We start from the raw sequence: 115,343 nt of genomic DNA, 5'->3' as shown, positions 1-115,343 counted from the left end.
ACACCTTTTTTTGTTGATCCCTGTATGTATCATTTCTTTCGTGCGGTCCGCTTCCAGCAGTCCAGCAGGTGATCGTTTACCAGGCCGCATGCCTGCATGTGCGCATAGATGACCGTGCTGCCAACGAATTTAAATCCGCGCTTGATCAGATCCTTGCTCAACGCATCCGACTCCGGCGTGGTCGCCGGTATTTCGCTAAGCGACCTCCGCTTGTTAACGATGGGCTTACCGCCGACAAAGCCCCAGATATATTTATCGAACGTACCGAATTCTTCCTGTACTTCCAGGAAGCGCCTGGCGTTGTTGGCTGCGGCATAAACCTTTAGGCGATTGCGAACGATGCCGGGATCCAACAGAATCTTTTCCAGCTTCACGTCCGTAAACCGCGCTACCTTTTTCGGGTCGAAATTGGCGAAGGCCTTACGGTAGCCATCGCGTTTTTTCAAGATGGTGGACCAACTCAGACCGGCTTGTGCACCTTCCAGAATGAGGAACTCGAAATGCACATTGTCATCGTGCACGGGCTCGCCCCACTCTTCGTCGTGGTAGCGGATATAGTCTTCAAATCCCAGGCACCAGCCACATCTATTCTTTTCTTTCATGATGATTATGCGAGCGCTTGTTTAATGTCATTTATCAAATCCTCTGCTTCCTCAATGCCGGTGGAAAGGCGGACAAGTCCATCGGTCACGCCCGTGGCTTTGCGCTCTTCAGCGCTTACCTTAACGTGGGAGGTACGCGCAGGACTGGTAATGGTTGACTCCACCCCGCCAAGGCTGGCAGCACGTTGAATAAGTGCAAGCTTCGCCATGAACACTTGTGCATCGCCTTTTACTTCAAACGACAGCATGCCGCCGAAGCCGCCGGGCATTTGAGCCTTGGCAACGATATGGTTCGGATGGTCTTCCAGTCCGGGGTAGTATACCTGACCGATGCGGTTGTCGGTCTTGAGATACCGGGCAATGGCCAGCGCATTTTCATTTTGCTGGCGTACGCGCAACACGATGGTCTTCAGGCTGCGCTCGACAAGCCAGGCTGTGTGCGCATCGAGACTGCCACCATGGTTTATGGCACTGGCGAGAATACGTTGGGTAAGTTCCTGGGTGGTTACGGCAAAGCCGCAGCAGAGATCGCTGTGTCCACCGATGTACTTGGTGCCGCTATGTAACACGATGTCGATGCCCAGGTCGATGGGATTCTGGTTGACGGGCGAAGCAAAGGTGTTGTCAATGACGGTCAGCAGGCCATGCCGGCGGGCGATGGCGGCGACGGCCTGTATGTCGGTTATCTTGAGCGTGGGGTTAGAAGGCGTCTCTATATAGATCAGTCGGGTCTCGGGGCGAATGGCCTTTTCAAAGTTTGCCGGCTCAGCCCCGTCCACCAATGTATAGTCAATACCAAACCGTGGCATTTCCTGGGCCAGGGCGTGGTGTGTACCCCCGTACAGGTCGCGTTGAAAAATGGCGTGATCGCCATTCTTAAGCAAACTGAAAAGGGTTGTGAGGATAGCGGCCATGCCGGAGGAAAAGACCACTCCGGCTTCGGCGTTTTCCAGTGCAGCAACCTTGCCTGCTACGGCCAGTTGGTTGGGTATATTAAAGTACCGGGGGTACTGCAATGGACGTCCGCCCTCATAATCGTAGGCAGATGAGGGAAAGATGGGGGTCACGACCCCACCATGCGCCAGGTATTCGTGCGAACCAGCATGAACACTTTGGGTAATTTTGGAAGTTTTGCCATGTATCATATATGCTACTAAAGTAAGATTCGTATAGGGACCAAAAAATTACATTAAAATTTTTTCAATACTTTACGCCCATGTTTCACTAAACCTCAACAATTATTTATGGGAAAAGAGTTTAAACCAAATGTTGGCCGCCAGGTAGATGCCGGCGAAGCGCAAAAGTGGATTGATGAGTATGATCGCGTGATGCGGAAGGACAAGCTCGTGGACACGAAGGCCATTTTCTACGGCCGCGATGCGCTGCTGAAGATGCTGGCAGAAGAAGGTACCACCGGAATTACCTTTTACCTGGCGCTGAAGCCGACAGAGGCAGACCCTAACAAAAAGACCGTTCAGCTGGTGCTTTACCCCACCTACGAAGACGGCGCTATCAAGGCCACTTCAAAATCAGCTGGCACGGATGCCGCAGCACTCAAGGTAATGGATGCCCAAAATCCTTACGATAAAGGACTTCAGTGCCCCCCCTATTGCCCCTAAGCGTTTTTTTTGTAAGCACCTCACCCAATGACGTTGGAGACCTACCTGTTAACGTTTAAAATTCAAACAGTCCTGGCAGCCCTTGTAACGGTCCTATCGTTTATCTATTTCGATAAACGTCAGCTCGAGGTCAAGCTGCTGGGGCTGACCTTCTTGCTGAGCTTTCTCAACGACCAGATGGCCGACATTCTCGCGTTGCGAGGCAAGGAGGTGAACGTCGCCAGCACTATTTATGGCATCGTTTCCTTTATTCCACTAAGCTTGTTATACGACAAAGCACTCAACGGCCGGTACCGCAAGGGTTTTACCATTGTGGCCATTTTGTACCTGATGTTTGCCATCTCCAATTTGTGCTTTGTGCAAAAGGTTGAGATCAATACGTACAACTACACGTTCAGCGCGATCGTATTTCTGTTTTATAGCATTTTGTATTTCTACCGGCTGATGGTAGATCTGCCCGTACAGCATCTGCACCGCGTGCCGATGTTCTGGTTCAACGCCGGTATGCTGATTTTTAATGCTGGAACATTATTTCTTTATCTATTTACCACGTATTTAGTTGAAGTTCTGCATAATGATTTATTGATTTACTGGACTTTTCACAACATCATGAATGTCATACAACTTTTGGTTGTAATGATTGGACTATGGCAGGACCTTCGGAATATCAAATCGCCCTCATCATCGCTATCGGAACCGTAGGGATGCTCTTCCTGGCGATTGCTATTATCCTGTTCATGGTGTTTTACCAGAAGAAGATGATTCAGGAGCAGTTCAAACGCCAGCAGCTTGAGCTGACCTACCAGCAAAAAATGATGGAAGCGGCGCTGGAGTCGCAGGAGAACGAGCGGCGGCGCCTGGCCGGCGAGCTGCATGACAGCATTGGCGCGATGCTTTCGACCATTCGGGTGGGCATTACCACCATGGCCCGACTGGGGTCCAACTCCGAGGCGCTGGAGCAATCCAAACAAATGCTGGACGACACGATCGGTTCGGTGCGACGCATCAGCCGCGACCTGATGCCTTCCACGCTGGAGAAATTTGGCTTCTCGCATGCGGTAAAAGAATTATGTGAGCGGTTCCACGCTACGTCGTTGCTACCCATACATTGCGTTGAGCAAGGGGAGGTGAGGAGTTTTGAAAAAGGCCGCGAGCTTATGCTGTACCGCATTGTTCAGGAGTTGCTCAACAATGCGCTCAAGCATTCGCAGGCAACTGAAATTTCCGTGCAGATGCTTGCGAGCTACAACCTGCAGTTGTCGGTAGAAGATAATGGCGTAGGGTTTGATCCGGGAATTATCAAAAACTCGTCACAAAGTGGTAAGGGGCTGGGCCTGTTCAACATTCAGAACCGTGCACGCCTGCTGGGCGCCACGGTCGAGTTTGACACGGCTCGCACGCATGGAAGTAAAATCACGCTGGTTATCCCGTATGAAAAAGTATAAAGTTTACATCGCCGACGATCATACGCTCTTCCGGAAAGCCATGGTAAACCTGCTGCGGTCGTTTCACCGCGTGCAGGAGGTAAAGGATGCCGAGAACGGCAAGGAGCTGCTGACGCTCATCAAATACGAGCAACCCGACGTGGCGATCGTAGACCTGCAGATGCCCGTGATGGACGGCGCCGAAACCTGCGAGCAGCTTATCAAGAAACACCCTGATGTCAAGATCATCATCCTGACCATGCACGACAGCAATAAGTACATTCTCCACATGATGGAAATGGGTGTACATGCTTTCCTGTTGAAAAACACCGAGCCCGACGAACTCGAGAAGGCTATCTATGCCGTTGTGGAAAAAGATTTTTACCATAACGACCTCGTTGCAGCCGTGCTGCGCAAGAACGTTACGGAGCGCAAGTCGGGACAACGACCGCAGTTCCGCCTTGCCGAACTGACGGAGCGCGAGAAGGAGATCCTGGTATTGATCTGTCGCGAGCTGACGATACGTGAGATCGGTCAGAAACTTTCGTTGAGTGAGAACACGGTACGCAACCACCGGGTGAACATGATGGACAAGATCGGTGTTAACAACACCGTCGGCCTGGTGAAGTTTGCGTACGAAGCCGGCATTGTGAGCTAATTTCCCCAAACAGGGCTCTAGTACAATTGTACTATTTTTATGGTACTTTTTTACCAGCGACGTTCTGTCGGTAACTACATATTCATCTCTTTTTCAGGGTTTTTGCCGGATCATTGTTCCAACAATCATCGTTTCGGCGCACTTCTTCCAGAACGACTGGGATCAATTCGCGAACTTTCATAAAAGGTTCAAGGAATTACACGATCAAACACGATCAAGTGATGTTTAACTCAGCACTCCTAGAAGTAATGAAAATACTTGTGGTTCACAGGCAGAAAGACACAGTTGTGCAGATAAAGTCAGTGCTTAGCGGATGTAATCCCGTTGTGCTTCACACCGAGTCTGGTTTGGATGGGCTCCTAACCTCGCGAATCGAACATTTCGATCTCATAATCTGCGGCACTGACCTGCCTGTGGTCACAGGATTCGAATTAGTACGATCAATCCGTACACATTCTGTTAACCGTAACACCCCCGTTATCTTTATTGCTGACGAAGTCAACGAAAAGACTCTCCATTTAGGAAACGCCCTCGGCGTTGCCGCCACGCTTGTAGAACGTGATGTCGACGACCAGCTGGCGGACATCGTTCAAGCGCGTGTAAAACCCGAAGCAGACAAGGACTGGAACGACCTGCTTTCCAACACCCGGCTTAATTAGTTAAGTGCCATCTTATATAATTGGTTTGGTAAAGACCCTCTCTACACAATAAACACTTCCCCCTTCCATTAGGTCGATCCCCTCCTGGTTTCAGGAGGGGATTGATTTATGTGTTAGCGCCTCCTACATTTGGGAATGCAAGTCTTTGACCTGGCGGTGATCGGTGGCGGGGCTGCGGGTTTTTTTGGTGCCCTGCAAACGGCCGAAATGAAACCGGGCAGTCGCGTTGTTGTTCTGGAGAAATCCAACAAGCTTCTTTCCAAAGTACGTATCTCCGGCGGCGGCCGCTGCAACGTAACCCATGCGTGTTTTGAACCGGGACCCCTTGCCCGTCATTATCCGCGCGGCGAAAAACTGCTGAAGAATCTTTTCCGCTCCTTTCAGGCAAAAGACACGGTGGCCTGGTTTGCTTCTAAAGGTGTGAATCTGAAGGTCGAAGACGACGGCCGCATGTTTCCAGACACTAACAGCTCTGAAACAATCATAGACTGCTTTCTGCGCGAAGCACAACGCCACGACATTGCTATTGAGGTAAGCACCGGCGAAGTGGCGGTACAACCCGGACCGGAACGTTTTACGCTCACGACGCAGCACGGCATGATTCTGCAGGCGCATCATGTCCTGGTTGCGACGGGTGGCCATGCCAATCCGCAATTTTACCAGTGGCTCGCGGCACTCGGCCACACCGTGGTACCGCCGATACCTTCGCTCTTTACATTGAACGATTCGCAAAAGGACTTTCGCGACCTGATGGGCGTTGCCGTTCCCCATGCAGAGGTACGCATTGCCACGACCAAGTTTGCGGAGACAGGCCCGGTTTTGATTACCCACTGGGGCTTGAGTGGTCCGGCGGTCATTAAGTTGTCTGCCTGGGCGGCGGCCTACCTGCACGAAGCCCAGTATCAGTGCACCGCACTGGTCAGCTGGATCGGGCCTGCCCAGGAGGAGGCTACCCGGCAGTTGCTTCACAAGCACAAGGCTGCGCACGGCAAGCAGCGGGTATATACCAATCCGCTTTTTTCCCTGCCGCAACGTTTATGGCAAAAGCTCTGTACGCTGGCGGCGATTGAAGAAACGAAGATCTGGGCCGAGCTGCCGCAAAAGAATCTGAATAAGTTACTGGAATATCTCATTCGCTGTCCCTTTCAGATAAAGGGGAAAACAACGTTTAAAGAAGAGTTTGTTACGTGTGGAGGCGTGGACCTGAAAGAGATCGACCCGGAAACCCTAGAGAGCAGGAGGATAAAAAATCTATTCTTTGCCGGCGAAGTATTAAACATCGATGGCGAAACCGGCGGGTTTAATTTTCAGTCTGCGTGGACTACCTCCCATTTAGCGGCACGGCAGATCGCTGCAAGCATTCAACGCGGCGTATGAGGGAAGAAACGACAGTTATCGCAAGTATGTTTCCATCCGGTGTAACCTATTCCTGCCCTAAAAGTATATCCCCCAAACCGGTGTAACTTAATCTTATCTTAACCGTCTCTCCCCTATTCCGGCGGTTCCATCAAAAATTAATACCACGGTTTAAGAAACGATTTTATATTTTTAGTCATCATTAACCAAACTATATATAGTTACTCCATGAATCGATCAAGAATACCTTTGCAAGCCTGGCCGGCGGCCGTGCTGGCGCTGTTGCTGGCAACATGTTCCGGCCCCGAGGCGAAAAAAGAGGCGGCGGATGCTTCGTCTTTTAACGTGCCCGTAGAATATTATAAGCTCGACAATGGGTTGCGTGTTGTACTATCGGAAGACCATCATGCCCCGACGGTTGTCGTTGCGGTATACTATAATATCGGTTTCCGCATTGAGCCCAAGGACCGCACCGGCTTTGCACACTTGTTTGAACACATGATGTTTCAAGGCTCGGAAAACCTTGGCAAAATGGAGTTTATCAAGCTGGTGCAACAAAACGGGGGCTTGCTAAACGGCTCGACGCGTTTTGATTTTACCAATTACTTTGAAGTGATGCCCGCGCACAAGCTCGAAACTGCATTGTGGGCAGAAGCTGACCGTATGAAAGGTCTGGCAATTACACAGGAGAATCTGACCAACCAGCAGGGCGTTGTAAAGAACGAAGTAAAAGTAAATGTACTTAACCAACCGTATGGTGGATTTCCCTGGCTGGACATGCCGCAGTATGCCAACGAGAACTGGTATAACGCGCACAACTTTTACGGCGACCTGAAGGACCTCGACTCAGCCAAGCTGGAGGATGTTGACAAGTTCTTCAAAACGTATTATGCCCCGAACAATGCGGTGATCACCGTCGTAGGCGACTTCACTGGCGGGGAAGCTAAAAAGTGGGTTCAGCAATATTTTGCGCCTATACCAGCGGCGACATTGCCGGCGAAGCCCGACATCAGCGAGCCGGTGCAACAGCAAGAGAAACGCCACACAAAAGAAGATAAGCTTGCCAACAGACCGGCCATTGCGGTTGCGTATAAAATGCCGGAGCGCAACACACCCGCGTATTTCGCCATGGGCCTGATCGATCAGCTGCTGGTACAGGGCAACGACAGCAAGCTTGCACAACGCATTGTACAAGACAAAGGTTATACAGACCGCGTGAGCGGCGGCATTAACTACCTGGGCAATATGTATAATTACAATGGGCCGATGGTATGGATGGCGAATCTTATTTATGATAATGCTCTGCCGGCAGATTCGATCCTTCACCAGTTTGATCAGGCGATACTCGAGCTGGATGCGGTGTCGCAGGAAGATGTGGATCTTGCCGTGGTAAAAGTCCGTTCGGATCTGTACGACACAATGGATCGTCTGTCGGGTGTAGGTCGCGCGGATCTGCTGGCATGTTTTGCCTTGTTCGATGATGATCCAAACCGGATCAACGTGCTCGAAAGCGAGTTTAAAAAGATTACGCCCGACGTCATCAAAAAGACCGCGAAGGAATACCTGCGTACTACCAACCGCACCGTTCTGATCATTGACCCTAAAGCCACGAACTTATGAGAACCTCGCTATCGCTATATACCCTCGCGCTGACACTGCTGTTGACAGGTACGGCCTTTGCTCAAAAGCAAAGTCCTCCTGCCGGTAGTGCGCCGCATGATTTTAAGCTGCCTGCCAAAAAAGTCAATACACTGCCTAACGGCCTGCGGTCGACGCTGGTGGAGTATGGTGTTACACCGAAAGTAACAGTGAGCGTTATTATTAAGACGGGCAATGTACATGAAGGTGCTAACGAAGTGTGGTTGGCTGATTTTACCGGCAAGCTGATAAACGAAGGCTCTACCTCGCTTGACGCCAAAGCGCTGGCGAAGAAGGTCGCGCTGATGGGTGGCGAAGTCAATGTCACTACTGCCTTGAATCAGACGACTCTTTCGGGATCTGTGCTGTCGGAGTATGCGCCGGAGCTGATAAAGGTACTGGCCGATGTTGCCATACATCCCGCTTTCCCGGCAAAAGAAGTAGACCGTTTGAAAAACGACTTGAAGCGCGGGCTGTCTGTACAGAAGAGCATCCCGCAAAGCCAGGCGTTTGAACGCTTTGGCAAAACGCTGTATCCCGATCAGCCTTACGGCCGGTACTTCCCGACAGAGGCGATGCTGGACAGCTATACGCTTGAGAAGGCCAAAGCATTTTATGATAAGAACTTTGGTGCTCAACGCACGGTGGTATACGTCGTCGGCAAGTTTGACGAAGGCGCGGTGACAAAAGCGATTGACGAGTCGTTCGCTTCGTGGCAAAAGGGCCCTGCGGTAGATTACCCGGTGGCGAAGCCAGCCAAGAATGGCCCCGTAGAGATCATCGACCGCCCGGGTGCACCGCAGACTACCGTTATGCTCGGCCTGCCGGTGATCGACCCTTCGCAACCCGACTACCTGGCGTTGCAAGTCACTAACACGCTGTTGGGTGGTTCGTTCATTTCGCGTATTACGTCTAACATACGCGAAGACAAGGGGTATACTTATTCGCCTTATGCCTCAATGAATGCGAACGTGAAGGCCGCTTATTGGGCTGAACGAGCGGATGTGACAACCGAGCACACGGGTGCCTCCCTGCAAGAAATCTCGAAGGAGATCAAGCGTTTGCAGACGGAGCCCGTCGACAAGAAGGAGCTGGAAGGCATTCAGAATTTTGAGGCCGGCAACTTTGTATTACAGAACTCGACACCGAACGGCATCATCAACCAGCTCAACTTCATCGACTTGCACGGATTGAATGACGACTACCTCAACAACCGTGTGAAGAATATCTACGCAGTGACGCCGGAAAAAATTCAAGGCCTTGCCAAGGAGTATTTTAAATACGAGAACATGACGCTGGTGCTGGTGGGCGATAAAAAACAGTTGGACAAACAGATGAAGTCACACGAGGATGCGCTGAAGAAATCGCGGTAGGCGCTACCGATAATCGGCAGTTGGAACTTGCCACGACTGCTATGAGCATAGACTGCCCGTTACTGAACGGACAGTCTATGCCTGTATTATTTTTGATCTTTCCGGACGATGAAGTAGTACATCAGGAAGCCCAGGGATGTAAAAAGTGCGAAGAGTCCATACGGCAGCGGCGATTCGATCTCGTATGGAATATATTCCATCAACACCAGTGAGAGGCCTGCGAAGAAGATAATCAATCCCCATTTGAGCGAAGGATACTTACTTTCGATCAAGCTCGGCTTCATCTGCTGTTTAAAAATGGCCTGCGTATCTTCGTTGACATACCCTTTGTCGATCATTCGTTTTTTCAGGATATAATCTGTCAGCGTGCGCGTAAATGCTACTACAGCGACACCCAGCGTACCCATGATCGAGATCGGCATTAGAATTTTAACCAAGTCATTCATCGTATTTTATTTTTTTGATCTGCCCGTAGGACACGGACCGGGCGGCCGGTGTTGCAATTTCTTTCACTATTTTTTTGCCTTCCCGTCTTCATCTATTTTTTATATTCCTGCAACATTCTGTAATGAAGCTTTGTCTAACCCATCCATGATAGACGAACGGGCGCTGATCTCTCGGATCTTACAAGGAGACAGACAGGCCTTCAGGCTGCTGATTACGCAGCATGAAAGGCTTGTGGCCCATATGGTTGCGCGGGTGGTAAAGCACGACGAGGAGCGCGAAGAGCTGTGCCAGGATGTTTTTATGCGTGTGTTTGACAAGATCGGTGACTTCAACTATCAGTCGAAGCTTTCCACGTGGATTGCCACCATTGCCTACCGCCTGGCCATAAACCACTTACGAAAGCAGAAGATGTCGTTTCTCGACATGCCCGAGGAAGAGCGTTTTACAGACCTTTTTGTAGAAGAGCGCAACCCCGCGGCCATTCTGGAAGAAGAGGATAGCGACGGCATTGTCTTAAAGCTGGTCGACAAGCTTCCGCCGCAGTATAAAATGGTGTTGCTGCTGTACCACGTGGAGGGCATGCGTTATGATGAGATCGGTGAAATAACGGGTATGCCCGAGGGCACGGTGAAGAGCTACCTGTTCCGTGCGCGTACCCTTTTAAAAGATAAAGTTATCAAGTACCTTGGCAAAGAGGAGCTGCTATGAATCGCGACGAAGAAAGATTTCAGGAAAAGATCGAAGCCAACATGGGGTTTGACGACGGCAATCCCGATGGCCGGGCTTACCGGCAGGTGTTCCAGGCATTGGAAAAACCGCCGCATTATGCCCTGCCCGATGCATTTGCCGACAAAATACTGCAGAAAGTGGAGCAGAAGGAACAGCGCTCGCTGCGGACTACTTATGCCTGGCTGGTTGCCGGCATTGTCCTATTGATTGGAGGGTGTGGCGCCGCGGTGGTCCTAACGGGCTTTCGATTTGAAGTTGGTTTTCTGCGTAATATGGCTGCCTATAAGGGTCTGTTTGCCTTTGGTGTGGCGTTTGTGCTCTTCCTCCACTGGGTAGATAAGCGCCTGATCCACCGCCACGACCCTTCACGCTAGCCGTTGGGGCAACTATTCTGTGAATCAGAAGCCCCTAACGTTCCAAAACACCGCTCCAGTGTCTATTTTTGCCGCAAATTATTCAATGTATGAGCTATCGCATCGAAAAAGACACCATGGGCGAAGTGCAGGTTCCTGCCGACAAATATTGGGGCGCACAAACTGAACGCTCGCGCAACAATTTTAAGATCGGTCCGGAGGCCAGCATGCCGAAGGAGATCATCTACGCCTTTGCCTATCTGAAGAAGGCAGCAGCGCAGGCTAACCACGACCTGGGTGTTCTTACCGCCGACAAGCGCGACCTGATCGGCAAAGTATGCGATGAGATCCTGACGGGTTCCCTGGACCAGGAGTTTCCGCTGGTGATCTGGCAAACCGGTTCGGGTACGCAAAGCAACATGAACGTGAACGAAGTGATTGCTTACCGTGCCCATGTGCTGCACGGCGGTCAACTGACCGACGAGAAGAAAGTGCTGCATCCGAACGACGACGTGAACAAGTCACAGTCTTCTAACGATACGTTTCCCACCGCGATGCACATCGCGGCATATAAGCAGGTGGTGGATATTACCCTGCCGGGCATGAAGAAGCTGCGTGACACGCTGGCAAAAAAATCCGAGACCTACAAGACGCTTGTAAAAACCGGTCGTACGCACTTCATGGATGCTACTCCGCTTACACTTGGCCAGGAGTTTTCCGGCTATGTACAGCAGATCGATAACAGCATGCGGGCGATTAAAAACGCACTGGAAGTGGTGCGTGAACTGGCCCTGGGTGGTACAGCAGTAGGGACCGGGTTGAATACTCCCAAAGGATACGACGTATTGGTGGCCAAGAAGATTGCCGACCTTACCGGTCTGCCGTTTGTGACGGCTCCGAATAAGTTTGAGGCCCTGGCAGCACACGACGCGATGGTGGAACTGTCGGGTGCGCTGAAGCGTGCGGCGGTATCTTTTATGAAGATCGCCAACGACATCCGTATGCTGAGCTCCGGCCCCCGCAGCGGTATCGGCGAGATCGTCATTCCCGACAACGAACCCGGTTCTTCGATCATGCCTGGTAAAGTTAACCCGACACAGCCGGAAGCCTTAACGATGGTTTGCGCGCAGGTGATTGGTAATGACGTAGCGGTATCAATCGGCGGTGCTACCGGCCATTTTGAACTGAACGTATTTAAGCCGGTGATTGCGGCCAACGTACTGCAATCCGCCCGCCTGATTGGCGATGCCTGTGTATCGTTCAATGACAAGTGTGCAGAGGGTATTGTACCGAACGAGCCGGTGATCAAGCAGCACCTTGAAAACTCGCTGATGCTGGTGACATCGCTCAATACACACATTGGCTATGAAAACGCCGCGAAGATTGCCAAGAAGGCGCACAAGGAAAACAAGACATTGCGCGAAGCCGCGGTAGAGCTTGGCCTCCTCACCTCGGAGCAGTTTGACGAGTGGGTGCGTCCTGAGAAAATGGTGGGCAGCCTCGACTGATATACAATTATTCACAATTATTTGTACCTTTAATGTGATTTTAACCAATCCGAGAATGAAAAAAGTAATTGTACTACTACTCTGCCTACTATGTGTCTCCGTCTCGACACAGACCTTCGCGCAGCTCTCGAAGAAAGAAAAGAAAGAGTGGAAGAAGAAGGCCAAAGAGTTTAGCAAGAACCCGGCAAACCTGAAACAGCTCACCGAAGATAAAGCTACCGCCGACGAGCAAGTTTCGTCCCTGAATACAAAAGTAACGCAGATGCAATCCAGCATTAGCGACAAGGACGCCAAGATCGCCGAGCTGGAAAATGAGCTTCAGCAGATGCGCGGACAGCTTACGGCTACCAAAGCCGAGCTGGCGCAGTTGAAGGAATCGCCGGTGGTGAACCCGATGGACTTCTCGAAGGGCATTGTCTTTAAAGTGCAGGTTGGTGCTTTCAAGAACAAGGACCTGGCGAAATACTTTGACAACAACCCCAACTTTGGTGGCGAAGCCCGCGACGGCGAACCGCAAAAGATCACGATCGGCATTTTCCGCGACTATTGGGAAGCCGACACTTTTAAGAAATACATGCGCGACATGGGCGTGAAAGACGCGTGGATTGTGCCGTACCGTGACGGCCAACGCGTGGAGATTAAAGACGTACTGGAAGGCGTTATCAACGACAAGGCCGCCAGCACGAAATAGTTTCGCAAACGTGCGGCAATAGAAGAGCAGTGCCTAGGTTGGCACTGCTTTTTTTATTTATTTACTTCGTTTACTTATAGCGAAACTGTACTCACACTAAAAATTTCCACAACACCTTTGCAGCCCTATTTTTGCGCCACTATGAATCGTGTCGGAATCTTGAGTTTTGTTTTGTGTGCAATAACCGCCACAGTAAGCCGAGCTCAGATTCGTGTGGGCACCTTGCGCATCAATGCCAATGAGCGGTACGAGGTGCTGCAGTCGGACATTGTCGTGGCCGATACACTCATCATGATGGACTCGTCAGTGCTGGTGTTAAACAAGCTGAAGCGTGAGAATTATATCCGCGCCAAGGTGGCGGTGTTTGGAACATACTGCACGATTGACGGCCGGGGTATGGATGGGCAATCGGGACGTAATGGCAAAGCAGGAAACACACCCATGGGGCCGTGTGACAATGGCACGCCAGGAAGAAATGCCACCAACGGACTTGCCGGCACACCGGGGGTCAATCTTTTTCTGTATCTTGAGAGAATAACCATACGGGGGACGCTTGTTGTCGACCTCGCGGGAGGAAATGGTGGCAACGGCGGTAACGGCGGCAATGGTGGCAGCGGGAGTCAGGGTACGGTACACTGCATTGGCGGCAACGGCGCGAATGGCGGCAATGCCGGCACCGGCGGCAATGGTGCCGACGGTGGCGTACTGACGCTAAGCTGTACTGAGCAGCCTGAGATCAAAGATTGGATCGGTAAAAAGATTATCTTCAAGATGCAGGGCGGTCACGCCGGCAGGGCCGGCAGGGCCGGTTATCATGGCGCCGCGGGCTTGGGTCCGTCGCGCAGAAATGGCAAAGATGGCATACCCGGGACAGAGAGAACCAGCGGCATTCCCGGCGGATTGGGCAAAATAAACTTCGAATCGAATTAAGGCAGATGGATAAACGCTGGTTAAAAAGAGCCGAGCCCCCACAGGAGCAGGTCGAGCAACTTTCGCACGCCATCAATGTAAACTTCTGTTTATCGGCAATTCTCATTCAGCGCGGCATTGAAGACTTTGACACGGCCCGTAAATTCTTCCGGCCGGAGCTCAGTCACCTGCACGATCCCTTCCTGATGCAAGACATGGAGGCCGCCGTGGCCCGCCTGCGAAAAGCAATTGAAGAGAACGAACGCATCATGATCTATGGCGACTACGACGTAGACGGTACTACGGCCGTGTCGCTGGTATATAATTATTTACAGAATTTTTATACCAACTGCGAAGTATATATTCCGGACCGGTACGCCGAAGGCTATGGTGTGTCGCTGGCAGGCATTGAATGGGCCGAGCAGAGCAAATGTGGCCTGATCATTGCCCTGGATTGCGGCATCAAGTCTTCCGAACTCGTGAGTATCGCCAAGTTAAAAGGTATTGACTTTGTCATCTGCGACCACCATTTGCCCGACGATAACATTCCGAAGGCAGTGGCCGTGCTTGACCCCAAGCGGAAGGATTGCTTTTATCCGTTCAAAGAGCTGAGTGGTTGTGGCATTGGCTTCAAGCTGATGCAGGCTTATGCACAACGCTATCGCGATGAGACGGAAGTATTTGAGTACCTCGACCTCGTGGCGGTCAGCATTGCTTCCGACATTGTACCGATTGTAGACGAGAATCGCGTGCTGACGCACTTTGGTTTGAAGAAACTGAACGAAAATCCCGGGCCGGGTTTACAGGCGCTGAAAGATATTGCTGTCATTAAAAACGATCTCGACGTGTCGGGTATCATTTTTACCCTCGGCCCTCGCATCAACGCCGCGGGCCGTGTGGCGCACGCCCGTGGGGCAGTAGAGCTGCTCACGGCAAGGACCGAAGAGGAAGCCAATGCCCTGGCCGAGAAAATAAATATCAAGAACGACCTGCGAAAGCAGTTCGACTCGGACATAACCGAAGAAGCCATTGCCATGATCGAAGGCGACCTCTCGATGCGCACGGCCAAGTCTACGGTGCTTTTTAAGAACACCTGGCATAAAGGCGTGATTGGCATCGTTGCCGCGCGCTGTGTGGAAAAATACTATCGCCCCACGGTGATCCTGACCGAATCTAACAACAAGATCACGGGCTCTGCCCGAAGTGTAGTCGGGTTTGATCTATACAATGCCATTCTCGAGTGCAGCGATTTGCTCGAGAAGTTTGGGGGGCACAAATATGCCGCGGGTCTTACGCTCGATGTGCAGAACCTGGAATTGTTCCAGCGTCGCTTTGAAGAAGTTGTCTCCTCCAGCATTACCGAAGATATGTTGACGCCGATGATCGACATCGACATGCCGTTGAGCTTTAACGTGATCTCGCCGAAGTTCCTGAATGTACTGAAGCAAATGGCGCCGTTTGGTCCTGAAAACCCGCGGCCGATCTTTGAGGCCGAAAATGTCTATGTGTTCAATGCGCTGTCGAGCTTTAAGGATAAGCATGTGCGCTTCCTGGCGGGCCAGGATGGCAGCGACAATGTTTTTCCGGTGGTGGGCTTTGACATGATCGAGCACTACGACCGCCTCTCTAAACGCGACATTTTTAAAATGGTCTTTACGGTAGAGGAAAATACTTTTAACGGTACTACGTCTATACAATTGCGAATTAAGGATATCAAATTTCTCTGATGTATGATTTTGCGGGCAGAAAACCTGGTAAAGAAGTATAAAACACGCACGGTGGTAAACGACGTGTCGGTAGAAGTGGCACAAGGCGAGATCGTCGGGCTACTGGGGCCGAACGGTGCCGGAAAGACCACATCATTCTACATGATTGTAGGACTGATCAAACCCAACGAGGGCCATATTTATCTGGATAAGGAGGAGATCACTCCGCTACCGATGTACCAGCGTGCCCGCATTGGATTGGGATATCTGGCGCAGGAAGCGTCGGTGTTCCGCAAGCTTACAGTGGAGGAGAACATCATGTCGGTGCTGGAGATGCGCGACATCAGCAAGGCTGACCGCAAGGCGAAAGTAGACGAGCTGATCGACGAGTTCAGCCTCCACAAAGTACGCAAGAACCTGGGTATGTCTCTTTCGGGTGGCGAGCGGCGGCGCACAGAAATTGCGCGCGCACTGGCGGTAGATCCAAAGTTCGTTTTGCTGGATGAACCCTTCGCCGGTGTGGATCCCATTGCCGTGGAAGAGATTCAGACGATCGTTTCCAAGCTCAAGAGTAAAAATATCGGCATACTTATTACCGACCACAACGTGGACGAGACGCTGTCGATTACGGATCGCGCCTACCTGATGGTGGACGGACGATTGTTTAAGTCTGGTACGGCTGAAGAGCTGGCCAACGACCCGCAGGTACGCAAGGTCTATCTCGGCCAAAACTTTGAGTTGCGACGCGCGAAAATAACTATTCCCAAAAACGATTGATCGCTCTGTCTACCCACGTTATTCCAGAGAAGTTTCGTTATTTTTGAAATTACTGTAATCCATCATGGGGCTGATCAATTCTATACTTACATGGGTCATGCAAAAGCGCATCCATCAAATGGAGCTTTTCATGAAGTACCCGCATGAGGTACAGGATGAGCTATTCAAGAAGCTCTTACAAACCGGCCGACTGACCGAGTTTGGCTCCCGGTATGACTTCGGCAGTATTCACACATACGATCAGTACCGCGAGCGTGTTCCCATTCATTCTTACGAAACGCTTTTCCCCTATATCGAGCGCCAGATGCGCGGTGAACAAAACCTGTTGTGGCCATCGGAGATCAAGTGGTTCTCTAAGTCGTCGGGTACTACCAATGCTCGCAGCAAATTTATACCGGTGTCGCAAGAGGCGCTGGAGGACTGTCACTTCAAAGGAGGCAAGGATCTGCTGTCGATCTATGTAAACAATTATCCCGATACGAAGTTGTTTGATGGCAAGGGCCTTGCCGTCGGCGGCAGCCATCGCATTAATGAATTAGATCCCTCGGCTACATCGTATTACGGCGATGTCTCTGCGGTGATCATGCGCAACCTTCCCCCCTGGGCGCAGTTCATTCGCACGCCCAGTTTAGAAACCGCGTTGATGAGCAATTGGGAGGAGAAGATCGAGAAGCTGGCACAGGAAAGCTCGATGGATGACGTCACCAACATTGCCGGCGTGCCGACATGGACCATCCTTCTGATACAGAAGGTGGTCGAGCTGAAGCAGAAAAAGCACATTATGGAGGTATGGCCCAACCTGGAGGTATTCTTCCATGGTGCTGTATCCTTTACGCCCTACCGAAATCTGTTTAAGTCACTGATTCCGTTCGAGGGCATGCGTTACTGGGAGATCTATAACGCCAGCGAAGGATTCTTCGGCATTCAAGACCAAAAGAACTCGGAAGAGATGTTGCTCATGCTGGATTACGGTGTGTATTATGAGTTTATTCCCGTCAGTGAGATCGACAGGGAATATCCCCACGCGATACCGCTCAGCGAAGTAGTACTCGACAAGCAGTACGCCATGGTCATTACTACCAATGCGGGCTTATGGCGGTATAGTATTGGTGATACCATCAAGTTCACATCGCTATCGCCTTATCGGATCAAGATCTCGGGCCGCACGAAACACTTCATCAACGCTTTTGGCGAAGAGGTGATTGTTGAAAATGCCGAGGCGGCGATTACTGCTGCGTGTGACCACACCGGTGCGGTAATCGATAATTTTACCGCTGCGCCGGTATACCTGGCAGAGGGTAAGAAGGGCGGACATGAATGGATTATTGAGTTTAAAGTGAAGCCGAATAGCTTGCGCGAGTTCGGCCATATATTGGACGAAACGTTGCGCAAGATCAATTCCGACTACGACGCGAAGCGCGCGCACGATTTAGCCCTGGTGGCCCCCATTCTCCACAGTGTGGAAGAAGGTACATTTTATAATTGGATGAAGAGCCGGGGCAAGCTGGGGGGTCAGAACAAAGTACCCCGCCTGTCTAACAGCCGCGAGTACGTTGACGATATTCTGCGCATGATGGCAGAGGTTTAGCGACATCAGTCGCCTTTTACACTCTTCAACCACGAGCCGATGCTCCACCCTGTATTTTCTTGTACTACGGTGCCGCCATCGGCAGCCCGGTTTACTTTCTCTACGGTATAGAAGGCGGTTGGCAGAATGTCTTTGAGCTTCTGTAACAGGTCTTCCAGCCGCTCACGCTCCAGTACGGTAAATACCAGGTTTTCGTCGCCATCGGGCCCTTCGGCGTGCACACGCGTATACCGGAAGTGTTGCTGGTTGAGGTAGGCGATCAGATCGCGCACTTCTTTGCGGGTGATGATCCGCACGATCACTTTGCCGTAGGCAATGCGTTCTTCGATGATCATGCCCACGAAGATGCCCATGGCAAAACCCCCGGGGTAGGCGATGTAACAAATCCAGTTGTCGAGGTGCTCGAAGATCTGGCGTATAGCCATCAGCCAGATGAACGACTCAAAAAAGCCCAGCACGGTGGCCGTAACACGACGGCCCCCCAATACGTAGATGATGCGAATGGTATTGATTGAGACGTCGCCAATGCGGGCGCAGAAAATCATCAGGGGCAAAAATACATAGCTGAAAACGTCCTCTGAGAATCCGAGTGTATCGACAAAAAAGCCTTCCATGAGACTAAAATTAGACAATTATCATCCATAATGGAATACTTTCTTCCTGCGGGGGCATGTTCAGTTGTTAACTCTTCCCCGTATCTTTGAAACAAACAACGCGCATCATGACCCTGAAACAAAAATTCAGCGACCAGGACCTGGACCGCATCAAAGCAGCGGTGAAACAGGCCGAAGATAGAATCTCGGGCGAGATCGTGCCCGTCATTGTCGAGCGTAGCGGCCAGTACACCCTTGCCAACTACCGCAGCGCGTTGCTGGCTGCAGCCTTTACGTTTGTGATCACGATTATTCTCGACCGGTACATCGTTGCGGACGCCTCGTATGCCCTATACTATGACCCCCTCTTTGTTTTTGTGGTTGTCGCGCTGGGCGGTATTCTGGGCGGCCTGCTGCCGAACTACGTTGGCCGTTTGAAGCGTATGCTGGTGGGCCAGGTGCAATTGGACTACGCCACACGCCAGCGCGCGGAAAATGTTTTCCTGGAAGAAGAGGTTTTTAATACGCGGCACCGCACAGGTATAATGATCTTCATTTCCTTTTTTGAACACGAAGTGATCGTCATCGCCGACCGCGGCATCAGCAAGGTGGTCGAGCAAAAGCAGTGGGACAAGATCGTAGCCGGGCTCATTGGCAGCATCCGCGCCGGCAAGATTGTCGATGGCATGGAAACCGCCATTAAACGCTGCGGAGAAATTCTTCTCGAGAAAGGTTTTCATAAAACTGATGACGATATCAATGAGCTGCGGGATGATCTCCGCATTGACCAATGAATTTTCCCCACCCTGTGAACGTGCGCTTCCGACTTATCTTTCTATACACCTGCCTGTTGGCATGGTCGCTCCTGACCTCTTCCGTCCTCTCTGCGCAGCTGGCCATACCGGCCCACAATGGCCAATGGGTACACGACGAAGCCGGCGTATTGTCGGCACAGACCGTGGCCGAGCTGGAGTATATGCTAAAGGCTGAGCGCGATTCTACCTCTAACCAGATCGCGGTGCTGATTGTCCCTTCTTTGCAAGGAGAATCGATTGAAGAATACGCGCTGCATGTAGCCTTTGACGAGTGGAAGCTTGGCAAGGCTAACAACGACAACGGCGTGCTGTTGCTGGTCTCCATTCAGGATAAGCGCGTGCGCATTGAGGTGGGCACGGGGCTGGAGGGACGCCTGACTGACGCGCTGTCGAGCCGTATAAACCGGCAGGAAATTTCCCCTTACTTTCGCCAGGGCGATTTTGACAGTGGCATTAAAGCGGGTGTTGTTGGCATCATCAAAGCTATCCAGGGCGAATACAAGAACGATGAACCCCCTGCCAGGCGACCCAAACGAAAGGGCTCTTCGATCCTTACGATTATCATTATTATTGCTGTGATCATCTTCCTCTCACGCCGGCGTGGCGGTGGTGGTGGTGGTGGCGGCTACTGGTCTTCGGGCGGTGGCTGGTTCCCGCCGATAGGTGGTGGCGGGTTTGGCTCCAGCTCGGGCTCGTGGGGTTCGGGCGGCGGATCTGACTTTGGCGGTGGCGGCGACTTCGGTGGCGGTGGATCGAGTGATTCCTGGTAATGATGCGATAGCAACAATGAGAAAGACGCTTTTCCTTTTTCTGATACTTCTCTCGGCGGTCATGGGTGCCGCTGCGCAACAGCGCGCGATACCCGACCTGTGGGGCCACCGTGTGCACGACGAAGCACACGTATTGTCGCAAGCGACGATCGATCGCCTGGAAGTTATCTTGAAAGAGCACGAAGATTCTACTACCAATCAAATTGCCGTGTTGATCATTCCTTCCCTTGAAGGTGAAGACCTTGAAGGGTACTCTATACGTGTCGCACACGACACGTGGAAGCTCGGGAAAAAGAATCGCGACAACGGTGTGTTATTATTGATTGCGTTGGATGACCGCAAGATGCGCATTGAAGCAGGGCAAGGGTTGGAAGGGGTGCTGACTGATGCCATCTGCAGCCGTATTATTCGCAACGAAATGGCGCCACATTTTCGTGAACAGCAGTATGAGGAAGGCGTTACGGCCGCCGTGCAAGCGATTATAAAAGCTATCCGGAATGAATATCAGGCAGACGCTGATGACGATACCCTGCAGCCGGGCTTATCGTGGACGGAGCGTTTGGCGATGGGTTTATTTGTCTTTACGATCCTGGGTATCTTTACCGTGCTCGGTATTTTTGTGCCGGGTGGCAGCGGTTGGTTTCTCTATGCTTTTCTCATACCGTTCTACGCTACCTTTCCGATGTTCATCCTCAACACTACCGGAGGATTGATTTTGCTTGTCTTATATTTAGTTTGTTTTCCGATTGCCCGGCTCGTAGCCGGCAAGACAGCCTGGGCAAAACGAATGGCCAGGACAGCAAAAAGCAGCAGCCGTCGGAATGGTGGTGGATGGTCGGGAGGGAGCTGGTCCAGTGGACGGTCTGGCAGCAGCAGCTCCTTTGGCGGCGGTTTCTCAGGCGGTGGCGGCAGCTTTGGTGGTGGCGGTGCCAGCGGCTCGTGGTAGTGTTTTAGAAACATCGTTTACATACATGAAATATTTTTCTCTCCTCACCCTGGCCGTAGCGCTGACAGCATGTTCGCATGAACCAAAAAAAGAAGTCATGATGCCTGCAAAGTCTCTCCATGATTTCCTGGAACAGTACTACGAAGAGCGCTTACCGCTTTATCCGCTGGAAGCTACACAGGCTGGCGACAACCGATATAACGACCTGCTGCCGAACGACATTAGCAAGGCTTTTCGCGATACCCTTCAGGCGTTTTATACCCGGTACGATTCGGGCATCCGGGCGTACGACCGCGCCAAGCTCTCCGAGCAGGAACAAGTGAGCTATGACGTCTTCCTGCGCGAGATGCAGATCAGCCTCGATCGACTCAAGTTCTCTGAGCATTATATGCCCGTGCAACAATTCTGGGGCATGACGTTAACGATGCCGCAGCTTGGCAGTGGCCAGGGAGCGCAACCTTTCAAGACGGTAAAAGACTACGACAATTTTCTGCATCGCATCGACGGCTTTGCTGTATGGATGGATACGGCCATCGTGAACATGCGCAAGGGCCTGGCGACAGGATATACCTTTCCCAAAATCCTGATGGAGCGGGTGCTGCCACAAGCGAAAGACATGGTGGTAAAAGATGTGACTAAAAGCATCTTCTGGATGCCGCTGAAGAGTTTCCCGGACAGCGTTGGCGCGGAGGACCGGAAGCGCCTGGAGGCGGCCTACACTCAGGCCATTCAAGAGAAGATCGTGCCCTCCTATCAAAAACTGTATGACTTTTTGCAGCAAGAGTATATTCCGCATACTCGTACGACGGCGGGCATCTCAGGCATTACTCAGGGTGCAGACTACTATAAATTCCTGGTTCGGTATTGGACTACCACCGACCTTACCCCTGAAGAGATCCATCAAACAGGTCTTGACGAAGTCAAACGCATTCGCACCGAGATGGAAAACATTAAAAACCAAACAGGCTTTAAGGGTGACCTGAAACAGTTCTTCGACTATGTGAACAACGACAAGAAGTTCATGCCCTATAAAACTCCGGAGGAGGTGTTGGCTGGATTCCGCGCGATTAACACCCGCATGGAGCCGCAGTTGAAAAAGCTTTTCAACCTGGTGCCGAAGTCGAAGTTTGAAGTACGGCAGACCGAGGCTTTCCGCGCAGCATCGGCCAGTGCCGAATACAACCAGGGTACGCCCGACGGCTCGCGTCCGGGTATCTTTTATGTACCCATCCTCGACGCCGGGACTTTTAACTATACCGGCATGGAGACCCTCTTCCTGCACGAGGCTATTCCCGGTCATCATTATCAGAGTTCCCTGCAAATGGAAAATGAGGAGCTGCCCCGTTTCCGTCGGTTCTTGTGGTACGGTGCATATGGCGAAGGGTGGGCACTGTATACGGAGTCACTCGGCACGGAGCTGGGCTTGTATACCGACCCCTATCAATATTTCGGGCACCTGGGCGACGGTATACACCGGGCTATTCGCCTGGTGGTGGATGTAGGCCTTCACACGAAACAATGGACACGCGAGCAGGCTATTCAATATATGATGGAGAACGAGCCGATCAGCGAGCAGGGAGCGGTTGCCGAAATTGAGCGATATATGGCCATTCCCGGTCAGGCGCTGTCATATAAGATCGGTCAGCTTAAAATCCTGGCCCTCCGCAAAAAAGCATCGGAAGCATTGGGCGACCGTTTTAGCGTAGCGGCCTTCCACGATGAGGTTTTAAAATACGGCTGTCTGCCGCTGGATGTGCTGGAATCGCGTGTCGACCAGTGGGTCGCGCAACAACAGAAGAACCAGCCTTAATCCGGGCAAAATACCGTCGGTGTACGGACCCTAAATTAATCGGCGAATCTCTGGTAACTAGGGGGTTCGGATTATGTGGTTTCCGTGCACTCTTTTATTTTTGAGCCTTCTTATAAAAACCTCATCCACGATGAAAAGAGACAAAGTCATTTTTGACCTCATTGAAAAAGAAAAGCTGCGTCAGCAGCATGGCATCGAGCTGATCGCCTCTGAAAACTTTACCTCCCAACAGGTAATGAAGGCGATGGGTACCGTGCTCACGAACAAATATGCGGAAGGCCTTCCCGGCAAGCGGTATTATGGTGGTTGCGAAGTGGTGGATGAGATTGAGCAGCTGGCTATTGACCGTGCCAAGGAACTCTTTGGTGCTGAATGGGCAAACGTACAACCGCACTCGGGCGCACAGGCTAACGCTGCCGTCATGCTGGCGTGCTTAAAGCCCGGCGACAAGATCCTGGGTTTTGACCTGTCGCATGGTGGTCACCTGACACACGGCTCGCCCGTGAACTTTTCAGGCAAGCTGTACGAGCCGCACTTCTATGGTGTGGAAGAAGCTAGCGGCTTGATCGACTTTGACAAAGTAATTGAAATCGCCAAGCGTGAGAAACCGAAAATGATCATTTGCGGTGCCTCTGCTTACAGCCGTGACTGGGACTATAAAAAACTGCGTGAAGCGGCCGATGCCGTAGGCGCTGTTCTGCTGGCCGACATTTCGCACCCCGCCGGTTTGATTGCCCGCGGGCTGCTGGCCGACCCGATGGAGCATTGCCACATCGTGACGACCACTACCCACAAAACCCTCCGCGGTCCTCGCGGCGGTATGATTCTGGTTGGTAAGAACTTCGACAATCCGTGGGGCATAACAACGCCCAAGGGCGAAATCCGGAAGATCACTTCCCTGCTTGATTCGGGTGTATTCCCGGGCACCCAAGGTGGTCCACTGGAGCACGTGATCGCCGCCAAGGCCATTGCCTTCCAGGAGGCCCTTTCGGACGAGTACATGGAGTACATCGTACAGGTGTCAAAAAACGCCAAAGCAATGGCGCAGGCATTCCTGGATCGCGGCTACAAAATCATTTCAGACGGTACTGACAACCACCTGATGCTGATTGACCTTCGCTCGAAGAAGCTCAACGGCAAGCAAGCCGAAGGCGCGCTGATCCAGGCTGACATCACGATTAACAAAAACATGGTTCCTTTTGATACGCAGTCGCCGATGGTCACATCGGGTATGCGCATTGGTACCCCGGCGATTACCTCGCGCGGCATGCTGGAAAAAGACGTTGTGAAGGTGGTGGAGCTGATCGACGAGTCGCTCCAGAAGCCTGAAGACAGCAAACACCAGAAAGCTGTTAAGAGAAAGGTTAACCGTCTGATGGAGAAGTTCCCCCTATATTAATCATTACTGCCCTTCTGACTCAACCCCGGAAGGGCAGGTTCATTTTATCTATACACCATGCCTTTAGATCAAGATCCGATTGAAGAACAGACTGGCGAAGTGGAGATGTCGTTTCTCGATCATCTCGAAGAGCTTCGCTGGCATATTATCCGTGCATTAGCCGCCGTAGTGGTCTTTACTATCATTGCATTTGTACAGGTAAAATGGATTTTTAAAAATATCATTCTGGCACCCGCCAAGTCCGACTTCTGGACCTGGCGTATGCTCTGTAAACTTGGCCAGACCTTCAGCTCCCAGGACCTCTGTATTCAAGACATTCCACTGGAGCTGCAAAGCCGTTACATGACGGGGCAGTTTACGATCACGATCGTGGCGGCGTTTGTGCTGGGGTTAATTTTCTCTTTCCCCTATATTGTGTGGGAGCTATGGCGTTTTATCCGACCCGGACTGCGCGTGAAAGAACGCCGGAATTCTACGGGTGTTGTAGCGGCGGTGTCGTCACTGTTTGCTGCCGGTATCTCCTTTGGTTATTACGTCATCGCTCCGTTGATGGTGTATATCATGGTGAACTATAAAATCGACGACATGATCCGCAACGAGTTTGACATCACCTCGTATGTGCAGACCTTTGTGTCGCTGGTGTTTGGCGCCGGCCTGCTTTTTCAGTTGCCAGTAGTGATCTATTTCCTCTCGAAACTGGGCCTGGTGACGCCGGCCTTTTTGCGGAGGTATCGGAAGCACTCGGTTATTATCATCCTGATCATCGCGGCGATCATTACGCCGCCCGATCCGCTGAGCCAGACGATCATTTCGATCCCGCTGTACCTGTTGTTTGAGATCAGCATCCTGATCTCGGCACGCGTGCAGAAGCAGAAGCTTAAAGAAGAAGAAGAGGAACGATTACGCGAAGAGCAAGAACAAGCATCATGAAAAAGATAGCAATAGGAAGTGACCACGCCGGTTTTGAGTATAAAGAAGCATTGAAGCAATGGCTGGAAAAGAACGGCTATGATGTGAAAGACTTCGGCACCTATAGCACGGCGTCGACCGACTATCCGGACTTTGCCCACCCGGTAGCAGAGGCTGTAGAGAAGAAAGAGTTTGACCAGGGCGTGCTGGTCTGTGGCAGTGCCAACGGTGTGGCTATTACGGCCAACAAACACCAGGGTATTCGTGCAGCCATTTGCTGGACGGAAGAGCTCGCCTCGCTGGCGCGTCTGCACAACGATGCCAACATTGTCTGCATTCCAGCCCGGTTCATTTCGTTGGACCTGGCGGAAAAGATCACCAATAAGTTTTTGACTGAAGCCTTTGAAGGCGGACGGCACGCCAACCGCGTGGGCAAGATCAGCTGCTAATTAATTGAAGCGGAAGGTCGTGGGTCAGCGTTTGTCTACGCGGGTGTAAAACCCTTGTGCGGACGGCGTGTATTTGCCTTTCAGGGCTGGTACGCGGTCGAAGAATTTGGGCATGAAGTTACCGGGATCGATGATTACTTCAGGCATGTCGGCCTGGAACAGCTCGCTTACCTGTATGACGTTATCGTAGAATTCTGGCTCCTCAAAGGTCTCGCGCGCCAGTTCCCAGTTGAGAAAACCAGTAGCCAGGGTGTTGTTTGCATATACGGCGGGGTCATCGCCCAGGAAGAGGATGTGATGATCTTTTACGCCGCCCGGATTCGGGTTGTCTTTTACAAACAGGTTTTCATAGTGCACGGCAGCAATGGCACCGCGCCGTGCGGAATGTTGGATCAGCACCGTGGCGATCAGAAACGCCCAGATGCCAATTTCCGCCAGTTTCTTGCGGCGGATCACTAGCAGGAAGTGTGTTATAAAAAAGCAGAAGCTCGGGATGAGCGTGATGAAGCTCTGGGGTCGCAACTCTTTTGAATAAAATATCTGCAGGAATGAGAACAACATCCAGAAGAACATGGTTTGCACGAGCTGCGACTGGTACTTGGTAAAGCGGGCGTCGCGGTTCATCATGATGAGCGAGAAGATGAGGAAGCCCAACGGCAGGGCTCCCAGCAGCCACAGGCTCGAGCCGGGCACATACCAGGTGTTGCCAAAGGCCAGGTTGGGCAGGTAATAATACGTCCACAGCGCGCCCATGCCGTCGTAGAGGTAGTACAAGCTCATGAGCAATACGTGCGGCAATAGAAAGCCGAAGGCCATGAGGAGGTAACTACGGAAAGTGGCGCGGGTAAAAATTGCCAGGATCACGGCCGAGGCCAGCAGGTACACCACAAAAGAGAATGCAAAAAGCGAGGCGATGGCGATATAAAAACCGAGGTTAAAAATGGAGCCGGCGCGCTGCTCGCGGAATTCGATCTGTTTGTAGAGATTGCTCATGGCCAACAGCAGGAAGCCGGAGCCTAACAGCTCGGGGCTGAGCGAGATCATGTCAAACGAAAAGAGCGAGAGTATGGCAAAGATCAGCGATGGAATGAAGGTATTTTCTGAAAAAGCCTTCTTGAAAATGAACACCATGCCCAGGTAGCCGGCTTGGGAGAAGATGATAAGCAGGGCCAGGATGTGGCGGGCAAAGATGGAGCGACCAAACATCCAGTCAAAAATGCCGTTAAACCAGGCAGCCAGGGGCGGCGTGGAGTCGATCAGTTCCGTATACAGCGTATGGCCATCGCGAACTTTTTCGCCTACCAGAATGCTTTTTAACTCCGGATAGGTCATGCCGGGGCTGTTTAGGAACAGCGGCAGGCTGGCGATCGCCATAATGATGAGCAGGCCCAGCAGACGGTAAGGGTCATTTATGCGGAAATAACGAAGCAAGGCGTTTTTTTAAAGTGGCTTGTTAAAGTAACGCGAAAATTAGGGTAGTGGCTGTAAAGATTGAAATGAATCGCTCGTTTTTTCATCTTTGTCAGGTAAATTAAGTGGGGAATGTTATGAGCTCGACACGACAACTAAAATATTCTAAGCTTATCCAGAAGGAATTAAGCGATATCTTCCAACGCGATAAACGCGGTATTTTGGAGAATACCTTCATTACCGTGGCCGATGTGCGCGTCAGCGCCGACCTGGGCGTGGCGAAGGTCTACATCAGTATGCTGCTCGCCAAGGAGAAGCAAAAGACGATGGACAACATCAACAAGCATAAAAGCGAGATCCGCAAGGCGCTGGGTGACCGTATCGGCAAACAGGTGCGCGTCATTCCCGAGCTGATCTTCTACCTTGACGAGGTAGAGGAAAATGCGCAAAAGATGGATGACCTGATCAAGAGCCTCAACATTCCGCCGGCTGACAAGCCTTAACCTTTAAGCCCCCGCCCGTTGAATCTGCCCTTTTTTATCGCCCGGCGTTACCTGCTTTCAAAGCGTAAAAAGAACTTCATCAATGTCATTTCGATGTTGTCGATGGTCGGCGTGGCCTTTATTACCGCAGCGCTGGTGATTGTACTGTCGGTATTCAACGGACTGGAGGACCTGTTGCGTTCTCTTAACAACTCGTTCGACCCCGAGATCAAGATCGAAGCCACCCAGGGCAAATCTTTTCACGCTACACCTGCGATGCTCAGAAAGGTCGCTGCCGTGCCGGGCGTAAAGGTTGTGACCGAGGTGATTGAAGATTATGCGTATGTGCGGTATCACGACGCCAACCAGATCGTGACGCTGAAAGGTGTAAGCGAAAACTTTATTGAGCATGGCCGCATTCCCGCCGAAAACATCACGCAGGGCAAGCTTCGGTTAAAAGAGCGCAACATACCCTATGCCATGTTGGGCCAGGGCATTGCCAATACCCTTACCGTTGATGCCAGCAATACGGCATTTCCGATTCAAGTTTATTATATCAAAAATGTGAAAGGCGGTACGACCGATCCTTCCCGTATGTATGCTCGTTTGAATATTCTGCCCGGGGGGGTATTCTCGATCATTCAGAACATCGACGAGAGCTATATGCTTGTGCCCCTCGATTTTGCGCAAGAGTTGTTGAGCTATGGCGACAAACGTACCTCGCTCGAGATCAAGACGGTTGCCGGCAGCGATATACAAAAGGTGAAGCTCGGGCTGGCAAACGTATTGGGGGAATCGTTCCGCGTGTTGAACCAGGAGGAGCAGCATAAGGATCTATACAGTCTGCTGAAGTTTGAGAAGCTGTTTACCTTTTTGGCGTTCTCGCTGCTGTTGGGCGTGGGATCTATCAATATCTTCTTCAGCCTCATGATGCTGGCCCTGGACAAGAAAAAAGACATCTCCATTCTCGCGGCGATGGGCGGCAATCAATATCTTATCCGTAATATTTTCCTGGCAGAAGGCGCCTTAATTGCCTTTATAGGAGCCCTGTCGGGTCTTGTGATTGGCGGGGTTATCTGCTGGCTGCAGCAATACTTTGGGATGGTATCGATGGGTATGGAAACTTCGATTACACAGGGATATCCCGTAAAAATGGACTGGACGGACTTTACGGCGACGTTGGCCGTGATGTCGGTACTGACAATTATCATCTCGTATCGCCCGGCTATTCTGGCCGCGCGCTTTGGCTCACCGCAGCAATTATAGGGAGTAATTTCTACACTAAATTTGATGAATTTCTCATCCAATTCTAATCCCGGAATGCTCGCTATTTTCCGCTCTAATGTCTACATTGCGGATTCTGTTTTCATCAAAAAACCGTTTTTGTGATGAAAGTTTCTGCTTCACAACCATTTCAAATTATCTATTCGTTGTACCAACACGAATACCTCGGCTATATTTTCGAGTCGTATATCGTGCATTTGGATGACAAGGGTAAACTTACGTATCAACACCAGAACATTTCGTCTAAGAACGCGCGCGAGTTTTCGAAAGGACTTGACGATCGCGACTTCGAGCTGATCGAGCTAATGGACTCGATGCAGCAGGAGACGATTGTCAAGAAATTCTCCGCCAAATTTATGAAGCCGGAGGAGTTCTTTGCCAAGACCTACGACAAGACGAAGGGCAACGAAATGATCCAGGACCAGATCGAAGACTACTTGGAGAAACGTCGCGCAAAGATCCTCGAAAAGATGAAGGGCAAACAGCTCTTCGAAATGGGGAACGATGGTGAGCCCACGTGGAAACGAATTGACGTGCTCGAGAAGCGCGCTACGATTCAGTTCCACTTCATGCGTACCGACGATCAGACCAATTATTACCCTACACTATATTTCCAGAGTAAGAAGTTAGACCTGCCCGATCCGTCTGCCTACCTGGTGTGTAAGAATCCGGCATGGATGGTGTTGAATGGCAACCTCTACGGCTTCGAGAAATATGTCGACGGCAAAAAGTTGACCCCCTTCTTTTCGAAGAAATTCGTGGTGATTCCACGCAATGTGGAAGAGACATATTACAACCGTTTCGTGGCGCCCCTCATTGCGTCGTTTGACGATGTTGATGCCAGCGGTTTTGAAATCAACAAGACAACCTACGATCCGCATCCGGTGCTGACGCTGTCGGAACTTCACACGACACAGATGGCTTCGGCACCTTCGCTTTTTGAAAGTGGCGCACAAACAGACGATACGAGTGACGAAAGCGGCAAGATTGTTTTCGACCTCTCCTTTAAATATGGCAAGCATCGCTTCCGCGGTGATAATATTGGTCCTGTAAGCGTAAGCCTTGAAAGACAAGGCGAGGGTTATATCTTCCACCGGGTGGCCCGCCACACAGACCTGGAAAAGAATTTCCTCCACACACTGCAAAAGCTGGGATTGCCCATGAAGGGTTTCCGGGTGGCTGTTCCAAAATCGGAAGCATTTTCATGGTTGAATGAAAACCGAGTGAACCTCCTCAATTTGGGCTTTGAAGTAAGCCAACCCGAAAGTCGTGACAAAAAATACTTCGTCGGCAAGGCGGTGATTGAGGTGGAGGTCAAAGAAAACATTGATTGGTTTGACATTCACGCCAAAATCCGTTTTGGCGAGTTTGAAGTGCCCTTCAAGGATTTGCGCCGGCTGATTATGCGGCGGAAGGTGGAATTTAAGCTTCCCAATGGTGAAATCGCCATTATTCCAGAGGCCTGGCTGACAAAATATGCCGACCTGTTCTCGTTGAGCGAAACGGAGGGCGATCATGAAAAGCCTGTGCTGCGCAAACATCACTTGAATCTGATAAAGGAACTGGAGGAAGGCAACCTGGCAAAAGTTCATTTGAGCGAAAAACTGCGCTCTATGAGCCATTTTAGCGGCATTAAAAACTATCCGCTGCCCGTGGGCTTTAAAGGTGAGCTTCGTCCCTACCAGCGGGCAGGCTACAACTGGCTGCGTTTCCTGCAGGAATACAATCTGGGCGGCTGTTTGGCCGACGACATGGGGTTGGGAAAGACGGTGCAGACGCTTACGATGCTATTGGCGGAGAAAGAAGCGGGTTCTGGCACCTCGTTGCTGATTATGCCCACGTCGCTGATCTACAACTGGGAGATGGAGGCCAATAAATTTACGCCCGACCTGCGCATCCTGAACTATACGGGCACCCTGCGCAATAAAGATATCCGGCGGTTTGAGAACTACGACCTGGTTTTAACATCGTACGGCATTACCCGCTTGGACGTCGATCTTCTTCAGCAATTTTATTTTAATTATACGATACTCGACGAGTCGCAGGTTATCAAAAACCCGACTTCCAACATCTCCAAAGCGGTTCGTGAGCTCAAATCACGCCATAAACTGGTTTTGACGGGTACACCTATTGAAAACACGACGCTGGATCTCTGGTCGCAGATGTCGTTTATCAATCCAGGTATTTTGGGCGCTCAGACATATTTCCGCAACGAATACCAAAATCCGATTGAGAAGCGGAATGACGAAACACGCTCCAAAAAGCTGCACGCCATCATTAAGCCGTTCATTTTGCGCCGCCACAAATCGCAGGTAGCGACGGAACTGCCCGAAAAGGTGGAAAACGTACAGTATTCAACGATGACGCCGGAGCAGGAAAAGCGCTACGAAGAGGTCAAGTCAGTATATCGCGAAAAGATCTTTAAACTGATTGAAACGGAAGGTCTCGGAAATAGCCGTTTTATGATCCTGGAGGGTCTAACCAAGCTACGGCAGCTGGCAAACCACCCGAAAATGCTCGATCAGGGCTATGCGGGCGATTCCGGCAAACACGAGGACATTACGCACATGCTGGAAAACGCTATGGGCGATGGTCACAAAATTTTGGTATTTAGCCAGTTTGTGAAACACCTGGAATTGGTCAGAAGCTATCTTAAAAGCCGAAAAATAGACTTTGCTTACCTGGATGGCTCTAGTACCGACCGGAAGGAACAGGTAGAGCGTTTCAACAAAGACACTAACCTGAAGGTATTTCTGATCTCTATTAAAGCTGGTGGTTTGGGTCTCAACCTGACGGAAGCGGATTATGTGTTTATTCTCGATCCCTGGTGGAACCCGGCCGTAGAGGCGCAAGCGGTAGACCGCGCTCACCGTATTGGCCAGAAAAAGAAGGTTTTCACGTATAAGTTCATCACGCGCAATACCGTAGAGGAAAAAATCCTGATGCTACAGCAGCGGAAGTTGAAGCTTACGACTGAGCTCATTACCACAGAAGAAAGCTTTATGAAGCAGCTTTCCAAGGATGACATTATGCAGATGTTGGTGTAGTGGAACCTTTAACAATCACAGTATCCTGATGTAAATGGCGTTTTTTCCAGCGGTTATGCGACCATAGCCAGGTGGTGGGATCTTCACGAATTAGTTTTTCAACAGCCTTTGCATACTGCTCGACAACAACATGGCTGTTTTTGTCATAAGGCGGCGCGGCAATTTCTACAAGCTTGACCTCGTAGTAGCCACGTTTCACTTTATGTATTTCAGCAAAAAGAACTGGGAACTGCATCAGCACGGCCAACTGATTGGCACCATAAAAAAACAGCGTTTCCTGGTTTAAAAACTCTAAACTATACTTTTTATCTTTTTTATAGCCTGGATATTGGTCGGCAACAATCGCTATGCCGCGAAGAATATCCTTTCGTTTAACAGATACCCGTGCAACCTCGTCGCGTTTTATGGGAAATGCCCCAAAGCGGGTGCGGGAAAGCAGTGAAAATCGGTTAAAAAACTTGCTATGTTGCGGCTGATAGATGAAATCTGATTGGAAAGGGTAGCTAAAGCTCGATGCCACGAGGAGCCACTCCCAATTAAAATGATGTGATGCGAGTATAAAAACAGATTGATTCTGCGCTTTAAACTTCTCTGCGGCAGCAGTATCTGTATAGCGCATGCGTTTCGCTAACTCCTCGCGGCTAATGGTAAGCAATTTCAGCATTTCCAACGCGTAATCGCATAAATTGCGATAGAACTGCTTTTCGATTTTTTGGAGCTCTGCCGGCGTTTTTTCAGGAAAGGAATTTTTCAGATTCTTCCATACCATCTTCCGGCGGTAGCGCACAAGGTAATAGCTAACCACAAACAGGAAATCAGAGAACGCGTAAAGCACCCAAAACGGAAGCGATGATAGTAGTCGTACAAAAAGCATCTCAACAGAACAATATAGGGCAAGTTACGCAAGTATTGCTATTTTTGGGCCTTCAGATGCCCATCTAGCTGATAACAAGCTTACTAGCTGTCGGTGTCTGTTTAACGATTCCCATTCATGAAAGACAAGGTCGTCATCATCACTGGTGGTTCTTCCGGCATTGGCAAGGCCCTGGCGGAGAAATTTGGACGCGAAGGCTCCCGTATTTTAATCACCGGACGCCAGCTGCCCGAGCTGCAAGTAGCCGTTGACGACTTGAAAAAACAAGGTATTGCTATAGCCGGCTTTCAAGCAGACGTCAGTAAGGAAGATGATAATCGCCGTATGGCCGAAGAAGCTATCAAGCTCTATGGAACCATTGATGTCTTGATCAATAACGCCGGTATTTCTATGCGGGCGCTCTTTTCAGAAGTAGATCTGGAAGTGGTGAAGAAGGTAATGGACATCAATTTTTATGGCGTATTGTATGCCACACGTTATTGCTTGCCCGAAATCACCAAGAATGGTGGATCTGTCGTGGGTATTTCTTCCATTGCCGGCTTTCGTGGCCTGCCGGGTCGAACCGGATATTCCGCTTCGAAATTTGCATTAAATGGCTTTTTAGAAGTGCTGCGCACAGAATTACTGAAAACAGGAGTTCATGTGCTGACCGCATGCCCAGGTTTTACTGCGTCTAACATTCGAAAGCGTGCGCTTGCCAAAGACGGTAGCGCGCAAGGTGAATCGCCACGGGCCGAAGAAAAAATGATGTCGGCAGAAGAATGTGCCCGTCATATTTACACTGCCACCGTACGTCGTAAACGCACATTAATTCTCACTACACAGGGCAAATTGGCAGTTTTCTTGAATAAATGGTTGCCTTCCTTTGCCGACAAGATGGTGTATAACGTCATGGCAAAAGAGGCCAATGCGCCTATTAAATAAAGAGTTCTGCAAACTGCTTCGACAGTCGCTCGCGTGAATAGTGTTCTTCTGCTAGTGTCCGGGCTGATTTCTGGGCCTGTTTTAAAAATTCAGGGTTTTTGAGATACGGCTGTATATTTTCCACAAAGGTGGCAGGCCGCTGGTGATCTACATAAAAACCGCATTGACGTTGCTCTACCTCGCTTCTTATCCACCCGCCAAAGTTTACGACAACGAGCTTGCCGGCTGCCAGGCCGTCGAAGTATTTGTTGGGAGAGCCCGTTTCCAGTATGGGGGCCGGTTTATAGGATATAAACACCGCGTCGGTAACATTCAAAATCTCGCGTACGCCTTCCCGATCTTGAAAATCGACAAATGTGAGTGTCTTTAGGACTAGGTGTTTCGCTGTTTCGCGCAAATGATTAAGCTTTGCTCCATCACCGCATATGATAAAATGAACCGGTAACGCCGCTTTTTCGCTCGTCCGAACACAATCCAGGAATTGGTCCAACCCGTTAGCAATACCCAATGCACCGATATAGGATATCACCAATTTTCCACAAACATCGAATTTGGCTTCCAGCACAGGGTTTTTCGATTCTGGCTTAAAAAACTTTGTATCGGACATGTTAGGAATGATATGAACAGGTTTTTCTGGAGCACGTTTTTGAACAGCAGTGGCAATTGGTGCTGACAGTGCCACGATTGATTTTGCCTGATTGTAAATATCCTTTTCCAACCCGTAGAGGGCCTTTTTAAAAAGGGGGCTTTTAATGGCGCCCAATTGAATAGGTGCATCGGGCCAAAGATCGCCGACTTCAAATATGTAGGGAATGTCATATCGCCGCTGGATCCATTTTGCTGCCAGGCCAATCGTGAGCGGCGTGGAAATAGCATAACAAATGTCGGCGTCGCGGTAATGACGGGCTGCACGTACGGATTGAAGAATGTAGCGGACGAACGAAACACCCCTTTTATAAAAGCCAAAGCGGTTTTCGTATGGGTTGGGTACATAGTGGACTGTAACACCATCAATCGTTTTGATCTCCTCGTCTGACTTGCTGTGGCCGGTGATGACAACGGTTTGAATACCGGCTGCCACCAACGCCTGGGCTAGGTAATACGAGCGCAAAGCTCCCCCTTGTTGAGGTGTATTGAAATGCTGGTGGAGGATCAGAACTTTCACGCTGCAAATAAAGGGAAAGTTGACGGCTCCCTTTGCTCCACATTATTTTTTCTGACGCCGAGAAGTATATTTGCATCTGATTGTCAGCTCTTTACAAACTAGGCCTTGTTAGGATCTTCTGTTCTTCCTAAAAAACCTTCGTCCGGATATTTCCTTGGCGGTGTTATCATCGGCCTGGCCGGTGCGATTTGCTTTTCTACAAAGGCTATTGTCGTAAAGCTGGCGTATCGCGAAACGGATGTCGACGCCGTTACCTTACTCGCGTTACGTATGCTTTTCTCGTTGCCGTTCTTTTTGCTTTCGGCCGCACTGACCTCGTCAAAAAGCGGGAATGTAAAATTCACGGGCAAACAATGGACAGCCGTAGCCGTCGTAGGCATTCTAGGGTATTATGTTAGTAGTCTGCTGGATTTTCTGGGTTTGCAATATATCTCGGCGGGAATGGAGCGGCTCATTCTCTTTATCTACCCTACTCTGGTGGTACTCATGTCTGCTTGCTTTTTTAAGCAGAAGATCGGCGGTTATCAGTGGCTTGCATTAGTGATTACCTACGCAGGTTTGTTGCTGGCCTTTTGGAGCGAAGTGAATTGGAGTGAAACGCCAGATGAACATTTCTACCGGGGTGTTTGGCTTATTTTCCTTTGTGCTATTACGTATGCGTTATACATCGTGGGTAGTGGCCGGTTGATTCCCATTGTGGGCGCCGGAAAATTCAATAGTTATGCTATGACCTTTGCCGCCGCCGCGGTGTTGCTGCATTTCTTTCTGACCGGCGATCGCTCACTGTTTCATTTATCAGGAGAAATTTACCTGTACAGCTTTATCATGGCCATTCTCTCAACCGTTATTCCCTCTTATTTGGTTGCAGAAGGGATTAAGAGAATGGGGTCGGACAACGCCGCCATTGTCGGGAGTGTAGGGCCCGTGTCAACCATTTTGCAAGCTTACATCTTTTTGCAGGAGCCTGTCTATGTCGCGCAGATCGTAGGAACTATGTTGATACTTATTGGCGTTCTACTGATCAGTAAGAAAGGGCGCTCGTAAAAAATCTTTTTCCTTTTCTGTCACAAACCGATACGTATCTTGTCTTACAAGCAAAAGGCTCTTGGTGGGCCCGCAAAAAATATTTTTATACTTACAATCGACATTTAAAATGGCCGTAATTCTCGCATTTTTTATCGGGCACTGGTACCTGTCCTTGTTTTTCCAGACGTTTTTCCTGCATCGGTACGCTTCGCACCATGCCTTTACGATGAGTAAATTCTGGGAAAAGGTCTTTTTTGTACTGACGTGGATCTTTCAGGGTGCGAACTACCTGAGCCCCTACGGATACGGCGTGATGCACCGCATGCACCATGCCTTTGCCGATACAGAAGACGACCCGCATTCGCCGAAATACGACGAAACGATCTGGAACATGATGTGGAAGACTCGCACGATCTATTCTGACATTGCTAACCGCAAAATGATCGTCGACAAGCGCTTTACCGACGGCGTTCCGCAGTGGAATTCCTTTGACAAATTTGCCCGTTCATGGCCATCACGTCTGTTTTGGGCTGCTGTCTACATTACCATATATGTTACGTTTGCCCCTAGCCCATGGTTCTTCCTGCTGTTGCCGATCCACTTTTTGATGAGCCCGATCCACGGCGCCGTTATTAATTGGTTTGCACACAAGTACGGATACCGCAATTATGAAGTAGGCGATACTTCCAGAAATTTCTTACCCGTAGACTTTTTGATGATGGGCGAAAGCTACCATAACAATCACCATAAACACGGAAATCGTGCGAACTTTGGTGGTGTTCGTTGGCACGAGATCGACCCTACTTACATTGTCATTAAAGTATTAGACAAGCTTCACATCATTCGCATCGCCAAAAGCAAAGGCGTAAGCATCGAAAATGTGCAAAAGGCTGCTTAAAAAGATAATCTTTTGATCGAAAAGGGCTCCGGAACGATTTCCGGGGCCTTTTTTATTTTCTGCAGGTAGGAATGACAACGCGCCAGCGAAAAGCCCATTTCCACTGCAAGCGAAAATCCTGAATTCCTGCGTTTTTGAGGATTCTGGCTATTTCTACCTTTTTAAACGCTCTTAATACTGATAGTGGGGCATCGAATTTTACCATGGAAGATCGTGAAAAGCATGTTGTAAGCCATTTAATGGAATAATACGCTAGTGGATGCCGATGAATGTCATTTATAATAATGCCTCTTTTAGCTTGATCTCGCAGATTTTTAAAAAACGCACTGAGTTGATCGTCGTTGAAATGATGATAAAACAAAGTGCCCAAAACGACGTCAAAACGCAGATTTTTAAATTCCTCCGAAAAGATATCCAATGTGAAAAACTCTATTTCAGACAAATCCTGCAGGTTTTTTTGAGCAAAGGCGATGATGTGGGGATTAGCGTCAATCCCAATCAGCTTCACAGGAATGGCCTTTTTTGCTGCCCAGCGGTGAATGATGCGAAGCATTTCGCCTCCTCCGCAGCCTAAATCGACAATTGTGATTGTACCGTTTGTCGGGCAATCTTTTAATAGCCGCTCTAATGCTGTGATCGTAACGGCATTTCCGCCCAGCCATTTGTTAATAAACTCCAACTCGCGCAACGTTTGATGCACGACTTCCCCGCCACAGAGCAAATCGTCCATAATCTCTATTTCCGTTGATCGGGCTGAGAAATTGGGCATAAGGTCAACTTGTTTGAATGCGCAGTAGCATGCTTTCCAGGGTCAAGCCCGGTCCGAATGCAAAGCTTAAAATATGCTTTCCATTGTCTTCCCTTGCCACTTTTCGAAATATCTCTTGCAGCACAAAGACGACCGTAACAGATGACATGTTTCCAAAATCGGCCAATACTTGATACGCAGGAGCATTTTGTTCACGTGTCAGTCCGAGCTTGGCTTCGATCGCTTCCAGAATTTTTCGACCACCCGGATGAATAGCGAAATAGCTGATGTCTGATATCTGAAGTGAAATCTTCTTTAACAGACGGGCTGTGAGATCGCCAATTCCGCGGCCAATTACATCGGGCACGTATGATGAAAGCATCATTTCAAAACCGTGGTTTCCGATTTGCCAGGCCATGTCGTGCTGACCGGAAATGGAAAAATCGTTGTGAAACGCTTCGCAAAGGAGGCTTTTTATTCCTGCGGGCTTTGCTTGCACCAGCAAAGCAGCAGATCCATCCGCAAAAAGTGCATTGGCCAGAATGTTGTCGTCCGACGGATGTTGCTGGAAGTGAATGCTGCATAGTTCTGTACAAACCACGAGTACACAGGCAGCCGGGTCGGCGTTGCAAAAAGCATCGGCCACTTTCAGTGCGTTGAAGGCTGCATAGCAGCCCATAAAATTGATACTGGTTCTTTGCACACTGGTGGATAGCCCAAGCGCATGCACGAGCTCAATGTCTAACCCGGGTGCATACATGCCGGTACAGCTGACCAGCACCAGGTGTGTGACACACGTTAAATCTTTAAGAGAAGCATTCCCCTGCAAATTGGCGACAGCCGCCAGGCTTAGCGGCAAGGCTTGCTGGCGGAATAGCGCCATGCGTTTTGCTGTATCGGGAAATGGCTCACCGTCGGGAGAATTAGCGAAAAAGGTAAAGTCTTCGGTTTTGCCATAATCCTGGAGTACCGAGTAGCGGGTGCTGATGCCCGCCGCTTTAAAGATTGTTCGCAGCTTACGACTTTCGCTTGCGTCTAGCTTCATGGCCTTCACCATAAAATCAGCTATCGCCACCTGGTCGAAACGGTGTCGGGGATTGGCGGTTCCAATCGCGGTGATGTAGCTCATGCTTTCAAAATATCCTGAAAATGGAACAGCATACAGCCTGAGTTACTTCTCATCCTGGTAAATGAACGTTTTGCCATCTCCCTTTTTGGTAATATAGCCCCGGTACATGCCTGTTGTGTTGAATGTCATGGAAATATTACCGTGCCTGTCGAGGGCAATGATGCCACCGTCGCCGCCAAGGCGCGGTACCTTTTTCATGATGACGCTGTCTGCTGCTTGTTGCAACGAAAGATTGACATACCCCATCAGCGAGCTGACGTCGTGCGCCACCGCAAGCCGTATAAAATACTCACCCCAGCCCGTGGCAGAAACTCCACACGTGGTGTTGTCGGCGTAGGTGCCCGCCCCAATGATAGGAGCATCGCCCACGCGCCCGTATTTTTTGTTGGTCATGCCTCCGGTGGAGGTTCCAGCCGCGATGTTTCCATATTGATCAAGGGCCACGGCGCCGACGGTTCCGAACTTTCGATCTTTTGTGTATGGATCAAACAAAGCGGCTTCTTTGACCGCTTCTTTTTGCTGTATTTTTTGCCACTGCTTGTACCGTAGCGAGTCGAAAAAGTATGATGGGTCGACGATCTCGAGCCCCTGCTCTGCTGCAAATTTTTCAGCGCCTGCACCAATCAGCATGACATGGTCCGATTTTGTCATTACAGCATGCGCAGCTGTGATCGGATTTTTAATGGTGGTCACGCCGGCCACAGCACCAGCCATGAGATTGCTACCATCCATGATGGAAGCATCGAGCTCGTTCTTTCCTTCGTTTGTAAAGACGGCGCCTTTGCCAGCATTGAATAGCGGATTGTCTTCCATCACTTTGATAGCGGCAATCACTGCATCGAGACTTTTGCCGCCCCGCTCGAGTACGGCGTAGCCACTGTCGAGTGCCCGGTTTAATCCGGCACGGTAAGCGGCCTCGCGTTCGGGTGTTATGTTCTCGCGTTTGATCGAGCCGGCACCTCCATGGATGACCAGCGTAATGGGCCCAACGGCATCGTCGGAGGGCAACTTAGAAGTGGGCTGATTACACGCCGCGCAGGCCAGTAATAGAAAAAAGGAAACACGTGCACGCATGGCTCGATTTTAAGGAAAAAGAAAGAGAATTACATTGTATTATACTTGGGATATGGCAATAAATGGTGTAATATTTTTGTTTTCGGGGCTGACCTCCTAATTTTGCGAATCTTTACTAAAAGTAGGATACAACCCCTTATGGCTAAAAGTAAGAAGTCAAGCGCTAAGCCAGCCAAGAAAGCTGCAAAAGCGAAACCTGTAGCAAAAGTGAAGAAGGTGGCTCCTGCCACGAAATCGGCTGCCAAGAAAGCACCCGCAAAGAAAGTTGTAGCAAAAGCTCCTGCCAAGAAAGCCGCGCCTGCACCCAAGAAAGTAGTCGCTGCAAAAAAAGAGACTGCCAGAAAAGAGGCTCCCAAGAAACCAGTAGCCGTGGCCGCGCCGAAAAAAGTTGAGAAGGTTGAAAAAGTAGAGAAAGTAGTAGCGGAGAAGGTAGAAAAGGCTGCGCCGAAAAAAGTATCGCGCATGGCCACCCAACTCGCGCCGCCCATTAAAACTGTTCCGGTGGCGGCACCTAAGCCGGCACCTCCACAATTAAATATATTTCCCGTGCCGAATCAAAGACCGATTGCTCACAAAGCAGCGAAGGCTCCTTCCGCTGGCGATGAGCGCACCCGTTACTCTGAAGACGAGTTGAAAGAATTTGAGGCGCTGATCAATCGCAAACTTGACAAAGCGCGCGATGAATATAAAATTCTGAAGGAAACGCTGAACCGCAATAACGACGAAGGCACCGATGCAACCTCTGGCGGCAATACCAAGGTACTGGAAGACGGTGCCGAGACAGCGGAAAAGGAAAACCTCAGCCAACTTGCTGCCCGTCAGCAAAAGTATATCACCAACCTCGAGAACGCGTTGGTGCGTATCAAGAACGGAACGTATGGTATCTGCTCGGTAACGGGCAAGCTCATACCAAAAGAACGACTTATTGCGGTGCCACATACGACGCAGTCGATCGAGGCAAAAATGATGCAACACGATTAACAAACATCCCCTCTTCACCGAGGGGATTTTTGTCTCCGATATATTTTGCTGACTCAATTACATACCCTTTACAGTAGCGTGGATTTTCTTCAGAACCATATAGAAGCGTTGATCTTCTGTTCGCCGACGCCCATTAAACTGGCCGACATCAAGGCGTGTCTTTCTGAAATGTTTAATGCCGACGTACCCGACGACGATATCGAAGGCGCCATTTACCGACTGCAAGAAAAGTTTGAAGGCGACGAGTTTTCGTTTCAGCTTTTTCAAGCGGCAGGTGGTTATCAATTCCTGACTAAGCCAGCCTATCAGACGAGCATTGGTATCATGCTCAAACAGCAATCGAAAAAGCGTTTGTCGACATCGGCCATGGAGACGCTTTCGATCATTGCCTATAAACAGCCTATCTCTAAAACGGATATCGAAAACATTCGCGGTGTAAACTGCGACTATGCCGTACAAAAACTGCTGGACAGAAACCTGATCGAGATTACCGGAAAAGCCGATACCATCGGCCGCCCGATGTTATACGGCACCACAACAAAGTTCATGGAGTATTTCGGCATCAACGATTTGGCGGAGCTACCGGCACCCAAGGAATTTACAGGCGACGTGAGCACCATCGGCGAAAATGCCGAAAGCAAAGAAGAACCAATAGCAACAAGCACTACGGAGGAGCCGGAAGCGGCCGCGCCGGAAAATACGGATGAGGCTTCCGCAGCCGAGCCCACAGCAACAAACGGTCAGGACAATGCGCCTGACATGGATGCAGACAGCAAAGATTTAAAAGAACCAGATGCCCAGGCATAACAAAGAAGAAGGCCCGTCACGCGGCCGCAAAGGCCCCACGGGGGCAAAGCCCAAATTTGAAACCTCGTCGTTCTCGAAACGTGGAGGTAGCCCTGCAAAGTCATTCAAAAAAGACGACGGCGACAAGCCTGCCCGCAGACCGCGTACCACGGGTGAATCCGGTGGTTTCCGCAAGCGCACCGGAGATGATTCTTCGGAAGGCAGCCGCGCAAAGTCGTCCAGTAGAGGCGGTGCAAAACCCTTTCGCAAAGAGAGTGACCGAGGTGAGTCCCGCGGTGGCTTCCGCAAAAGCGAAGGTGGTGAAGGCGCCCGGCCAAGAGCATTTAAGAAAGAAGGTGCAAGACCTTTCCGCAAGGACAGCGACAGAGGTGAGGCCCGCACGGGTGGCTTCCGCAAGCGCGACAGCGAAGGCGGCGAAAGCGCGCGACCAAGAGCATTCAAAAAAGACGGTGAAAAGCCGTTTCGCAAAAAGACAGACGACGAGTCCACCGGCGGCTTCCGCAAGCGTGGTGACGAAAGCTTTTCGGAAAGAAGATCCAGTGCACGTGCAGGATCTTCTGCCCGCCCGGCACGCGACGGTGCCGACAAACCTCGCCGCAGCAGAGAAGACGGTGACGAAAAGCCTTTCCGCCGTCGCGAGGACAAACCCTTTGGCGAGAAGCGCGAGAGCAAAAGCTTCTCCGAGAGAAGAGGCACCCGTACGGGAGCCTCGTCAGGTTCGGAACGCGGCCGTTCAGAGAAACCGCGTCGGAGTGGCGCCGAAGGCGACTCCGATAAAAAGTCTTTTGCCGGTAAGCGTGGTGTAAGCAATCTGCGACGCGAAGAAGATAGAGGCAGTGGAAGCAAAAAAAGCTCATCCCCCCGGAAGCGTATAACAACGGGAGAAGCCTATGAAGCACCTGCCGAGGCACAAGCTGGCAAGGTGCGTTTGAATAAATACATCGCCAACAGCGGCGTGTGCTCACGTCGTGAAGCCGATGAGCTCATCACCATGGGCCTGATCTCTGTTAATGGAAAAGTTATTACCGAGCTGGGCTACAAAGTCAACCTGGGCGACGAAGTTCGGCACGAAGAAAAAGTACTCCGGTCTGAGAAGCCTGTGTACGTTCTGCTGAATAAACCTAAAGGTTATATCACCACCACCAACGATCCGCAGGAACGCAAAACCGTTATGCACATTTTAGGTGGTACGATCAAAGAACGTATTTACCCCATTGGCCGCCTGGACCGAAATACCACGGGCCTATTGTTATTAACCAACGACGGTGACCTGGCCGATAAGCTGATGCACCCGTCGTATAATGTGAAGAAGATCTACAAAGTAGAGTTGGACCGTCCGCTGACAAAAGCTGATTTCCTGAAGATCACCGAAGGTGTACGCCTGGAAGAAGGCCGCGCCGTAGTGGACGACCTGGCGATTGTCTCCGACGATGGCAAGACCATTGGCATCGAACTACACATCGGCTGGAATCGTGTCGTGCGCCGTATCTTCGAATCGTTAGAGTATGAAGTGGTCAAGCTCGATCGCTCCGTATACGCCGGTCTTGATAAAAAAGATTTGGGACGAGGCGAGTGGCGGTTTTTAACGAAAGAAGAAGTAGTTCGCTTAAAGCATTACAAATAACAGATAGAACCGGCCCCGTGCCGGTTTTATTTTTTTAAGCGTTTTCTAATTGTATCCGGAAAATGCTTCCCTTGCCTACCTCAGAGGTAACGTCGATTGTTCCCTTTACCTTGTTAAGCGCCTCGCGGACGATATAGAGTCCAAGGCCTGTACCTTCGGTATCGACCGAGGCGCGAAAGAACATTTCAAAAATTCGCGGCAAGCTTTCTTCGGGTATGCCCTGTCCATTGTCCTCCACGGTAATCTCCACCTGATCGTCGCTGCGAATAAAGCCTATGCGGATGTAGGGCCTGGGTTGGTCCAGGTTGTGATACTTCACGGCGTTGGCCAGCAGGTTATTCAAAACGATCTTGATCTGATTGTAGTCCGATACAAAAACGTCGGCGACGCTGGGATTATAATCCAGCTCGATGGCCGATGCACCCTTGTTGAATTTAATATCGGTTATCGTTTCATCCACCAGGTCTTTCAAGCGCAATTCCTCCATGCGCGGCTCTGTTTTTTTGCTACGTGAAAGACTGAGTATGTCACCGATGACCATGTCCAATTTTTTAATGCGGGCTTCGATCATGTCCATAAACATCCGCGCCCGTTCTTCTTCAAATTCTAGCCTGCCCAAATACGTCAGCCCGAGAATGGATGCAATCGGAGCACGTAGGTCGTGCGAAGTATTATATAGAAACATGTCGAGTTCCTTGTTGGAGCGACCCAGCTTTTCTCGTTCATCTTCCAGTAGCCAGATGACCATGCTCATGCCCATGAGGGCGATCAGCAACAGATCGGCTACGCCAAAAAAGCCGGGTACTTCCATGCGTTGGTCGGCCAGGTTGACGACCACTTCTGCAAAATAATACAACTGGTATACACTAAAGATTATGAATGACGCGGCAAGCATCCGCTGTCCGAGGCCGCGGGAAAACTTCTGGTTGCGCAGCACCACGATGCCGGTGAATAAGAAGCCCGAGCCCATCGCCAGCGTACGACTGCCAACCCGTGCCATGTGGCGCAGGTTTGCATCCTGAACATTTTGGCTAAATAGAATCACGGAGGCAACGGCGATACAAAAGAGCGCCAGCAAAATCAATTTAAACTGTCGCCGGTTAAAAGCTCGCTCGGTTATCATCTCGTACGTGCCACGTAGTACCCAAAGGACTTGCAGAAAACACGACATCTGACCGGCCACACTGGTGATGAGGCGAACTGGGGATTGACTGTGGGCCAGATATAACGCAACGACACCCGTACAGGCTATGTATACGGAAAACGCGCCCCAACTGAGTGCCCAGGTGTAGAGAAACCGGCGGCGATACAGAATGCCAAAATGCCGGAACATAAAGAATAAGATCCCTCCCAGGATACATTGGGCCAGGTACAAATAAAGCAGGCGTACTGTGGTATCAGCGAGGTTTAAACCCATGGGTCCAGGGGATTGCTTGCTAAAATATTAAAAATTAGGCCGGTAGCAGCACCCAGCCGGGGGGAAAAAGAAAAAGGCCTCCAAGTTGGAGGCCTTCTGTGGTGATGGAGGGAGTCGAACCCCCGACACAAGGATTTTCAGTCCTTTGCTCTACCAACTGAGCTACATCACCTAATTTTGACTGCCACCTTCAGCGGACAGGGGCACAAAAGTATGTAAATTTATATTTGGTGCAAAACCCTGTGAGAATTTATTGAAATTAATGGATTAGCATTTATTATCGCATATGATTCAACAAGCACTTTTTGTCATCACACTGGGCGTGGCGATCTACTTCATCCGAAAGCGCGTTTTACGCCTCTGGGCCAATATCAGACTGGGAAAAGACCAGGTCATTAACGATCGGCCCGGCGAGCGCTTATCCAACATGGCACTCGTTGCTTTTGGTCAGAAAAAAATGTTTAAAAAATTTATTCCGGCCATCCTTCACCTTTTCATCTATGTCGGCTTCGTGGTCATCAACCTCGAGGTGCTGGAATTTATCGTCGATGGCGTGGCCGGCACCCACCGTATTTTTGCCCCGTTCCTGGGCGGGTTTTATACGGTGTTAATGAACATCTTTGAATTCCTGGCACTGGCCGTACTACTATCGTGCGTCTTTTTCCTGATCCGACGCAATGTGCTAAAGATAAAACGCTTTCACGCTGCCGAGCTAACCGCCTGGCCCCGGATGGATGCCAACATCATTTTGTGCACAGAGATTGTGCTGATGCTGGCCATTCTGAATATGAACGCCGCCGACCAGGTGCTGCAACAGCTTCATGCCGAACATTACACGCCCACGGGCAAACTGTTTCTAAGCTCGTTTTTTGTGCCCCTTTATGACTCCCTGTCAGAGACGGCGCTGATTGTCATTGAGCGTGGCGCATGGTGGTTTCACATCCTCGGCATTCTTGCCTTCGCTGTCTATGTAACCTACTCCAAGCACCTGCACATCTTCCTGGCATTCCCGAATACCTACTTCGCCAACCTGGAACGCAAAGGGCAAATGAAAAATATGCCTGTAGTAACAAACGAAGTAAAGCTGATGCTCGGGTTGGCTGGTGCCAACACCACACCCCCGGCGGAGCCGGGTCGTTTTGGTGCGCGTGATGTGCGCGACCTGAACTGGAATAATTTAATGGCTGCTTATTCTTGTACGGAGTGTGGACGCTGCACGGCTGAATGCCCGGCCAACCTCACGGGCAAAAAGCTTTCGCCGCGCAAGATCATGATGGACACCCGCGACCGTATGGAAGAGATCGGTAAAAGCGTGGAGACCGGTGGCCCCGGTGCCGAAGACGGAAAATTTTTATTGGGCGACTATATCACCAAAGAAGAAATCAATGCCTGCACCAGCTGCAACGCCTGTGTGGAGGCTTGCCCCGTTATGATCAATCCCCTGGAAATTATCCTCGAGCTGCGTCGGTACGTGGCCATGGAAGAATCCGGCTCGCCGGCATCGTGGAACTCGATGTTCCAGAATATTGAAACCAGCTTCGCGCCCTGGAAATTTCCGCCCAGCGACCGGTTTAAATGGGCCCAGGACTAACGCAACGAAGCACGACTTAACAACCAGACGACAATGAATGTAGCGACTATGGCCGATATGGCCGCCAAAGGCGAAAGCCCCGAAATACTTTTCTGGGTAGGATGCGCCGGATCTTTCGACGAACGATACAAACGTGTAACCCGGGCTTTTGTAAAGATTCTGCAGGCTGTAGACATCAAATTTGCGGTCTTAGGACCCGAAGAAACCTGTACGGGCGACCCCGCGCGGCGTGCTGGCAACGAGTTTCTTTTTCAGATGCAGGCCATGAGCAACATCCAGGTGTTGAATGGTTACAATATCAAAAAAATTGTCACGGCCTGCCCCCACTGTTTTAATACGATCAAAAACGAATATCCAGAGCTCGGCGGCGCGTACGAGGTAATCCACCACTCGACATTTCTGCAGCAGCTCATTCAGGAAGGAAAGATCAAGGTTGAGGGCGGTTCGTTCAAAGGCAAAAAGATTACCTACCACGACTCCTGCTACCTGGGTCGCGCCAATAACATCTATGAAGCTCCCCGCAGTGTGCTGGAAGCCCTCGACGCCGACCTGGTAGAAATGAAACGATGCCGCACGACGGGGCTGTGCTGCGGCGCGGGTGGCGCACAAATGTTCAAGGAGCCGGAAAAAGGCGAAAAGGACATTAACATTGAACGCGCAGAAGAAGCGCTGGCGACCGGCGCCTCGACGATTGCCGTGGCCTGTCCGTTTTGCATGACCATGCTGAGCGACGGCGTAAAAGGCAAAGACCGCGAAAACGATGTAAAAGTGAAGGATTTGGCCGAACTTATCGCAGAATCACAAGGTTTGCAATAAGACTATGCTTATCCCATTTCACCAATTACCCGCCACGTCCCGCGTCTGGGTATACCAGGCCGACAGAAAAATTACTGCTGCTGAAAAAGGCATAATTTCTGAGGTACTCACAGCGTTTACTCAAGGGTGGAGCGTCCATGGACAACCGATGGAAACTTCCTTCGAAATTCGGCACGACCATTTCATCGTGCTGGCAGCCAACGATCAGGCAAGCGGCTGCTCAATCGACAGCTCGGTACGGGCTGTTAAAGAGGCCGGCACCGCGGCGGGCGTCGATTTTTTTAACCGTACCAACGTTGCGTTCCAAACGACCGGGGGTGTAACCTTGCTGTCCATGGGTGATCTGAAGGCGCAGTATGTGGAAGGAATCTGGAACAGAACGACCCCCGTGTTTGACAACCTGGTGGACACCAAAGGCAAGCTGGACCAAGCCTGGATTGCTCCAGCGGGCGATACCTGGCTGAAGCGGTATATACCGGCGGAATCGGTACTTCCGTAAGCCGGAATATTTTGTAGCTTTAGCGTTACAGAGCGAAACAGATTATATCTTAAGATGTTATGAGATCTACCTCCCTCCTACTGTTTATCGTTATTATACTCAGTAGCTGCAGTACCGAGAAGAAGGCTATCAAGGCGTTTAAGCTGGGCAAGTACCAAAACGCTATCGACTTGTTTAAAAAAACAGGTAATACCGGCAAGTCCAACTTCTTCATAGCTGAATCGTACCGGCTGTCAAACCGACCCAAAGAGTCGGAACAGTTTTATGCGAACGCCAGTGGCCGCGCCTTCGATGCCGATAGTATTAAATTTTATTACGCGCAGGCGCTCAAAGCAAACGGCAAATACGACGAAGCACGCCAGCAACTGGAATCACTGGTGGCCTCCACCAGCAACACACCGCTGAAAGACCGCGCTTCTGCTGAGATGAATGGCATCGGCTATCTGGCCAAGCTTGCCGAGGCGCCGAGCTACTACAAGGTAAAAAACCTGGAAGCCATCAACACACCCGCGAGCGAGTATTCGCCGGTCTACCTCAACAGCGAGCTGTACTTTACCTCGTCTCGCGGCGACGGTAAGATCTACGAGGCCGAAGGCAAACCCTTTACCGATTTGTTCAAAGTGGTCACGAAAGGTGCAAACGTTGAAATATCCAGCCTCGCCAAATTACCCGAAGGCATCAACGACAACGTGCGCAACGAAGGTTGTATTACGTTTTCCCCCGACGGCAAGACCATGATCTTTGCCAAGGGCAATTCTGAAAAGAAAAAAGGTGGCGGCGCGGATGTCGACTTGTATATCTCCCGCTTCCGGAACGACGTTTGGTCCGAGCCTCTTCCAATTAACATCAACACGCAGTTTAAAAACGAGTCCGACGGTGACGCGAAGAACTTCAGCTGGGATTCTACCCCTGCCTTCAGCTCCGACGGACGCACCTTGTACTTTGCCTCCAACCGCAAAGGTGGCTACGGCGGTACCGATCTTTACACAGCACAAATGGATACCCGGGGTCGTTTCACCCGCGTGCGCAACCTTGGTCCCGAGATCAATACCTCCGGAAACGAGATGTTCCCCTATGTAGCCGAAGATGCAAAACTGTATTTCGCCTCTGACGGCCATCCTGGGTACGGCGGTTTAGACCTCTTCGTCGTGAAGCGCTCAAACGGTAAAACCCAAATCAAAAATCTGGGTCAGCCGATGAACTCTAACAGTGACGACTTCGCGATGTTCCTCTTCAAACCCGATCGTGGTTTCTTTGCTTCGAACCGCGACGGTGGCAAAGGCGATGACGACATCTATACCTTCATCAACGAAGACCCCGACCTGCGCGTGGTAAACTACTACCTGCAAGGCATCACCTATACTCCGGGCAAAGACGGCAAGCTGCAAATACTACCGAGCACCAAGGTCAACTTGCTCGACGGCAAAGGCGATGTGATGCAAGATTACGTCACTGGTAACGACGGTAAGTTCCTCTTCCGCGTATACGAAAACGAAGATTATAACCTGACAGGTGAGTCCAGCGGATACCTGGTAAAACGCCAGGGTTATACCACACGAGGCAAATCGGTTGATCCATCCACACTCAAAGAATTGCTGACAAACATTACGCTTGACACGATGATTGTCCTCGAGAAAATCGAGTTGGACAAGAGCTTTGTACTGGAGAACATCTACTACGACTTCAACAAATCCAACATTCGTTCCGACGCGGCAAAGGAGTTGGACAAGCTTGTACAGTTGCTGCTCGACAACCCGGAAATTAAAATCGAGCTCGGCTCACACACCGATAGCATTGACGACGAATCCTATAACCGTCAGTTGTCACAGCGTCGTGCAGAGTCTGCTGTATCATACATGATTCAACATGGTATTGCCACCGAACGCCTGCAAGCCAAAGGCTATGGCGAATCAAAACCTATCGCACGCAACACCAATCCCGACGGTACCGACAATCCGGAAGGTCGTCAGAAGAACAGACGCACAGAGTTCAAAATCCTGGAAGTTGGTACCGTAACAAAACCGGTAGAGGGTGATGAACAATTCGAGGAGGACAGGTATTTCCGGGAGTAGCGGCGCCACCGGCCATGTTAAAACAAGATTAAAAATCTAATGAATTGAAAAAGGTTGCGTTTCCCGCAGCCTTTTTCTTTTTTATGTTGCCAATGATGGCACGGAGGTTGTAACACCATAAGTGTAAAACAATCGAGCCATGAAATATTCTGTGTTGGTTTTTCTGCTGATGGGCTCCATACATGCTATGGCCTATGACTCTGGCATCGCGATTCAAACGGACAAAGGGGCGCGTATTCAGGTGACGATAAACGGTAAACTATATAATAAACAGACCGGCAATTTTGTCCGCGTGCGAAGCTCACCCGGCTTATTTCATTTACAGGTGAAAGTGCTGAACCCGTATGACAAACAATGGTATATCGTACGCAAAGATATTCGTACGGAAAAAGGATTTGAGTTTCAATACAAAGTCATTTTTACAAGCAAGCACAAACCGACTTTAGTAGAGGTGAAACGAAATCCAGTGTATTCGAAATATTTTCTTAATCCGGCACTATACAACAGGCATCCCGTAGCGTAGCTTAACGACGGGCCTTTACCAGAATAACGGCCACCAGCACGATGGCCGCCACCGTAAAGATGTTGTCCGACCAGAACCCAACAAAGGGCACCTGGCAGTGGAAGCCGTGAAAAGGCAGGCTGATGATACTACCCAGCAACTCAAACACACCGCCAATGACGGCGCCGATGATTCCAAAAATGAAACCGATTACGCCACCCACCGCGCCCAGTACCAGGCCAACGATGGCAAAGGAAAAGGGAATGGCAAATACTATCAGTACCAAAATCAGGATTGATATTGTTATCGCTTTCATATCCAATCAGGTTTGACTTGGCTACATCAAAGATCGTGCACCTTGCATCCGTTCTTAAAAAGTATCGAAATTTCGCCAAAAACCGGGTTTTCCTTTTTTCACATTTGCTCCAGTGATCGAAATACGAACAGTGCTCTTTACAAATATGAACACCTCCCCGATGCCCGGACGGGCAATAAAAAAAGGCCAGATCGCTCCGGCCCTTTTCAGTTTAGGTTAAAGGAATGAGAATCTTAGAAAGGATATTCTCCTTTTTGAATAACATAGTCCGCGACTTTTCTGCGCGCATCTTTCAGGTTATAAGCGTCTATTTTTGTGAACCGCTTCAGACCCATGAGTAACAGACGTTGCTCATCACCTTCGGCGAACGCGGAGATTGCTTCGCGACCCGCGGCAGCGGCTTTGCCAACCGCGTGATGCAAATAAATCAAAGCCATTTCCGTTTGAAGCTCCGCTGCTTTTTCACCTTTCTGGCCAATGATCTTTTCTACCCGGAGCAATGTTGACTCTGCTACATAAATTTCAATCATCATATCCGCCAGGCTTATCAAAATCTCTTGCTGCTCCGACAGCTTCATCATGAATTTTTGCACGGCAGAGCCAGCAACCATCAATCCCGCTTTTTTCAGATTGGCCAATACCTTCTTCTCTTTCACAAAAACTCCTTCTTCCTCGGCCGCGCCAAAATCCGGAATGGCGAGCAGCTCTTTTTGTACGCCCATGGCTGGCGTCATCAAATCGATCGAACCCTTCATGGCGCGCTTCAACAGCATGTCCACTGTCAACAGTCGGTTAATCTCATTGGTACCCTCAAAGATCCGATTGATCCGCGCATCGCGATATGCACGGTCCATCGGCCCTTCAGCCGAAAAGCCCATGCCGCCATAGATCTGCACGCCTTCGTCCACCGTAAAGTCGAGAACTTCCGAACCGTGCACTTTCAGAATCGCACATTCAATCGCAAATTCTTCCAGCGCTTTCAGGCGCGCTTTTGACGAGTCGGTTCCCGCGGAAACAAAAGAATGGTAGGCGTCGTCAATATTCTGACCCGCACGATAGTGCGCCGACTCCGAGGCAAAAATGCGTGTTGCCATTTCGGCAATCTTGTGTTTGATCGCGCCGAAAGTAGAAATCGATGTACCGAACTGTTTGCGCTCATTCGCATACTGCGTTGCAATCGATGTTGTATGCTTGCTGCCGCCAAGGGCTGCAATACCGAGTTTAATCCGACCAATATTGAGAATGTTTACGGCGATCTTGAAACCGTTCTCGCGCTCGCTCAACATATTTTCGACCGGCACCTTGCAGTCGTTGAAAAAGATCTGACGGGTAGACGATCCTTTGATCCCCATCTTCTTTTCTTCTTCGTTCATGGTAATGCCACCAAACGATTTTTCTACGATGAATGCCGTCAGGTTTTTGTCGTTGTCGATTTTAGCAAACACAACAAATATATCGGCAAAGCCACCGTTGGTGATCCACATCTTCTGACCATTGATGACGTAGTGCTTACCGTCACCGCTCAGGACCGCTTTCGTTTTACCGCTGTTGGCATCCGAACCAGAGTCGGGTTCTGTCAAACAGTAAGCAGCCTTCCACTCGCCGGTCGCCAGCTTGGGAATATATTTTTTCTTTTGCTCTTCGTTGCCGTAGTAGAGAATGGGCAAAGTACCGATACCGGTATGCGCCGAAAGCGCTACCGCTACCGAGTGGCCCGCGCCGATGACTTCCGCCACCAACATCGTGGTGTTGAAGTCCATGCCAAAACCCCCCAGCTCTTGCGGCACCGATGTACCCAGCAAGCCCAGCTCACCGGCTTTGTCCAGGATGGAAGGCATGAGGTTCGGATCTTTCTGGGAATCAATTTCGTCCAGGCGCGGCCATACTTCCTTCGCCAGGAAGTCGCGGCACTGCTGCATGATCATGCGCTGCTCCTCATTGAATTCTTCCGGAATGAAAATGTCGGCAGCTACCGTGTCGCGGATCAAAAATTCACCGCCCTTAATGGCTTGTTTCGTTGCTGATGCTGTGCTCATAACCCGATCCTATTTTTAATTTTCTTAATTCAACAATTCATAAATGCCGGCAACTCCCTGGCCACCACCCACACAGGCAGTCACCATACCGTATTTCTTATTTTGACGACGCATCTCGTTAAAAAGCTGAACCGACAGGCGCGCGCCCGATGACCCCAGCGGGTGACCGACGGCAATGGCGCCGCCGTTTACGTTTAGCTTGCTCCGGTCGATGCCCAGTTCTTTTACAACCGCCAGCGACTGTGCCGCAAAGGCTTCGTTGAGCTCGAACAGACCGATATCGTCCAGTTTCAATCCGGCAATTTTTAATGCTTTGGGTATCGCTGCCACCGGGCCAATGCCCATGATGCGCGGGTCTACACCGGCCGCCGCATAGCTCACCATACGGGCGATGGGTTTCAGGTTCAGCTGATTTACCATGCGCTCCGACATCACCACCACAAAGGCGGCGCCGTCAGACGTCTGCGAAGAGTTACCGGCCGTAACCGTACCGCCTGCAGCAAATACCGGCTTCAGCTTTGCGAGGCCCTCCACGGTGGTATCGACGCGAATCCCCTCGTCTTTATCGACAATAAACTCACGCGTTTTTTTCTTCATGTTCTCGTCGACGTATGTCTCTTTTACCGTAATGGGTACGACTTCATCTTTAAATTTTCCAGCCTTCCACGCGGCGGCAGCTTTCATATGTGATTCGTACGAGAACAGATCTTGCTCTTCACGGGAGATTTTGAATTGCTTCGAAACCTCTTCGGCCGTAAGGCCCATGCTGGTATAATAAGTCGGATGGTCTTTCGCGATAGTATAATTCAAGGCGGTTTTAACACCCATCACCGGCACCAACGACATAGACTCTGTGCCGCCGGCAATAATGACATCCGCCTGACCCGCCTGAATGCGTTGACTCGCGATCGCGATCGTTTCGACACCCGAGCCGCAGTAGCGATTCACCACCATACCCGGAATGTCAATCCCGAGAGCGAGCAGTGAAATCATGCGACCCATCTGCATGCCTTGCTCCGCTTCGGGCACAGCGTTGCCGACGATGAGGTCGTCGACCATTTTATTTTCAAGACCTGGTACAGATTTCACCAGGTGCTTAATGACTTCTGCGGCGAGGTCGTCGGGACGCGTAAAACGGAAACCTCCCTTTTTAGCTTTGCCGACACCCGTTCTAAAACCTGCTACGATATATGCGTTCATAGTTTTTTCTTTTTAGTTTCTCAGCGGCTTGCCGCCGGTTAAGATCGATTGAATTCTTTCGAGCGTTTTCTTTTCACCTGTCAGTGAAACAAATGCCTCGCGCTCGAGGTCAAGCAGATATTGCTCGCTTACCTCTTGTGCATACGATAAGTCGCCGCCGCACATAACGTTGGCAATCCATCCGGCTATTTTTTTGTCGTGGTCGCTGATGTAGTTGCCCATACGCATACCTTCGATGCCCGCCATAAAAAGGGCCATACCGGTACGTCCCTGTACTTTAATATTTTTCGCCGGCACCGGCATGGTGTAGCCAGCATCCGCCAGCTCGATTACGGCTGCCTTCGCGTCCAATAGCTGGCGATCTTTGTTCACCGAAATGCGATCTTTTTGTCGCAGGATGCCCATCTCGCGCGCCTCTTCTGCCGATAAGGCAACTTTTGCCGTGGCAATGTTCATGAATGCATTTTGCAAAGCATTCAACTCCACATCGCCTTCTTCCAACGCGTCGCTAACACGCTTGGCAAGCTCTTTGGTTCCGCCGCCACCCGGGATGAGGCCTACGCCCACTTCCACCAGACCGATATATGTTTCGGCCGCCGCTTGTGCGAGGTCGGAATGCAAAGTCATTTCGCAACCACCACCCAGGGTCCGTCCTTGCGGCGCGACCACCACCGGTATTGACGAGTAGCGAAGACGCATCACAGAGTTTTGGAATTGGCGCACCATAAAGTCGATCTCGTCGTACTCTTGCTCAATGGCAAACATAAAGACCAGACCGAGATTCGCGCCGAGCGAAAAATCGGCACCCTGGTGACCCACCACCAGGCCACGATAATCCTTTTCCGCCAGGTCAATCGCTTTGTTAAGACCTTCGATCACCGAGCTGCCCAGTGTATAACTTTTGCTGTGCCAGGAGAAGTTGATCACACCGTCGCCCAGGTCGGTCACCTTCGACTCCGCGTTTTTCCAAACTACTTTGTCGCTGAGGTTTTCGAGAATGATAAATTCTTCTTTGCCAGGAATATTTTTATACGACTTTGACGGAATATCGTAATACTGACGCTTGCCGTTTTCTATGCGGTAGAAAGATTTGTGTCCGGCGGCCAGCATCTCGTTTACCCACGCAGCCGGTTTATAGCCGATGGCCTCCATCGCCGGCAGACTTTTTTCAATGCCGACAGCATCCCATGTTTCGAACGGTCCCAGCTCCCAGCCGAAGCCGGCGCAGATGGCATCGTCAATTTTATAAAGCTCATCCGATATTTCCGGAATGCGATTGCTGGCATAGGTGAACAACCCAAAGAACGCATCGCGATAAAAATCGCCAGCCTTGTCTTTTCCGGCCAGCAATACTTTGAAGCGATCTTTCAGATTATCGATCGTCTTCGTCGTTTCGAGCGTGGCAAATTTTGCCTTTGCTTTCGGCTTATACTCGAGCGTCTTCAGGTCGAGCGTCAGAATCTCGGTCTCGCCTTTTGCGTTTTTCGATTTTTTGTAAAAGCCCTGACCGGTCTTATCACCGAGCCATTTATTTTTTTCGAGTTGAGTAACAACCTCGGGCAGTTTAAACATTTCGCGACCTTCGTCGTTGGGCAGCGCTGCGTACAGGTTGTTGGCCACTTTGATGAGTGTATCGAGACCGACGAGGTCCGACGTGCGGAACGTAGCCGACTTCGGGCGACCAATCACCGGACCGGTAAGTTTGTCAACTTCGTCAACGTTCAGGTCGAACTTGCGCATCGAGTCGATCACTTTCAGCAGACCCCACACGCCGACACGGTTGCCGATAAAGGCCGGAGTATCTTTACAAAGTACGGTGGTCTTTCCAAGGTAAAGGTCACCGTAATGCATCAGGAATTTTACAACGTCGGCGTCGGTATCTTTTGTCGGAATAATTTCAAACAGCTTGAGGTAGCGCGGCGGATTAAAGAAGTGGGTACCCGCAAAGTTTTTCTTGAAGTCGTCGCTTCTTCCTTCCGCCATCAGGTGAATGGGAATGCCCGAGGTGTTGGAAGTTACCAGCGTTCCAGGCTTGCGAAATTTTTCCACCTGCTCGTAGACCTTCTTTTTTATATCGAGATTTTCAACGACAACTTCGATGATCCAGTCCATGTCTTTGATCCTGGCCATGTCGTCGTCAAAGTTGCCGAGCGCAATGCGCGAGATAAATTTTTTGCTATAGATCGGGCCCGGGCTCGATTTGATCGAGCGGTCGAACGAACCTTGTACAACCCTGTTTTTAACGGCCTTGCTATCAGTCGTCAAACCTTTGGCCTTCTCCTCGTCGGTAAGTTCCTTCGGGGCAATGTCGAGCAGCAATACCTGGCACCCGATGTTGGCGAAATGGCAGGCAATCGCCGAACCCATTACACCCGAACCGAGGACAGCAACTTTGCGAATAGAACGTTTCATCAGTTATTATTTTTTGATCACGCGTGGAACGCTTTTGCGTTCAGGCACGAAGTTAATTTTCTACCTTTTCGTAAATATTATTTCGGTCGATAATTTGGTTAATGCTCTGCAAAACCTCGAAGAACACTTCCAGCTTTTCCATTGGAATTTCTTCGCGCACAGCCTGGTTAAATTGCAACACCGTGCGACGGGACACCTCGCGTTTTGTTTTGCCAAGCGGCGTCAGAAAAATTCTGACCGAGCGTTTATCAACAGGATCGGGTTCGCGGTAGATGAGCTTTTTCTCCTCCATGGCTTTCAACATGCGCGTTAGGCTCCGCGACTCCAGCCCCATGAGCGGAGCAATTTTAGTAGCCGGCGTGCCGTTTTCGGCATGAATGTTTAGCAAGACAAAACCAATCGAAGTGGTAATGTCATATTTGCCCGCCTGCTGATTGTACATGCGGGCGATGGCGTGCCAGGCCGTTTTTATGTGGTGATCTACCGTTTCTTCTTTCCGCATACGATTACACCTAGGTGGTAGCGAAGGTAGAAAAATCTTGTTATGCATGCAGAGTATTTTCGGATTTTTTTCCGACGGCTCGCGATAACTGCAAACCATGAAAATTTTTAACAATACCACCCTTTAGTCCGTTTTAGGGGATATGGCAGTAGAGGCATTTAAGCAGCTTTTTGGAAATTTTGCCCAACCAGGCACCGTCGAATTTATCAGCGTCCGCCCAAAACGTCTGGAAGACGTCAGGACGCTCGATGCGGTCCAGGCCGTACCCGATGGTGGATTGGAGGGCGATCGTTACAGGAGCCCCGGCGGAAGCCGCCAGGTGACCCTCATCCAGGCAGAGCACCTGCAAGCCATGGGTTCTTATCTTGGCAAAGAGTCGGCCGACCCGAGACTTACCCGTCGCAACATTGTCGTCAAGGGCATTAACCTGCTGGCGTTAAAAGGTCAGCAGTTCCAGATTGGTGAGGCCGTATTAGAATATTCCGGGGAATGCCACCCTTGCTCCCGCATGGAGGAAAATTTTGGCCTGGGTGGTTATAACGCCATGCGCGGACACGGCGGCATTACGGCAAAAGTTATCCACGGTGGATTGATCCGGGTAGGCGACGCCGTGTTCGTGGTGTCAAAAAAAGACACGGATACACGGAAATAAACTACAGTTGCGGCGGCTCGGTAAAGTCACCACGCAGTGCGCGGTACCGCTTGCGCGCTTCAGCCGCGTAGACGCTTCCGGGATACTTGTTGAGGAAATCGCGGTAGATCTCCATTGCTTTTTCTTTATTTTTTAGTTGGCGCTCGTAAATATCGCCTTCCAAAAAATATGCGTCGTCGGCAAGAATGTCGTCGCCGAATTCCTGTTGAATTTTTTGAAGCAGTGCCAAGGCCGGTTCAAACTCACCCCGCTGCATGCGGATATTGGCTTCCAGCCAATAGACGTCGTCCAATATACCTTGGTTTGAGAACGCGGCTCCGGAGACAGAGACCCCTTGTTTCAATTTACCGAGTCGGGTTAACGCATCATCCGTTTTATTTTGATACAGCAGCAACTCGATCGATGCGTATTCTTTCAGCGCTTCACCCACCGAGTCAAAAGCAATGTTTTCTTTTATCCGCATGCTTAAGTCCAACGCGTCGTTCGCAATCTCACGCGTCGTAGCTTCTTTCAAAATATCGAGGTGCTCCTGGGCGAGCTTAAAATTTCCTTTGTAGTACGAGAGCTTTGCATTTTTCAGCTTCGCCTCGTAGCCAACGGGATTTTCTTTCTGCGTCTTTTCAACCTGCGAATACAATAAGCTCGACTCCCAGGGTTCACCCTTTAGCAAATAGATGTCACCAAGATCGAGTTTCGCTTTCGACTTGAGATAGAGCGAAGTTCTGGGGTTGTTGATTAATGTTGTCAACACATGAACCGCCGAATCCTTTTGATCGAGATAGTTTGCAAAGAGTAGCGCCTGACTGCGCGTAGCTTCTAACGCATTGGCATTGTCGGAATATTGCTTTATAAATTTTTTGTAATCTGTGATCAGCGTACGAACAGAGTCGACGCTCACGGGGTAGATCTTTTTCAATTTTGCTTCGCGCGTACGAATGAGTCCCAACGTCGCGACGAGGTAGTTCGATGTTCGCGGATATTCACGCGCCACGTAGCGATAGATCTTCGCGGCGTTTTCAAAATCCTCGTTGTCCACAGCGACCCGTGCAACCTCAATGCATTTTTCTCCGTCGCGTTTATATCGCTTGTCGTAGGCGCGCGCCTGAACGAAGGCTGCGTAAAAATTTTTTTGCTGGATCGTCACCCAAATGAGAAGATCGGAATAGACTTCGACATCTGGAAATTTCTGAACGCGATCGTACAAGAGATTCTCAAGGCTCACCAACTCGTCGGGTTCGGTTAGCAACGCTTGCATAATATTTTTTACATACTGGATGTTAGCAGAATTTTGAGTGACGTAGTTTAGGTACTCGGTCACCATTTTATCGCGGTTGCCTTTTAGACGGTAGAGCATGGCCAGGTCCAGACTAAAGAGACTGGGGTTGCCCAACGCGTCGCGGCTTTCGGTCAGGGTTACGATACCGTAGTCGGCGAGTGAGCGCGACGAAAAATATTCCGCCATCATTTTAGCGCGCGGCACTACGGCTTTGTTTTCGTTGATCAGCTCACGAAAATATCGATCGGCTTTGTTCAAGTCACCGGACTTCACATAGATCAAGCCGATGTCCAATTTGTACTGTAAATTTTCCGGATCCCTTTTTGAGAGTCTTTTCAGATATCCACCCGCCTCATCGTACGCCCCCAGGTCCAGCAGCACGGTTAAATAATTGTTATAAACAAACGGCGTGTTGAAATCTTGTTTGGCCAGGTCCCGGTAAAGCTCGGCCGCCTTTTTTTTATCGCCTTTGAGAAGGTACTCGTTGGCTAACTGAATTTCAGATTGGTTCTGTCCGATAGACAAAAGGCTTGAGAGCAAGAAGGCAGTTGTCCAGATCAGTCTGGGCCTTATTGTATTTATTATATTATATATATTATAGTTATTATTAGTGATGTTCAATTGTGTACAAGTTTTCAGTTTTTGGCCTGTGAATAGGATGTAGATATCTATTGGATATTAAACTTCTCTGATTCAAGTAGTTAATATAGTTATTAACATTCGAATAGTGTGTAGATAAGTGATGTGTGTATAAACTTCAATGTGGATGGGTGTGGGTATCTTTCATGTTGTCCACGGAGAACGTCGGCCGTGTGCCGTTTGTTGGCTTTTAGCGGTTTTTCTCGTTGGAGTGTCGAAGTTATCCACAAGATGTCCGTGTGTTATCAATAGGTTATCAACAAGGGTCCGATCTCCCAATTGGCCTTCAGGTTGATTACGGGGTTGTCTTTTTCATTTAAATAATAGATGGTGGGCTCGGGTTCGGTCTCCCGAAAGAAGTTTCCGGGCGACCATTCGCCGTTGCCATCGTGGTCAATCACCAGCCTGATCTGATATTCTGCGGGGATAATATCTTCAAAGACGGCGTTCTTATTGTCGCGTATCATTCGAACCACATTGTTCGACCTGTCGAGTAACTGGACAAAGAAATGTTCCTCTCTTGTTTGGATCTTAATGCTAATAATACCGGTTTCTTCCAGTGTGATCGGCCGCAATGTTTCTTCCGATGCTTTTGAGCTGTCGTTCTCGATGCTGATGAAGGTAGCTGTTCCCAGATAGAATCTGTTTTTGATTACCTTCTTTGGTTGCTGTTTAGCATCACCTTTTTCCGTTGGAGTGGGTTTGGCCTTTGGCTTTTCGGTGGGCTCCGGTTCGATCAGTAGTTTAGGATCGAAGTTCTTGTGAATGGTTATTCTGTTTCGAAGGGAGTCCCATTGAATGTCGTCTTTTGAAAAGGTGACGATTTTAGTGGAATCGATCTGATAGAGGATGCTGTCGTAGTTAATCTCGAACAGCGGTTTGTTAAATTGTATTTTGCCTGTGATGAGCCCCTTGCGCGCAAATACTTTAAAGCCATCACTTTTGGAAGTGAACGCTTCCGGTTTCACTTCACGGTCCGTGAATTTTGCGAAGAGTACTGTGTCGATGCGGTTGTAAATACTATCTCGCGCCTGGATCCTGATGCCGGTGCTATCAGCTTTGTTGAAAGTATTGTAGATACGAATGTTTGATTGATCTTCTCCAAAAGATGAGAATAACCATGGAGTAGCTTCAGAGGAGAGTTTATAAGCGGCTAGGCTTTTGGAGAGCTTGATGTTGTAGTAGGTGTTGTACGGTCTCGAGTTTGTAAGCTTGAGCGGTCGGGTGTCGAGCTTAATAATCGGAATGTCTATTTGGTTTTGGTTGCGTCGTAGCTCGATTGGATCTGCGACAAATCCGTACTGTTCGGTTTTACTGTCGGCGATTAAGTTTCTGTTTCTATCGTCTATAGCATAGACGTGATATGTTCCCGGCTTCAGGTTCTCCATGACATAGAGCCCGGTCTCGTCAGTTTTAGTGATGTAGACGGGAGCGTGTTTGAAAATGTTGAAGGTGTCACTTTGGTATAAAGCTACGGTCGCTTCTTTTACAGGTACAGGCCGTAGTGGGTCGTAGATCAATCCCTGGATAATGAGTGAATCCACGTATGTCCCTGTACTAATGGCAAGCTTTATATTCTTGGCGGGATTCTTTTCGGTGATGTCTTGAACGGCGTCGCGGAAGTTGAAGGTGTATGTGGTGCTATCTTTCAGATCGGTATCGAGCACAATCTTTACCTGATTCTTCTTGACGGTGATGTTATATTTTTTCTGGATGTCCGGGGTAATGATGAGCTGCTCTTTTGGGTTATTCAGCAGAACTGCCTCATTGAACGTCAGCGTAAGCTCCTTGTCTTTGAAATTCGTTTGGTTGATGTATGGCACAGCCTTGACAAGCACCGGCGGGATGGTGTCCTTAGGCCCCCCTGTCGGGGCAGTTTGGCGCGCACACGAAAGAAGAAAGAGAGCGCATACAAGGAATGGTAAAACTGTTCTGACGATCATTTTCTGACAATATAAATTAGACTGGAGTAATCTCCTGATTTTGAGGCTTTTACATTTGATGTAAGGCCGTTTAGGGTTGCTTTTAGCATACCTGTCAGTGACGACCGTTTGTTTTTGTATTTCTCGCTCAGCAGGCTGATGTAAAAGGAGTCCAGCTTCATGGGGATTGTTCCCGTCACCTTCATTCCGTTCTTGGTTATCAGTGTCTTCATTGTTTCACGTGAAAAATGCCAGAGGTGTCGGGGGGTGTCATATCCTGCCCAGTGCTCTTTATAGTGTTGTCCATCCCAGCTGCTGTGATTGGGTACTGCAATAAAGATTGTGCCATTTTCAGCGAGCTTGCTTTTTAACAGGGATAGGGTTTCATCCAGGTCGCTCACATGCTCGAGTACATGCCATAGGGTAATGACAGTGAAATTGTCATCAGTAAAAGATTGAAGAGATTCGTATACCGGTGAACCTGTGAGTTTTTTGGCTTGCTCCCTCGCTGCTTGGGAAGGCTCAACTCCGACTGTCGTCCAGGCTTTGTTTCTACAAGCGGATAAGAACTCGCCCGTACCACAGCCATAGTCAAGAATCTTTCCGGGAGCGGTGTTGCCTTGCTGAACAATTCGAAGCTTCCATTTAAGGGTAAAACTCCGGGCGATCAGGTATACTTTGTCAACCAGGGTTGTGCCTTTGTTGGAGTGAGAAATGTAATCGTCCGAGAGATAGTATTGATGTAGGTCCTGATCGGCTGGCCTGGGTGTGGTGATACCAAGCTTGCAGGTCTGACACTGGTGAAGTTCAAATACTTGTTGGGATACGGTGTTGTCCTTGCTGGAGAGAAAACGCTGCAGATTTTCTCCGCCGCATACTGGACATATCTTGATGTCGATCATTTGCCCATGTATATGGTTAGTACAGAAATGTCAGACGGTGATACGCCGCTGATGCGTGTGGCTTGTCCGAGGGTTTCGGGTTTAATTCGTTTTAGTTTCTCGCGTGCTTCAGAGGAGAGTGCTTTTACCCGATCGTAGTCAAAGTCAGGCTTGATTCTGTATTCTTCCAGCGATCCGATCTTCTCTGCTAGTTTTTGCTCGCGCTCGATGTAGCTCTCATATTTAATATCGATCTCTGCTTCTTCCTGCACTTCGGTGGTATAATTATTCAATAGGTGTTGTAGCGCGGAACTCAGTTGCCTGAGTTCGGGCATGCCTATTTGAGGACGGCGTAACAGGTGGGCCGCCGTAACCTTTTCACGTATAGCAGAGGTTTGGATATTTTCCAGACCGGCATTTATAGTTTCGGGTTCTACTTTAACTGTATTGAGCTCTTTCAGGAGTTGTTGGATTGCATTCTTCTTCTGGGTGAAAGCATCGTATCGTTCCTGGGTAGCGAGGCCGATCTTATGGCCTATTTCTGTCAAACGAAGGTCGGCGTTGTCCTGGCGTAGGAGGATACGATACTCCGCCCGGGAAGTGAACATCCGGTATGGTTCCTGTGTGCCTTTGTTGACCAGATCGTCTATTAATACGCCGATATATGCCTCAGACCTTTTTAGAATCAGCGGCTCTTTTTCGTGTGCGATATGGTGGGCATTGATCCCGGCCATTAGCCCTTGGCATGCCGCCTCTTCATAACCGGTAGTGCCGTTGATCTGGCCGGCGAAGAACAATCCGCCTATCAAATGAGTCTCCAGGCTCATTTTTAACTGTGTCGGTGGAAAGAAGTCGTACTCAATGGCATATCCTGGGCGGAACATCTTTGCTTTCTCAAAACCTGGGATCTTTCGTAGCGCCTGAAATTGTATGTCTTCAGGCAAGGAAGTAGAGAATCCGTTGACATAGATTTCGACTGTATTCCACCCCTCTGGTTCTACAAAGATCTGATGGCGGTCTCTCTCAGCGAATCGATTGATTTTATCTTCTATAGAGGGACAATAGCGCGGTCCCAAACCTTTAATGCGTCCCTGGAACATGGGCGATCTGTCGAACCCTTTTTGAAGCTCCTTGTGCACGTCATCATTGGTGTAGGTGATCCAGCAGCTGACTTGTTTACTCAGGGGTGTTGTGTCTGAATAGGAGAACTTGCCGGGCGTCTCGTCTCCAGGCTGTTCTTCCATCTTGGAGTAGTCCAGGCTTCTACCGTCTATGCGAGGGGGAGTGCCGGTTTTCATTCTACCAGCTTCAAACCCCAGGTTTATGAGTTGTTCAGTCAGACCAGTGGCAGATGTTTCCGCGGCGCGCCCCCCACCGAAGTTCTTTTCGCCTATATGGATCTTTCCATTCAGGAAGGTGCCATTCGTAAGGACCACAGATTTTGATTTGATCTCCAGCCCAAGGGAAGTCTTTACTCCTATTGTTCTGCCGTCCGTTACCAAAACCTCTTTGACCGTCTCCTGCCAGAAGTCCAGGTTGGGGGTTCGTTCGAGGGCTAACCGCCACTCTTCAGAGAACTTCATCCGATCGTTCTGTGTACGCGGACTCCACATAGCCGGTCCCTTCGACCTGTTCAGCATTCTGAATTGAATGGCAGACTTATCAGAGATAATGCCTGACATTCCTCCCAACGCGTCGATCTCTCGCACAATCTGGCCTTTCGCTACACCACCCATTGCCGGATTACACGACATCTGGGCGATGGTATTCATGTTCATCGTCACTAGTAATACCTTCGAACCCATCATGGCTGCGGCATGTGCTGCTTCACAACCAGCATGCCCCGCTCCTACTACTATGACGTCATACTCTGGAAACATATCTATTCTATTGTTTTATTAATCGTTCCACGTGGAACATCAAAAGTTGCCCACAAAATCCATCCACATTTCCACATTCTGTTCCACGTGGAACATTATATCGAAGTATTTCTGGGTTCAATGCCATGTTCCACGTGGAACATGATGTTTATAGGACCTTCAAGTTTCAACCGTCGTTATCTTGGCGTTCCACGTGGAACATCGCCTTTGTCTTATTTTCTGACCGTTCTATGTTTCACGTGGAACATTAGATACGCCGCAAAAATAGATAAGTATCTTCCTTTCCTCTCATCTGGGCCTTTGCTGCCTTACTCTTGTCTCCATAACCAATCAGATGCAAAACGCCGTGAATAATCACCCTGTGTAGTTCTTCGTCGAATGGACGTTCGAACTTTGTGGCATTCTCCTGGATACGCTCTATGCTAATGAAAATATCACCTTCAATAGTTCCCGGCGTTTCGCTGCTGTCGAAGGTGATGATGTCTGTGTAGGTGTGGTGATCCAAGTACTCCATGTTTATCTGTAACAAGTACTCGTCCGTACAAAAGATGAAATTCAGATCGCCCAGGGTCTTTTTTTCGGTCTTTAGGGCAGATTTGATCCAGGAGGATGTCTTGCGGGGATGCGTGAGCTTAAATTCTGTTTCTTCTGAAAAGAAGCGTATAGAGGCCATCAGGAATTCATATAAAAGCTCAGTTCAACGATTCTTCCCTCTTCTTTGAAGTCTACCTCGTCAGAAAGGTGCTTCATCAGGAAAATCCCACGGCCGCCTGGCTTCTCTATATTCTCCGGGGCAGTAGGGTCAGGCAGATTCTGATAATCAAAACCCACTCCTTCATCCTTTACTACGAACCGGATCATGCTCTCATCCAGGGACAGGCTTAAATGCACGTTCTTTGTTTTGTCGCTGGCGTTGCCATGCTTTATGGCATTGTTCACCGCTTCTGTTACGGCAATCATGATATTACCATAAATATCATCGTCGAGGTGAAAGCGCTCTTTGGCATTGTCAATGAAGCTCTCAATCATACGGATGTTCTCTACGATAGACGGGACCTGGATACTAATGGTGTTCATGGTGCTCTATAGCCTTGTTATTGGTTTCCGATTCTTTTAAAGTATTCGTTTACTTCTTTCTTATAGTAAGGGTAAAGCTTCGGTGGAACTGTTTTCAGCAATTCTACCTCTTTTTCCTTGAGACGCAAATATTCTTCAAATGCCTTGGGAATTTCTTTGTCGTATTCTTTTGCCGTCTCCCCTTTTCGCTCTTCCTCCATGTCTTGCTCACGCATAGACTTCTCTGTTTCCAATAAACGGGTCAGGATATCCTGCTGACGCTTAATCATCTGGTCTGTTAGTTGTTTGTTCACCAGCTCCATCTCCGTCTGCTCCATCTTCGCCGGCAGATCACCCCCCGGTGTCTTTCCCCCCTCTTTCATCTTGTCCTGCATTTCTTGCAGGGCTTTCCGGATCCGTTCTTGCTCAGCAGCCATCTCTGCCAGCTCTTCCGACAGCTGACGGCCCGATTTACCACTTCCCTTTAGCTCTTGTATCTTTTGATTCAGCTGCTGCTGCATCTGACTAACACTAGGCTTCTGTCCCTTCTTCTTGGAAGGCTGAGAAGATGGTTTTGCATTGGCCATCATCTGCATCATCATATCGAAGTGAGAATCCAACATCAATGCCAGGTTGTTGATCGACGTCATGCTTTGCTGCATCTCACTAGCCGCTTGCGGACGTTTACGCTCGCGGTTGGCAGAGATAACCTTGTCCAGGTGGTCATTTAGCTCACCAATCTCTTTCGTTACAATTGAACCCATGAATGCATCGCGCTTACCAATGGCCAGCAAGCTGTCTTCCAATACCCGGGCATCATCTTTCAGCTTCATCTGCTGTTGAGCCAGACCATTAAAGCGCGGGTCGCTTTGATTCAGCTCATGAAAATTCTTCATCAGGTTCTCCTGGTCAAATGAAAGCTTTACCAATCCGTGAATGATCTGGCGCAGGGACTCAATGTTCTGCATATCCATTTCCATGCTCATAGAGCTTTGCGCACCTTCCATTTGCTGCTGCATCTGCTTCATCTGCTGAATGGACTTCTGTTGCTTGGGCTTTGACTTGGCGGGTTGGTTCTGCTTCAGCATCTCCTTGCTCTGCTCCTGTTCCTGGTCTACTTTGTCAGCATCCTCTTTAGAGGGAAGCTTATCACCTTTGTCTAACTCGTCTCCCAATTTTTTGAGCTCTTCCATTTTATCAGACGACTTCTGGAATTCTTCCTGAAGCTTCTGTTGCTCTTCCGCTAACTTCTGGTTTTCGCTCTTTTGATCATCAGCGCCCTGTTGATTATCTTTTTGTTGTTCGTCAGGGTTCTTACCCGGTTGATCTTGTTTGCCGTCTTTGCTGTCGCCCTTCTTATCCTTATCGCCTTTGGAATCTTTATTGTCGCCTTTTTTATCGTCTTTGTTTTTCTCCAACGACTCTGTCTTCTCTAAGAGCTCTTCCTGTTTCTCAATCTGCTTTTTGATATCCTCGATCGACTGATCAAGCTTGTAATCAAACTGCAGCTGCTTGAAGAGCTCAAGCGTGCGCTCCAATTCCTTTTCCAGATTGTCTGTTTTCTGGTTGAGCTTGTCCATCAACTTTTGCAGTTGCGTGGCGTCGGAATTTTCTTTCAAAAGTTTCTGCAACTCCTCAAACAGCTTTTTGGTCTCTTCATCCAGCAGTTCCTCCATCAGCTTCTGAATCTGCTGTGCTTTCTCGCGAATGCGTTCATCTTGTTCCGTGAAGGCATCCTTCTTTTGCTCCAACAATTTGTTCTGTTCTTTGAGCTCCTCCAGCATCATGTCCAGACTTTGCTTCTGCTGTACAATGTCCTCCAGCATTTTCTTGTCTTGCCAATCCATGTTCTGCTTCCCTTTCAACTTCTGGTTGGCTTGCTCAATTTGATCCTGAAGTTTCTGAGCCTTTGTGCTGCTCTGTGAGAGCTTCTGTTCTGTCTGATTTTGTGAGCGCACAATTTCGTTGGCCAGATTCTCTTGCGAGGGAAGCATGAACGAATAAGTAGTCGACTTCGTAGACTTCCGTCCATTCACGCCGTCGTTGTCCCACACTTGTAAATAATACTCCAACTGCTCACCCGGATGTAACTTCAGTGAGTCTACCGGCCAGTTGTAAAAGAAGCTCTGCTGTGATTGATTGCGCGTGATCGGTATGTTTATTGTACGCGACAATACCTCCTTCTGATTTTCATTTCGCACGCGGAATGTCAACGCCAGTTGGCTGAGCCCATAATCGTCAGAGATTGTACCGCCCAGCACCACGCGCTGATAGAGCACCGAATCTTTAAAGTTGTTGACAGTAATCTGCGGATACTGATCTTTGATCACATCCACCCGATACGAAATCTTTTCTTTATTCCGGCTCTCGGCGTTGTTCAGGTTGATCTCATACCCATCGGGGTCACGAAACTCCTTTTGATATGTAAATAATTGATTGTCAGATTGTTGTATATTCTGCGGTGTTTTATCAGAAGAAAACACAATGCTTGCCTTCGCGGTGTTCGCTGCTTGCAACTCCCACCGTACGCGCGTGCCTTCGGGTATTTCCAGGCTGCCCGTATTCACGAGCTTTTCATTTTGGCGCTGCAGATAACGTGGGTATTCCAGTGCTACCGAAAATTGTGTGAGCTCCGGTCGGCTGATCAGCGTCACGTGAAACATATCGGAAAAGAATCCGGCAGCTTCTACTTGAAAATCCATCGCCTCCTGTACGCTCTCAAAAGTGTAGGCAAAATTGCCATCACCGCGGTTTTCAAACTTCAGGCGATTTTTACCAAGCAGCAGGTAAGCGTCTTGCGGAACGGCCTGACCTTGCAGTTGCAGGTTTAATGTAAACGGTTCATTGTAATACGCCTGAAGCGCCTTGGCGTCGACCACAAATTGAAACGGGGCCTCCGGCGAATAATGCCGATTGAAATGAACAATCCGGTCGGCGCTGTGGGTAAGAATGCTGTGGTTAAAAATAGCGATGCCCAGAATCACAAATACCGGAATAAATAGATATCGCAGGTATTTTCGGTTCTCGCGTAGATCGATGAAATGATCAAACTGCACGGGTGCCAGGTCTTGAGAGCGTTGGCGAATACTGGCGGCCGCGAGCGCCGAGCTGCTCTCAAGCGTGGAAAGTTGAATGAGGTTAACTAAACGATCTTTTTCGCTCGGCAGATAATTGCCAATAATCCGCGCGCTTTGTTCCTCGTCAAGACCCTTTCGGGTGATCCACCAGCGTAGCGGATCTTTCAGAAACCGGTAAACACAATAACTGGCTACGCCCAGAAAAGTGAAGAAGATCACAAACCGGGCCCACGGTCCCAGCCAGAACATATATTCCACCACGGCGGCCAACAGAAAATACGAAAACAGAATCGCCAGGGAGAGAATTGCTCCGCGGAGAAAAATGTTGAGATAGTACTTCCTTTTGAAGGACTTAATCTTTTCGTGGATCTGTTCAATACCTGTTCCCATCTCGATGCTCGATTATATAAACAAACGCAGTAACGTATTCCAAAGTTGAGGAAGGTCTAAGATACGGGCTTCACTTCTACAAAGTCAATCCGCTGGCCGGCGGGGCAACCCACTCAAATTCCTTTTCAAAGTATTCTATTACAAGCATTTTCAGCAGCTTCTCCTGCTCCAGCAGGTCGAAATGCGGTAGCTTCTTGATCAGTTTCCAATGTGGCCAGCCGTCTTTGTCTGATCCCTCCAGCACATAATACCCGGCATAGCTCAGCACTTTACAAATGCCAATGTGCATCAGGTCCTGTTTTTCCTCCTTGCTAAAAGTTGCCTGGCCACGCCCCAGTTCCTGAACGCCGATCAGAAACAGGAAGCTGTTTAGGTCTTTTGGCTTTTTGCCAATCATCGTCTCAACCGTCGCAAGCAGCGATGCCCACGTACGATCCAATTCCAGGTCACGCTTAAACATTTTGCAGCTCCTCCCAAAATTCAAATGCCCGCCGCAGGTGCGGAATAACAATCGTCCCGCCAACCAGTGTCGCGACGCCCATGGCCTCGTGAACTTCCGATGTGGTGAAACCGACCTCTTTACATTTACCCAGGTGATATTTCACGCAGTCGTCGCAGCGGAGGACCAATGAACAGGTCAAACCGATCAGTTCTTTCGACTTCACATCCAGGTGGCCTTCCGCATAAGCGTTCGTATCGAGGTTAAAAATTCTCTTAATGATCAGGCTGTCGGAGTCCATGATCTTATCATTCATTTTGCTCCGGTACGAATTGAAATCCTCGACGAGTCCCATAAAGTATTTGTTGATAATATTTTTTATTTTACAACACTGTTGTCGGCAAATATATTTCTAAAAATGGCGAATTCTCTCGAGTCTATCTTTTCCGATTTTGTTTCGCTCTTCTTTCCCCGTCTTTGTGCGGCCTGCACCCACCCGCGGGTCAAAGGCGAACCCGTTATTTGCTCGGCGTGCCTGCTCGAATTACCGTACACGGACCACCACCTGGACCCTAAAAACCTGCTGTACCAACGCCTCTCGGGCGTTATGCCGATACACGCAGCACAGGCGCTTTTGAAGTTCTCCAAAGACAGTCGCGTGCAGCGATTGTTATATGCGCTTAAGTACGGCCATCAGCCCGAGCTCGGAAACGCGCTCGGCGAATTATACGGTGCGCGATTATTGCAAACCGACCAGGCCGCATCGTTTGACCTGATCGTACCGATTCCACTTCACCCCAGTCGACAGCGAAAGCGCGGATACAATCAAAGCGCCTGTTTTGCCGCCGGACTGGCATCAGCCTTACGTATTCCGTATTCCGAAAAAGCGGTCGTGCGTACCGTCAAGACGATCACCCAAACACGCAAAACCAGGCTCGAACGGTGGGAAAACGTACAAAATGTATTTCGTATAAACGTTTCACGTGAAATAGCCGGAAAGAATCTGCTGCTGGTAGATGATGTCGTTACCACCGGCGCCACCCTGGAAGCATGCGTCCGTGCCCTGACCAATGCTGGCTGCGGCGAAATCCGCATCGCCTGTATTGCAGCAGCTTGACAAAACACAACGCAAAAAAAAGGCCTCTCGGGTTGTACTTGCACCGGGAGGCCTGTCTTAACGGGAGTATCAACAATTATACATTCTTCCACTTGATACCACAGCCGATGGCTTTGGTCCGTTCGGTCGGTACGGGTTTATTGGCCAACAGTGCCTGAATGGCCTCTTCTACATATTTTTTTTCAGCAGCATCGGCGTCGCGGCTATTATTGTCGATCGCCCCGATATAGGCCACTTTAAAATCGTTGCCTTCTTTCTTAAGCACAAATACATGTGGCGTGTTGGAGGCGCCAAAAGCCCGGGCCACTCCTTGCGACTCGTCTACCAAATACGGAAAGTCATATTTCTCGCGTTTGGCCAGCGCCACCATGTTGTCGAACGAATCACCCGGCGAAAGCTCCGGACTGTTGGCATTAATCGCCACCAGTGGAAACCCCTGCGCCGCGTACTTCTTATTCAGCGCCTGAATGCGGTCGTTATAAGCTTTTGAAAACGGACAGGTGTTGCAGTCAAACACTACAATTAAACCCTTACCCGACTGATAGTCTGATAAGGATACCATCTTGCCATCTACATTCTTGAGCTTGAACGTAGCCACCGTATCTCCTACCTGATAGCCCGGGGGGCGGCCTGCGAAAAAAATCAGCAGGGAGAATACCGCCAGTGTCCATGCAATACTTTGTATTTTCATATAGAGAGACTGTTATGGGTTGTTATCGATACTTTTTAAGGTCACTGTACAGAAGCAATGAGCTGCTGAAGTTCGCCATCTGCTAACTCGCGTTCAACAAATTTTCTGCGACCGGTGCGGGTATTAACGATCAGCGTCGCAGGAATCGCCCCCTGCCACGATGCGTCAACTTTGTCGATCCAGGTGTTGTAGTCGATCTCGTCCAGCAGCACCGTTTCCGACTTGATGCTCTTCCGGTTCATAAAGGCATTCACCTTCTCAATCTTGTCGGCAAAGTCCAGGTTTACCAACGTTACTTTCACACCTGGTGTTTCGGCTCCCAACTTTTCAAACAATGGCAGCTCTTTTACACAGGGTGCGCACCAGGTCGCCCAAAAGTTAATGACCTGCACCTCGTCGGTTTGGGTCTTTATGATCTTTTCGATGCGATCAAATTTCACGACTGTGGCAGTCTGTGCTTGTACCGAGCAATATGACGCAGACAAGAGCAAAAAGGCAACTATTTTTTTCATGGTGTAAAAAACGTTTGGAAAACCGGGATGTTCAAAACACCGGCCAAAATGTTTATGGAACCTGATGAAAAGCTTTCATTTATAACCCCGAAAAACCTTAAAATTCAGGTAGTTATAATAGCTTGAAATAAAGCAACAAAAGATTTCCACATTTTAAACCTTTTATCCACATTACCATTATGTTTCCTCTCACCGCAATGATAATCAACAAGTTAGACCTAAAACAGACCGTCTCGAATTTGTGGACAACTTTGGAGGCCCAAAAAAGGGCCTTTTTTTCTACCAAAAAACAGCCCTAAAAAGCTGCACAAATCTTTGCACAAATTGGGGACAGAAAATGAACCGGATTAACTATTTTTTCAACTCGTATGAACCAGCGAATTCAACAACTTTTCAAGATCGAGATTCCCATTGTTCAAGCCGGCATGGTGTGGTGCAGCGGTTGGCGATTGGCCTCGGCCGTGAGCAATGCCGGCGGCCTGGGCCTGATCGGCGCCGGCTCCATGTACCCGGCAGTACTTCGCGAACACATTCAAAAGTGTAAAGCGGCCACCACCAAACCGTTTGGTGTAAACGTGCCGTTGCTGTATCCGGAGATCGATCTGCTGATGAACATCATTGTTGAAGAACGAGTGCCGATAGTCTTTACATCGGCCGGCAACCCCGGCACATGGACTGGCTTTCTGAAACAAGCCGGTATTACCGTGGTGCACGTAGTGTCGAGTGTCAAATTTGCATTAAAGGCTGTGCAGGCAGGCGCCGACGCAATTGTTGCGGAAGGCTTCGAGGCCGGCGGCCACAATGGTCGTGAAGAGACCACCACATTGGTATTGATTCCCATGGTGCGCGATGCTATCACCGTACCCCTGTTGGCTGCGGGTGGTATTGCGAGTGGTCGTGCCATGTTGGCGTGTGAAGCGTTGGGTGCCGATGGCTTTCAGGTCGGCAGTCGCTTTGCAGTAAGTGAAGAATCTTCTGCACATGAACGGTTCAAACAACGTGTCACCACATCTACAGAAGGTGAAACGGTGCTGATCTTAAAACAGCTGGCGCCGGTGCGCCTGATTCGTAATAAGTTTTCGGATGAAGTGCAAGCCGCCGAGCGGCAAGGTGCAAGCGTGCAAGAACTCAGCACACTGTTGGGTAAGCGTCGCGCTCGCCTCGGTATATTTGAAGGAGACCTCGACGCGGGTGAATTAGAGATTGGCCAGGTAGCCGGCGCCCTTCGGCAAGTTCAGCCGGCAGCAGATATACTACGTGACATGTGGCAGGAATATCAGGAGTTACGCAAGCGCGTGTACTCCTAACAGTCATTCGTTGTGTTGAACTGACACTGCTGTATCTTCTTCGACCAGGGCAACGTGCTGCTTTAGCTTGGAAGCTTTTTCTACAAACGGTTGTGTGCCGGGACGATACACGGTGTGATACCATGCTTCGTAATCTCTATACTGAATACAACCGGATAGAATCTTTCCATCCTTGAGGATTTTGATAAAACTATCCTCTTCAAACGTTTTCAGAATGCTGTTGGACTGTTCAGACGGAAGTTGATTTACCTCTACGTACTGAATGCCTTTAAAGATCTTCGAATCAATTTTCATAAATCCCTCTTCGCTTTTTTCGCATCCCCTCTTTCGCGCCTCTTGATTAAGCCAAACATCGTTTTGTAACCAGATTATGTGCTACAAAGCCCTCTAACGCAGAAAAAGATTATACGTTGTTTATAAATTGTTACTTTGAAACGTTTTCTTCGAGCAATTCCCAGAATGGCCTCATTTTTTGAAACACCCATCGAATACTTAAAAGGCGTAGGTCCACAACGTTCATCGTTGCTTAACAAAGAATTAAACATTTTTACATTCGGCGACTTGATCCAATACTACCCGTTTCGGCATGAGGATCGTGTAAAAATTTATGCCATAAATGACATTTATGATGAGATGCCGTATGTACAGATCAAAGGTACATTGATTCGCAAAGAAATTATAGGTGCAGGGTTCAAAAAAAGATTGGTGGCCCATATTAGTGATGGAACCGATGAACTGGAGCTTGTATGGTTTAAAGGTATAGCCTGGGTGCAGGATAAAATCAAACCCGGTGTACAGTACGTTGTGTTTGGCAAGCCCACACGTTTTGGAAGTAAATTCAACATAGCGCACCCGGAAATAGAGCTGCTTACCCCAAAGAATGAGAAGGGTGGTACCCTACATCCGGTATATTCCCTAACCGAAACATTAAAGAGCCGACATGTAGACAGTAAGGCCATCGCCAAACTGATGCAGGAGTTGTTAGTCAAAGCAGCCGACCATATACGCGAAACATTACCCGGCAGTGTCACCGACAAGTACCAGTTGATCTCCAAAAAGGACGCACTACAGTATAAACATTTTCCTCAAACAGCCGACCAGCTGGCACAAGCCCAACAGCGGCTCAAGTTCGAAGAGCTCTTCTATATTCAGCTTAGACTCCTGAAAATGAAGGTGGTACGACAGGAAAAGTTCAGCGGCCAGGTGTTTCAAGACGCCCGCCTGCTGACGACCTTCTACAACGACCACCTGCCGTTTGCGCTGACCGATGCCCAGAAGAAAGTCATTCGCGAAATATATACCGACCTGAAGTCGGGCAAGCAAATGAACCGCTTACTCCAGGGCGACGTCGGCAGCGGCAAAACCATCGTTGCCTTCATTTGCATGTTGGTCATCCTGGCCGGCAACGCGCAGGCTGCCCTCATGGCCCCCACCGAAATCCTGGCCCAGCAACACTACAAGAACTTGAAGCGCTATGCCGACAGCATGCAGCTACCCATCGCGTTGCTTACCGGATCCACCAAAAAGTCGGAACGAAAAGTAATTCACGAAGGACTATTATCGGGGGAGTTAAAGATCCTCATTGGCACCCATGCGTTGCTGGAAGAAGTAGTACAATTCAACAATTTGGGACTCTCGATCATTGACGAACAACATCGTTTCGGGGTCGCCCAGCGCTCAAAATTGTGGCAAAAAAATGTGGATATGTATCCCCATATATTGGTCATGACGGCGACTCCCATCCCCAGAACACTGGCAATGACACTTTATGGAGACCTCGATATTTCGACGATCGACCAGCTACCCGCCGGCCGGAAGCCTATCAAAACGCTACACAAATTTGATGCCCATCGATTGCAGGTCAATGAATTCCTTCGGAAGGAGATCGCACTCGGCCGCCAGGTCTATATGGTTTACCCACTCATTGACGAGTCCGAAAAGCTGGACCTGAAACATCTCATGGACGGATATGAAAGTGTCTGTCGCGCATTTCCGGATATTGCTGTCAGCATCTTGCATGGCAAAATGAAGCCTGAGGCCAAAGACTACGAAATGGCCCGTTTTATAAAAGCCGAAACCAAGATCATGGTAGCGACCACGGTTATCGAAGTAGGCGTCGACGTTCCAAACGCTTCGGTGATGGTGATTGAAAATGCCGAGCGCTTCGGCCTTTCGCAATTGCACCAGCTGCGCGGCCGGGTCGGCCGCGGTGGTGAGCAATCGTATTGCATTCTGATGACCAACAATAAGCTCGGCGCAGACTCCAAAACGCGCATCGAGACCATGGTGCGCACGACGAATGGCTTTGACATTGCTGAAACCGACCTGAAGCTGCGCGGTCCCGGCGACCTGATGGGCACCCAACAAAGTGGTGCGCTCGACCTGCTCGTGGCCGACCTTTCTACGGACGGCGCCATTTTACAAGAGGCCCGCGAGCTCGCCAAAGAAATTCTGAAAGATGACCCCGAGCTTGAAAAGCCGGAAAACAAACTCATCCGACTGCAAATTGACTCCATGCGAAAAACAGGGGTCAATTGGAGTCGCATCAGCTAGTCGCCTGCGGTTTGCGTAACAAAAAGATAACAGAGAAATAAGATGGCTGATGGCCAGCCGGCGATTAGAACTTTTTGCTGATGGCGGTAGCAATGTCTTTCTTCAGCTCGTGCACCAGGTCGCTGGCGTTACCGAAGTGGCAAGCATTGCGAAAGCTTTCCATCAGCTTCGAGGTATCCGGCAGCTCGAAATTGATGCGCGACGTTTCCTCGCTCAATTTTTTCTTGGCCCGGCAGAGAAGCTGGCGGCAGTGTTCTTTTTTCTTGTCGAGCATCTCCTGCAGGTCTTCATAATCGAAGTCAAAAACTTCCTTCAGCAGATACACCGCACGCTCCAGCGGTTCAAGTTTCGTATGCAATACTTTAAAAGCAGCAGCGAGGTGGATGTCGAGATCGAGGTGCGCGAGGTTGGTTTCTTTGAAGTGTTTGATGATCTCGGCCATGTTGTCGAGACAATCCTCCTTCTTCTTGCGCAACGAATTAAGATGATTCAAACAGTTGTTCGTCACCGCGCGAATAAGGTACGCCTTGGTATTATCGATCTTCTGTTGATCAACACTCAGCCAGCGCACAAAAGTCTCTTGTACGATATCTTCCGCATCCTGCTTACAGCGTACCAGGTTGTAGGCGATCGTATGCAGCATCGGCTGATACAGGGCTATGGTCTGTGCGTGGCTCATGGCGTCAATCCGCTGCAAAGATACGCTAATTCGTACAAACAATTGACTACCCTTCACCGGGTAGAACGACCTTTAACTGAACTGACGCTTGTCAGTGTAGAAGTGAACTTTTTTGGCGTATATGCAGACGGTTCGGCAAGAATATTACATCCCCAAACTCCTTTGAACTGAATGCGTTACCTTTGTGTTTGATCTGCAGGCGCGACGGAAAAACGGCGACTTCGCAACCCGATTAAACACGTAAACAACCCGAATAAGCATAATGACAAATCCATCAGCAACACCAGAAGTAAGAAGCAAACCAATCATGGTTCAGGAAGTAGCGTTTTTCGCTGTTCACCTGGTTCCTTTGGCTGCTTTGTACACAGGTGCCACCTGGTTCGACTGGACGGTGTGTGCCGTACTATATTTCACCCGCATGTTCTGGGTGACGGGCGGCTACCACCGCTACTTTGCACACCGCTCGTATACAACTTCACGCTGGTTTCAATTCGTCATCGCATTTATGTCGGAGACCACGGCGCAGAAGGGCGTACTCTGGTGGGCGGCACACCACCGTCATCACCACCGCCACAGTGACACCCCGGCCGATCCGCACTCCATGAAGATTTATGGCTTCTGGTACTCGCACATTGGCTGGATCGTCGGCCCCGACTTTAAAGAGACCGACTACAAAACCATCGGTGACTACGCCAAGTATCCGGAGCTGATGTGGCTCAACAAACATTATCTCGTACCGCCGACCATCCTGGCCCTGGTGGTCATGGCGCTCGGGGGTATCGTCAACGGAGAGGGTATACAAGATATGTTTACCACGGCCGGCTTCTCGTCCCTGTTCATCGGCTTCTTTTTAAGCACGGTAATTTTGTACCATGCTACGTTCTCGATCAACTCGATTATGCACAAGTTCGGCACGCAGCGGTACGAGTCGAACGACGAGAGTCGTAACAGCATCTGGCTGGCGCTCCTGACGATGGGCGAAGGCTGGCACAACAACCACCATTATTATGAAGTGGCTGCGCGTCAGGGTTTCTTCTGGTGGGAGATTGATATAACGTACTATATACTGCGAAGCTTCCAGGCGGTCGGACTGATCTGGGACCTGAAGGCAGTGCCCAAGCATATACTACTTTCGAAGAACCGGGCCCACGCCGCCCAGCTAAAGCGGGAGTATGAGCAGGAATTGAAGAAATCTGCGTAACTTTTTCAAAAAAATTTGTGAGGGTGTTGGAATATTACAAACCCTCACTAAATTTGCACTCCCTTAGCGAAAGAGCTATGGGAGATCCCGCGGGAGTAGCTCAGTTGGTAGAGCACGACCTTGCCAAGGTCGGGGTCGCGAGTTCGAGTCTCGTTTCCCGCTCAAGTCACACCGGCAATAGCCGTTGCGACAGAAAGAATAAAAAGTGTGGGTTTATCTCGCACTTTTTGTGTTTTAGAGCGATGCCAAAGCCCTAAAACAACATCCCTGCCCGGATGGTGGAACTGGTAGACACGCAGGACTTAAAATCCTGTGGCTAGTAATAGTCGTGCGGGTTCGATTCCCGCTCTGGGTACGAAAAACAGAGTGAGTGTGAGAGCGAGAGCGAACACACTCACTCTGTTTTTCTCTTCGCTCTCACTCTCACACTCACTCTGGCCCTTTTCCTCGCGTCTCGTTGTTATCAATTAAACCAACTCCCCGTTATGTTCGATTTCGAAAAACTCGATGTCTACAAAAAGGCCAAGACCTTCAACTCCCGAATCCGGGACCTCCTCAAAACCACAAAACTAGACACCTCCACCAACGACCAGCTCAGAAGAGCAGCTTTCAGCATTGTTCTAAACCTGGCCGAAGGCTCCGGACGGTTTACTAAACCAGACCGCAGAAACTTCTACATCATATCCAGAAGCTCAATTTTCGAATGCATAGCCATCCTCGACGTCCTAAAGGACGAATCGCTCATAGAAGAAAAGGAGTTTAGTGAATTTTACAATCAAGCTGATGAGCTCTCCAGGATGCTGTTCACAATGATTAAAAACCTGCAACAGTAAACAGTGTGAGCGCGGGAGCAAGAGCAAATCCTGCGCCCTTGCGTCGGGACGTGTTTCTTGGTATTTTTAATCCATGCGGATGACTCCTACATTGTAACTTCTTCTTTCCGTCTGAGAGACATCCTGCCTTTTAATTCCTGAGGCAGTTTTTTCCTATTGCCCTTTTATCGACAACGCCGTCGTGGAGCTCCCGATGGACGAGACTATTCATTTCATTACCTCAATGGCTGTTGTACGATCGGGTGCAATGATTTTTCAAACCCATTAAGAAGAACAAAAATGTCAGCATATCTCGATACACAACAAATCAACCAATTTATCAGCGATGGCTATATCCGACTCGAAAATGCCTTCTCGCCCACCCTGGCAGCCGAGGCCCGCGCCATTTTATGGAAAGACACGGGCTGCGATCCGAACGATCCCGCCACCTGGACTAACCCGGTGATTCGCCTGGGCATGTACAGTCAACCGCCTTTTGTCGCTGCGGCCAACACCCCCGTTCTCCACAACGCCTTCGACCAGCTGGTCGGCCGCGGCCGATGGATACCGTGCGGAAGCATGGGCACCTTCCCTGTCCGTTTCCCCTCACCCAACGACCCCGGCGATACCGGCTGGCACGTCGACGCGAGCTTTCCCGGTCTTAACCCAGGTAATTATTTTGAGTGGAGGATCAATGTGCGGTCAAAAGGCCGGGCGTTGCTCATGTTGTTTCTCTTTTCGGATGTGCACGAAGCCGACGCTCCCACGCGCATTCGTATAGGCTCGCACCATGACGTTGCCCGATTATTACAGCCGGTGGGTGATGCAGGCCTGTCGTTCACGGAGCTAGCCGACAACTTATCGACACTTCCCACACACGACGAAGTTGTTGCCACCGGTAAGGCTGGAACAGTATATCTCTGCCATCCTTTTATAGTACATGCCGCGCAACCGCATCACGGCACAACGCCCAGGTTTCTCGCGCAGCCACCGCTGGTGTCGAGAGAAGAGTTGATTCTGCAGCGCGGAGACATAAACTATACTCCGGTAGAGCAAGCGGTACGCATAGCGTTGGCGATGTAACGGTATAGATACCGGACTATTCCGGTATAAATTCTTCCGTATTACCGAAGTTCCACCCGGGACTTCGGTATACTTTTTATGAACGAGCCATGAATGTTTTCCTGTAGTCTTTCTGCAAACGAACTGTGAATTTCGACTCGTAGACGAAAATAAACAAGAGATAACCCAGTGTCTGACCAGTTATACGCCACAGATGAGCTACTCCTCCAAAGTACTGGGTTATCTATACCTATAGAATAATTTCTGAATAATTTACATGTACTAAACGTCGACCTTTGCTATATTCGCCAAACAACCGTTGTTGCCCTCGCAACTGTTGACAAAAATCAATTAGTTATCATAAACCCAAGTACACTATGGCACTTCTCGAAGGACTGACCTTTACTGGCTCGCTCGGTGATTTTAGCGCATACCGCATGCGCGGAACAGACAAAATCGTTATGCGGAAAAAAGGCGGCGCCCGCCGTGACGAAATTCGTAACTCGCCCGCGTTTGCTACGGCGCGATTGTATATGACGGAATTTGGAGGTTGCTCACGTATGGGCAAACATGTGCGGCAATCCATGCAACAGCTCAGGGATCTGGCCGACTATAATATCAGCGGTCCCATCAACAAGATTATGAAGGTGGTTCAGAAACAAGACGAGGCAAACGAACTGGGCCGCAGACCGATTGTTCTATCAAACCACACAAAGTTGCTGGAGGGATTTTGTCTGAACCAAAAATATACCCTCGATTCCATTCTCCGCACATCGATCAATGCCACTGTTGACGCCGAGGGCGGCAGCGCGCATGTCGAAATTCCCCGGCTGCTGCGGGATATCAATTTCTTTCCGAACAACCGGCACACCCTGTTTCGTATCGAGGTGACGTTGGGCGTTGCCCCGAATTTTGCGTTTAATCCGAAAACGGGTGAATACCAGCCGCCGGCCTGGCACACGAATAACCAGCCATCGGTTTATACCTGTACTGACTGGCACGCTGCCCTGGAAGGTGCACCGGCTATGTCACTGGACATAGCCTTCGGGGAACTTCCACCGGATGCAGACTACAGCCTCGTACTATCTGTAGGCATTCGTTTTGGCTTTACCTCTAACAAAGGGACGGTAGAAGAAGTGAAACGTGCCGGGGCGGCCAAGGTGTTAATGGTAGTAGGAGGCAAGGCATCCGAAAAGGCTGACCTGAGTAAAGTAGACAACGTACCGGCTACAGAAAGTGTTTCGTCGCCAATAAAGGATAAACCATCGTCCTCCCGGGCGGAAGTTTCCTCGGGTAAAGAACAGATCCTGCAGCCAACTTTTTCATATGAATACACGGTAGCCGATACATTACAACCGACAATGCCACGAGCTGCCGGTAACCAGTATGCTGTCGCGCAGGCGTCAATGCAGCCGAAAAAGCGAAGAACTTCCCGGTCGTTAGCGGAGCACCGCGAGGTGGAAACCCCCCCTACAAATAAGAAGCGGCAAGAAACTCCATCGGATTTCACTGCATACTACTGTACCATGACCCATGCTGCGAATAGCCGGGTGGTTTACATCCCGGCTTGACCAACGGATCGATTTCTGAAAAAACTGGCGCAATCCCCGGATACCGTTTGGTCCAACGGCTAAAAGGTCTCCGGGGAAATTAGCCTACTTTCTGGTTTCCCTGAAAAGTTAGGTACTCACCCAACCTTTTTACTTTGATTTCGTATTGTACTTTGTAACTAAAAGTGCTTTTACATATACGGACAAATCTATGGTCAATCTGGACGAATTAAAGAAGCCGGCACCGGTTTCAGAAACCCGCGACACGATCAAGCCCGATCACATCCTTTCCACTGGTTATTTTCTGCTGGGGGCATCGACGCTGCTATACGCCATCACGATGCTTAAAGACGCGGATTTTCTGAACGACGCAGGATTCCCGCTGTTTGTCGTGCATTATGGGATGGCGATAGTGTATGTCATCCTCTTATTATCGAATCGCTTCTATGGTGTCGTGAAAAGTTGGCGACAGGAAAATATACACTACACGGTAGTGCTACTCAATCTTTTCCTGGTCAGTGCCTATGCGTTGAATCGTTTGGTGCCGGTTTTTGAGGATTCCGTTTTGTGGCTCTGTGTGTACCTGGTCGTAAGCTCGCTTGTCGCGATTAGTTTCCGCTACTATGCCCATTTGCCCCGAATAGTCAATAAAATACAATATTTTCTATTGGGTGCCGCGCTCGTGCTTTATGCTTACCTCGCCCTCTACATTGGTCTGGTTTACTTTCCGGCAACCTTTGGCATTTTGGTACTTGGTGTTGGCTTGTTAGCGTTCGTGCCGATCTTCTTGCTTATCAGTTTGGTAATACTGATTCGCTATACGAAAAAGACCAACCGGGTATCGTCGAATTGGATTGTGGCCGGTTCCGCAGGGATGGTGACATTTGCGCTTCTATTTATTATAGAGTGGGATGCCCGCGTACGCACCATCGACCGGTTGGCCAACCAGTCGGTAATCTATGCCGATACCGAGTTGCCGGTGTGGGTAAAGGTCAGTCAATCCATAAAACTCGATTGGGTTTCTGATCGCATACTGAAATCGGATTTTATTTATACAACGCCTGACGATCGTGTGGGAGAATTCAACTTTCTATCACGGTCGAACTGGCAAGATGTGCGTACGCACGATCCATTGGTGTACCTCGCCATGTTCTGGCGTAAGCCATCGCTTTCGCACGAGGATCGCGAAAAAATTCTGCGGGGAATTACGGACAATCGCCACCGCACCCAGGAACGACTCTGGCGTGGCGACAATCTCAAGACCTCATACATCGTCACCGACATCGATATCTATCCACAGCTGCGCCTGGCCTACACAGAGCAATACATGAACATTCGAAATAGCATTCAGCCCGGCTGGTGGGGTTCTACCCAAGAGGCGATCTATACCTTTCAATTACCAGAAGGTTCCGTGGTTACGTCGTTGTCTTTGTGGGTAAACGGCAAAGAAGAAAAAGCAGTGCTCACCTCCAGGCAAAAAGCAACAGAGGCGTATACTACTATCGTTGGTAAAGAGGCACGAGACCCTTCGGTTGTGCATTGGCAGGAAGGCAACACCGTGACGGTGCGTGTCTTTCCTTGTACCCGGGAGGAGGAACGAAAGTTTAAAATCGGTATCACCTCTCCCCTGCCGGAAGAAGATGGTCGCATCGTATACCGTCAGGCAACGTTCCGCGGTCCGAATGCACACGACGCAAACGAGACGTGCCGCTTCCGGTTTATCGGTAACCATGGTGAGGTCACGATACCGCATGGTTTTGAAGAGAATGAAAAAGGAGAATATATCGCCGAGTATTCCTATGATCCTGATTTCTCCGTCTCCTGGAAAGCATCTCCGATTGAAGAAAATCAGTATACATTTAACGGATCTACCTATTCGTTGAGACCCTATACGCCGGTGTCAAAACCGTTGCATCTCAGCTACCTGTTCCTGGACATCAATAATACGTGGGAGGCCGCGGAAGTAGACGCTGCTTATGCCGTGTTAACCAAGTGCAATGTATATGCCTTTTTTGACAACGAGTTTATTCGCCTGCACGAAGACAATTGGTATGAAGTTACCAGCAAGTTGCGTGGACGAAACTTCTCGTTATTTCCGTTTCATCATGTTAAGGATACCGAGCATTCGCTGGTCGTTACAAAGGGTAAGCCGTTGACGCCATACCTGACGGACATCAAAGAGAGTACGTTTGCGGAAAGCGTGAGCCGATATTTTGCGGCCAACAAAAAGGTTAATGTCTTTAACCTGGCCGGAGGTACTTCCACTTACATCCGTTCATTGCGCGAGCTGCGTGCATTCAACTTTGCCACAGGCGACGTCGATGCGCTGGCTGATCTTTTGGAGCACAACCAATTTCCTATACCGGCTGAAGATGAAAATCATATTATCCTGCACGATGCGGGGATGGTGTTAGAACGAACGCCGGCGTCGGCGGACGGGACCGACACGGCGCCCGATCATCTCGCCAGGCTGTTTGCCTATAATAATATCATGCGCCAGGTGGGGACACATTTCTTTCGTGATGATTTTATAAACGAAACGTTGGTGAACGAAGCGGCTCTGGCCTATGTGGTATCGCCGGTGTCGAGCCTGATCGTGTTGGAAACACAGAAAGACTACGACCGCTTCGGGATCAAAGACATTGCCAATAGTTTAGGCAACGCTACGCACAACGAGTCGGGTGCCGTGCCGGAGCCGCATGAATGGGCATTGATCGCAGTTTTCCTGTGTTTCGTGCTGTTTAATGTGATGAGACGTTACCGCTTGAAGGATGTAACCGCACCACGTGTATGATGACGACAGTTTTGTCATCCAGACTTTCTGCCGGTGCCAGGCATCCGATCGTGATCCTGGCGCTGGCGGGAATCGTTGGCGGTATCGCGGCGTTTCCGCTGTCGTATGTGTCGAATACCAATGTTTGGATTGGCCTTTGTTTGTTACCGTTCGCTTGTTTGATAACCGGTGAGACACGGAAGAACTATCTCTATCTGTTCCTGTCGCTGGCCATGGGTGGTTTGTCTTTGCTGTATGGGCTGAAACTTTTCTACTTTTTTGCGCTGGCATTTTATGGCCTTTGGCTGGTGGAGCTCCTGATCGGCAGGTGTCACCCGTTGTTGCTGGTGCTCGTGGTATGTATGTCGCCGGCGTTTCTGCAGATCTCGGGTATATTGGGTTTTCCCATACGGCTGCAACTGAGCGCCTGGACGGGTTGGTTGTTGCAGGCGGCGGGTGTAGATATACAGGTAGCGGGAAATGTCATGGTATTGGAAGGCGCTACGTTTTCGGTTGACGATGCGTGCATGGGTCTGAACATGCTTGCGATCTCGTTGCTGATGGGCGTGTTTATTCTCGGGCATAGGTTTCGCGTGGAGCAGAAGCAACTGTCGTTTGGTTATATCGCGTTATTCTTCACGACAGTGTTTGTACTAAACATTATTGCCAACTTGTTTCGCATTATTGTGTTGGTGATGTTCCGCATTGGGCCGGAGCAAGCCATGCATGGTGGAATGGGGTTGGCATGCCTGCTGGTATATGTGGTCGTACCGGTGTATTTCCTGGCGGTTTTCCTAGCGCGGCGACGGGGAAAGAATTTTAAGCCGGTACCGGTGGCAATGCCGGTCAGTCCGCGAGTGGAGTTGTTGCAATATCTTTTTGCAGCGACTATGTTGATCACGGGTGTTACGCTTGGCCAACAGTTGAAAGCACCCGCATCTTCGTACGCAACGGTGTTCTATCAAAAATTGCCAACCGAAAATCTACCGAGCGGAATCACACGCATTGCCACGGATGAATTTCTACTGTATGTGAAACCCATCCCGGAATTCTTTGTAGCCGAACATAGCCCCTTGTTTTGCTGGCGCGGAAGCGGCTACACCTTTTCCACAATACGAGAGCAGCTTGTAGCGGGCAGGACTATCTACCGCGGTGAGCTGGTGAAAGGTAACGAGGTATTGCACACGGCGTGGTGGTATAGCAATGGGAAGGTCGATACTATCAGTCAGCTTGACTGGCGCATGCGGATGCTACGCGGAGAGAATAAATTCTGTTTAATCAATATCACCGCCCAGGACGAAGCGGCACTGCTGCGCCGGGTGGAGGAGGTATTTCACAACAATAATCTTTTAGTTCATTATGAGAAGTAATAGTATAGCGCCTGCTATTTCGCAACTACGGGTGTTGCGTCAGGTAAAAATGTTGCTGGCGATATTTATGGTATGTCTTGTTGTTAGTGGTTTGACAGCTTTTCCCATCGATTGGCAGCTGAGCCTCGCGCACACATGGGTGGTGGAGCAAGGTTGGAACAACGTCGTGGCACAGTGGTTGGAACGGGTGTACCTGGGAGTGCACGAAACGTATAGCCGATATCCGTTCATTGCCTATGGCACGGACTGGTTGGCGTTCGCGCACCTGGTTATTGCCGTGGCGTTTGTCGGGCCATGGCGCGACCCGGTACGCAATGTTTGGGTGGTGGAGTTTGGTATGATTGCTTGCGTGGCGATTCTGCCGCTGGCGTTTATTGCCGGACCGCTGCGGGGCATACCGTTGTTCTGGCAGTTGATTGATTGTTCGTTTGGTGTTGTCGGGTTGCTGTTGCTATGGGTGTGCCGGAGGAAAATTGCGTTACTGGAGAAACTTGTACCGTACATACGCGATTAGTATTGGTCTGTTTCTTGCTGGACGACAGCCATGAAAATATCCTTTGACCTGGATGACACCCTGATTCCCGCACAAAAACATTTTGCCACCGAACCAATGAATTGGCTTCAGCGTCTTTTAGGAGTAGAGCCAATTCGTCTGGGTACGATCGAACTAATGAAGCAACTAAAATCGGAAGGGCACGGCATATGTATTTATACTACGTCCTTCCGAATAGAATTCTCGATTCGCCTGGCTTTCTGGACATACGGCGTCGTATTGCGCGAGGTCATTAATCAATCGAAGCATGACCGTATTTTAAAAGAGAAAAGAAATTTCTATTCAAAATTTCCCCCTGCATTTGACATTGATCTTCATGTCGACGACTCTCCAGGGTTGGCGATCGAAGGCCGTCGCTTTAATTTTAGAACGGTGATTATCGAGGATGACAATATTGACTGGATGTTAACGGTACGTCAAGCCGTCCAAAAATAATTTTCGCATTTTGCTCCAGGATGTAACCGTCTGCAGACTTTCCCGTATCTTGTATCAGCATTTCACTCTAGTGTTCACTTTTAAATAGAGGAAAATATGTTGGTTTTGAGTTTACATATCTTCAAGTAGCCGCCACGGTAGATTTCTTACCGGAACGATTCGGCTGTTTTTAATCCTAACAGTTTTTGAAAAGTTAACAAGGTCGTCGCATCGTATCACGGTGTCGATAAGCCTATGTGCTTTAGGTTTTAAGCGCAGCTGAAATCTATTCCCCTATCCCGCCATTCGTGTTTGAATGGCAAGACGGCGGAGCTATGTATTTATAAGATCATGTCCCCGGGCGTGGGACAAACAAAGACAACTAATGGAAACAAAGAATATACATGCGCTATTAATTGAGCGCAAAGCAACGTTGCAGGCTATGGCTGTATCCCTGAAAGAGAAATTCCTGGGTTTGGATGCCGTGATCGACGAGGTCATGTCGTTGATGATGCCCTGGTTTCTTTTTCCCGAAGTGCAACAACGGCCGATGGTCATTAATCTGTGGGGTCTAACGGGCTCGGGTAAAACGGCGTTGGTACGGGCCATCGTAGAATATCTGCAATATCAGAAGCTGTATACGCACATGGATATGGGTGAGTTCGAGTCGGATTCCGCGTCGTGGATGAAGAATATGCTCACCGACGACTTGAAGTTCTTCGATGGCAAACCGGCCATCTTTTGCCTGGATGAATTTCAGTTTGCGCGTACGCTGGATGCCGAACGGCGCGAGCTGGGTAAGGATAAACTGCGGGTGGTTTGGGATTTGCTGGACTCTGGCAAAATCGACTATGTTCCAGGCCACTATACCTCCGCGATCTTTAGCGCCGAAAAATGCCTACGCAAGTTAGAGAAGGCAGCACGTTGCGGCGTGACGGTTACAAATGGTCAGGTAGATGCCGACAGACTGGAGGAATTTAAGACGCTCTTCAACGGCTTCTATTTTGAGTTTGAAAACCGGAATAAGAGTCCCGAGGCGGAATACTTCTTGTCCCGGGATTTTACCGGTGGTCTGACAAGCTTATTTAGCGACGAAGACATCACACACGAGATCTTGCAACAACGCATCGCGGTATTGGACCTGCGTGGGTTGATGCAGCTGGTAAATGAAGCGCAACGTTCACAACCTCTGACCCAGACGTTGGACTTGTCGGGTGCGCTGATCTTTGTATTGGGTAATCTGGACGAGGCATACACCATGAGTGGAAACTTGAATCCGGATATTAGCGCTGACGACTTCTACGAGCAGACGACAAAGATCAACCTGGCTGATATCAAACGCGCTTTGCGCAAGCGGTTCCGTGCCGAGCAGATTGCCCGGTTGGGTAACACCCATGTGATCTATACCTCGTTCAACACGGAGCATTTCCGCGAGTTGATTAAACGGGAGCTGCAACGCATTGGCGCCTTCGTACAAGAACGTTTTGGCTGGACGACTCTGTTTGACGATTCGATAGTAGACGTGGTATATTTGGAAGGTGTATTTCCGGCACAAGGAACCCGGCCGGTATTCACCACGGTGAGGAACCTGATCGAGTCGCGGATCAGCAGTCTGGCGGTTTCGGTGCTGGAATATCAACTGCCTGTCGCGTCGATTGCCTGGAAGTTTGAAGACGAGACCTTTGTCTATACCCTTCGGGATGCCGGCGGTACGATGCTGTTGGCGATCTCGGACAAGGCCAGGTTGAAACTGGACAACCTTCGTAAAAGCGTAGATCCCGAGTTGCAGGCGCACATAGCGGTGCACGAGGCGGGTCATGCCGTGTTGGCAGCGCTTACCCTGCGCATCATCCCGACGGTCGTGGTGTCGCGTACAGCATCAGATGCCGAAGGGTTTTGCCTGGTGGATTTTCCCGAAGGCCCCATGACACGCGAATCGCTGCAGAAGGATATCGTGATTACGTTGGGTGGTTATGTGGCCGAGCGTCTGGTGTTTGGCGAGCAATTTACTTCGTCGGGGGTAAGCATTGATATTGAGGAGGCTTCCCGTCTGGCGAACCGGGCGGTGCGCCAGTACGCCATGGGCTCGGACCCGATTCACCTGGCGGTAGATACGTCCGGCAACGAAGATGCTTTCTTTTTGTCGGATCGGTATGCCAGCGAGTCGATCATGATCATCAAGGCGTGTGAGGTGGAAGCCGAGCGACTGCTGAACCGTAACAAGTTGTTGCTGTTGAAGATGGCGGAATATCTGACCACGAACTCCCGCATGGAGCAGGAGATGATTGAAGAGTATGTGACCCGTTATGGCAGGGAAGAGTGGATTGCGCGCGATGGCTTTATCAAACGCGACCAGTATTATCGCTTTCACGAGACGCTCAAAAAGCAACTCAAAAGCCTGGAGCTCGAAGAGACGCAGGCCGATATCGACAGCCTGGTTTCGGAAGCCAAAGCAATTCTGTCAGCATGATAGTTAAGAGCGCAGGTTATTCCTGCGCTGTTTTAGCCTTAATACAAAACCCGTCGCCGGGCGGCGCGGGACTGGACCATTTGTTCAAAGCCGCGAAGCACTACACCGGTCATGTGGTGAGTATACTGGGTTGGGGCACCCACAAAATCGTACCACATGTGGTAAAGTGGTGATTGATATTTAACTTGTGATGGATGTTCAAGTTTAAGGATCATATCAAAATCATCGGCATCAATCCCTATGTCTCGGTGCCCGAACGAATATTGAAAAAGATATTCGAGCAGGCGGGCAAGGATAAAGGTCACATTCGCATCAAAGGGACTGTGAACGGAGATCCCTACAAACAGACTCTAGTGAAATATAGCGGTGAGTGGCGGTTGTATATTAATACCACGATGCTGAAAGATTCGCCGAAACGAATTGGTGAAAAGATAGAGCTTACGATTCAGTTTGATAGCGCGGAAAAAGAGGTATCTGATTCGCCGGAATTTCTGAAAGCCTTGAGAAAGGATAAAGCGGCTCTGCAGGTATTTGAAGGGTTGAGTCCTTCCAGGAGAAATGAGATTGTGCGCTATTTGGCTTTGTTAAAGACAAAGGAAAGTTTGGATAGGAATATTTTGCGGGCTATTAATTTCCTGCATGGTCGGGAACGGTTCATGGGTAGGGATCGGCCATGAACCAAGTCTCTTACTTTATTCAAAAACTTCACATCGTCAGAACAGGAATGTCAACAAAGATTCCGTGTCATCCTGGTATGCCCAACAGGTGTTTATTCAAAGCCCCATTTCTGCACTGAATCGGGGTAGTGCTCTTTTACCAGCTCCACGACCATCTCTACCAGGTTACGTACGTCGAGCTCGCTTTTGCGGCCGGGAATTTTGCCCAATAATTCATCGCGCTCCGCGAAGGCATCTTCTGCCATGCGGGCGTAGCGCAAGCCTTGCTCGTGACGCGCGCGTGCGGGACTGACGCGCGAGTTGAGGTCGGCAATTAAGTGTGGCTTCACGGGGCTTTGCGGGCCGGAGTTGCCATGTTGCTCGATGATTTTTTCGGCCAACTTTATTAAGGCCTCGGCTTGTTGCGGCAGCGTGTACGTTGTGGCTGCGTTGGTGGTGTTGTCGTTCATGGTTACCATACTATCCTGAAATAAGTTCGGCCGATTCTACTTCGACTTTGAGATAACTCGTCGAGGAGGAAAGGTCACGCAGTTTTTTGCGGAAGTCGATGGGCTGCCCCGGGTAAATGACCTGCTCCGTTTTAATGCGCATGGTCTTAGGTTTGCCGCCGGGGGTGGCGTAGGTGACCTTGAGAATTACATTCTTATAGGTCGCCAGCTCGGCATGGTTCCATACCTGCCCGTATACTTCCGATTGATGTGCGCGGTCTTTTCGCCAGGCGTAGCGCGTAGTCAGGAAAGCGACCGGATTTTGTTTTTCCTTTTGAAAGGCTGGGTTGTTTGCCCGGCGCCATCCTGCATACGCATTGTTGATGATGGGAGATTTTTTGAAGATTTGGTGCGGGTGGTGAAAGGTTGCCTGCTCGCCATGCACGACCCGTAGAACCTCACCGCGGGTATTGTCCATGCGCGAAAAGTTAACTTTTCCCTCCTTCACCGTTAAGGTTGTAAGCGTATCGGTCTCCTTCACGTTAAAGGCGGTGCCGACCACGCGGGTAATGGTCGTCTTCGTCAATACACGGAAGGGCCGTGTCGAGTCGGATCGCACTTCGAAATATCCTTCGCCTTCGAGGTAGATCCGCCGTTCGGTTATGTTGAAGTTTTTGTCGTAGCTGATGCGGCTGCCCGTGTTGAGCCATACACGGCTACTGTCGGGCAGGTATAAAGTCGCTACGTGATCGCCGGCGGCATGTATAAAGTCCGGTATGTGGGTTGATGAACCCTGGAACTGGGTATAAAACCACGCCCCCACGACGACGAATACAACGGCCGCCGCGACGCGCAACCATGGGCTGTGAAGTATGCGCACATTTTCGCTGCGCTCATCACGCTGCAGGCGCGCCATGAGCCGGCTTAATTCTTCCTCGGTGCCATAGTCGGCCGATGTCAGCTTGAGGCGGCTGCTCGCCCAGATCTTTTTAGCCTCTTCAAAGACTTGCTGGTTGGCTTTTGAATCCTGTAGCCAGGACTCAAATGCCAGTCGCTCAGAGGATTCCAGCTCACCCGACAGGTATGCGGATATTTTATTCCAGCGTGGGGTTGGTGTATCTGCGTTCATCGGGTGAGTTTATACTGGAATTATAGCCGCTGGGTCTTTTTTGTTACCGGCGGAGTATTCTTAACGTAAGTAGCACAGGTATACTGCGAACATGCTGAAAACAGCATGGCAGAGGTGATTAAGATTAAGCCAAGCAGACGTTTCATAAGCGTAATGTGTTTAATGATCAGTAAGCTTATAGCACGCAAGGGTCCCCTTACCCCCAAACGCCCCCCTAAAATTTCTTAAAAATTTTGCGCTTCTATGAAAAGAAGCCTGTAGAGTGCCAGACCGACGACGGCCAGCCATGTGACGATTTCGAGCGAAAGAAAGGGTTTTAGCTCCTGGCGGAGCTTTTCCAGGGCGATACCCATCTGATTTTCAACGGTTTTGAGCGAGATGCCCAGGGTGTCGGCGATTTCCTGGTATTTCAGACCTTCCTGACGGCTGAGGAGGTAGATGCTTTTGCACTTGGCAGGCAGGCGGTCGATGGCCTGGCGGGTGCGGAGCTCCAGCTCGCGAAATTCGAGCGCGTCGGTTTCGGGAAAGGCGCGTAGCATCTCCAGGCCTTTGTAGTCGTCCAATGAAAAAAGACGTTTGTGGGAACGCACATAATTATAAGCCGTGTGCACGGTTGCTTTATAAAGATAATGTTTGATCTGGTCGCCGAAGATGACGTGCGACCGGTTGTTCCAAAGCTTAACAAAAACTTCTTGTACGATGTCCTTTGCGGCATCGCGATCGCACACAATATTATAGGCAAGGTCGCACAGACCTTTATGGTGTTGCCTGAAGAGGCTCGCAAAATCGGCTGGCAAAGCGCTTTCCATCGTCGGACCCAAGTTCAGGGTTTTTCCGGAGGTTATATACTCGAAATATAGACGATGTAATCTTTAATCTTACAAGTGTTTTTCCTTTAGTATTTTTTCGGCGATTGTGGTGCCACTGGCCAGGGCGGCCTCGACAGTGCCCATTTCCGGACCATTATAGTATGCTTCGCCGGCAAAATAAAGTTTGTCGTCTACGGGCACGGCAAGTATTTTGAGCGCTTCGTCGTTGCCGACACTCTTATAAGCATAAGCGCCGCGGGCAAACGGATCGGTGACCCAGTTAAAGACCTTGGCATTGCGAATATGTTGCCGTAAGTATACTTCGGTACAATTAAAAATATAGGCCAGCGAATGAAAAGCCTCTTGTAACAGCTCGTGGTCGCCTTTGCGCAGATGTTTGGTGACGGGCCCGGATAGCCACCCCGATAATAATGTAGATTGTGCGGGATTTTGCGTCCACCACGTCGGAACATACGCGTCGGAAAACAGAAAGTGCAGGTCGGGCATGACGTAGCCTTCGTCTGGCTGAGACCGCTCCCAAAACTTACCTGTAAATTCGATGAGGAATTTGATCACTCCTCCTGTCTCGATACGACGCAATGCCTGCAGGTGCTGGACGGGCTCGGGCGAGAAGGCAACTGCCCCCGCGTTAAGTACGGCCACCGGTACCGTGATTACGAGCTTGCGGCCAATGTATCGTTCGCCTTCGGCGGTGGTAACTTCCACATAGTCCTGCGTGTAGCGTATGTGCGTTACGTTGTTTTTAAAATGAAAAACGACCCCTTGCGCAGTGCATTTGTGTTGTAAGAATTCCATAAGCGGTCCGTATCCCTGTTTGGGCCGGTAGCCAGTCAGGTTTTCTTCGGCCGCCCATTCTTCGCGTAGGGCAAACGCACTGGCTTTGTCGACGTCGGCTGCATCGTAGCCTTCAACCAGGCGTGTGATGTTTTCGCGCAGTGCGCGATGGGCGTCATCGCCAAAGTATTGACGCAGGAAGGCGCCGATGCTCATGTCTTCTTTCAGGCTTCGCAGTTTGTTGTTAAGCTCATCCCACCCTTCGGGCATGATGTCCCCTTTTTGCAGCCGGTGGTGTTGTACGTTCCATGTGGCGCCGTCGCCTTCGTAAAAGGGCATATTGGCTTCCTGCATGAGGGCCGTTGTAAGCGGCAAGTTGCCGTGCATAAACTCGGCGCCGCCTTCGGCTACGGGCACAGTAAAGTTGGTGCGAAGCGTATGGATGCGCCCGCCGATGCGTTCGCGTGCTTCTAATACGGTTACGGATCGTCCGGCCCCACTTAAGGTGCGGGCGGCCGTGAGTCCCGCGGCACCTGCACCTACGATAAGAATATCGACCATAGTATTAAAGTCATAGTAAAATATTAAGCCTACAAAACACGAATATACGAGGCGTATTTTTTTAACGGCAAGGGCTATGTTCTAATTGCGGGGATTAGAAAGCTTCAAGCATTGGGCGGCAGGTCGACGTATTTTTGCCCGGCTTGCCAGAAATTATAGGATTAACGTAAATGTAATAATCGTCCACACCGGCAAAGTCCGGTATGGGTTTCGTTGCCAGAAAGTTGGGTGGAGGGTAAAGCTTTTGTTATTTTCGCAGCGTCTTGACTTTAATCTGATATGGAGCTTATAAAATCCCTCATTGACTTTATTCTGCACATTGACCACCACCTGGTGGAAATCGTTCAGGACTACCAGACCTGGACGTATCTCATTCTGTTTCTGATCATCTTTGCCGAAACCGGTCTGGTGGTCACGCCATTCCTGCCGGGAGACTCGCTGCTGTTTGCGGCTGGTGCGATCATTGCCAAGCCGGAGACGGGTTTGAACGTAGGGCTTATGTTGATTCTGCTGATCATTGCTGCCATTCTGGGCGACCTGGTGAACTACCACGTTGGCAAGGCGATTGGCCCGAAGGCCTTTAGCGGCAAGTTTAAACTTCTGAAACTGGAGTATCTCACCAAGACCCAACAGTTTTATAATAAGCACGGTGGCAAGACCATCATCTACGCACGCTTTATTCCCATCATTCGCACGTTTGCACCGTTCGTGGCGGGTATCGGCACGATGACGTATGGCAAGTTTGCGACCTTTAATATCGTAGGGGCAATAGCCTGGGTGACCAGCTTTTTGATGCTGGGCTTTTTCTTTGGTGGGCTGCCGGTGATCAAGAATAATTTCACATACGTGATCTTCGGGATCATTTTTGTGTCGATCCTGCCGCCGATCATTGAAGTGATCCGCGAAAAGCGGAAACCCAAACCAGAGGGCGTTACGAAGGGCTAATTTTCTTTAGTTGCCCGGCTTCTTTACCTTAGCGCTTCAATGTTACACCCCTACATGAAGACGAGAAGCCTTTTGTCTGCCATTCTGTTTTTTCTTTTTGCCACGGCCGCGCTGGCACAAGACAACGGTTATATTGACAGTTTGAAGCGCGATCTGGAGTTGGCTAAGACTGATGCCGTCCGGCTTGCCACGTTAAAGGAGCTGTCGGGTCTCTACATGGTGCTTGATGCGGCGCAAGCCGATCGTTATGCACTGCAGATGTTGCAGCTTGCCGAACAGACGCGCGACAGGAAATTAATGGTTCACGTTCTGCTGTTGGATGCGCAACGGTATTTCTCCGTGGGTGCCGGTAATCGCGATCAGGCAGCAAAGGCGTTGGTATCGGCAGAAAAAGCACTGGCGTTGGCAAAGACCAGCAACCTGGAAGGATCGCAGGCGGAGGCTTATGTCGTCCTGGCGCGGATAGCACGAAATAATGGTGAAACGGACAAGGCTCTCAATTACAGTAACCTGGCGTTGTCGTTGGCGGCTACCACAGAAGACGATTCTCTGCGTGTGATTTGTCTTGGATCTCTGGGTGATACTTACCTGGCAAAAAAAGAAAGGTTGTTAGCGTTTCGACAATATTTACAGGCGCTTTCGATCGCCGAAGCATTAGGTCATTATGAGCCTCTGCAATTGAGTTATTATAACATGGCGGACTTTTACCACAGTCTGGACGACTATGAGAAGTCAAAAGATTATTTATTCAAGATCCATGCGCTGACGCTTCGTTACCGAAAACCGCTGGACAGGTTATTGTTATACCGCCAAATCGGCATGGTATATATGCGTGCCAAACAGTATGACATCGCGATGGAGTACCATGAGCGGGTGTTGGCTTTGTCGGACTCCATTCATTTTAGCGTAACCCGCGTGAATGGATACATCAGTATTCTTGAGCAATATTTACAAAGCGGTCAGACGGAGAAGGCATTGGCTTATTTCAAGGCTACACCCGATCTGACTACGTTCATGAAGCGGGCTAACCTTGAATTTATTATTTTTCAAACGTACGGGTTTGCGTATGCTAAGCTAGGCCGGTATGATTCTGCGCAGTATTTCTATACCAAAGCGGAGCCGCTGGCGGAAGCCCGCGCGAATACTTCAAACCTGTATAACTTCTACCTGCATCTTGTTCAGCTTTACAAGGATTTGAAGAAGTACGACAAGTCATTAGTTTATCTGCAGAAGGCATATCGGATTGGTGAGAGGTCGGGTAATCTCGAGATGAAGCAAGAGGTTTCACAGGAGTTGGATTCGGTTTATCAGCGGATGGGTGATTTTAAAAATGCCTACTTCTACAATCAGCGCTATCATCAGTATACTGACAGCCTGAAGCTATTAGCTACCGAGAAAGATCTGATGTTGTTGGAGGTGGCGGACGAAACAAAACGTCGCGAGCGGGAAGAATTGAAGGCAGCGGAGGCGCTACATGACCGGCATAACCTTCAGTACATGGGCATTACCGTGGCGATTGCTGCCGTGTTTATTGTACTGGTTATGCTGGGTATTTTTCGGGTGTCAAAAGCTACGATAAAGATCCTGGGATTCTTTGCGTTTATTTTCCTGTTTGAGTTTATCATTCTTATAGCAGACAACCAGATTCACCATGCTACGCACGGTGAGCCCTGGAAGATTATGTTAATCAAGATCGTGTTGATTTCCATTTTACTGCCGCTGCATCATTACCTGGAGGAAAAAGTGATTCATTACCTTACGTCGCATCGCCTGTTGGAAAGTAAGGAATCTCTGATGTCCAAGTTCCGCAGTAAGGAGCACACGGAGACAGATACGGAAGCCGAGGCTCATTCCTAGATCGTTGAGCCTTCGCAGTAAAGCAGTAACTAAATTCCGATTAGTATATAAACTCTCCGAACGGTGTGCGGAGGCTTACTTGTTTTTTGCCGGCCTCTACGCGGCCGACGATCTGTGCGTCGAGGTTAAACGACCGGGCAATGTCGATGACAGTCTGCGCCTGGGCTTGCGGCAGGTATATTTCCATGCGGTGGCCCATGTTAAAGACTTTGTACATTTCTTTCCAATCGGTGCCGCTTTGGTCGTGAATCAGTTTGAAGAGCGGTGGAATGTCGAACAGGTTGTCTTTGATGACGTGCGCGTCGTCGACGAAGTGGAGCACTTTGGTTTGTGCGCCACCGCTGCAATGTACCATGCCGTGGATCTGGCTGCGCAGTTGCCTGAGCACTTCGATGATGACAGGCGCATAGGTGCGTGTGGGTGACAGCACCAGCTTGCCCGCGTTGATGGGCGCTCCGGGTACGGTGTCGGTCAGGCGGCACTTGCCGGTATAGACGAGCCCTGCGGTGACGTTGCCGTCGTAGGACTCGGGATATTTTATTGCGTAGTTTTTGTGGAAGACGTCGTGACGGGCGGACGTCAGGCCGTTGCTGCCCATGCCGCCGTTATATTCGTTTTCGTAGGAGGTCTGTCCGAAGGAAGCGAGGCCTACAATGACATCGCCTGCCTGGATGTTTTGATTGTCGATTACATCGCTGCGCTTCATGCGGCTGACGACGGTGCTATCGACGACGATGGTTTTTACGAGGTCGCCCAGGTCGGCAGTTTCGCCGCCGGTACTGATGATGTTCAGGCCGTGGCTGCGCAGCATGGCGAGTACCTCTTCCGTGCCTTCGATGACTGCGGCAATCACTTCGCCTGGAATGAGGTGTTTATTGCGGCCAATGGTGGAGGACAATAAAATGTTATCAATGGCACCGACGCACAGCAGGTCGTCGATGTTCATGATGATGGCGTCTTGTGCAATGCCTTTCCATACGGACAGGTCACCCGTCTCTTTCCAGTATAAATAAGCCAACGAAGATTTTGTGCCGGCGCCGTCGGCATGCATGATGGTGCAGTAGGCATCGTCGTGGCCGAGGTAGTCGGGCACGACTTTACAGAATGCCTTGGGAAAAAGGCCCTTGTCTAAATTACGGATGGCCTGGTGGACATCTTCTTTGGAGGCGGATACGCCGCGTTGATTATAACGATCGGAATTCAATGGAAGGACTGTTAGCGAAAGCGAGTTATATTTCCTTTTTGATCAGGAATTGTTCCAGGTCTTTAAGGTTGAGAATACCTTCATAGTATGCCTTGCCGAAGATGACCGCGAAGATGCCCATGTCGTTGAGCCGCTTGATGTCGTCTACGCCGCGTACACCGCCGCTGGCGAGTACGCAGACGTCGGGGAACGTATCGAGTATGTCCTGGTAAAATTCAAAGGCAGGACCTTCGAGCACACCGTCGTGCGATACGTCGGTGGACTTTACATACTTCAGGCCGCGCGAGATGAAATAATCCAGGTGCTCCATGAGCGTTTGCTGTGTGCGGCGTTGCCAGCCACGAAAGAGCATCTCTTTGGTGGTGCGGTCTACTACGTCGGCACCAAGCGTAATTTTTTCACGACCATAGGAAATGATCCACGAAGCAAAGAGCTCGGGGTTTGTTACGGCAATGCTGGCGGCGGTGATATATTCGGCGCCATATTCGTAGGCTTTGCTGATGTCGCCGTCGGTGGAGATGCCACCGGTGAAGTCGACCTTTAAGTTCGTGTGGCCGGCGATGGTTTCGAGCACGTGCCAGTTTACGGGGCTGCCTTTTTCGGCGCCGTCGAGGTCAACCAGGTGCACAACGTCGATTCCATGATCTTCAAACCGCTTGGCAAGGTCCAACGGGTTTTCGTTGTATGCCTTTTCACTGCTGGGGTCGCCTTTTCGCATCTTGACGACGGTCCCTTTGCGAATGGCAATGGATGGAATGACCTGGATCATTTTACACGGTTTTTTCTGGCAGCGAAGTTACGATGCAAAGCCGAAAAACCCCGAACGGCAACTGAAAATCTGGAAATAATTCACCCCCTTGGAAATTGCTTTCCTGCCGGACGGAATTGCGTAATTTTAGCTATTCCATTCTATTTCCCTGTTTCTATTGGTATTCACCCTATGACAAAAACTTCTCTTCTTTTCCTGCTGCTCGGCTTAACAGCGTTGCCGGCCTGTGCCCAATCCAAGGTGCGCAAGTTGCCCGGCATCATCAATCACCCGTCGCTTGACGTGTCGTCGCCTTATATCAGCCATGATGGCAACGCACTGCTTTTTGTCTCGAACAGTGGTCAGGATGGCGCGCCGGCAGTGATGTACACGTCGCGTGAAACGGATTGGTCCACGCCCGTGGAACTGCCCAAATATCTCAGTACACGTCTCAATTTTTTCTACGGCTATGCGCTCAGCGCCGATGGTAGGAAGCTATACTTTACTTGCGCTAAATCGCCCGTGGTAGGCGGTTATGATATTTTTGTTTCGGAGCTGAAGGGTACAACCTGGAGCACACCGGAAAATTTTGGGGCGCCCATCAATTCCAAGCCCAACGATGGTTGTCCGTCGTTTACCCCCGATGGCAATGCACTATACTTTATGCGGTGCGACAAAATGGACCAGCGTAAAGCCGGTGGTTGCCAACTCTTCCGCACGGTAAAAAAATCAAATGGTCAATGGGAAGAACCCGTGGCGCTGCCAGAGTCGATCAATACCGGCAACGCTCAGGCCCCACGCATTATGGCCGATGGTGAGACGCTGATATTTTCGTCTGACAAAGCCGGTGGTAAAGGCGGCATGGACCTATATATGTCACGCCTGAAGAATGGCAGCTGGTCGGCTCCGGTGCCGTTGGATTTTGTCAATACAGCCGAAGACGATCAATATGTAAGCGTGGCAGCGCTGGGGCGCTATTTGTTGAAGGAAGCCCCTGGCTCACGGAATAATCGCGAGATCACCGAGTTCCTGATACCTGACAATCTCCGGCCGAAAGGTATTATGAAGTTGGAAGGCAAAATATCGGATGCCTCGGGTGCGGCTACGCCCGCGTATGTTTCCGTGTCTGATATGACTACGGGTAAACGTGTTTATAACGGTCGCCCTGCGGGCGATGGTTCGTATTATGTCTACTTGCCGGAGGGTACACGATATGAATTGTCGGTAGATCCGGAACAAAGTCAGGTGTCGTACTTCTCGCGGCAGTTGGATTTGACAGGTGACAAGGTGCCGCAAAAAGAGAAAGTAAATGTGACGTTAAAACAACCGGCCGTGGGTGACGAGATCGTGTTGGATGCCGTGCAGTTTAAGCCTTCTTCCAGCACGCTGCAGGCTACGTCGGACAATGCGTTGAAACAACTTGCACGCTTTATAAAAGCGAACCCCGGATTTAAGTTCGAGATCCAGGTTTTACTGAGCGGCTATGTGGAGGATGCCAATCGGTCGTCGGCCGACCTGACGGAAGTTTCGGTCGATTCGATTTATACGAAGTACGACGACATCGATTCCCTGGGACAGCTGTATAAGCGCGACACGATTATGGTCAAGAAGCTTTTTCATAACGACCGCACGCAGGCGCAGGCCCAGGCGATCATCAACTTCCTGGTATCGCAGGGTGCTTCATCGGGAAGCATTACCTACTTCGTCAACGCTATTCCGGCGGCGTTGCCGGAAAATAAAAAGCTTACTGTGAAGGCTGTAGTTAGAAAGGGGTGATCTGAGATTGGCTCGGCAGTCTGAAGACTGCCATTGTGGTGGTCCAAGTCGCCCTCCCTTCGGTCGGAAGACTTGAACCAGGGCTCGGATGTTTAGTAGGTAAAGGGTACGGCGACGAGGGTTTTATCCCACATCAGGACCATTTCTACTTCTTCGCCCAGTTTTTCGAAGGCAATGGTAAATTGTTCGAATTCGCGGTCTTGCAGGACGGGATGGACCTGTACCTGCAGCACGTCGCGGTCGGGTGAGCGGTTTGCTTCACCGTCGGAGCTGACACCCCACTGGCCGTATTCGCTGTTAAAGATGATGGTCCAGGTGTCTTCACCTGGAATGGTCCAGAGCGAGTATCTGCCTTTGCGAAGGGTTTTGCCGTCGAATTTGAGGTCTTGCGAGGTTTGGAAGGTGGTGGCTTCGTTGGCGCCGGTACGCCATACTTTGCCGTAGGGCACCAGTCCGCCATAGATAACACGGCCTTTTTTGAAGGGTCGGTTATACAAGACGTTGACGGTGAGCTTGTTTTGGCTAAAGACGACCTCCTCTTCCGGACTAAAAGATTTGGTCTGCTTTTTCATGTAATACATGGTCGCCCACCCTAAAATAATCAGGACGGCCACGGCCAGTCCGGAGATGATCAGAAACTTTTTCATACAAGGAGACTAAGGGTTCTGACCCAATTATTGCCACGGAAACATTTTTTATGTGTTCTGATGCAAAATACTGGGACACCCCCTATTTTTACGAGCCTAAAATTAATAAAGTTATGGACTTCGCATCTTGGTGGCCTTTTTATGTTGTGATCGCACTTTTTATTCTGGCGATCGTGTCCCCTTGGATCTTCCCCAATAAAATGGTGAGTAAGAACAAGCACGACAACAAATTCTAATCCCCACACGGGATTTTCCTCTTATGAACATCTGTGTTTTCTGCGGCTCGCGGCATGGCAACGCTGTGGCGTACGAAGCGGCGGCAAAAACATTTGGCAGTCTGTTGGCACAAGAGGGCCACACTCTAGTATACGGCGGCGGCAACGTTGGGTTAATGGGCGTAGTGGCCGACGCTGTTTTAGCCGGTGGCGGTAAGGTCATTGGCGTCATCCCCGATTTTTTATTGCAGCTCGAGGTTGGGCATCGAAATGTCACCACCCTGGAGGTAGTAGACACGATGCATGCCCGCAAAAAGCGTATGGCCGATCTTTCGGATGCCTTTGTCGCCATGCCGGGTGGCTGGGGCACGTTGGACGAACTGGCGGAAATTCTCACCTGGAAACAACTCGGCCTGATCACACAACCTGTGGGTCTGCTGAACACGCGTCAGTTTTTTGATCCGTTGTTAGCACAAATGCAATGGATGGTGAGCGAGGGCTTCCTGGACGCCAATCAACTGGCGCTGCTCCTCCGCGAAAACACGCCTGGAACACTTTTATCTGCCATCCACACCGCAATACGGTAGGACATTCGTGTAATTCCCTTATCTTACCAGTAAACCTTCTGGCCAGACACGTTATGATCAGGAATTTTCTGGTTTCTGTTTTGTTTTGCTATGGCATTTTTCCTGCGGCCGCACAAAATTTAGGATTCTCCATTGTCGACGGCCAACGGAAGGTACAGATGCCCATTGAGATCTATAACAACCTGGTGGTCTTACCGGTTGTGTTAAATGGAACCTTGCCGCTGAAGTTTATTCTCGATACGGGCGTACGCACGGCCATTCTCACTCAAAAGACTTTTTCGGATATTCTTAACCTGCCCTATTCCCGTCGGTATACTATCTCCGGGCCGGGTGGTGAAAAGCTCGTTGATGCTTATGTGACTAACAATGTAACGATCGAGCTGCCCGGCATTCAAGGCCGTGGCCATGCCATGTTGGTGCTGGAAGAGGACTACTTGCAGCTGCGCAACTATATGGGTACAGACGTGCACGGCATTTTGGGTTATGAGCTATTCAGCCGTTTTATTGTGCAGGTGGATTATGAGAAGAAAGTGCTGACGCTGACACTCCCGGAATATTTCCGCAAACCGCGCAAGTACCAGACGCTGCCGATGAAGATTGAAGACACAAAACCCTACATCATCACGCCGGTGGTGTTGCAAGATGGTACGTCGTTTAACGCCAAGTTGCTGATGGACTCCGGTGCCAGTCATGGGTTGTTGTTAGACCCCACGACCGACAACCGCATTCAGGCGCCGTCGCAAGTAATTAGTAGTGTGATCGGCCGCGGGTTGGGCGGCGAGATCACCGGAAAGGTGGGTCGCATTCGATCGATCGAAATCGGCTCGTATAAATTGATGAATGCCATCGCGAATTTCCCCGACCCCAATAGTTATACCGATACCTTGAAGACGGGTAATGTTTTTCGGAACGGCGCCGTCGGCGGCGAGATCATGAGCCGCTTTAGCATCATCTTTAATTTTCCGAAAGAAGAAATATACCTACGCAAAAATGCGCAGTTCAAAAAAGGATTTCACTATAACCTCAGTGGGCTCATCTTAAAGGCACGGGGCTCGCAGTTAAACATCTTTGAGATTTCGGAAGTCCGCAAGCAGTCGGCTGCTGATAAGGCTGGTTTGTTGGCCGGCGATGTTATTCTCAGTATTAACGGTGTAATGACGCAATATCTGAGCCTTAACCACGTGAACGGATTTTTTAACAGTAAGCCGCGCAAGAAGATCCGGTTGGAGATTAACCGCAAAGGTGAGCGGATGCGAAAGGAGTTTACGTTGGAGGACCAGATTTAAACCAGCGTGAGTGTGAGAGCAAGAGCGAAGATGTTCCGTTTTCTTCGCTCTCACGTTGTTTTTGGCAGTCTCTTTTGCTTATATCAGTTTGCCGATTTGTTTTTTGCGTTTTTGGTATGCCTGGTACAGGTACAGTTGGGTGCGACGAAACTTCAGGGAGTTCTTTACGGTATTGTAGAGGGCGTCGGCAGAGAGGTTTTGTTTGAGCAAATAGTCCAACGCAGCACCTGAGCCTGCGGCTTCGTGGTAGTTGGAGTTTTTCAGGACGGTGATGGGAATGTCCTTCGTTTTGCGGTTGTTCGACAGCTCGCTGACAGTCTCACGCAGTTGTAAGTTGCCGAGGTTGTCATCAATAAAAATGAAGTTTGGATTAAAACGTATCAGTCGTTCGAGAATACTTTTGAGGTCGAACGCAATTTCCGTAATGATCTTCTTGTCGCGTACTTGTTGGAGCTTTTCCAATACAACGCTGAGCTCGATTGGGTTGTTGCCAATCAACAGGACGTTTAAAGGTTTGGTGGCCTCAGCCGATATAGTTGTTTCCTTAGACATGCTAACTGTGGGTCGTAACAACATCTAACGTAAAAAGCCTCCCCAAAAGATTCTATTCTCGCGGAAATATTTTTTTGACTGCCCGGTTTTCCCCTTTTCGTATTATTTTGAGGGGATGGCAGAAGATAAGATCATCATTGTTGGCGGGGGTCTCGGTGGACTTATTGCGTCTCTCCGGTTGGCGGAGGCTGGTATTCCATCGATTGTGATTGAAAAGCGCACTTATCCGCAACAGCGTGTGTGCGGTGAATACATCTCGCACGAGGTCACCCCATTTTTGAAATCGCTGCGTGTGTATCCAGAAAGTTTACATCCTGCACAAATCAGCCGTTTTCAACTTTCGTCGGTTTCCGGGCGCTCGGCTGTGTTGCCGCTCGATCTGGGGGGCTTTGGCGTGAGCCGCTACGCATTTGACAACTTTTTGTATTCACGTGCGCGCGAAGCAGGGGTGGAATTTTTGCTCGATACCGAAGTACACGCGGTGCATTTTGCCAACGACCGTTTTGAAGTAAAGACGGCTGACAGATCGTTTGAAGCACGTGTAGTGATTGGTGCCTTTGGCAAGCGGTCGCGCATCGATGTGCAGCTGAAAAGATCGTTTGTACAAAAGCGGTCGCCGTATGTGGGTGTGAAGTACCATGTGCGCGTGCAGCATCCGCACGACTTGATTGCGCTGCATAACTTTCCCGGCGGCTATTGTGGTATGAGTCATGTGGAGGATGGTAAAGTAAATCTCTGTTACCTGACACACCGTGATAACGTGAAAGCATATGGCAACATTCGTGACATGGAACAGGCGGTGTTGTATCAAAATCCCTTGCTGCGCAACATCTTTATGGGGGCGGAGTTTCTTTCGGCCAGGCCGGAGACGATTAATGAGATATCCTTTGAGACCAAACAGCCGGTAGAGGATCATATACTCATGCTGGGTGATGCGGCGGGTATGATCACGCCGTTGTGTGGCAACGGTATGGCCATGGCTATTCGTTCGGCGAAGATCGTGACAGACCTGTTGATACCGTATTACCATCGCGCGGCCCCCGACCGGGCAGCGTTGGAAAAATTATATACCGCGCAATGGCGTGCGCAGTTCGCGGCGCATTTGTGGCGGGGCAGGCAGATACAACGGCTGTTTGGAAGCGAGACGGCCTCGCGCCTGGCGATCGGTCTGGTGGTACATGTACGGCCGCTGGCGAAGGCTATTGTGCGGAGTACACACGGTTCGGTGTTTGCTTAGCGTTACGCTTGTGTGGTTATATGTTAAGAAAGTTCTTATATTCCATAACACAAAATTCTTACAACCATGCGTAACGAAACCAACCGAAGAAATTTTATCCGTTCACTAGGACTTATTACCGCCGGTGTAACGGTAGGGCCTTCTTTCCTGGCCTCTTGTACAGGCAAGCCTACACCCGAAACTAAACCTGCAGACTCTACCGCTACTACTATGGAAAAACCAACGGAATTATTTTTCAAAATTTCACTGGCGCAATGGTCGCTGCATCCGGCGCTCTTCGGTGGGCAGTTAAACAATCTTGATTTTCCCGCGAAAGCTAAAAACGATTTTGGTATTTCCGCTGTGGAGTATGTCAACCAGTTCTTTAAAGATAAAGCGAAAGACCAGGCTTACCTGGCTGATCTGAAGAAACGCTGCGACGACCTGGGCGTGACCAGCGTATTGATCATGTGCGATGGCGAAGGTGAGCTCGGTGATGTCGACCCGAAGAAACGCAAGCAGGCTGTGGAGAACCACTATAAGTGGGTGGAGGCTGCCAAGTTCCTGGGCTGTCATTCTATTCGCGTAAACGCTGCGGGTGAAGGCAAGCGCGAGGAGGTGGCCAAGTCTGCCACGGACGGGCTACGTCAACTTTCAGAGTTTGCCAAGACACACAACATCGGTGTGATTGTGGAGAACCACGGCGGCTTCTCTTCCGACGGCCAGTGGCTAAGCGGCGTAATCTCGGGCACCGGCATGGACAACTGCGGCACGCTGCCGGACTTCGGCAACTTCTGTCTTAACCGCACGAAGCCTGAATCAAACACGCCGGAAGGGTGGGCTAAGACCAAGTGCCTGGAAGAATACGATCGTTACAAAGGCACACAGGAGCTGATGCCGTTTGCAAAAGGTGTAAGCGCGAAGACGCACGACTTCGATGAGCAAGGCAACTGTGTGGAGACCGACTATAGCAAGATGTTGTCGATCGTTAAAGCCGCTGGCTATACCGGTTACGTTGGTATTGAATACGAAGGCAACAAGCTTTCGCCGGAAGAAGGGATTCGCGCGACAAAGGCGCTGCTGGAACGCGTAGGCGCTACCATTGCCTAACCTATCCGTTAGAAAAGTTGAATCAGCTGGGTCGAGTCCAGCAACAGGTATATAAAGAATGCATTGAGACATGTGGCTGAAATAAAATTCAGCCACATGGTCGATGCATGGTTAGCCCGCGATTCATCCTGCCATACCCGCCAGAACCACGCGAGGAAAAACAAGACCACGGGAGATAGCGCCGCCAGGAAAATAAACTCGTAACCCTGGCCGGGATAAAAAGAATAGAAGTACGCTATGAATCCGGCGGCGACCAGTGTAAAGACTCCTCCTACAAACCAGAATGTACCACGCACACCGAGCATACGACTGAAGGTATGATCGCCACGCTTGCCGTCTTCTTCATGTTGATATACTTGTGTGATGGGATAGGTGCCCAGCAACTGGGCCGTGCTGAGCAGACCGGGGATCAGCACCGTGGGTTTCAGGGCGTTTTCCACTGGAAACCGGTTTATGCCCATGTAGCACATGACGAAGGTAAAAAGTCCCTGAAATAGTCCGACGATCAACCAACTGGCGACGGGGTATTTTTTCAATCGCACCGCTGGGTGGCTATACGCTTTTGAGATGATCCCGTAGATGAAGATCAGTATGGCAAAGGTGATGCTGATCTTGACCACGGCCAATACGATGGCGATGAGGTCAAACAACAACGACAGGTAGTACAGCCCGAGGTTTACCTTGGGTGGATTCTTGAGTCCGCCGATGCTTTTTTCGTCTTTGTCGAAGTAGCTGTTGTATCCATTGCTGGCGGGATATAAAAAGAGGTGCACGATCAGGAACGTCCACAGCAGGGGGTTGGGGCTGATGTTGGGCGAGACGGCGAGGCTGAATAGAAACACAGGCAACAGATAGTACGAGAAGGGTATGCGCAGGTGCAGCCAGGCAGATCGTGAAAACAGGGAGCGTATCATGCTATTGCGAGGATGATTAACCAAAAAGATCCTCGAACACGTCCGTGAGCTTGGCGAAAGCTTTTACGCGGATGCGGGTCTTTTTGAGGTCGAGGGATTTTGTGCTGAATTTGGATACATAGATCTCTTCAAAGCCCAGCTTCTCGGCTTCCGAGATGCGTTGGTCTACCTTGTTCACGGTGCGGAGCTCACCGCCCAGGCCGATCTCGGCGGCAAAGCAGATTTTGTCGGATACCGGTATTTCCTGCATGGACGAGATGATCGAAATACAGACGGCCAGGTCGATGGCGGGGTCTTCTACTTTTATACCGCCGGCCATGTTGAGGAAGACGTCTTGTGTGCCCATGCGGAAGCCGCAGCGTTTTTCGAGCACGGCCAGTAACATGTTCAGGCGTTTCTGGTCATAGCCGGTAGGGGTACGTTGTGGCGTGCCGTAGGAGGCGGGGCTGACGAGTGACTGAATTTCGATCAACAGGGGTCGGTTGCCTTCGATAGTGGCGCCAATGGTTACACCGCTTAATTGGCCTTCCTTCTGCGAGATTAAAATTTCCGAGGGGTTTGATACTTCGCGCAGGCCGGTGCCGAGCATTTCGTAGATGCCTATTTCGGAGGTCGAGCCAAAGCGATTTTTCGTTGTGCGCAGAATGCGATAGGCCAGGTGGCGGTCGCCTTCAAATTGGAGTACGGTGTCGACCATGTGTTCCAGCACCTTTGGCCCTGCCAGCATGCCGTCTTTGGTGATGTGGCCGATGAGAAATACGGGGATGCCGGTCTCTTTGGCGAACTTCATCATTTCGCCGGCGCACTGCCGTACCTGGCCAACGCTGCCCGCGGCGGAATCCATCACAGGCGAGTATAGCGTTTGGATGGAGTCAATGATGACGAGCTGCGGCAGCACGGAGTCGATGGCCAGGAATATATTCTTGGTATTCGTTTCGGTCAATACAAAGAAGTTTTGCGAGCTGTGGCCGATGCGGTCGGCGCGCATTTTTATTTGTTGTTCGCTTTCTTCGCCCGATACATATAGCACCCGCAGGGATTTCATGCCCAATCCGACCTGCAGCATAAGTGTCGACTTTCCAATTCCGGGTTCACCGCCGATTAGTACAAGTGAGCCGGGGACGATACCGTCACCCAACACCCGGTTTAGTTCCTGGTCGCCGGCACTCACGCGTATTTCGCGCGAAGATTCTACTTCGTGTAGTGCCTTTGCTTTTACCGTTTTTTGCCGGCCATTGTCCTGGCGCCAATCATTTTTATTATTGTTGTCTTCCCTGGTTACAACTTCTTCCGCAAATGTATTCCACTCATTACAAGAGGGGCACTTACCGAGCCATTTTGCGGATTCATACCCACAGTTCTGACAGAAGAATCCTGTTTTTACTTTGGCCAATGTGATTTAATTAAGATTACGGGATTACCCCATTACAAAAGTAGCGATAAAGTTGCTCGATTTCAGTAAACTTACATCACCAAAAAATCTGATCTAACCTGTAGTAGTTGTATGAAGGCATTAATCTTCGGGCTTCACCTGGCCCTGTTGGCACCGTTATGCGCGGTAGCCCAGAAATCCCCTGTTAAGTTTGGCGAAATTCCGATGGACGACATGACGATGAAGACCTATACGAAGGACTCTTCGGCATCGGCGGTAATCCTATCGGATTATGGCGAGGCATACATTACGTTCACTGCGGTGGACGCGAATTTAAGCTTTGAACGGCACGTACGGATCAAGATCCTGAAAAAGGATGGATTTGATTTGGCGGATGTTGAAATACCGCTCTATCACGAAGGGACTGACGAGGAACGTGTTTCCAAATTGAAAGCCACGACCTATAATCTGGAGAATGGCAAAATTGTGGAGACCGATCTTTCCAAGGATGGTATTTTCAAAGAGAAATTCAATCGTAACATCAACCTGCAAAAATTTACCTTTCCCAATGTGAAAGAGGGTTCGGTACTGGAGTATTCCTATACTCTGGTTTCGGAGTTCATTACCAACTTTCCGGATTGGCAGTTTCAATATGATGTGCCCGTTCGCAGGAGCGAATACTGGGCGTTGTTTCCGGAGTACTTCACCTTTCAGAAATATATGCAGGGCTATATCGCACCGACGGTATATGAAGTAAAGTCTAAAAACAACACCGACTTCCGGATCGACGCACACCATTGGGTGACGGAAAATGTTCCGGCATTTAAAGAAGAGCCTTTCATGACCTGTAAGAGTGACTATGTCTCTAAAATAAACCTGGCGCTTTCGCACATAACGATTCCCGGCCAACCGATTAAAGAGATCATGGGGACGTGGCAAAAACTCAATACTACCCTGCTGGAGAGCGATGGATTTGGTAAGACGATAGCCGGCTCAGGTTTCTTAAAAAAGAAGGCGGAGGAGCTCACGGTAGGTATGACAGATCCGCAGCAGAAAGTAGCGGCCATTTTTAGTTATGTGCAGAAGTCTCTGGAGTGGAATGGTACAAAGGATATGTATGCGGATAATCTCAAAACCGTATTTGAGAATAAAAAGGGAACGGCTGCCGATATCAATCTGGCCCTGGCCTCCATGCTCGAAAAGCTAGATATACCCGTAGACATGGTATTGCTAAGTACGCGCGACCACGGTTTTGTGCGGGAGCAATACCCGATGGCGAGTCAATTTAACTACGCGGTCTGCTCGGTGACACTCGGTGACAAGGCGCTGTTGCTGGACGCCACAGATCGTTTTCTGCCCATGGGGATTTTACCAGAGCGCTGCCTAAATGGTCAGGGATTGGTTATTTCAAAAACAAAACATGGTTGGATTCTGATCCAGCCTAAAGCCAAGGCACGCACGGTGGTCAACACGGAGTTGGTGCTTAACCCTACCGGTGAATTGAAAGGTAAAGTAAAATATACTCATGAAGGGTATGCTGCCCGCGAATTCCGCCAGGCATATTTTGCCAAAGGCGAGCAGGAATATGTAAAGGGTTTTTTGGCAGATAAGACATGGGAAGTAGAGAGCAGCGAATTCCAGAATCAAGCGGAGGTCAGCCAGAGTGTAAATCAGCTGCACGCGCTTAACATCAACGAACATGCTACCGTGGCAGGTAACATGATTTATATGAATCCGTTCGTGGTGGGTCAGACCAAGGAGAATATCTTCAAGTTGGAGGCACGCGAGTACCCTGTTGACTTTGGTAAGCCCATGGAAAAAACCTATTTATGCCGCATTACCCTGCCGGATGGCTATGCCGTAGAGGAGCTGCCAAAACCGAGAGTAATAATGTTGCCGAACAATGCCGGAAAGTATACTTATAGCGCCACTCAGAGCGGCAATCAATTGAACATTGTAAGCATGTTGCAGATCAACAAGAGCTTATTTGTAATGGATGAGTATCCTCACCTGCGTGAGTTTTACAATCAGCTGGTTGCGAAGCAGGCTGAGCAGATTGTGCTGAAGAAACTGTAATGTATATGAATAGATTTTTCACAGTTGTATGCGGCGTGCTTTTGTGGGTATCGTCGGTGGCGAGGGATGGCCCGAAGTTCCCGGTGAGTGCCATACCGGATGCCTTGAAGAAGGATGTGCACGTGGTGATGCGGGAAGATCAAATGGTGTTTACGATTCTCTCTAAGAGCAGGGCTACGCAACATGTCTATCAAGCCATTACGATCCTGAATGCAAACGGCAAACGCTATGCACACGAGACGGTTGGCTATGATAAGCTCAGTAAGGTGACATCTTTTAAAGCCGCAGTATACGATGCCGAAGGCATGCTGATCAAACGCCTGAAGTCGAGCGAGATTTATGATCAAAGTGCGTATGATGGTTTTAGCCTGTATAGCGACAACCGCATCAAGGTGATCGATCTTTCGCAAAGTACGTATCCTTATACAGTAGAGATTGAATACGACATCGAGTACAAATACCTTTTTTCTATACCCGATTTCTATGTTCTTACCCGTGAAAATTGCTCGGTGCAACATAGCGTCTGTAAGTATGTATTTCCGAAGTCCCTGGCGCCACGGCATCGCACGTATAACGTCGACGTAAAGGCGGTGGCGGAGCCGTCGGCCGACGGAATGGAGACCCTTTCCTGGACGTTTGAGAATGTGATGCCCATTAAGCTCGACCCTATGGGACCGGATCTGCAATACGTGCTGCCACACATTGACGGGGCGCCGACGCAGTTTGAGTACGATGGATATGTCGGCACCATGGATACCTGGGATCAGTTTGGACAGTGGGTCAGCTCGCTTAATCAGGGTCGCAATGTGCTGCCAGAGGTCACGAAACAAAAGATTCGTGCGTTAGTGGCGCAGGCGAAGACCGACGAGGAAAAGATCAAGATTCTCTATGAGTATATGCAGAGCAGGACACGTTATGTCAGCATTCAGTTGGGTATCGGTGGCTTCCAGCCGTTTGAGGCTTCGGTTGTAGATCAAACCGGTTATGGTGACTGTAAGGCATTATCCAACTACATGGTGGCGATGTTAAAAGAAATAGGTATTTCTGCCCACTACGTATTGATTCGCGCGGGTAGCGATGCCTCGCCGATGGACACAGATTTTCCCAGCTCGCAGTTCAATCATGCCATTGTAGCTGTTCCGAACAAGGGCGACACGCTATGGTTGGAGTGCACCAGCCAGACAAATCCTTTCGGCTATATGGGCAAATTTACCGGTGACCGTAAGGCACTCGCAATTACCGATAAGGGCGCCAAGGTTGTTAATACAAAACGGTATCCTGCCGACAAGAATGTACAGTCGCGCATAGCCGATGTATACGTGGAGGCTACTGGTGACGCTAAGGCAAAAGTGAAGACCACGTATCAGGGGCTTCAATACGAAAATAACTATTTGGATAACGCTGTGCATTTGCAATATGATGATCAGCGAAAATGGGTTCAGAACAACACCGAGATACCCAGCTTCGATGTGAATTCTTTTTCACTGGTGAATCATAAAGACAAGATGCCCTCGGCGGAGGTATTGTTGGATTTGAGACTGGGGCGTTTTGCTTCCGTCAATGGCAAGCGCACCTTTCTTACACCCAATCTTATGAATCGCTCTACGTTTGTCGCGGAGAAGGTTGATGGGCGTAAGACGCCGGTGGTTTTGGAATCGGGCTTTACGGATCTTGATACGATACGGTATCATTTACCGGATGGAGTTTATCCGGAGTTCTTGCCTGATCCGGTGAAAATCACGTCTCGCTTTGGCGAGTATGAATCTCGTTGTGTGCTGGACCAGCATGGGCTGCTCTACGTGCGACGGCTGAAACAGGTCAAAGGGCAATTTCCCGCGGAGTCGTATAAGGAGTTTGCGGACTTTTATAAGAGCGTTAATAGGGCCGACCATGTTAAGATAGTGTTACTATCCAAGACTTAGCATGTTGTTACCGCGGCGCTTAAAAAGGCAGCCGTCCATTCCGGACGGCTGCCTTTTTTTCGATCTTTTTGGGCTATTTTATTTAAAATATGCGAAATCATTGTTTTTAGGCCATTTTCTAGAGAATCTGTAATGCTTCGATAAACCTTACGCTCACCCTAACAATCGCTTGCATAATGTTACTATTCTGTTAAATTTGTTAACAGAGATTTAACACTGGCGTAATATGAGGGGATTTGTGTTGTTTTTCTTCGTGCCGGTTTTGGCACTTGCCCAGGGGCCTGAGGCCTTTCCGGTTAAAAAAAACGTGATGCACTATGTAAAGCTTTATAGTGCTGCGGACCAACAGGTAATCACGTCGCCTGCTGAACTTCCTGCCTTTATTGACAAGCTGGAATCCAAGCGCGATAACTTCAAGCGCGAGAAGTCTTTTGTGAGTTATCTTTTTACGAAAACCCACCAGAAATATCTCAGACATTACACGTCTTATTGTTCTTTTTCTGATTTGTTGAATGAGGGTACTTACAACTGCCTGACGGGCACTGCGCTGTACGCACTGTTGCTGGATCACTTCAACATTGCGTATCGCATTATCGAAACGAACTATCACATCTTCCTGGTGGCCGAAACGAAAGAGGGTTCTATTTTGCTGGAAGCGACGGATCCGGCAAACGGTTTTGTAGACAACGATACGGAGATTCAAAAGCGCATTGCTACTTACCGCGCAAACATTTTGCAGCGCCCTGTTGCCAGCAAGCATTATTACAATTTTAACTTCGATCTCTATAACGAAGTAACGCTTGACCAGGTGTTGGGTCTTTTGTATTATAACTATGCCATTGTGACCTACAACAAACAGGAGCTGGTTCCGACGATCTCGTATCTGGACAAGGCGGTGACGTTATATCACTCCGCACGAGTAGAGGAGTTTTCGCGCATCGTGTTGTTGTCGGTGTTGGAAAGCAACTTAGAGAAGACCGTAAAAGAAAACTACGTCCGTAAGCTGCAGGCTATTCGCAAGCGCCAGGTGGACGTAGTTGCGCACGCTTCCGTGCATTAAGAATCCCTCGTTTAGTTTTCCAGTATTCGCAGCTCCACGCGCCGGTTGATGCGGTGGGCTTCCGGTGTGTCTTCGCGTGAAAGGGGTTGCGTGCCGCCAAATGCTTTTGTCTTAATACGGTTCTTCGCGATCTTCTTTGACACGATATAGTTCTTTACTGCCGCTACGCGCAGTTGCGACAGGCGCATGTTGTCGTTGGCATTGCCCTGATAGTCGGTGTGACCTTCCAGCTGAATGATCATCGACGTATTCTCTTTCATCATGTTTACCACTACGTCCAGTTCCGGATATGACCCGGGATCGATCTTCGATTTACTTACCTGGAAGATGAGGTTGTTCAGTCGCATTACCTGCCCTACGGTATGTTTGCTGGTAGTGCCGCTGCTGGAGGTGAGCGGTACGTCCTGGAGTACTTTCCGATCGCCATTGGCCTGGGCGGGGTCGAGCATATATTTGGCCACGGCGAAGCCTCTAGCCTCTACGGTAATGGCATATTTCTCATTGTCGAACATCGGGAACGAAAAGCTGGTGCCGTTCAGCGTACCCAGGCGGTTGCCATAGGGCAAGCTTTGATACGAGATGCGGGCGTTGACCGGTTCGTTCGTTTCCGCATTATAGATCTTCCCTTCCGCTTGTATGACGCTGTCGGCGGTCTGGCCGAAGGTCATGATTGCGACGCTATAAAGTACCAGGAAGAGCTTTATGTGCAAGGGTGCCATGATGTCGCCTATTAGAGGTTCACGATCTTAAATTCTACGCGACGGTTCTTTTGTCTTCCTTCCCTGGTGGCGTTGGTGTCAATCGGTTTGGTCTCGCCAAAGAATACAGTCTTGACCTTTTCTTTTGTAACACCCTTGTCGTAGAGGTACTGCACTACGCTGTTGGCGCGGCGTTTGGAAAGGTCTAAGTTATAGGGTTCGGGGCCGACCGAGTCGGTATGGCCTGCGATCTGTACATTCACTCCAGCATTGTTGTTTAGAAACGTTACGAGGCGGTTCAACTCCGGATACGACTCCGGCTTCAGCGTGGCTTTGTCGAAATCAAAGAAGACGTTGTTCAGCACGATGACGGCCTCCGGCTGCGGCGAGGTAACGATGAGCGGGCTCAGGTCGATGTTTTTCTGATCGATCACTTTATCGGCGGTAATGCCGCGCAGGTCAAGATTCTGGCTTTCGGAGATCTTGCCTTCGGCCTCGGTGCGAATGCCATAAAGCTGACCGGCGGGCAGGCGAATTTCATACTCGCCCGTCTGCGGATTGGATTGTGTTATACCAAGCTCTCTCCCGCTGGGCAGTTGTTCGTAGATGATCTTTGCGCCGACAGGTTTACCCGTGGTCTTGTCTATTACTTTGCCACGCACCGTTACCCAAGGTTCGGGGCTTTTTATGATCGGCAGCTTTACGCGGAAGATGTCAGTATTAGTCTCTGTTACACCGCGGGAGTAGTATGCGAAGTCACTGGAGGACGGAATGTTAAAGAACAGGTCTTCAAGGGGTGAGTTGATTTCAGGACCCAGGTTCTCCGGCTCCGACCAATTTGTCCACGTGTCGTCCAGGCGACGGGAAACGTAGATGTCATTGCCGCCGTAGCCGCTAAAACCTTTTGAAGAGAAGTATAGTGTTTTATCGTCAGATGCCAGGAAGGGGCCGGATTCCTCCGCCGCGGTATTTACTACGTCGCCGAGATTGAGCGGTTCGCTCCAGGTGCTGTCGGCGTTCATGAAGGTGATGTACAGATCACGGTCGCCGTGTGAGTCCGAGCGTTGCACGGACAGGAGCAGCGTCTTGCGATTGTCAGCCAGAAAGTAGTTTGCCTTCTCGTTAAAGTTGTAGTCGTTTTTAATGTTGAGCGCTTTGGGCGCGCTCCAAACACCGCTTACGTTTGACGTGATGGAGACGCCGGCGGACATCTTCCCCTGGTTGTCGTAGCGGTTGCCGAGCACCATGATGGCCGCTTTGCCATCGGGTGTGATCGAGCGAATGGTGTTGACAAAGTTGGGGCCTTTGTTGTTGAACTGCGGGCCCATGTTTTTGGCAAGCTGCCAATGGCCCGTGGTGTCGAGCTCGGAGTACCAGATGTCTTCTTTATCGTTTACACCGCCGACGTTTTCAGGGTGGTTGCTGCGGCTGAAATAAAGCGTCTTGCCATCGGGTGATAGCAGCGGGTTCAGCTCCTTGTATTCACTGTTGACGTTTTTGTCCAGGGCTTCGATGAGGATACCCGAGGCCAGCATTTGCATTTGCGGGATGTCGGCGATGATAGGATAGTTGGAGTCGGAGATTGCCACGGCGTCGATGCTGAAATAGTCGGGCACGGCGGCACCATCAAATTCGATCTTGACAGCGGCGACCTTATACGGTGTTTGCTCGACAAAGATGTTCAGCATACGTCCCTTGAGGGGGATGGCCATGGGGTTAAGTGTATTGATAACATATTCTTTTCCGGCGGGGTCGTAGGCCAGTACGCGGAAGATAGCGCTGGGGTTATGCGACTCGGCAATGGCGATTTGCCGGATGCTGATGGGGTTGGCAAAGCCCAGTTTGAGAAACTCTTTGCGTTTGGGTTTGTCAGGTGCCCAGGCGTTGGGGCTTTGGCCGCCGGCGGGCAATACGTTTGGCTTGCCGAGTGCTTGCTTCGCGGAATACTGAATGGGTGTAAGCTCAGATGAAAACTCAATAACGGAAGAGGCCCATTGTACAACCTGAGCTTTTGACAGGAGGGAAAAGCCGGTGAGCAAAAGGGTAGTTATTAAAAGTCTTTTCATGCAGGAACCAGTTAAAAATTCAAAAGATAAACTTAGTTAAAATTGTGAATACGATAAAAGCAGCGAGGTTATTCGTATGTTATTCGAGCGAGTGTTTGTTGTACAGCAGGAAGCCTATGTGGAATAATACCCCCAGCTGATTTTCGTCGTCGTCGTAATAGTTCAGGCTAAGGCTGATGGGCCCGATGGGTGCATGGTATACGATGCTGGTCGCGGCGGCCAGGAAGGCCGACTCGATGTCGCGACTGATATGGGCTCCTTGTTGGGAATTTTCTTCGAGATAGTCAAAAGGTTTGAAGAGGTAGCCTTCCAGGCGATAGTCGATCTTCGGGTGCAGTGCCAGGATGGCGCGGCCGCCACCGGCCACATAATTGGGCGACCGGAAGTTCTGTAACACCAGGGTGCGGCTGTCTTGCAGAGGTGTAAAGGATGGTGTGTTGATGATCGTGCCAAAATAATTTTGAAAGAACGGTTGGTTTGAGAACGTCGCTTCGGCATAATATCCCAGGTTGAGGCTACGGCTCAACTTGAAGAATTGTTCGGCGCTGCCACGAATGCGGAACCAGGTATTTCGTTGTTTGGATTCTTGTGCGAGTATGGACATGTTGCCTGGCGTGTGCGTGGCAGATACCTGAAAATAGTCGCCCGTGAGGGAATAGGCTTTGCCCGTGGAGGCATATTGTTTTCGGTTCAGGCTGCTGGCCGAAAGATTAAAGCCCGTTTTGAAGCCGCGTATGTGGAGGTCGTCGAGTGTATCGTTGCTAATAAAGACATCGCCGTTGATATAGCGGTCGTCGTTGTTGAATGACTCGATGTGTAGGTTACCGCGGAACGATTCCTGTACGGGTATTCC

At 49.9% G+C, this 115,343-nt stretch carries 104 protein-coding genes and 3 tRNA genes (1 of these 107 only partly in view); 63 read left to right on the top strand and 44 right to left on the bottom strand.

Going from position 1 to position 115,343, the window contains the following annotated elements; genetic code table 11:
* Positions 1-29 precede the first annotated feature (29 nt).
* Both KK062_RS02255 and KK062_RS02250 read right to left on the bottom strand, forming a co-directional pair.
* Positions 30-602: a DNA-3-methyladenine glycosylase I gene (locus tag KK062_RS02255; RefSeq protein WP_254082601.1), complete on the bottom strand. Its 573-nt coding sequence runs from the start codon at positions 600-602 to the stop codon at positions 30-32.
* A 5-nt stretch (positions 603-607) separates the two neighbouring features.
* Positions 608-1,747 (bottom strand): trans-sulfuration enzyme family protein, encoded by a 1,140-nt coding sequence (locus tag KK062_RS02250; RefSeq protein WP_254082600.1) that lies wholly within the window; start codon positions 1,745-1,747, stop codon positions 608-610.
* A 99-nt stretch (positions 1,748-1,846) separates the two neighbouring features.
* On the opposite strand from KK062_RS02250, the gene KK062_RS02245 reads away from it, so the two are divergent.
* From KK062_RS02245 to KK062_RS02210, 8 genes are all read left to right on the top strand, one after another.
* A complete protein-coding gene (locus KK062_RS02245; protein WP_254082599.1) occupies positions 1,847-2,221 on the top strand; it encodes a hypothetical protein in 375 nt (124 codons plus the stop codon).
* Positions 2,222-2,248: 27 nt separating this feature from the next.
* Positions 2,249-2,923 (top strand): hypothetical protein, encoded by a 675-nt coding sequence (locus tag KK062_RS02240; RefSeq protein ID WP_254082598.1) that lies wholly within the window; start codon positions 2,249-2,251, stop codon positions 2,921-2,923.
* Positions 2,869-3,666: a sensor histidine kinase gene (locus tag KK062_RS02235; protein ID WP_254082597.1), complete on the top strand. Its 798-nt coding sequence runs from the start codon at positions 2,869-2,871 to the stop codon at positions 3,664-3,666. The genes KK062_RS02240 and KK062_RS02235 overlap by 55 nt, the downstream gene beginning before the upstream one ends.
* Complete coding sequence (locus KK062_RS02230; RefSeq protein ID WP_254082596.1) at positions 3,653-4,303, top strand: response regulator transcription factor; 651 nt, start codon at positions 3,653-3,655, stop codon at positions 4,301-4,303. Before KK062_RS02235 ends, KK062_RS02230 begins: the two co-directional genes overlap by 14 nt.
* A gap of 221 nt (positions 4,304-4,524) precedes the next feature.
* On the top strand, positions 4,525-4,962 hold the full coding sequence (locus tag KK062_RS02225; protein ID WP_317195731.1) for a response regulator: 438 nt from the start codon (positions 4,525-4,527) through the stop codon (positions 4,960-4,962).
* 135 nt (positions 4,963-5,097) lie between these two features.
* Positions 5,098-6,339 carry a BaiN/RdsA family NAD(P)/FAD-dependent oxidoreductase gene (locus KK062_RS02220; RefSeq protein ID WP_254082595.1) on the top strand — a complete coding sequence of 414 codons (1,242 nt, stop codon included), beginning with the start codon at positions 5,098-5,100 and terminating at the stop codon, positions 6,337-6,339.
* A gap of 207 nt (positions 6,340-6,546) precedes the next feature.
* Complete coding sequence (locus KK062_RS02215; protein ID WP_254082594.1) at positions 6,547-7,938, top strand: M16 family metallopeptidase; 1,392 nt, start codon at positions 6,547-6,549, stop codon at positions 7,936-7,938.
* Positions 7,935-9,329 (top strand): M16 family metallopeptidase, encoded by a 1,395-nt coding sequence (locus KK062_RS02210; protein ID WP_254082593.1) that lies wholly within the window; start codon positions 7,935-7,937, stop codon positions 9,327-9,329. Before KK062_RS02215 ends, KK062_RS02210 begins: the two co-directional genes overlap by 4 nt.
* Before the next feature lie 86 nt (positions 9,330-9,415).
* Here the strand turns inward: KK062_RS02210 and KK062_RS02205 are convergent, their stop codons facing one another.
* Positions 9,416-9,775 carry a DUF6249 domain-containing protein gene (locus tag KK062_RS02205; RefSeq protein WP_254082592.1) on the bottom strand — a complete coding sequence of 120 codons (360 nt, stop codon included), beginning with the start codon at positions 9,773-9,775 and terminating at the stop codon, positions 9,416-9,418.
* A gap of 145 nt (positions 9,776-9,920) precedes the next feature.
* Here KK062_RS02205 and KK062_RS02200 point away from each other — a divergent pair, with 145 nt between their 5' ends.
* The 8 genes from KK062_RS02200 to KK062_RS02165 all read left to right on the top strand — a co-directional run bounded on the left by KK062_RS02200 (position 9,921) and on the right by KK062_RS02165 (position 18,037).
* Positions 9,921-10,484 carry an RNA polymerase sigma factor gene (locus KK062_RS02200; protein WP_254082591.1) on the top strand — a complete coding sequence of 188 codons (564 nt, stop codon included), beginning with the start codon at positions 9,921-9,923 and terminating at the stop codon, positions 10,482-10,484.
* Positions 10,481-10,879 (top strand): hypothetical protein, encoded by a 399-nt coding sequence (locus KK062_RS02195; protein ID WP_254082590.1) that lies wholly within the window; start codon positions 10,481-10,483, stop codon positions 10,877-10,879. Before KK062_RS02200 ends, KK062_RS02195 begins: the two co-directional genes overlap by 4 nt.
* A gap of 89 nt (positions 10,880-10,968) precedes the next feature.
* Positions 10,969-12,366 carry a class II fumarate hydratase gene (gene fumC / locus KK062_RS02190; RefSeq protein WP_254082589.1) on the top strand — a complete coding sequence of 466 codons (1,398 nt, stop codon included), beginning with the start codon at positions 10,969-10,971 and terminating at the stop codon, positions 12,364-12,366.
* Between the two features lie 55 nt (positions 12,367-12,421).
* Positions 12,422-13,057 carry a coiled-coil domain-containing protein gene (locus KK062_RS02185; RefSeq protein WP_254082588.1) on the top strand — a complete coding sequence of 212 codons (636 nt, stop codon included), beginning with the start codon at positions 12,422-12,424 and terminating at the stop codon, positions 13,055-13,057.
* 213 nt (positions 13,058-13,270) lie between these two features.
* On the top strand, positions 13,271-13,987 hold the full coding sequence (locus tag KK062_RS02180) for a hypothetical protein (protein ID WP_254082587.1): 717 nt from the start codon (positions 13,271-13,273) through the stop codon (positions 13,985-13,987).
* A gap of 5 nt (positions 13,988-13,992) precedes the next feature.
* Positions 13,993-15,693 carry a single-stranded-DNA-specific exonuclease RecJ gene (gene recJ / locus KK062_RS02175; RefSeq protein WP_254082586.1) on the top strand — a complete coding sequence of 567 codons (1,701 nt, stop codon included), beginning with the start codon at positions 13,993-13,995 and terminating at the stop codon, positions 15,691-15,693.
* 3 nt (positions 15,694-15,696) lie between these two features.
* On the top strand, positions 15,697-16,449 hold the full coding sequence (lptB, locus tag KK062_RS02170; protein ID WP_254082585.1) for an LPS export ABC transporter ATP-binding protein: 753 nt from the start codon (positions 15,697-15,699) through the stop codon (positions 16,447-16,449).
* Between the two features lie 64 nt (positions 16,450-16,513).
* Positions 16,514-18,037, top strand: a complete 1,524-nt coding sequence (locus KK062_RS02165; protein ID WP_498366323.1) for a GH3 auxin-responsive promoter family protein — start codon at positions 16,514-16,516, stop codon at positions 18,035-18,037.
* 5 nt (positions 18,038-18,042) lie between these two features.
* On the opposite strand, the gene KK062_RS02160 is transcribed toward KK062_RS02165, so the two are convergent.
* A complete protein-coding gene (locus KK062_RS02160; RefSeq protein WP_254082583.1) occupies positions 18,043-18,651 on the bottom strand; it encodes a DUF2179 domain-containing protein in 609 nt (202 codons plus the stop codon).
* Between the two features lie 107 nt (positions 18,652-18,758).
* Between KK062_RS02160 and KK062_RS02155 the strand changes: the two genes are divergently transcribed.
* The 7 genes from KK062_RS02155 to rpiB all read left to right on the top strand — a co-directional run bounded on the left by KK062_RS02155 (position 18,759) and on the right by rpiB (position 25,728).
* Positions 18,759-19,424 (top strand): TPM domain-containing protein, encoded by a 666-nt coding sequence (locus KK062_RS02155; protein WP_254082582.1) that lies wholly within the window; start codon positions 18,759-18,761, stop codon positions 19,422-19,424.
* Positions 19,421-20,215, top strand: a complete 795-nt coding sequence (locus tag KK062_RS02150) for a TPM domain-containing protein (protein WP_254082581.1) — start codon at positions 19,421-19,423, stop codon at positions 20,213-20,215. Before KK062_RS02155 ends, KK062_RS02150 begins: the two co-directional genes overlap by 4 nt.
* 16 nt (positions 20,216-20,231) lie before the next feature.
* A complete protein-coding gene (locus KK062_RS02145) occupies positions 20,232-21,161 on the top strand; it encodes a TPM domain-containing protein (protein WP_254082580.1) in 930 nt (309 codons plus the stop codon).
* A gap of 25 nt (positions 21,162-21,186) precedes the next feature.
* Entirely contained in the window at positions 21,187-22,971 is a 1,785-nt protein-coding gene (locus KK062_RS02140) for a DUF885 domain-containing protein (protein WP_254082579.1), read from the top strand.
* A 130-nt stretch (positions 22,972-23,101) separates the two neighbouring features.
* Entirely contained in the window at positions 23,102-24,370 is a 1,269-nt protein-coding gene (glyA, locus tag KK062_RS02135) for a serine hydroxymethyltransferase (protein WP_254082578.1), read from the top strand.
* A gap of 57 nt (positions 24,371-24,427) precedes the next feature.
* Positions 24,428-25,300, top strand: coding sequence for a twin-arginine translocase subunit TatC (gene tatC / locus KK062_RS02130; protein ID WP_254082577.1), 873 nt, complete (start codon positions 24,428-24,430; stop codon positions 25,298-25,300).
* Positions 25,294-25,728 (top strand): ribose 5-phosphate isomerase B, encoded by a 435-nt coding sequence (rpiB, locus tag KK062_RS02125; protein WP_254082887.1) that lies wholly within the window; start codon positions 25,294-25,296, stop codon positions 25,726-25,728. Before tatC ends, rpiB begins: the two co-directional genes overlap by 7 nt.
* Positions 25,729-25,752: 24 nt before the next feature.
* On the opposite strand, the gene KK062_RS02120 is transcribed toward rpiB, so the two are convergent.
* Positions 25,753-27,159 (bottom strand): glycosyltransferase family protein, encoded by a 1,407-nt coding sequence (locus tag KK062_RS02120; protein WP_254082576.1) that lies wholly within the window; start codon positions 27,157-27,159, stop codon positions 25,753-25,755.
* A gap of 116 nt (positions 27,160-27,275) precedes the next feature.
* On the opposite strand from KK062_RS02120, the gene rbfA reads away from it, so the two are divergent.
* The 3 genes from rbfA to KK062_RS02105 all read left to right on the top strand — a co-directional run bounded on the left by rbfA (position 27,276) and on the right by KK062_RS02105 (position 31,951).
* Entirely contained in the window at positions 27,276-27,641 is a 366-nt protein-coding gene (gene rbfA / locus KK062_RS02115) for a 30S ribosome-binding factor RbfA (RefSeq protein WP_254082575.1), read from the top strand.
* A gap of 18 nt (positions 27,642-27,659) precedes the next feature.
* Positions 27,660-28,886 carry an FtsX-like permease family protein gene (locus KK062_RS02110; RefSeq protein ID WP_254082574.1) on the top strand — a complete coding sequence of 409 codons (1,227 nt, stop codon included), beginning with the start codon at positions 27,660-27,662 and terminating at the stop codon, positions 28,884-28,886.
* A gap of 122 nt (positions 28,887-29,008) precedes the next feature.
* Complete coding sequence (locus KK062_RS02105; protein WP_254082573.1) at positions 29,009-31,951, top strand: DEAD/DEAH box helicase; 2,943 nt, start codon at positions 29,009-29,011, stop codon at positions 31,949-31,951.
* On the opposite strand, the gene KK062_RS02100 is transcribed toward KK062_RS02105, so the two are convergent.
* Positions 31,932-32,825, bottom strand: coding sequence for a lysophospholipid acyltransferase family protein (locus KK062_RS02100; protein WP_254082572.1), 894 nt, complete (start codon positions 32,823-32,825; stop codon positions 31,932-31,934). The two genes, KK062_RS02105 and KK062_RS02100, sit on opposite strands and share 20 nt — an antisense overlap.
* Positions 32,826-32,942: 117 nt before the next feature.
* On the opposite strand from KK062_RS02100, the gene KK062_RS02095 reads away from it, so the two are divergent.
* Positions 32,943-33,749, top strand: coding sequence for an SDR family oxidoreductase (locus KK062_RS02095; protein ID WP_254082571.1), 807 nt, complete (start codon positions 32,943-32,945; stop codon positions 33,747-33,749).
* Here KK062_RS02095 and KK062_RS02090 read toward each other — a convergent pair.
* Positions 33,742-34,914, bottom strand: a complete 1,173-nt coding sequence (locus KK062_RS02090; protein WP_254082570.1) for a glycosyltransferase family 4 protein — start codon at positions 34,912-34,914, stop codon at positions 33,742-33,744. The two genes, KK062_RS02095 and KK062_RS02090, sit on opposite strands and share 8 nt — an antisense overlap.
* 105 nt (positions 34,915-35,019) lie before the next feature.
* Here KK062_RS02090 and KK062_RS02085 point away from each other — a divergent pair, with 105 nt between their 5' ends.
* A complete protein-coding gene (locus tag KK062_RS02085) occupies positions 35,020-35,958 on the top strand; it encodes a DMT family transporter (protein WP_254082569.1) in 939 nt (312 codons plus the stop codon).
* A gap of 109 nt (positions 35,959-36,067) precedes the next feature.
* Positions 36,068-36,838, top strand: a complete 771-nt coding sequence (locus KK062_RS02080; RefSeq protein ID WP_254082568.1) for an acyl-CoA desaturase — start codon at positions 36,068-36,070, stop codon at positions 36,836-36,838.
* 52 nt (positions 36,839-36,890) lie between these two features.
* On the opposite strand, the gene KK062_RS02075 is transcribed toward KK062_RS02080, so the two are convergent.
* From KK062_RS02075 to KK062_RS02065, 3 genes are read right to left on the bottom strand one after another with little or no spacing between them, the layout of a single operon-like run.
* Positions 36,891-37,607 (bottom strand): methyltransferase domain-containing protein, encoded by a 717-nt coding sequence (locus KK062_RS02075; protein ID WP_254082567.1) that lies wholly within the window; start codon positions 37,605-37,607, stop codon positions 36,891-36,893.
* A gap of 4 nt (positions 37,608-37,611) precedes the next feature.
* On the bottom strand, positions 37,612-38,715 hold the full coding sequence (locus tag KK062_RS02070; protein ID WP_254082566.1) for a type III polyketide synthase: 1,104 nt from the start codon (positions 38,713-38,715) through the stop codon (positions 37,612-37,614).
* A 42-nt stretch (positions 38,716-38,757) separates the two neighbouring features.
* Entirely contained in the window at positions 38,758-39,789 is a 1,032-nt protein-coding gene (locus KK062_RS02065) for an isoaspartyl peptidase/L-asparaginase family protein (RefSeq protein ID WP_254082565.1), read from the bottom strand.
* Between the two features lie 564 nt (positions 39,790-40,353).
* Between KK062_RS02065 and KK062_RS02060 the strand changes: the two genes are divergently transcribed.
* The 3 genes from KK062_RS02060 to KK062_RS02050 all read left to right on the top strand — a co-directional run bounded on the left by KK062_RS02060 (position 40,354) and on the right by KK062_RS02050 (position 43,201).
* Positions 40,354-40,770 carry a TraR/DksA family transcriptional regulator gene (locus tag KK062_RS02060; RefSeq protein WP_254082886.1) on the top strand — a complete coding sequence of 139 codons (417 nt, stop codon included), beginning with the start codon at positions 40,354-40,356 and terminating at the stop codon, positions 40,768-40,770.
* 78 nt (positions 40,771-40,848) lie between these two features.
* Positions 40,849-41,577 carry an SMC-Scp complex subunit ScpB gene (gene scpB / locus KK062_RS02055; RefSeq protein WP_254082564.1) on the top strand — a complete coding sequence of 243 codons (729 nt, stop codon included), beginning with the start codon at positions 40,849-40,851 and terminating at the stop codon, positions 41,575-41,577.
* Entirely contained in the window at positions 41,564-43,201 is a 1,638-nt protein-coding gene (locus tag KK062_RS02050) for a pseudouridine synthase (RefSeq protein WP_254082563.1), read from the top strand. The genes scpB and KK062_RS02050 overlap by 14 nt, the downstream gene beginning before the upstream one ends.
* A gap of 34 nt (positions 43,202-43,235) precedes the next feature.
* Here KK062_RS02050 and KK062_RS02045 read toward each other — a convergent pair whose 3' ends face one another.
* On the bottom strand, positions 43,236-44,618 hold the full coding sequence (locus KK062_RS02045; protein ID WP_254082562.1) for a sensor histidine kinase: 1,383 nt from the start codon (positions 44,616-44,618) through the stop codon (positions 43,236-43,238).
* Positions 44,619-44,717: 99 nt separating this feature from the next.
* Positions 44,718-44,790: transfer RNA gene (locus KK062_RS02040), tRNA-Phe, on the bottom strand.
* 114 nt (positions 44,791-44,904) lie between these two features.
* Between KK062_RS02040 and KK062_RS02035 the strand changes: the two genes are divergently transcribed.
* From KK062_RS02035 to KK062_RS02015, 5 genes are all read left to right on the top strand, one after another.
* Positions 44,905-46,209, top strand: a complete 1,305-nt coding sequence (locus KK062_RS02035; RefSeq protein WP_254082561.1) for a 4Fe-4S dicluster domain-containing protein — start codon at positions 44,905-44,907, stop codon at positions 46,207-46,209.
* A gap of 48 nt (positions 46,210-46,257) precedes the next feature.
* Entirely contained in the window at positions 46,258-47,025 is a 768-nt protein-coding gene (locus KK062_RS02030; protein ID WP_254082885.1) for a (Fe-S)-binding protein, read from the top strand.
* Positions 47,026-47,029: 4 nt separating this feature from the next.
* Positions 47,030-47,524 (top strand): hypothetical protein, encoded by a 495-nt coding sequence (locus KK062_RS02025; RefSeq protein ID WP_254082560.1) that lies wholly within the window; start codon positions 47,030-47,032, stop codon positions 47,522-47,524.
* 59 nt (positions 47,525-47,583) lie between these two features.
* The gene (locus tag KK062_RS02020) at positions 47,584-49,596 is read left to right on the top strand and encodes a CHU_0125 family OmpA-like outer membrane integrity protein (RefSeq protein WP_254082559.1); all 2,013 of its coding nucleotides are present in this window, start codon (positions 47,584-47,586) and stop codon (positions 49,594-49,596) included.
* A gap of 139 nt (positions 49,597-49,735) precedes the next feature.
* A complete protein-coding gene (locus KK062_RS02015; protein WP_254082558.1) occupies positions 49,736-50,119 on the top strand; it encodes a hypothetical protein in 384 nt (127 codons plus the stop codon).
* 1 nt (position 50,120) lies between these two features.
* On the opposite strand, the gene KK062_RS02010 is transcribed toward KK062_RS02015, so the two are convergent.
* From KK062_RS02010 to KK062_RS01990, 5 genes are all read right to left on the bottom strand, one after another.
* Positions 50,121-50,414: a hypothetical protein gene (locus tag KK062_RS02010; RefSeq protein ID WP_254082557.1), complete on the bottom strand. Its 294-nt coding sequence runs from the start codon at positions 50,412-50,414 to the stop codon at positions 50,121-50,123.
* A gap of 233 nt (positions 50,415-50,647) precedes the next feature.
* Positions 50,648-52,450 carry an acyl-CoA dehydrogenase FadE gene (locus KK062_RS02005; protein WP_254082556.1) on the bottom strand — a complete coding sequence of 601 codons (1,803 nt, stop codon included), beginning with the start codon at positions 52,448-52,450 and terminating at the stop codon, positions 50,648-50,650.
* Between the two features lie 24 nt (positions 52,451-52,474).
* A complete protein-coding gene (locus tag KK062_RS02000; RefSeq protein WP_254082555.1) occupies positions 52,475-53,650 on the bottom strand; it encodes an acetyl-CoA C-acyltransferase in 1,176 nt (391 codons plus the stop codon).
* Between the two features lie 12 nt (positions 53,651-53,662).
* Positions 53,663-56,062, bottom strand: a complete 2,400-nt coding sequence (locus KK062_RS01995) for a 3-hydroxyacyl-CoA dehydrogenase/enoyl-CoA hydratase family protein (RefSeq protein ID WP_254082554.1) — start codon at positions 56,060-56,062, stop codon at positions 53,663-53,665.
* A gap of 52 nt (positions 56,063-56,114) precedes the next feature.
* Complete coding sequence (locus tag KK062_RS01990; RefSeq protein ID WP_254082553.1) at positions 56,115-56,564, bottom strand: MarR family winged helix-turn-helix transcriptional regulator; 450 nt, start codon at positions 56,562-56,564, stop codon at positions 56,115-56,117.
* Positions 56,565-56,706: 142 nt separating this feature from the next.
* Between KK062_RS01990 and KK062_RS01985 the strand changes: the two genes are divergently transcribed.
* A complete protein-coding gene (locus KK062_RS01985) occupies positions 56,707-57,216 on the top strand; it encodes an MOSC domain-containing protein (protein WP_254082552.1) in 510 nt (169 codons plus the stop codon).
* 1 nt (position 57,217) lies between these two features.
* Here the strand turns inward: KK062_RS01985 and KK062_RS01980 are convergent, their stop codons facing one another.
* From KK062_RS01980 to KK062_RS01940, 9 genes are all read right to left on the bottom strand, one after another.
* The gene (locus tag KK062_RS01980) at positions 57,218-59,017 is read right to left on the bottom strand and encodes a tetratricopeptide repeat protein (RefSeq protein WP_254082551.1); all 1,800 of its coding nucleotides are present in this window, start codon (positions 59,015-59,017) and stop codon (positions 57,218-57,220) included.
* A 359-nt stretch (positions 59,018-59,376) separates the two neighbouring features.
* On the bottom strand, positions 59,377-61,074 hold the full coding sequence (locus tag KK062_RS01975) for an Ig-like domain-containing protein (RefSeq protein ID WP_262899119.1): 1,698 nt from the start codon (positions 61,072-61,074) through the stop codon (positions 59,377-59,379).
* Positions 61,071-61,955 carry a class I SAM-dependent methyltransferase gene (locus KK062_RS01970; protein ID WP_254082549.1) on the bottom strand — a complete coding sequence of 295 codons (885 nt, stop codon included), beginning with the start codon at positions 61,953-61,955 and terminating at the stop codon, positions 61,071-61,073. Before KK062_RS01970 ends, KK062_RS01975 begins: the two co-directional genes overlap by 4 nt.
* Positions 61,952-63,814: a tRNA uridine-5-carboxymethylaminomethyl(34) synthesis enzyme MnmG gene (gene mnmG / locus KK062_RS01965; RefSeq protein WP_254082548.1), complete on the bottom strand. Its 1,863-nt coding sequence runs from the start codon at positions 63,812-63,814 to the stop codon at positions 61,952-61,954. Before mnmG ends, KK062_RS01970 begins: the two co-directional genes overlap by 4 nt.
* Positions 63,815-64,061: 247 nt before the next feature.
* Complete coding sequence (gene ybeY / locus KK062_RS01960) at positions 64,062-64,487, bottom strand: rRNA maturation RNase YbeY (RefSeq protein WP_254082547.1); 426 nt, start codon at positions 64,485-64,487, stop codon at positions 64,062-64,064.
* The gene (locus tag KK062_RS01955; RefSeq protein WP_254082546.1) at positions 64,487-64,891 is read right to left on the bottom strand and encodes an ATP-binding protein; all 405 of its coding nucleotides are present in this window, start codon (positions 64,889-64,891) and stop codon (positions 64,487-64,489) included. Before KK062_RS01955 ends, ybeY begins: the two co-directional genes overlap by 1 nt.
* Positions 64,892-64,908: 17 nt before the next feature.
* Entirely contained in the window at positions 64,909-68,337 is a 3,429-nt protein-coding gene (locus KK062_RS01950; RefSeq protein WP_254082545.1) for a DUF4175 family protein, read from the bottom strand.
* A gap of 76 nt (positions 68,338-68,413) precedes the next feature.
* Entirely contained in the window at positions 68,414-68,797 is a 384-nt protein-coding gene (locus tag KK062_RS01945) for a hypothetical protein (protein ID WP_254082544.1), read from the bottom strand.
* Positions 68,790-69,131, bottom strand: coding sequence for a carboxymuconolactone decarboxylase family protein (locus KK062_RS01940; protein WP_254082543.1), 342 nt, complete (start codon positions 69,129-69,131; stop codon positions 68,790-68,792). Before KK062_RS01940 ends, KK062_RS01945 begins: the two co-directional genes overlap by 8 nt.
* A 63-nt stretch (positions 69,132-69,194) precedes the next feature.
* Here KK062_RS01940 and KK062_RS01935 point away from each other — a divergent pair, with 63 nt between their 5' ends.
* Positions 69,195-69,893 carry a ComF family protein gene (locus KK062_RS01935; RefSeq protein ID WP_254082542.1) on the top strand — a complete coding sequence of 233 codons (699 nt, stop codon included), beginning with the start codon at positions 69,195-69,197 and terminating at the stop codon, positions 69,891-69,893.
* A gap of 76 nt (positions 69,894-69,969) precedes the next feature.
* On the opposite strand, the gene KK062_RS01930 is transcribed toward KK062_RS01935, so the two are convergent.
* Both KK062_RS01930 and KK062_RS01925 read right to left on the bottom strand, forming a co-directional pair.
* Positions 69,970-70,584, bottom strand: a complete 615-nt coding sequence (locus tag KK062_RS01930; protein ID WP_254082541.1) for a thioredoxin family protein — start codon at positions 70,582-70,584, stop codon at positions 69,970-69,972.
* 41 nt (positions 70,585-70,625) lie between these two features.
* A complete protein-coding gene (locus tag KK062_RS01925) occupies positions 70,626-71,096 on the bottom strand; it encodes a TlpA family protein disulfide reductase (RefSeq protein ID WP_254082540.1) in 471 nt (156 codons plus the stop codon).
* Between the two features lie 368 nt (positions 71,097-71,464).
* Here KK062_RS01925 and KK062_RS01920 point away from each other — a divergent pair, with 368 nt between their 5' ends.
* Positions 71,465-72,403: an NAD(P)H-dependent flavin oxidoreductase gene (locus tag KK062_RS01920; RefSeq protein WP_254082539.1), complete on the top strand. Its 939-nt coding sequence runs from the start codon at positions 71,465-71,467 to the stop codon at positions 72,401-72,403.
* 3 nt (positions 72,404-72,406) lie between these two features.
* Here the strand turns inward: KK062_RS01920 and KK062_RS01915 are convergent, their stop codons facing one another.
* Positions 72,407-72,697 carry a hypothetical protein gene (locus KK062_RS01915; protein WP_254082538.1) on the bottom strand — a complete coding sequence of 97 codons (291 nt, stop codon included), beginning with the start codon at positions 72,695-72,697 and terminating at the stop codon, positions 72,407-72,409.
* Between the two features lie 165 nt (positions 72,698-72,862).
* Here KK062_RS01915 and recG point away from each other — a divergent pair, with 165 nt between their 5' ends.
* Complete coding sequence (gene recG, locus KK062_RS01910; RefSeq protein WP_254082537.1) at positions 72,863-74,956, top strand: ATP-dependent DNA helicase RecG; 2,094 nt, start codon at positions 72,863-72,865, stop codon at positions 74,954-74,956.
* 64 nt (positions 74,957-75,020) lie between these two features.
* Here recG and KK062_RS01905 read toward each other — a convergent pair whose 3' ends face one another.
* Entirely contained in the window at positions 75,021-75,653 is a 633-nt protein-coding gene (locus KK062_RS01905; protein WP_254082536.1) for a sigma-70 family RNA polymerase sigma factor, read from the bottom strand.
* Positions 75,654-75,942: 289 nt separating this feature from the next.
* Here KK062_RS01905 and KK062_RS01900 point away from each other — a divergent pair, with 289 nt between their 5' ends.
* From KK062_RS01900 to KK062_RS01845, 12 genes are all read left to right on the top strand, one after another.
* Positions 75,943-76,836 (top strand): acyl-CoA desaturase, encoded by an 894-nt coding sequence (locus KK062_RS01900; RefSeq protein WP_254082535.1) that lies wholly within the window; start codon positions 75,943-75,945, stop codon positions 76,834-76,836.
* Positions 76,837-76,925: 89 nt separating this feature from the next.
* Positions 76,926-76,998, top strand: a tRNA-Gly gene (locus tag KK062_RS01895).
* Between the two features lie 107 nt (positions 76,999-77,105).
* A tRNA-Leu gene (locus tag KK062_RS01890) sits at positions 77,106-77,191 on the top strand.
* 130 nt (positions 77,192-77,321) lie between these two features.
* Entirely contained in the window at positions 77,322-77,669 is a 348-nt protein-coding gene (locus KK062_RS01885) for a four helix bundle protein (protein WP_254082534.1), read from the top strand.
* A gap of 279 nt (positions 77,670-77,948) precedes the next feature.
* Positions 77,949-78,731 (top strand): phytanoyl-CoA dioxygenase family protein, encoded by a 783-nt coding sequence (locus KK062_RS01880; RefSeq protein ID WP_254082533.1) that lies wholly within the window; start codon positions 77,949-77,951, stop codon positions 78,729-78,731.
* Positions 78,732-79,087: 356 nt separating this feature from the next.
* On the top strand, positions 79,088-80,281 hold the full coding sequence (locus tag KK062_RS01875; RefSeq protein WP_254082532.1) for a hypothetical protein: 1,194 nt from the start codon (positions 79,088-79,090) through the stop codon (positions 80,279-80,281).
* 190 nt (positions 80,282-80,471) lie between these two features.
* Complete coding sequence (locus KK062_RS01870) at positions 80,472-83,054, top strand: XrtN-dependent VIT domain-containing protein (protein ID WP_254082531.1); 2,583 nt, start codon at positions 80,472-80,474, stop codon at positions 83,052-83,054.
* Positions 83,051-84,403, top strand: coding sequence for an exosortase N (gene xrtN / locus KK062_RS01865; protein ID WP_254082530.1), 1,353 nt, complete (start codon positions 83,051-83,053; stop codon positions 84,401-84,403). Before KK062_RS01870 ends, xrtN begins: the two co-directional genes overlap by 4 nt.
* Positions 84,393-84,917, top strand: a complete 525-nt coding sequence (locus tag KK062_RS01860) for a hypothetical protein (protein ID WP_254082529.1) — start codon at positions 84,393-84,395, stop codon at positions 84,915-84,917. Before xrtN ends, KK062_RS01860 begins: the two co-directional genes overlap by 11 nt.
* 30 nt (positions 84,918-84,947) lie before the next feature.
* Positions 84,948-85,391, top strand: coding sequence for an HAD family hydrolase (locus KK062_RS01855; protein WP_254082528.1), 444 nt, complete (start codon positions 84,948-84,950; stop codon positions 85,389-85,391).
* 364 nt (positions 85,392-85,755) lie between these two features.
* Complete coding sequence (locus KK062_RS01850) at positions 85,756-87,840, top strand: ATP-dependent metallopeptidase FtsH/Yme1/Tma family protein (RefSeq protein ID WP_254082527.1); 2,085 nt, start codon at positions 85,756-85,758, stop codon at positions 87,838-87,840.
* A 194-nt stretch (positions 87,841-88,034) separates the two neighbouring features.
* Complete coding sequence (locus tag KK062_RS01845) at positions 88,035-88,517, top strand: YdeI/OmpD-associated family protein (protein WP_254082526.1); 483 nt, start codon at positions 88,035-88,037, stop codon at positions 88,515-88,517.
* A 92-nt stretch (positions 88,518-88,609) separates the two neighbouring features.
* Here the strand turns inward: KK062_RS01845 and KK062_RS01840 are convergent, their stop codons facing one another.
* The 4 genes from KK062_RS01840 to KK062_RS01825 all read right to left on the bottom strand — a co-directional run bounded on the left by KK062_RS01840 (position 88,610) and on the right by KK062_RS01825 (position 92,239).
* On the bottom strand, positions 88,610-88,966 hold the full coding sequence (locus tag KK062_RS01840; RefSeq protein ID WP_254082525.1) for a hypothetical protein: 357 nt from the start codon (positions 88,964-88,966) through the stop codon (positions 88,610-88,612).
* Positions 88,967-88,976: 10 nt separating this feature from the next.
* Positions 88,977-90,074: a FecR domain-containing protein gene (locus tag KK062_RS01835; protein WP_254082524.1), complete on the bottom strand. Its 1,098-nt coding sequence runs from the start codon at positions 90,072-90,074 to the stop codon at positions 88,977-88,979.
* A gap of 224 nt (positions 90,075-90,298) precedes the next feature.
* Positions 90,299-90,883 (bottom strand): RNA polymerase sigma-70 factor, encoded by a 585-nt coding sequence (locus KK062_RS01830; protein ID WP_254082523.1) that lies wholly within the window; start codon positions 90,881-90,883, stop codon positions 90,299-90,301.
* 69 nt (positions 90,884-90,952) lie between these two features.
* Entirely contained in the window at positions 90,953-92,239 is a 1,287-nt protein-coding gene (locus tag KK062_RS01825; RefSeq protein ID WP_254082522.1) for a flavin monoamine oxidase family protein, read from the bottom strand.
* Positions 92,240-92,350: 111 nt separating this feature from the next.
* Here KK062_RS01825 and KK062_RS31025 point away from each other — a divergent pair, with 111 nt between their 5' ends.
* The 3 genes from KK062_RS31025 to KK062_RS01815 all read left to right on the top strand — a co-directional run bounded on the left by KK062_RS31025 (position 92,351) and on the right by KK062_RS01815 (position 95,041).
* Positions 92,351-92,398, top strand: coding sequence for a zinc finger domain-containing protein (locus KK062_RS31025; RefSeq protein ID WP_369075167.1), 48 nt, complete (start codon positions 92,351-92,353; stop codon positions 92,396-92,398).
* 120 nt (positions 92,399-92,518) lie between these two features.
* Positions 92,519-93,184, top strand: coding sequence for a DedA family protein (locus tag KK062_RS01820; protein ID WP_254082521.1), 666 nt, complete (start codon positions 92,519-92,521; stop codon positions 93,182-93,184).
* 54 nt (positions 93,185-93,238) lie between these two features.
* Entirely contained in the window at positions 93,239-95,041 is a 1,803-nt protein-coding gene (locus KK062_RS01815; protein ID WP_254082520.1) for a tetratricopeptide repeat protein, read from the top strand.
* A gap of 40 nt (positions 95,042-95,081) precedes the next feature.
* On the opposite strand, the gene KK062_RS01810 is transcribed toward KK062_RS01815, so the two are convergent.
* Together KK062_RS01810 and KK062_RS01805 are read right to left on the bottom strand one after the other, a co-directional pair.
* Entirely contained in the window at positions 95,082-96,245 is a 1,164-nt protein-coding gene (locus KK062_RS01810) for an AIR synthase-related protein (RefSeq protein WP_254082519.1), read from the bottom strand.
* A gap of 25 nt (positions 96,246-96,270) precedes the next feature.
* Positions 96,271-97,014: a 1-(5-phosphoribosyl)-5-[(5-phosphoribosylamino)methylideneamino]imidazole-4-carboxamide isomerase gene (locus KK062_RS01805; protein ID WP_254082518.1), complete on the bottom strand. Its 744-nt coding sequence runs from the start codon at positions 97,012-97,014 to the stop codon at positions 96,271-96,273.
* A 171-nt stretch (positions 97,015-97,185) separates the two neighbouring features.
* Here KK062_RS01805 and KK062_RS01800 point away from each other — a divergent pair, with 171 nt between their 5' ends.
* The gene (locus KK062_RS01800; RefSeq protein WP_254082517.1) at positions 97,186-98,769 is read left to right on the top strand and encodes a TolB-like translocation protein; all 1,584 of its coding nucleotides are present in this window, start codon (positions 97,186-97,188) and stop codon (positions 98,767-98,769) included.
* A 92-nt stretch (positions 98,770-98,861) separates the two neighbouring features.
* On the opposite strand, the gene KK062_RS01795 is transcribed toward KK062_RS01800, so the two are convergent.
* Positions 98,862-99,416 carry a DUF2911 domain-containing protein gene (locus KK062_RS01795; protein ID WP_254082516.1) on the bottom strand — a complete coding sequence of 185 codons (555 nt, stop codon included), beginning with the start codon at positions 99,414-99,416 and terminating at the stop codon, positions 98,862-98,864.
* A gap of 259 nt (positions 99,417-99,675) precedes the next feature.
* Between KK062_RS01795 and KK062_RS01790 the strand changes: the two genes are divergently transcribed.
* Positions 99,676-100,218 (top strand): LOG family protein, encoded by a 543-nt coding sequence (locus tag KK062_RS01790; RefSeq protein ID WP_254082515.1) that lies wholly within the window; start codon positions 99,676-99,678, stop codon positions 100,216-100,218.
* 53 nt (positions 100,219-100,271) lie between these two features.
* Complete coding sequence (locus KK062_RS01785) at positions 100,272-101,504, top strand: aspartyl protease family protein (protein ID WP_254082514.1); 1,233 nt, start codon at positions 100,272-100,274, stop codon at positions 101,502-101,504.
* A gap of 78 nt (positions 101,505-101,582) precedes the next feature.
* On the opposite strand, the gene KK062_RS01780 is transcribed toward KK062_RS01785, so the two are convergent.
* Positions 101,583-102,056 carry a hypothetical protein gene (locus KK062_RS01780; RefSeq protein ID WP_254082513.1) on the bottom strand — a complete coding sequence of 158 codons (474 nt, stop codon included), beginning with the start codon at positions 102,054-102,056 and terminating at the stop codon, positions 101,583-101,585.
* Positions 102,057-102,171: 115 nt separating this feature from the next.
* Here KK062_RS01780 and KK062_RS01775 point away from each other — a divergent pair, with 115 nt between their 5' ends.
* Both KK062_RS01775 and KK062_RS01770 read left to right on the top strand, forming a co-directional pair.
* On the top strand, positions 102,172-103,293 hold the full coding sequence (locus KK062_RS01775; RefSeq protein ID WP_254082512.1) for an NAD(P)/FAD-dependent oxidoreductase: 1,122 nt from the start codon (positions 102,172-102,174) through the stop codon (positions 103,291-103,293).
* Positions 103,294-103,359: 66 nt separating this feature from the next.
* Entirely contained in the window at positions 103,360-104,382 is a 1,023-nt protein-coding gene (locus KK062_RS01770) for a sugar phosphate isomerase/epimerase family protein (protein WP_438835843.1), read from the top strand.
* Positions 104,383-104,390: 8 nt separating this feature from the next.
* Here the strand turns inward: KK062_RS01770 and KK062_RS01765 are convergent, their stop codons facing one another.
* Entirely contained in the window at positions 104,391-105,296 is a 906-nt protein-coding gene (locus KK062_RS01765; protein WP_254082511.1) for a UbiA family prenyltransferase, read from the bottom strand.
* A gap of 16 nt (positions 105,297-105,312) precedes the next feature.
* Complete coding sequence (gene radA / locus KK062_RS01760) at positions 105,313-106,689, bottom strand: DNA repair protein RadA (protein WP_254082510.1); 1,377 nt, start codon at positions 106,687-106,689, stop codon at positions 105,313-105,315.
* A gap of 111 nt (positions 106,690-106,800) precedes the next feature.
* Here radA and KK062_RS01755 point away from each other — a divergent pair, with 111 nt between their 5' ends.
* Positions 106,801-108,744: a DUF3858 domain-containing protein gene (locus KK062_RS01755; protein WP_254082509.1), complete on the top strand. Its 1,944-nt coding sequence runs from the start codon at positions 106,801-106,803 to the stop codon at positions 108,742-108,744.
* 5 nt (positions 108,745-108,749) lie between these two features.
* Entirely contained in the window at positions 108,750-110,666 is a 1,917-nt protein-coding gene (locus tag KK062_RS01750) for a DUF3857 domain-containing transglutaminase family protein (RefSeq protein ID WP_254082508.1), read from the top strand.
* 199 nt (positions 110,667-110,865) lie between these two features.
* Here the strand turns inward: KK062_RS01750 and KK062_RS31020 are convergent, their stop codons facing one another.
* The 4 genes from KK062_RS31020 to KK062_RS01730 all read right to left on the bottom strand — a co-directional run.
* Positions 110,866-111,474, bottom strand: coding sequence for a hypothetical protein (locus KK062_RS31020; protein ID WP_369075166.1), 609 nt, complete (start codon positions 111,472-111,474; stop codon positions 110,866-110,868).
* 263 nt (positions 111,475-111,737) lie between these two features.
* Entirely contained in the window at positions 111,738-112,445 is a 708-nt protein-coding gene (locus KK062_RS01740; protein ID WP_254082506.1) for an OmpA family protein, read from the bottom strand.
* 11 nt (positions 112,446-112,456) lie between these two features.
* Entirely contained in the window at positions 112,457-114,490 is a 2,034-nt protein-coding gene (locus KK062_RS01735) for an OmpA family protein (RefSeq protein ID WP_254082505.1), read from the bottom strand.
* A gap of 79 nt (positions 114,491-114,569) precedes the next feature.
* Positions 114,570-115,343, bottom strand: partial view of a patatin-like phospholipase family protein gene (locus KK062_RS01730; RefSeq protein WP_254082504.1) — the final stretch only. It continues 1,530 nt past the right edge of the window; only the last 774 of its 2,304 coding nucleotides appear in the window; the start codon falls outside the window, past its right edge; the stop codon is at positions 114,570-114,572.

Source organism: Dawidia cretensis (genome assembly GCF_018598175.1).
In the GTDB taxonomy this organism is placed as follows: Bacteria; Bacteroidota; Bacteroidia; order Cytophagales; family Cyclobacteriaceae; genus Ohtaekwangia; species Ohtaekwangia cretensis.
Note: the sequence above shows the minus strand (reverse complement) of the source record. Positions and strands in the feature narration are given on the sequence as shown.

Bases quoted from the DNA above. Each gene is read 5' to 3' on its own strand.
- KK062_RS02255 (WP_254082601.1), bottom strand. From the start codon at position 602: ATGAAAGAAAAGAATAGATGTGGCTGGTGCCTGGGATTTGAAGACTAT.
- KK062_RS02250 (WP_254082600.1), bottom strand. From the start codon at position 1,747: ATGATACATGGCAAAACTTCCAAAATTACCCAAAGTGTTCATGCTGGT.
- KK062_RS02245 (WP_254082599.1), top strand. From the start codon at position 1,847: ATGGGAAAAGAGTTTAAACCAAATGTTGGCCGCCAGGTAGATGCCGGC.
- KK062_RS02240 (WP_254082598.1), top strand. From the start codon at position 2,249: ATGACGTTGGAGACCTACCTGTTAACGTTTAAAATTCAAACAGTCCTG.
- KK062_RS02235 (WP_254082597.1), top strand. From the start codon at position 2,869: ATGGCAGGACCTTCGGAATATCAAATCGCCCTCATCATCGCTATCGGA.
- KK062_RS02230 (WP_254082596.1), top strand. From the start codon at position 3,653: ATGAAAAAGTATAAAGTTTACATCGCCGACGATCATACGCTCTTCCGG.
- KK062_RS02225 (WP_317195731.1), top strand. From the start codon at position 4,525: ATGTTTAACTCAGCACTCCTAGAAGTAATGAAAATACTTGTGGTTCAC.
- KK062_RS02220 (WP_254082595.1), top strand. From the start codon at position 5,098: ATGCAAGTCTTTGACCTGGCGGTGATCGGTGGCGGGGCTGCGGGTTTT.
- KK062_RS02215 (WP_254082594.1), top strand. From the start codon at position 6,547: ATGAATCGATCAAGAATACCTTTGCAAGCCTGGCCGGCGGCCGTGCTG.
- KK062_RS02210 (WP_254082593.1), top strand. From the start codon at position 7,935: ATGAGAACCTCGCTATCGCTATATACCCTCGCGCTGACACTGCTGTTG.
- KK062_RS02205 (WP_254082592.1), bottom strand. From the start codon at position 9,775: ATGAATGACTTGGTTAAAATTCTAATGCCGATCTCGATCATGGGTACG.
- KK062_RS02200 (WP_254082591.1), top strand. From the start codon at position 9,921: ATGATAGACGAACGGGCGCTGATCTCTCGGATCTTACAAGGAGACAGA.
- KK062_RS02195 (WP_254082590.1), top strand. From the start codon at position 10,481: ATGAATCGCGACGAAGAAAGATTTCAGGAAAAGATCGAAGCCAACATG.
- fumC (WP_254082589.1), top strand. From the start codon at position 10,969: ATGAGCTATCGCATCGAAAAAGACACCATGGGCGAAGTGCAGGTTCCT.
- KK062_RS02185 (WP_254082588.1), top strand. From the start codon at position 12,422: ATGAAAAAAGTAATTGTACTACTACTCTGCCTACTATGTGTCTCCGTC.
- recJ (WP_254082586.1), top strand. From the start codon at position 13,993: ATGGATAAACGCTGGTTAAAAAGAGCCGAGCCCCCACAGGAGCAGGTC.
- lptB (WP_254082585.1), top strand. From the start codon at position 15,697: ATGATTTTGCGGGCAGAAAACCTGGTAAAGAAGTATAAAACACGCACG.
- KK062_RS02165 (WP_498366323.1), top strand. From the start codon at position 16,514: ATGGGGCTGATCAATTCTATACTTACATGGGTCATGCAAAAGCGCATC.
- KK062_RS02160 (WP_254082583.1), bottom strand. From the start codon at position 18,651: ATGGAAGGCTTTTTTGTCGATACACTCGGATTCTCAGAGGACGTTTTC.
- KK062_RS02155 (WP_254082582.1), top strand. From the start codon at position 18,759: ATGACCCTGAAACAAAAATTCAGCGACCAGGACCTGGACCGCATCAAA.
- KK062_RS02150 (WP_254082581.1), top strand. From the start codon at position 19,421: ATGAATTTTCCCCACCCTGTGAACGTGCGCTTCCGACTTATCTTTCTA.
- KK062_RS02145 (WP_254082580.1), top strand. From the start codon at position 20,232: ATGAGAAAGACGCTTTTCCTTTTTCTGATACTTCTCTCGGCGGTCATG.
- KK062_RS02140 (WP_254082579.1), top strand. From the start codon at position 21,187: ATGAAATATTTTTCTCTCCTCACCCTGGCCGTAGCGCTGACAGCATGT.
- glyA (WP_254082578.1), top strand. From the start codon at position 23,102: ATGAAAAGAGACAAAGTCATTTTTGACCTCATTGAAAAAGAAAAGCTG.
- tatC (WP_254082577.1), top strand. From the start codon at position 24,428: ATGCCTTTAGATCAAGATCCGATTGAAGAACAGACTGGCGAAGTGGAG.
- rbfA (WP_254082575.1), top strand. From the start codon at position 27,276: ATGAGCTCGACACGACAACTAAAATATTCTAAGCTTATCCAGAAGGAA.
- KK062_RS02105 (WP_254082573.1), top strand. From the start codon at position 29,009: ATGAAAGTTTCTGCTTCACAACCATTTCAAATTATCTATTCGTTGTAC.
- KK062_RS02100 (WP_254082572.1), bottom strand. From the start codon at position 32,825: ATGCTTTTTGTACGACTACTATCATCGCTTCCGTTTTGGGTGCTTTAC.
- KK062_RS02095 (WP_254082571.1), top strand. From the start codon at position 32,943: ATGAAAGACAAGGTCGTCATCATCACTGGTGGTTCTTCCGGCATTGGC.
- KK062_RS02080 (WP_254082568.1), top strand. From the start codon at position 36,068: ATGGCCGTAATTCTCGCATTTTTTATCGGGCACTGGTACCTGTCCTTG.
- KK062_RS02075 (WP_254082567.1), bottom strand. From the start codon at position 37,607: ATGCCCAATTTCTCAGCCCGATCAACGGAAATAGAGATTATGGACGAT.
- KK062_RS02070 (WP_254082566.1), bottom strand. From the start codon at position 38,715: ATGAGCTACATCACCGCGATTGGAACCGCCAATCCCCGACACCGTTTC.
- KK062_RS02065 (WP_254082565.1), bottom strand. From the start codon at position 39,789: ATGCGTGCACGTGTTTCCTTTTTTCTATTACTGGCCTGCGCGGCGTGT.
- KK062_RS02050 (WP_254082563.1), top strand. From the start codon at position 41,564: ATGCCCAGGCATAACAAAGAAGAAGGCCCGTCACGCGGCCGCAAAGGC.
- KK062_RS02045 (WP_254082562.1), bottom strand. From the start codon at position 44,618: ATGGGTTTAAACCTCGCTGATACCACAGTACGCCTGCTTTATTTGTAC.
- KK062_RS02035 (WP_254082561.1), top strand. From the start codon at position 44,905: ATGATTCAACAAGCACTTTTTGTCATCACACTGGGCGTGGCGATCTAC.
- KK062_RS02030 (WP_254082885.1), top strand. From the start codon at position 46,258: ATGGCCGATATGGCCGCCAAAGGCGAAAGCCCCGAAATACTTTTCTGG.
- KK062_RS02025 (WP_254082560.1), top strand. From the start codon at position 47,030: ATGCTTATCCCATTTCACCAATTACCCGCCACGTCCCGCGTCTGGGTA.
- KK062_RS02020 (WP_254082559.1), top strand. From the start codon at position 47,584: ATGAGATCTACCTCCCTCCTACTGTTTATCGTTATTATACTCAGTAGC.
- KK062_RS02015 (WP_254082558.1), top strand. From the start codon at position 49,736: ATGAAATATTCTGTGTTGGTTTTTCTGCTGATGGGCTCCATACATGCT.
- KK062_RS02010 (WP_254082557.1), bottom strand. From the start codon at position 50,414: ATGAAAGCGATAACAATATCAATCCTGATTTTGGTACTGATAGTATTT.
- KK062_RS02005 (WP_254082556.1), bottom strand. From the start codon at position 52,450: ATGAGCACAGCATCAGCAACGAAACAAGCCATTAAGGGCGGTGAATTT.
- KK062_RS02000 (WP_254082555.1), bottom strand. From the start codon at position 53,650: ATGAACGCATATATCGTAGCAGGTTTTAGAACGGGTGTCGGCAAAGCT.
- KK062_RS01995 (WP_254082554.1), bottom strand. From the start codon at position 56,062: ATGAAACGTTCTATTCGCAAAGTTGCTGTCCTCGGTTCGGGTGTAATG.
- KK062_RS01990 (WP_254082553.1), bottom strand. From the start codon at position 56,564: ATGCGGAAAGAAGAAACGGTAGATCACCACATAAAAACGGCCTGGCAC.
- KK062_RS01985 (WP_254082552.1), top strand. From the start codon at position 56,707: ATGGCAGTAGAGGCATTTAAGCAGCTTTTTGGAAATTTTGCCCAACCA.
- KK062_RS01975 (WP_262899119.1), bottom strand. From the start codon at position 61,074: ATGATCGTCAGAACAGTTTTACCATTCCTTGTATGCGCTCTCTTTCTT.
- KK062_RS01970 (WP_254082549.1), bottom strand. From the start codon at position 61,955: ATGATCGACATCAAGATATGTCCAGTATGCGGCGGAGAAAATCTGCAG.
- mnmG (WP_254082548.1), bottom strand. From the start codon at position 63,814: ATGTTTCCAGAGTATGACGTCATAGTAGTAGGAGCGGGGCATGCTGGT.
- ybeY (WP_254082547.1), bottom strand. From the start codon at position 64,487: ATGGCCTCTATACGCTTCTTTTCAGAAGAAACAGAATTTAAGCTCACG.
- KK062_RS01955 (WP_254082546.1), bottom strand. From the start codon at position 64,891: ATGAACACCATTAGTATCCAGGTCCCGTCTATCGTAGAGAACATCCGT.
- KK062_RS01950 (WP_254082545.1), bottom strand. From the start codon at position 68,337: ATGGGAACAGGTATTGAACAGATCCACGAAAAGATTAAGTCCTTCAAA.
- KK062_RS01945 (WP_254082544.1), bottom strand. From the start codon at position 68,797: ATGTTTAAGCGTGACCTGGAATTGGATCGTACGTGGGCATCGCTGCTT.
- KK062_RS01940 (WP_254082543.1), bottom strand. From the start codon at position 69,131: ATGGGACTCGTCGAGGATTTCAATTCGTACCGGAGCAAAATGAATGAT.
- KK062_RS01935 (WP_254082542.1), top strand. From the start codon at position 69,195: ATGGCGAATTCTCTCGAGTCTATCTTTTCCGATTTTGTTTCGCTCTTC.
- KK062_RS01930 (WP_254082541.1), bottom strand. From the start codon at position 70,584: ATGAAAATACAAAGTATTGCATGGACACTGGCGGTATTCTCCCTGCTG.
- KK062_RS01925 (WP_254082540.1), bottom strand. From the start codon at position 71,096: ATGAAAAAAATAGTTGCCTTTTTGCTCTTGTCTGCGTCATATTGCTCG.
- KK062_RS01920 (WP_254082539.1), top strand. From the start codon at position 71,465: ATGAACCAGCGAATTCAACAACTTTTCAAGATCGAGATTCCCATTGTT.
- KK062_RS01915 (WP_254082538.1), bottom strand. From the start codon at position 72,697: ATGAAAATTGATTCGAAGATCTTTAAAGGCATTCAGTACGTAGAGGTA.
- recG (WP_254082537.1), top strand. From the start codon at position 72,863: ATGGCCTCATTTTTTGAAACACCCATCGAATACTTAAAAGGCGTAGGT.
- KK062_RS01900 (WP_254082535.1), top strand. From the start codon at position 75,943: ATGGTTCAGGAAGTAGCGTTTTTCGCTGTTCACCTGGTTCCTTTGGCT.
- KK062_RS01885 (WP_254082534.1), top strand. From the start codon at position 77,322: ATGTTCGATTTCGAAAAACTCGATGTCTACAAAAAGGCCAAGACCTTC.
- KK062_RS01880 (WP_254082533.1), top strand. From the start codon at position 77,949: ATGTCAGCATATCTCGATACACAACAAATCAACCAATTTATCAGCGAT.
- KK062_RS01875 (WP_254082532.1), top strand. From the start codon at position 79,088: ATGGCACTTCTCGAAGGACTGACCTTTACTGGCTCGCTCGGTGATTTT.
- KK062_RS01870 (WP_254082531.1), top strand. From the start codon at position 80,472: ATGGTCAATCTGGACGAATTAAAGAAGCCGGCACCGGTTTCAGAAACC.
- xrtN (WP_254082530.1), top strand. From the start codon at position 83,051: ATGATGACGACAGTTTTGTCATCCAGACTTTCTGCCGGTGCCAGGCAT.
- KK062_RS01860 (WP_254082529.1), top strand. From the start codon at position 84,393: ATGAGAAGTAATAGTATAGCGCCTGCTATTTCGCAACTACGGGTGTTG.
- KK062_RS01855 (WP_254082528.1), top strand. From the start codon at position 84,948: ATGAAAATATCCTTTGACCTGGATGACACCCTGATTCCCGCACAAAAA.
- KK062_RS01850 (WP_254082527.1), top strand. From the start codon at position 85,756: ATGGAAACAAAGAATATACATGCGCTATTAATTGAGCGCAAAGCAACG.
- KK062_RS01845 (WP_254082526.1), top strand. From the start codon at position 88,035: ATGTTCAAGTTTAAGGATCATATCAAAATCATCGGCATCAATCCCTAT.
- KK062_RS01840 (WP_254082525.1), bottom strand. From the start codon at position 88,966: ATGAACGACAACACCACCAACGCAGCCACAACGTACACGCTGCCGCAA.
- KK062_RS01835 (WP_254082524.1), bottom strand. From the start codon at position 90,074: ATGAACGCAGATACACCAACCCCACGCTGGAATAAAATATCCGCATAC.
- KK062_RS01830 (WP_254082523.1), bottom strand. From the start codon at position 90,883: ATGGAAAGCGCTTTGCCAGCCGATTTTGCGAGCCTCTTCAGGCAACAC.
- KK062_RS01825 (WP_254082522.1), bottom strand. From the start codon at position 92,239: ATGGTCGATATTCTTATCGTAGGTGCAGGTGCCGCGGGACTCACGGCC.
- KK062_RS01820 (WP_254082521.1), top strand. From the start codon at position 92,519: ATGGAGCTTATAAAATCCCTCATTGACTTTATTCTGCACATTGACCAC.
- KK062_RS01815 (WP_254082520.1), top strand. From the start codon at position 93,239: ATGAAGACGAGAAGCCTTTTGTCTGCCATTCTGTTTTTTCTTTTTGCC.
- KK062_RS01805 (WP_254082518.1), bottom strand. From the start codon at position 97,014: ATGATCCAGGTCATTCCATCCATTGCCATTCGCAAAGGGACCGTCGTC.
- KK062_RS01800 (WP_254082517.1), top strand. From the start codon at position 97,186: ATGACAAAAACTTCTCTTCTTTTCCTGCTGCTCGGCTTAACAGCGTTG.
- KK062_RS01795 (WP_254082516.1), bottom strand. From the start codon at position 99,416: ATGAAAAAGTTTCTGATCATCTCCGGACTGGCCGTGGCCGTCCTGATT.
- KK062_RS01790 (WP_254082515.1), top strand. From the start codon at position 99,676: ATGAACATCTGTGTTTTCTGCGGCTCGCGGCATGGCAACGCTGTGGCG.
- KK062_RS01785 (WP_254082514.1), top strand. From the start codon at position 100,272: ATGATCAGGAATTTTCTGGTTTCTGTTTTGTTTTGCTATGGCATTTTT.
- KK062_RS01780 (WP_254082513.1), bottom strand. From the start codon at position 102,056: ATGTCTAAGGAAACAACTATATCGGCTGAGGCCACCAAACCTTTAAAC.
- KK062_RS01775 (WP_254082512.1), top strand. From the start codon at position 102,172: ATGGCAGAAGATAAGATCATCATTGTTGGCGGGGGTCTCGGTGGACTT.
- KK062_RS01770 (WP_438835843.1), top strand. From the start codon at position 103,360: ATGCGTAACGAAACCAACCGAAGAAATTTTATCCGTTCACTAGGACTT.
- KK062_RS01765 (WP_254082511.1), bottom strand. From the start codon at position 105,296: ATGATACGCTCCCTGTTTTCACGATCTGCCTGGCTGCACCTGCGCATA.
- KK062_RS01755 (WP_254082509.1), top strand. From the start codon at position 106,801: ATGAAGGCATTAATCTTCGGGCTTCACCTGGCCCTGTTGGCACCGTTA.
- KK062_RS01750 (WP_254082508.1), top strand. From the start codon at position 108,750: ATGAATAGATTTTTCACAGTTGTATGCGGCGTGCTTTTGTGGGTATCG.
- KK062_RS01740 (WP_254082506.1), bottom strand. From the start codon at position 112,445: ATGGCACCCTTGCACATAAAGCTCTTCCTGGTACTTTATAGCGTCGCA.
- KK062_RS01735 (WP_254082505.1), bottom strand. From the start codon at position 114,490: ATGAAAAGACTTTTAATAACTACCCTTTTGCTCACCGGCTTTTCCCTC.